At 72.4% G+C, this 114,060-nt stretch carries 99 protein-coding genes, 2 tRNA genes and 2 pseudogenes (2 of these 103 only partly in view); 32 read left to right on the top strand and 71 right to left on the bottom strand.

From position 1 onward, the window contains the following. Positions 1–883, bottom strand: the 5' portion of a protein-coding gene (dacB, locus tag ACLIN4_RS19225; protein WP_411576046.1) for a D-alanyl-D-alanine carboxypeptidase/D-alanyl-D-alanine-endopeptidase. The gene continues 722 nt to the left of window position 1, outside the view; 883 of the gene's 1,605 nt are visible here — the first part of the coding sequence; its start codon is at positions 881–883; its stop codon lies beyond the left edge, outside the window. A gap of 79 nt (positions 884–962) precedes the next feature. Here dacB and ACLIN4_RS19220 point away from each other — a divergent pair, with 79 nt between their 5' ends. Both ACLIN4_RS19220 and ACLIN4_RS19215 read left to right on the top strand, forming a co-directional pair. Further along, entirely contained in the window at positions 963–1,454 is a 492-nt protein-coding gene (locus ACLIN4_RS19220) for an inorganic diphosphatase (protein WP_007452023.1), read from the top strand. A gap of 127 nt (positions 1,455–1,581) precedes the next feature. Next, on the top strand, positions 1,582–3,288 hold the full coding sequence (locus ACLIN4_RS19215; RefSeq protein WP_107479668.1) for a threonine/serine ThrE exporter family protein: 1,707 nt from the start codon (positions 1,582–1,584) through the stop codon (positions 3,286–3,288). Positions 3,289–3,342: 54 nt separating this feature from the next. Here ACLIN4_RS19215 and ACLIN4_RS19210 read toward each other — a convergent pair whose 3' ends face one another. After that, positions 3,343–4,224, bottom strand: coding sequence for a DedA family protein (locus tag ACLIN4_RS19210; protein WP_107479667.1), 882 nt, complete (start codon positions 4,222–4,224; stop codon positions 3,343–3,345). 132 nt (positions 4,225–4,356) lie between these two features. On the opposite strand from ACLIN4_RS19210, the gene ACLIN4_RS19205 reads away from it, so the two are divergent. Continuing rightward, positions 4,357–4,722: a YbjQ family protein gene (locus tag ACLIN4_RS19205; protein WP_107479975.1), complete on the top strand. Its 366-nt coding sequence runs from the start codon at positions 4,357–4,359 to the stop codon at positions 4,720–4,722. A gap of 21 nt (positions 4,723–4,743) precedes the next feature. Here ACLIN4_RS19205 and ACLIN4_RS19200 read toward each other — a convergent pair whose 3' ends face one another. After that, positions 4,744–5,505 carry a MerR family transcriptional regulator gene (locus tag ACLIN4_RS19200; protein WP_107479976.1) on the bottom strand — a complete coding sequence of 254 codons (762 nt, stop codon included), beginning with the start codon at positions 5,503–5,505 and terminating at the stop codon, positions 4,744–4,746. Between the two features lie 99 nt (positions 5,506–5,604). Between ACLIN4_RS19200 and ACLIN4_RS19195 the strand changes: the two genes are divergently transcribed. After that, on the top strand, positions 5,605–7,032 hold the full coding sequence (locus ACLIN4_RS19195) for a glutamate decarboxylase (protein WP_290013865.1): 1,428 nt from the start codon (positions 5,605–5,607) through the stop codon (positions 7,030–7,032). Positions 7,033–7,068: 36 nt separating this feature from the next. Here the strand turns inward: ACLIN4_RS19195 and ACLIN4_RS19190 are convergent, their stop codons facing one another. From ACLIN4_RS19190 to ACLIN4_RS19170, 5 genes are all read right to left on the bottom strand, one after another. Next, entirely contained in the window at positions 7,069–7,836 is a 768-nt protein-coding gene (locus ACLIN4_RS19190) for an ABC transporter permease (RefSeq protein WP_107479980.1), read from the bottom strand. A gap of 11 nt (positions 7,837–7,847) precedes the next feature. Next, positions 7,848–8,789: an ATP-binding cassette domain-containing protein gene (locus tag ACLIN4_RS19185; RefSeq protein ID WP_107479977.1), complete on the bottom strand. Its 942-nt coding sequence runs from the start codon at positions 8,787–8,789 to the stop codon at positions 7,848–7,850. A gap of 92 nt (positions 8,790–8,881) precedes the next feature. Continuing rightward, positions 8,882–9,523, bottom strand: coding sequence for a PadR family transcriptional regulator (locus ACLIN4_RS19180; RefSeq protein ID WP_107479978.1), 642 nt, complete (start codon positions 9,521–9,523; stop codon positions 8,882–8,884). Positions 9,524–9,580: 57 nt separating this feature from the next. Next, a complete protein-coding gene (locus ACLIN4_RS19175) occupies positions 9,581–11,041 on the bottom strand; it encodes an aldehyde dehydrogenase family protein (protein ID WP_107479979.1) in 1,461 nt (486 codons plus the stop codon). Positions 11,042–11,116: 75 nt separating this feature from the next. Then, entirely contained in the window at positions 11,117–11,941 is an 825-nt protein-coding gene (locus ACLIN4_RS19170; protein WP_100046042.1) for a helix-turn-helix domain-containing protein, read from the bottom strand. Positions 11,942–12,297: 356 nt separating this feature from the next. On the opposite strand from ACLIN4_RS19170, the gene ACLIN4_RS19165 reads away from it, so the two are divergent. Further along, complete coding sequence (locus ACLIN4_RS19165; RefSeq protein WP_373429020.1) at positions 12,298–12,819, top strand: ATP-binding protein; 522 nt, start codon at positions 12,298–12,300, stop codon at positions 12,817–12,819. An 85-nt stretch (positions 12,820–12,904) separates the two neighbouring features. On the opposite strand, the gene ACLIN4_RS19160 is transcribed toward ACLIN4_RS19165, so the two are convergent. The 5 genes from ACLIN4_RS19160 to rpmG all read right to left on the bottom strand — a co-directional run bounded on the left by ACLIN4_RS19160 (position 12,905) and on the right by rpmG (position 15,397). Continuing rightward, the gene (locus tag ACLIN4_RS19160; protein WP_043371843.1) at positions 12,905–13,183 is read right to left on the bottom strand and encodes a DUF397 domain-containing protein; all 279 of its coding nucleotides are present in this window, start codon (positions 13,181–13,183) and stop codon (positions 12,905–12,907) included. A 304-nt stretch (positions 13,184–13,487) separates the two neighbouring features. After that, on the bottom strand, positions 13,488–13,721 hold the full coding sequence (gene rpsR / locus ACLIN4_RS19155) for a 30S ribosomal protein S18 (protein ID WP_100046020.1): 234 nt from the start codon (positions 13,719–13,721) through the stop codon (positions 13,488–13,490). Between the two features lie 6 nt (positions 13,722–13,727). After that, on the bottom strand, positions 13,728–14,975 hold the full coding sequence (locus ACLIN4_RS19150; RefSeq protein WP_411576045.1) for a CobW family GTP-binding protein: 1,248 nt from the start codon (positions 14,973–14,975) through the stop codon (positions 13,728–13,730). Continuing rightward, entirely contained in the window at positions 14,972–15,226 is a 255-nt protein-coding gene (locus tag ACLIN4_RS19145; RefSeq protein WP_107480557.1) for a type B 50S ribosomal protein L31, read from the bottom strand. The genes ACLIN4_RS19150 and ACLIN4_RS19145 overlap by 4 nt, the downstream gene beginning before the upstream one ends. 6 nt (positions 15,227–15,232) lie before the next feature. Continuing rightward, positions 15,233–15,397, bottom strand: coding sequence for a 50S ribosomal protein L33 (gene rpmG / locus ACLIN4_RS19140; protein ID WP_019329852.1), 165 nt, complete (start codon positions 15,395–15,397; stop codon positions 15,233–15,235). Positions 15,398–15,470: 73 nt separating this feature from the next. Here rpmG and rpmB point away from each other — a divergent pair, with 73 nt between their 5' ends. The 3 genes from rpmB to ACLIN4_RS19125 all read left to right on the top strand — a co-directional run bounded on the left by rpmB (position 15,471) and on the right by ACLIN4_RS19125 (position 16,722). After that, entirely contained in the window at positions 15,471–15,707 is a 237-nt protein-coding gene (rpmB, locus tag ACLIN4_RS19135; RefSeq protein ID WP_100046022.1) for a 50S ribosomal protein L28, read from the top strand. Further along, positions 15,707–16,012 (top strand): 30S ribosomal protein S14, encoded by a 306-nt coding sequence (gene rpsN / locus ACLIN4_RS19130; RefSeq protein ID WP_043371832.1) that lies wholly within the window; start codon positions 15,707–15,709, stop codon positions 16,010–16,012. The genes rpmB and rpsN overlap by 1 nt, the downstream gene beginning before the upstream one ends. A 206-nt stretch (positions 16,013–16,218) precedes the next feature. Beyond that, positions 16,219–16,722 carry a hypothetical protein gene (locus tag ACLIN4_RS19125; protein WP_107480571.1) on the top strand — a complete coding sequence of 168 codons (504 nt, stop codon included), beginning with the start codon at positions 16,219–16,221 and terminating at the stop codon, positions 16,720–16,722. A 101-nt stretch (positions 16,723–16,823) separates the two neighbouring features. Here the strand turns inward: ACLIN4_RS19125 and ACLIN4_RS19120 are convergent, their stop codons facing one another. Continuing rightward, positions 16,824–17,963, bottom strand: a complete 1,140-nt coding sequence (locus ACLIN4_RS19120) for a DUF2786 domain-containing protein (RefSeq protein WP_289913044.1) — start codon at positions 17,961–17,963, stop codon at positions 16,824–16,826. Between the two features lie 117 nt (positions 17,964–18,080). Here ACLIN4_RS19120 and ACLIN4_RS19115 point away from each other — a divergent pair, with 117 nt between their 5' ends. Together ACLIN4_RS19115 and ACLIN4_RS19110 are read left to right on the top strand one after the other, a co-directional pair. Further along, entirely contained in the window at positions 18,081–18,851 is a 771-nt protein-coding gene (locus ACLIN4_RS19115; RefSeq protein WP_100046025.1) for a Clp protease N-terminal domain-containing protein, read from the top strand. Between the two features lie 58 nt (positions 18,852–18,909). Continuing rightward, positions 18,910–20,601, top strand: coding sequence for a bifunctional 3'-5' exonuclease/DNA polymerase (locus ACLIN4_RS19110; RefSeq protein ID WP_290013872.1), 1,692 nt, complete (start codon positions 18,910–18,912; stop codon positions 20,599–20,601). A gap of 26 nt (positions 20,602–20,627) precedes the next feature. Here ACLIN4_RS19110 and ACLIN4_RS19105 read toward each other — a convergent pair whose 3' ends face one another. The 12 genes from ACLIN4_RS19105 to bldG form a co-directional block, all read right to left on the bottom strand. Then, positions 20,628–21,569, bottom strand: coding sequence for a glycosyltransferase family 2 protein (locus tag ACLIN4_RS19105; RefSeq protein WP_100046026.1), 942 nt, complete (start codon positions 21,567–21,569; stop codon positions 20,628–20,630). Between the two features lie 169 nt (positions 21,570–21,738). Continuing rightward, a tRNA-Thr gene (locus ACLIN4_RS19100) sits at positions 21,739–21,815 on the bottom strand. Positions 21,816–21,955: 140 nt separating this feature from the next. After that, on the bottom strand, positions 21,956–23,572 hold the full coding sequence (locus ACLIN4_RS19095; RefSeq protein ID WP_411576044.1) for an alpha/beta hydrolase: 1,617 nt from the start codon (positions 23,570–23,572) through the stop codon (positions 21,956–21,958). 125 nt (positions 23,573–23,697) lie between these two features. Further along, positions 23,698–24,903, bottom strand: coding sequence for a DNA polymerase III subunit delta' (locus ACLIN4_RS19090; protein ID WP_289913051.1), 1,206 nt, complete (start codon positions 24,901–24,903; stop codon positions 23,698–23,700). Between the two features lie 122 nt (positions 24,904–25,025). Further along, positions 25,026–28,382, bottom strand: coding sequence for a dTMP kinase (tmk, locus tag ACLIN4_RS19085; RefSeq protein ID WP_411576043.1), 3,357 nt, complete (start codon positions 28,380–28,382; stop codon positions 25,026–25,028). Between the two features lie 133 nt (positions 28,383–28,515). Beyond that, complete coding sequence (gene topA / locus ACLIN4_RS19080) at positions 28,516–31,377, bottom strand: type I DNA topoisomerase (RefSeq protein WP_411576042.1); 2,862 nt, start codon at positions 31,375–31,377, stop codon at positions 28,516–28,518. 270 nt (positions 31,378–31,647) lie between these two features. Further along, positions 31,648–31,845 carry a hypothetical protein gene (locus tag ACLIN4_RS19075; RefSeq protein ID WP_107479238.1) on the bottom strand — a complete coding sequence of 66 codons (198 nt, stop codon included), beginning with the start codon at positions 31,843–31,845 and terminating at the stop codon, positions 31,648–31,650. A gap of 173 nt (positions 31,846–32,018) precedes the next feature. Continuing rightward, positions 32,019–33,536: a DUF7059 domain-containing protein gene (locus ACLIN4_RS19070; protein ID WP_107479239.1), complete on the bottom strand. Its 1,518-nt coding sequence runs from the start codon at positions 33,534–33,536 to the stop codon at positions 32,019–32,021. Positions 33,537–33,582: 46 nt separating this feature from the next. Further along, positions 33,583–34,173 (bottom strand): small secreted protein, encoded by a 591-nt coding sequence (locus ACLIN4_RS19065; protein ID WP_269956655.1) that lies wholly within the window; start codon positions 34,171–34,173, stop codon positions 33,583–33,585. Between the two features lie 206 nt (positions 34,174–34,379). Continuing rightward, complete coding sequence (locus ACLIN4_RS19060; RefSeq protein ID WP_411576041.1) at positions 34,380–36,785, bottom strand: sodium-translocating pyrophosphatase; 2,406 nt, start codon at positions 36,783–36,785, stop codon at positions 34,380–34,382. 277 nt (positions 36,786–37,062) lie between these two features. Then, positions 37,063–37,491 (bottom strand): ATP-binding protein, encoded by a 429-nt coding sequence (locus tag ACLIN4_RS19055; protein WP_107479241.1) that lies wholly within the window; start codon positions 37,489–37,491, stop codon positions 37,063–37,065. A 107-nt stretch (positions 37,492–37,598) separates the two neighbouring features. Further along, on the bottom strand, positions 37,599–37,940 hold the full coding sequence (gene bldG / locus ACLIN4_RS19050; RefSeq protein ID WP_003975386.1) for an anti-sigma factor antagonist BldG: 342 nt from the start codon (positions 37,938–37,940) through the stop codon (positions 37,599–37,601). Positions 37,941–38,022: 82 nt separating this feature from the next. On the opposite strand from bldG, the gene ACLIN4_RS19045 reads away from it, so the two are divergent. Continuing rightward, complete coding sequence (locus ACLIN4_RS19045) at positions 38,023–40,656, top strand: DEAD/DEAH box helicase (protein WP_411576040.1); 2,634 nt, start codon at positions 38,023–38,025, stop codon at positions 40,654–40,656. A gap of 43 nt (positions 40,657–40,699) precedes the next feature. On the opposite strand, the gene ACLIN4_RS19040 is transcribed toward ACLIN4_RS19045, so the two are convergent. The 7 genes from ACLIN4_RS19040 to ssd all read right to left on the bottom strand — a co-directional run bounded on the left by ACLIN4_RS19040 (position 40,700) and on the right by ssd (position 46,124). Then, positions 40,700–41,122: an Rv3654c family TadE-like protein gene (locus tag ACLIN4_RS19040; protein WP_107479242.1), complete on the bottom strand. Its 423-nt coding sequence runs from the start codon at positions 41,120–41,122 to the stop codon at positions 40,700–40,702. Continuing rightward, positions 41,119–41,505 (bottom strand): TadE family type IV pilus minor pilin, encoded by a 387-nt coding sequence (locus ACLIN4_RS19035; RefSeq protein ID WP_107479243.1) that lies wholly within the window; start codon positions 41,503–41,505, stop codon positions 41,119–41,121. Before ACLIN4_RS19035 ends, ACLIN4_RS19040 begins: the two co-directional genes overlap by 4 nt. Beyond that, a complete protein-coding gene (locus tag ACLIN4_RS19030) occupies positions 41,492–41,719 on the bottom strand; it encodes a DUF4244 domain-containing protein (protein ID WP_100046035.1) in 228 nt (75 codons plus the stop codon). Before ACLIN4_RS19030 ends, ACLIN4_RS19035 begins: the two co-directional genes overlap by 14 nt. A 137-nt stretch (positions 41,720–41,856) precedes the next feature. Then, positions 41,857–42,654, bottom strand: a complete 798-nt coding sequence (locus tag ACLIN4_RS19025; RefSeq protein WP_289913097.1) for a type II secretion system F family protein — start codon at positions 42,652–42,654, stop codon at positions 41,857–41,859. Then, positions 42,651–43,529 (bottom strand): type II secretion system F family protein, encoded by an 879-nt coding sequence (locus ACLIN4_RS19020; RefSeq protein ID WP_290013206.1) that lies wholly within the window; start codon positions 43,527–43,529, stop codon positions 42,651–42,653. Before ACLIN4_RS19020 ends, ACLIN4_RS19025 begins: the two co-directional genes overlap by 4 nt. Beyond that, positions 43,513–44,706 (bottom strand): TadA family conjugal transfer-associated ATPase, encoded by a 1,194-nt coding sequence (locus ACLIN4_RS19015; RefSeq protein ID WP_289913101.1) that lies wholly within the window; start codon positions 44,704–44,706, stop codon positions 43,513–43,515. The genes ACLIN4_RS19020 and ACLIN4_RS19015 overlap by 17 nt, the downstream gene beginning before the upstream one ends. A 272-nt stretch (positions 44,707–44,978) precedes the next feature. Beyond that, on the bottom strand, positions 44,979–46,124 hold the full coding sequence (ssd, locus tag ACLIN4_RS19010; protein ID WP_289913103.1) for a septum site-determining protein Ssd: 1,146 nt from the start codon (positions 46,122–46,124) through the stop codon (positions 44,979–44,981). Positions 46,125–46,809: 685 nt separating this feature from the next. Between ssd and ACLIN4_RS19005 the strand changes: the two genes are divergently transcribed. Continuing rightward, entirely contained in the window at positions 46,810–47,670 is an 861-nt protein-coding gene (locus tag ACLIN4_RS19005) for an HAD family hydrolase (protein WP_289913106.1), read from the top strand. A gap of 429 nt (positions 47,671–48,099) precedes the next feature. Here the strand turns inward: ACLIN4_RS19005 and ACLIN4_RS19000 are convergent, their stop codons facing one another. After that, a complete protein-coding gene (locus ACLIN4_RS19000) occupies positions 48,100–48,924 on the bottom strand; it encodes an oxidoreductase (protein ID WP_107476539.1) in 825 nt (274 codons plus the stop codon). 111 nt (positions 48,925–49,035) lie between these two features. On the opposite strand from ACLIN4_RS19000, the gene ACLIN4_RS18995 reads away from it, so the two are divergent. Beyond that, positions 49,036–50,016 (top strand): ATP-binding protein, encoded by a 981-nt coding sequence (locus ACLIN4_RS18995; protein ID WP_289913108.1) that lies wholly within the window; start codon positions 49,036–49,038, stop codon positions 50,014–50,016. 48 nt (positions 50,017–50,064) lie between these two features. Here ACLIN4_RS18995 and ACLIN4_RS18990 read toward each other — a convergent pair whose 3' ends face one another. Next, complete coding sequence (locus ACLIN4_RS18990; RefSeq protein ID WP_107476541.1) at positions 50,065–51,345, bottom strand: polysaccharide deacetylase family protein; 1,281 nt, start codon at positions 51,343–51,345, stop codon at positions 50,065–50,067. A gap of 319 nt (positions 51,346–51,664) precedes the next feature. Between ACLIN4_RS18990 and ACLIN4_RS18985 the strand changes: the two genes are divergently transcribed. The 6 genes from ACLIN4_RS18985 to ACLIN4_RS18960 all read left to right on the top strand — a co-directional run bounded on the left by ACLIN4_RS18985 (position 51,665) and on the right by ACLIN4_RS18960 (position 59,904). Then, positions 51,665–54,214 carry a SulP family inorganic anion transporter gene (locus ACLIN4_RS18985; protein WP_411576039.1) on the top strand — a complete coding sequence of 850 codons (2,550 nt, stop codon included), beginning with the start codon at positions 51,665–51,667 and terminating at the stop codon, positions 54,212–54,214. A 217-nt stretch (positions 54,215–54,431) separates the two neighbouring features. Then, positions 54,432–56,387, top strand: a complete 1,956-nt coding sequence (gene acs / locus ACLIN4_RS18980; RefSeq protein ID WP_381943236.1) for an acetate--CoA ligase — start codon at positions 54,432–54,434, stop codon at positions 56,385–56,387. Positions 56,388–56,602: 215 nt separating this feature from the next. Next, entirely contained in the window at positions 56,603–58,027 is a 1,425-nt protein-coding gene (gene nhaA, locus ACLIN4_RS18975) for a Na+/H+ antiporter NhaA (RefSeq protein WP_107476543.1), read from the top strand. Positions 58,028–58,137: 110 nt separating this feature from the next. After that, the gene (locus ACLIN4_RS18970; RefSeq protein ID WP_073726602.1) at positions 58,138–58,626 is read left to right on the top strand and encodes a phage holin family protein; all 489 of its coding nucleotides are present in this window, start codon (positions 58,138–58,140) and stop codon (positions 58,624–58,626) included. Then, the gene (locus ACLIN4_RS18965; RefSeq protein WP_100047877.1) at positions 58,623–59,591 is read left to right on the top strand and encodes an alpha/beta fold hydrolase; all 969 of its coding nucleotides are present in this window, start codon (positions 58,623–58,625) and stop codon (positions 59,589–59,591) included. The genes ACLIN4_RS18970 and ACLIN4_RS18965 overlap by 4 nt, the downstream gene beginning before the upstream one ends. Before the next feature lie 127 nt (positions 59,592–59,718). Further along, a complete protein-coding gene (locus ACLIN4_RS18960) occupies positions 59,719–59,904 on the top strand; it encodes a hypothetical protein (RefSeq protein ID WP_071528703.1) in 186 nt (61 codons plus the stop codon). Positions 59,905–59,975: 71 nt separating this feature from the next. Here the strand turns inward: ACLIN4_RS18960 and ACLIN4_RS18955 are convergent, their stop codons facing one another. From ACLIN4_RS18955 to nth, 3 genes are read right to left on the bottom strand one after another with little or no spacing between them, the layout of a single operon-like run. Beyond that, positions 59,976–61,175, bottom strand: coding sequence for a MarP family serine protease (locus ACLIN4_RS18955; protein ID WP_107476544.1), 1,200 nt, complete (start codon positions 61,173–61,175; stop codon positions 59,976–59,978). 47 nt (positions 61,176–61,222) lie between these two features. Further along, positions 61,223–61,930: an NUDIX hydrolase gene (locus tag ACLIN4_RS18950; RefSeq protein ID WP_269958900.1), complete on the bottom strand. Its 708-nt coding sequence runs from the start codon at positions 61,928–61,930 to the stop codon at positions 61,223–61,225. Positions 61,931–61,982: 52 nt separating this feature from the next. After that, entirely contained in the window at positions 61,983–63,053 is a 1,071-nt protein-coding gene (gene nth, locus ACLIN4_RS18945; RefSeq protein ID WP_411576038.1) for an endonuclease III, read from the bottom strand. A gap of 369 nt (positions 63,054–63,422) precedes the next feature. Between nth and ACLIN4_RS18940 the strand changes: the two genes are divergently transcribed. Next, positions 63,423–64,097, top strand: coding sequence for a Crp/Fnr family transcriptional regulator (locus ACLIN4_RS18940; RefSeq protein ID WP_019329813.1), 675 nt, complete (start codon positions 63,423–63,425; stop codon positions 64,095–64,097). A gap of 29 nt (positions 64,098–64,126) precedes the next feature. Here the strand turns inward: ACLIN4_RS18940 and ACLIN4_RS18935 are convergent, their stop codons facing one another. The 5 genes from ACLIN4_RS18935 to ACLIN4_RS18915 all read right to left on the bottom strand — a co-directional run bounded on the left by ACLIN4_RS18935 (position 64,127) and on the right by ACLIN4_RS18915 (position 67,868). Next, positions 64,127–64,969, bottom strand: coding sequence for an MBL fold metallo-hydrolase (locus tag ACLIN4_RS18935; RefSeq protein ID WP_107476546.1), 843 nt, complete (start codon positions 64,967–64,969; stop codon positions 64,127–64,129). Then, positions 64,966–65,934 carry an NUDIX hydrolase gene (locus ACLIN4_RS18930; RefSeq protein WP_381943241.1) on the bottom strand — a complete coding sequence of 323 codons (969 nt, stop codon included), beginning with the start codon at positions 65,932–65,934 and terminating at the stop codon, positions 64,966–64,968. Before ACLIN4_RS18930 ends, ACLIN4_RS18935 begins: the two co-directional genes overlap by 4 nt. 58 nt (positions 65,935–65,992) lie before the next feature. Continuing rightward, positions 65,993–67,006, bottom strand: coding sequence for an alpha/beta fold hydrolase (locus ACLIN4_RS18925; RefSeq protein WP_411576037.1), 1,014 nt, complete (start codon positions 67,004–67,006; stop codon positions 65,993–65,995). A gap of 236 nt (positions 67,007–67,242) precedes the next feature. Beyond that, positions 67,243–67,710: a RidA family protein gene (locus ACLIN4_RS18920; protein WP_107476549.1), complete on the bottom strand. Its 468-nt coding sequence runs from the start codon at positions 67,708–67,710 to the stop codon at positions 67,243–67,245. Continuing rightward, positions 67,707–67,868 (bottom strand): DUF4177 domain-containing protein, encoded by a 162-nt coding sequence (locus ACLIN4_RS18915; RefSeq protein ID WP_003975360.1) that lies wholly within the window; start codon positions 67,866–67,868, stop codon positions 67,707–67,709. The genes ACLIN4_RS18920 and ACLIN4_RS18915 overlap by 4 nt, the downstream gene beginning before the upstream one ends. A gap of 106 nt (positions 67,869–67,974) precedes the next feature. Here ACLIN4_RS18915 and ACLIN4_RS18910 point away from each other — a divergent pair, with 106 nt between their 5' ends. Together ACLIN4_RS18910 and ACLIN4_RS18905 are read left to right on the top strand one after the other, a co-directional pair. Beyond that, positions 67,975–68,952 carry an ArsA-related P-loop ATPase gene (locus tag ACLIN4_RS18910; protein ID WP_411576036.1) on the top strand — a complete coding sequence of 326 codons (978 nt, stop codon included), beginning with the start codon at positions 67,975–67,977 and terminating at the stop codon, positions 68,950–68,952. Further along, entirely contained in the window at positions 68,949–70,325 is a 1,377-nt protein-coding gene (locus tag ACLIN4_RS18905) for an ArsA family ATPase (protein ID WP_107476551.1), read from the top strand. Before ACLIN4_RS18910 ends, ACLIN4_RS18905 begins: the two co-directional genes overlap by 4 nt. A 40-nt stretch (positions 70,326–70,365) precedes the next feature. Here the strand turns inward: ACLIN4_RS18905 and wblA are convergent, their stop codons facing one another. After that, a complete protein-coding gene (wblA, locus tag ACLIN4_RS18900) occupies positions 70,366–70,704 on the bottom strand; it encodes a transcriptional regulator WblA (protein WP_019329806.1) in 339 nt (112 codons plus the stop codon). 460 nt (positions 70,705–71,164) lie between these two features. Between wblA and ACLIN4_RS18895 the strand changes: the two genes are divergently transcribed. Further along, positions 71,165–73,462, top strand: coding sequence for a transglycosylase domain-containing protein (locus ACLIN4_RS18895; protein ID WP_100047869.1), 2,298 nt, complete (start codon positions 71,165–71,167; stop codon positions 73,460–73,462). Positions 73,463–73,546: 84 nt separating this feature from the next. Here the strand turns inward: ACLIN4_RS18895 and ACLIN4_RS18890 are convergent, their stop codons facing one another. Next, the gene (locus ACLIN4_RS18890; RefSeq protein WP_019329804.1) at positions 73,547–74,011 is read right to left on the bottom strand and encodes a GatB/YqeY domain-containing protein; all 465 of its coding nucleotides are present in this window, start codon (positions 74,009–74,011) and stop codon (positions 73,547–73,549) included. 142 nt (positions 74,012–74,153) lie between these two features. Here ACLIN4_RS18890 and ACLIN4_RS18885 point away from each other — a divergent pair, with 142 nt between their 5' ends. The 3 genes and pseudogenes from ACLIN4_RS18885 (at position 74,154) to ACLIN4_RS18875 (ending at position 76,077) form a co-directional block, all read left to right on the top strand. Continuing rightward, a complete protein-coding gene (locus ACLIN4_RS18885; protein ID WP_100047868.1) occupies positions 74,154–75,080 on the top strand; it encodes a metallophosphoesterase in 927 nt (308 codons plus the stop codon). 94 nt (positions 75,081–75,174) lie between these two features. Continuing rightward, positions 75,175–75,970, top strand: a pseudogene (locus ACLIN4_RS18880) (Pr6Pr family membrane protein). A gap of 33 nt (positions 75,971–76,003) precedes the next feature. Beyond that, positions 76,004–76,077: transfer RNA gene (locus ACLIN4_RS18875), tRNA-Pro, on the top strand. Positions 76,078–76,238: 161 nt separating this feature from the next. Here the strand turns inward: ACLIN4_RS18875 and ACLIN4_RS18870 are convergent. The 23 genes and pseudogenes from ACLIN4_RS18870 to ACLIN4_RS18760 all read right to left on the bottom strand — a co-directional run bounded on the left by ACLIN4_RS18870 (position 76,239) and on the right by ACLIN4_RS18760 (position 104,289). Continuing rightward, positions 76,239–76,508, bottom strand: coding sequence for a hypothetical protein (locus ACLIN4_RS18870; RefSeq protein WP_307652397.1), 270 nt, complete (start codon positions 76,506–76,508; stop codon positions 76,239–76,241). 30 nt (positions 76,509–76,538) lie between these two features. Continuing rightward, positions 76,539–77,093, bottom strand: a complete 555-nt coding sequence (locus ACLIN4_RS18865; protein ID WP_107476565.1) for a hypothetical protein — start codon at positions 77,091–77,093, stop codon at positions 76,539–76,541. A gap of 129 nt (positions 77,094–77,222) precedes the next feature. Continuing rightward, positions 77,223–82,100 carry a DNA repair ATPase gene (locus ACLIN4_RS18860; RefSeq protein WP_411576035.1) on the bottom strand — a complete coding sequence of 1,626 codons (4,878 nt, stop codon included), beginning with the start codon at positions 82,098–82,100 and terminating at the stop codon, positions 77,223–77,225. 86 nt (positions 82,101–82,186) lie between these two features. Next, a complete protein-coding gene (locus tag ACLIN4_RS18855; RefSeq protein WP_107476567.1) occupies positions 82,187–84,226 on the bottom strand; it encodes an SPFH domain-containing protein in 2,040 nt (679 codons plus the stop codon). A gap of 783 nt (positions 84,227–85,009) precedes the next feature. Beyond that, complete coding sequence (locus ACLIN4_RS18850; RefSeq protein WP_107476568.1) at positions 85,010–85,621, bottom strand: dihydrofolate reductase family protein; 612 nt, start codon at positions 85,619–85,621, stop codon at positions 85,010–85,012. Between the two features lie 184 nt (positions 85,622–85,805). After that, on the bottom strand, positions 85,806–86,765 hold the full coding sequence (gene rfbB, locus ACLIN4_RS18845; protein ID WP_107476569.1) for a dTDP-glucose 4,6-dehydratase: 960 nt from the start codon (positions 86,763–86,765) through the stop codon (positions 85,806–85,808). Positions 86,766–86,812: 47 nt separating this feature from the next. Next, a complete protein-coding gene (locus tag ACLIN4_RS18840; protein ID WP_290013258.1) occupies positions 86,813–87,880 on the bottom strand; it encodes a glucose-1-phosphate thymidylyltransferase in 1,068 nt (355 codons plus the stop codon). Then, a complete protein-coding gene (locus ACLIN4_RS18835) occupies positions 87,877–88,953 on the bottom strand; it encodes a glycosyltransferase (RefSeq protein ID WP_107476570.1) in 1,077 nt (358 codons plus the stop codon). The genes ACLIN4_RS18840 and ACLIN4_RS18835 overlap by 4 nt, the downstream gene beginning before the upstream one ends. Positions 88,954–89,203: 250 nt before the next feature. Next, a complete protein-coding gene (locus ACLIN4_RS18830) occupies positions 89,204–89,830 on the bottom strand; it encodes a helix-turn-helix transcriptional regulator (RefSeq protein ID WP_107476571.1) in 627 nt (208 codons plus the stop codon). A 202-nt stretch (positions 89,831–90,032) separates the two neighbouring features. Continuing rightward, positions 90,033–90,158 carry a hypothetical protein gene (locus ACLIN4_RS18825; protein ID WP_411576817.1) on the bottom strand — a complete coding sequence of 42 codons (126 nt, stop codon included), beginning with the start codon at positions 90,156–90,158 and terminating at the stop codon, positions 90,033–90,035. Then, positions 90,159–90,667, bottom strand: a pseudogene (locus ACLIN4_RS18820) (GOLPH3/VPS74 family protein); the annotation flags it as partial. Positions 90,668–90,750: 83 nt separating this feature from the next. Continuing rightward, positions 90,751–92,049: a YcaO-like family protein gene (locus ACLIN4_RS18815; protein WP_289908668.1), complete on the bottom strand. Its 1,299-nt coding sequence runs from the start codon at positions 92,047–92,049 to the stop codon at positions 90,751–90,753. An 84-nt stretch (positions 92,050–92,133) separates the two neighbouring features. Further along, the gene (gene lanKC, locus ACLIN4_RS18810; RefSeq protein ID WP_411576034.1) at positions 92,134–94,836 is read right to left on the bottom strand and encodes a class III lanthionine synthetase LanKC; all 2,703 of its coding nucleotides are present in this window, start codon (positions 94,834–94,836) and stop codon (positions 92,134–92,136) included. 43 nt (positions 94,837–94,879) lie between these two features. Further along, positions 94,880–96,553 (bottom strand): daptide biosynthesis intramembrane metalloprotease, encoded by a 1,674-nt coding sequence (gene mpaP, locus ACLIN4_RS18805; RefSeq protein ID WP_289908665.1) that lies wholly within the window; start codon positions 96,551–96,553, stop codon positions 94,880–94,882. Beyond that, positions 96,550–97,296: an ABC transporter permease gene (locus ACLIN4_RS18800; protein WP_411576033.1), complete on the bottom strand. Its 747-nt coding sequence runs from the start codon at positions 97,294–97,296 to the stop codon at positions 96,550–96,552. Before ACLIN4_RS18800 ends, mpaP begins: the two co-directional genes overlap by 4 nt. Next, positions 97,289–98,026: an ABC transporter ATP-binding protein gene (locus ACLIN4_RS18795; RefSeq protein WP_100045340.1), complete on the bottom strand. Its 738-nt coding sequence runs from the start codon at positions 98,024–98,026 to the stop codon at positions 97,289–97,291. The genes ACLIN4_RS18800 and ACLIN4_RS18795 overlap by 8 nt, the downstream gene beginning before the upstream one ends. A gap of 197 nt (positions 98,027–98,223) precedes the next feature. Beyond that, positions 98,224–98,394 (bottom strand): daptide-type RiPP, encoded by a 171-nt coding sequence (locus tag ACLIN4_RS18790; protein ID WP_179342686.1) that lies wholly within the window; start codon positions 98,392–98,394, stop codon positions 98,224–98,226. A 62-nt stretch (positions 98,395–98,456) separates the two neighbouring features. Further along, positions 98,457–98,627 (bottom strand): daptide-type RiPP, encoded by a 171-nt coding sequence (locus tag ACLIN4_RS18785; protein ID WP_179342685.1) that lies wholly within the window; start codon positions 98,625–98,627, stop codon positions 98,457–98,459. 90 nt (positions 98,628–98,717) lie between these two features. Then, complete coding sequence (gene mpaC, locus ACLIN4_RS18780; protein ID WP_290013264.1) at positions 98,718–99,944, bottom strand: daptide-type RiPP biosynthesis dehydogenase; 1,227 nt, start codon at positions 99,942–99,944, stop codon at positions 98,718–98,720. Then, on the bottom strand, positions 99,941–101,284 hold the full coding sequence (gene mpaD, locus ACLIN4_RS18775) for a daptide-type RiPP biosynthesis aminotransferase (RefSeq protein ID WP_411576032.1): 1,344 nt from the start codon (positions 101,282–101,284) through the stop codon (positions 99,941–99,943). Before mpaD ends, mpaC begins: the two co-directional genes overlap by 4 nt. Then, positions 101,281–102,126, bottom strand: coding sequence for a daptide-type RiPP biosynthesis methyltransferase (mpaM, locus tag ACLIN4_RS18770; protein WP_290013267.1), 846 nt, complete (start codon positions 102,124–102,126; stop codon positions 101,281–101,283). Before mpaM ends, mpaD begins: the two co-directional genes overlap by 4 nt. 4 nt (positions 102,127–102,130) lie before the next feature. Beyond that, entirely contained in the window at positions 102,131–103,231 is a 1,101-nt protein-coding gene (gene mpaB / locus ACLIN4_RS18765) for a daptide biosynthesis RiPP recognition protein (protein ID WP_411576031.1), read from the bottom strand. Between the two features lie 95 nt (positions 103,232–103,326). Next, the gene (locus tag ACLIN4_RS18760) at positions 103,327–104,289 is read right to left on the bottom strand and encodes an LLM class flavin-dependent oxidoreductase (protein ID WP_289908659.1); all 963 of its coding nucleotides are present in this window, start codon (positions 104,287–104,289) and stop codon (positions 103,327–103,329) included. A gap of 129 nt (positions 104,290–104,418) precedes the next feature. Here ACLIN4_RS18760 and ACLIN4_RS18755 point away from each other — a divergent pair, with 129 nt between their 5' ends. Genes ACLIN4_RS18755 through ACLIN4_RS18730 form a run of 6 tightly spaced genes read left to right on the top strand, consistent with a single transcriptional unit; the run spans position 104,419 to position 110,941 of the window. Continuing rightward, positions 104,419–105,642, top strand: a complete 1,224-nt coding sequence (locus tag ACLIN4_RS18755; protein WP_354671082.1) for a glycosyltransferase — start codon at positions 104,419–104,421, stop codon at positions 105,640–105,642. Continuing rightward, the gene (locus ACLIN4_RS18750; RefSeq protein ID WP_107479672.1) at positions 105,639–106,973 is read left to right on the top strand and encodes an NDP-hexose 2,3-dehydratase family protein; all 1,335 of its coding nucleotides are present in this window, start codon (positions 105,639–105,641) and stop codon (positions 106,971–106,973) included. The genes ACLIN4_RS18755 and ACLIN4_RS18750 overlap by 4 nt, the downstream gene beginning before the upstream one ends. Then, the gene (locus tag ACLIN4_RS18745) at positions 106,967–108,034 is read left to right on the top strand and encodes an NAD-dependent epimerase/dehydratase family protein (RefSeq protein ID WP_289908656.1); all 1,068 of its coding nucleotides are present in this window, start codon (positions 106,967–106,969) and stop codon (positions 108,032–108,034) included. The genes ACLIN4_RS18750 and ACLIN4_RS18745 overlap by 7 nt, the downstream gene beginning before the upstream one ends. Further along, the gene (locus tag ACLIN4_RS18740) at positions 108,031–109,143 is read left to right on the top strand and encodes a DegT/DnrJ/EryC1/StrS family aminotransferase (protein ID WP_289908655.1); all 1,113 of its coding nucleotides are present in this window, start codon (positions 108,031–108,033) and stop codon (positions 109,141–109,143) included. Before ACLIN4_RS18745 ends, ACLIN4_RS18740 begins: the two co-directional genes overlap by 4 nt. Next, positions 109,140–109,727, top strand: a complete 588-nt coding sequence (locus ACLIN4_RS18735) for a dTDP-4-dehydrorhamnose 3,5-epimerase family protein (protein WP_381940584.1) — start codon at positions 109,140–109,142, stop codon at positions 109,725–109,727. Before ACLIN4_RS18740 ends, ACLIN4_RS18735 begins: the two co-directional genes overlap by 4 nt. Beyond that, positions 109,724–110,941 carry a methyltransferase domain-containing protein gene (locus ACLIN4_RS18730; protein WP_411576030.1) on the top strand — a complete coding sequence of 406 codons (1,218 nt, stop codon included), beginning with the start codon at positions 109,724–109,726 and terminating at the stop codon, positions 110,939–110,941. Before ACLIN4_RS18735 ends, ACLIN4_RS18730 begins: the two co-directional genes overlap by 4 nt. Positions 110,942–111,002: 61 nt before the next feature. Here the strand turns inward: ACLIN4_RS18730 and ACLIN4_RS18725 are convergent, their stop codons facing one another. The 3 genes from ACLIN4_RS18725 to ACLIN4_RS18715 form a co-directional block, all read right to left on the bottom strand. Beyond that, positions 111,003–112,523, bottom strand: a complete 1,521-nt coding sequence (locus tag ACLIN4_RS18725) for a potassium/proton antiporter (protein ID WP_107477889.1) — start codon at positions 112,521–112,523, stop codon at positions 111,003–111,005. Positions 112,524–112,652: 129 nt separating this feature from the next. After that, complete coding sequence (locus ACLIN4_RS18720; RefSeq protein ID WP_289908648.1) at positions 112,653–112,964, bottom strand: DUF3040 domain-containing protein; 312 nt, start codon at positions 112,962–112,964, stop codon at positions 112,653–112,655. 318 nt (positions 112,965–113,282) lie between these two features. Beyond that, positions 113,283–114,060 carry the 3' portion of an amidinotransferase gene (locus tag ACLIN4_RS18715; RefSeq protein ID WP_411576029.1) on the bottom strand. It continues 353 nt past the right edge of the window, so the window shows 778 of its 1,131 coding nt (coding positions 354–1,131); the start codon falls outside the window, past its right edge — the gene reads right to left on this strand; the stop codon is at positions 113,283–113,285.

Here is a 114,060-nt window from a genome sequence, read left to right as displayed (position 1 = left end):
GAGCGAGGTTCTCGTTGACCCCGATCGGGTGCATTTCCGCACCGGCGTACAGCGTCGTGTCGTACGACAGCGTCACCTCGCGCACGTCCCGCTTCTTCAGTGCGGCGGCGGTCCGCTCGGCGAGGGTGCGCAGGCTCGCCAGGCCCCGGGCGTCCTCGCGTGCGGTGAGGGTGGGGTCGCCGCCGCCGACCAGGACGAGTTCGCCGGTGTCCGCCTCCAGGGCGGTGCGGGTGGTGAGGCGGTGGTCGGGACCGAGGGCACTGAGGGCGGCGACGGCGGTGGCGATCTTGGTGGTGGAGGCGGGGGTGAGCGCCTTGTCGGCGCCGAGGCCGTACAGCCGCTTGCCGGTGGTGAGGTCGACGACGGCCGCCGCGCGGTCGCTGCCGAGCGCCGGGTCCTCCAGGAGCGGTCCGAGGGCGTCGGCGAGGGCCGTCCTCCCCGGCGCCGCCTTGGCACCGCCCGGGACCCCGCCGGAGGTGTCGCCGAGGCCGGTGAGGACGGACGGGGCGCTGGGCGCGGGCCGGGGCGAGCCGGACGTCGTACCGGAGCCGTCCTGTCCGCGGCCGTGATCTGCGCCACCCGTACGCTCCAGGGCGACGGCCCGGTCCCGCTCGGCCGTACGCTGACCCGTGGAGTCCCAGGGGCCGGCGGCGGTCACCACACCGGCGGCCAGTGCCAGCCCGGCCGTGGCGGCACCGGCGGTGTACTGCCAGGTCTTCGGTCCCGTGATCCGGGTGAGCTGCGGCGCCGTGGCCCGTGCGAACCGTGCGACCCGCGGTTTCGCAGCCCGCGCGGCGCGCGCGAGACGCGGTCGGACGGCACCCGCGGCCCGCACCACATGCGGTCTCGCGGCCCGCCAAGGCCTCAGCTCTGGCACTACCACCAGCCCCTTTCGCGATCACACACCTGCGTGAGGGACACTTAATCACCAGAACTATGTGCTGATCATGGAGGAGCGTCCGGTGGAGTTCGACGTCACGATCGAGATCCCGAAGGGTTCGCGGAACAAGTACGAGGTGGACCACGAGACCGGTCGTATCCGCCTGGACCGCCGCCTGTTCACCTCGACCGCCTACCCGACCGACTACGGCTTCGTCGAGAACACCCTCGGCGAGGACGGCGACCCGCTGGACGCGCTGGTCATCCTGGACGAGCCGACCTTCCCGGGCTGCCTGATCCGCTGCCGCGCGATCGGCATGTTCCGGATGACGGACGAGGCCGGCGGCGACGACAAGCTGCTGTGCGTCCCGTCGACCGACCCGCGTGTGGAGCACCTGCGTGACATCCACCACGTCTCGGAGTTCGACCGCCTGGAGATCCAGCACTTCTTCGAGGTCTACAAGGACCTGGAGCCCGGCAAGTCCGTCGAGGGCGCCGACTGGGTGGGCCGCACCGACGCCGAGGCCGAGATCGAGCGGTCCTACAAGCGCTTCAAGGACCAGGGCGGCCACTGAGCACGCCTCCTGAAGCCACTTCCGTAACGGGCCGCACGCGTGCGCGTGCGGCCCGTTCACGTTTGGGTGCGCATACTGAGGGCTACAGGAGGGTGTGTCGTACGAGGGCCCAGGGAGCGTTTCGCAGGTGACGGAGGCGGAGGACCGCAAGCCGCAGTCGGACGAGGCGCGCAGTGCCTTCCGGCCGCCCAGCGGCGTCGGCGCGCCGGTCGACGGCGAGTCGTCGACGACGTCCGAGTTCGAGATCCCGCAGGGCCTGGCGGTCCCCCGGAACACCGGCTCGGAGTCCGAGACGACCTCCGAGTTCGCGCTGCCCGAGGGGCTGGACGCGCCGACGGGGACGCCCGCGGAGACCGAGGGCTCGGCGTTCAGCATGCCGAGCACGTACCACGCGTGGTCGCCGGCCGCCTTCACCCCGGCGAGCGGCTTCCCGGCGGTGAACCTGACGGACGTGCCCTGGCAGGACCGCATGCGCGCCATGCTGCGCATGCCGGTGGCCGACCGGCCCGCACCCGAACCGTCGCAGAAGCACGACGACGAGACCGGGCCCGCCGTGCCGCGCGTGCTCGACCTGACGCTGCGCATCGGGGAGCTGCTGCTGGCGGGCGGCGAGGGCGCCGAGGACGTGGAGGCGGCGATGTTCGCCGTCTGCCGCTCCTACGGCCTGGACCGCTGCGAGCCGAACGTCACCTTCACCCTGCTGTCGATCTCCCACCAGCCGTCCCTGGTCGAGGACCCGGTGACGGCCTCGCGGACGGTGCGCCGCCGGGGCACCGACTACACCCGGCTCGCGGCCGTGTTCCACCTGGTGGACGACCTCAGCGACCCGGACACGCACATCTCCCTGGAGGAGGCGTACCGGCGCCTCGCGGAGATCCGCCGCAACCGGCACCCGTACCCCACGTGGGTGCTGACCACGGCCAGCGGGCTGCTGGCGGGCGCGGCGTCGGTGCTGGTCGGCGGCGGTTTGACCGTGTTCGTCGCGGCGATGCTGGGCTCGATGCTCGGCGACCGGCTCGCCTGGCTCTGCGCCGGGCGCGGGCTGCCGGAGTTCTACCAGTTCGCGGTGGCCGCCATGCCGCCGGCCGCGATGGGGATCGTGCTCACGCTGATCCACGTCGACGTGAAGGCGTCGGCGGTCATCACCGGTGGCCTCTTCGCGCTGCTGCCCGGGCGGGCGCTGGTCGCCGGGGTGCAGGACGGCCTGACCGGCTTCTACATCACCGCCGCGGCACGCCTGCTGGAGGTCATGTACTTCTTCGTCAGCATCGTCGCCGGGGTACTGGTGGTGCTGTACTTCGGCGTCCAGCTGGGCGCCGAGCTCAATCCGGACGCCCAGCTGGGCACCGGCGACGAGCCGCTCGTGCAGATCGGCGCGTCGATGCTGCTGTCGCTGGCCTTCGCGATCCTGCTCCAGCAGGAACGGTCCACCGTGCTGGCGGTGACCCTGAACGGGGGTGTCGCCTGGAGCGTGTACGGCGCCATGCACCTCGTCGGCGACATCTCGCCGGTGGCCTCCACGGCCGCCGCGGCGGGGCTGGTGGGTCTGTTCGGGCAGCTGATGTCCCGGTACCGGTTCGCGTCGGCGCTGCCGTACACGACCGCGGCGATCGGGCCGCTGCTGCCCGGTTCGGCGACGTACTTCGGGCTGCTGGCCATCGCGCAGAGCGAGGTCGACCGGGGGCTGGTGTACCTGTCCACGGCGGTGGCCCTCGCCATGGCCATCGCCATCGGGGTGAACCTCGGCGGTGAGATCTCGCGGCTGTTCCTGCGGGTGCCCGGCGCGGCGAGTGCGGCGGGCCGGCGGGCGGCCAAGCGGACCCGGGGCTTCTAGGAAACGCAGTGGGGGCGGGGCCGCTGCAGCGACCCCGCCCCCACTCGGTCCGTGTCAGTGCCCCTGGTTGTACGGCTGCTGGTAGCCCTGCGGGTCGTACGGCTGCTGCGGGTACTGCTGCGGCTGCTGATACTGCTGGGCGTAAGGCTGCTGCGGCTTCGGCTGCTGGTACTGCTGCTGCGGCTGCTGGTACTGCTGCGGCTGCGGCTGCTCGTACGGGTCCACGCGGCGGAGCTGGGTCGTGGCGTCGTCCATCACCGGGTACGACTGCTGCGGCTGCTGGACCTGGGCCGTCTGGGGCTGGACCGCCGGCGCCTGCTTCTTCTTCTTGCGCTCGCGCAGGTACTCGATGGCGATCGGGACGACCGAGAGGACGACGATCAGGACCAGGATGGGCTCGACGTTGGTACGGATGAACTCGATCTGCCCGAGCCAGTAGCCCGCCAGGGTGACGCCCGTGCCCCAGGCGATGCCGCCGATGACGTTGTACGTGAGGAACGTGCGGTACTGCATGCGGCCGGCGCCCGCCACGATGGGGGCGAAGGTGCGCACGATCGGCACGAAGCGGGCCAGGACGATCGCCTTGGGCCCGTACTTCTCCATGAACTCGTGGGCCTTGTCCAGGTTCTCCTGTTTGAAGAGCTTGGAGTTCGGGCGGTTGAAGAGCTTGGGGCCGAGGAACTTGCCGATCATGTAGCCCACCTGGTCGCCGATGACGGCGGCCAGCACGATCAGGGTGCACACCAGCCACAGCGGCTGGCTGATGTACTCGCCCTGGGCGACGAAGAGGCCCGCGGTGAACAGCAGGGAGTCACCGGGCAGGAACGCGAAGAGTCCGGACTCGGCGAAGACGATGAGCAGGATGCCCGGCAGAGCGAAGGTCTCGATCAGGTAGTCCGGGCTCAGCCACTCGGGGCCGAGCGCAAGCGTGGTCACGGGAATGTGGCTCCTGCACTGGGGGGCGGGCGGGGGCTGGCTGCCCAAACGTATCAACGCAGCCGTCCGGTTCCAGGTTCCACGGGACGGCTGGGGGTGCACTGTGCCCCCGCCCGGGGAAGCCTGAGAACCATGGGGATTGAAGAATACGGCGGCGGACAGGGCCCTCGGCCCGAGGTGCTCGTCGTGACCACGAACGACCTGCCGGGCCATCGGGTGCAGGAGGTGCTCGGGGAGGTCTTCGGGCTGACCGTGCGCTCCCGGCACCTGGGGAGCCAGATCGGCGCCGGGCTGAAGTCGCTGGTCGGCGGCGAGCTGCGCGGGCTCACGAAGACGCTGGTGGAGACCCGCAACCAGGCGATGGACCGGCTGGTCGAGCAGGCCCGCGCGCGGGGGGCCAACGCCGTGCTGGCGTTCCGCTTCGACGTGACGGAGGCGGCGGACGTGGGCACCGAGGTGTGCGCGTACGGGACGGCGGTGGTCGTGGCCCGGGAGTGAGACCCGGGCCACGACCACCGCTCAGGAGGTGTGCCGGACGGCGTTGGCGAGGATCGCGTCGCGCATGTAGGCGGCGAGCCCCGGCTTGGCGGCGTCGATGTTTCGCGTGAAACGTTCGTCCGAGACGTACATCTCGCCCAGGCAGGTGTGCATCTCGTACCCGCAGTCGTAGTGGTTGCGGGCGATGCCCTGCCGGTGGTCCTCGGCGACGTCCATGGCCGCCTCCGAGTCGGCTGGCTCACCGGCCTCCATCAGGGCGACGAAGCGCCGGGTGAGCGCGTCGGCCTCGTCCTGGACGCGCTGCCAGTCCTCCTTGGTGTACGAGGCGGTCTTCTCCTTGGACTGGCGGTAGGCGTCGGTGTCTCCCCAGCGCTCCCGGACCTCCTCCTCGTACTGGTCGGGGTCGAAGTCGCCGAAGACCTCGAACTTCTCCTCGGGCGTGAGGTTGATGCCCATGCTGCGTGCCTCCATGGCGTGCTCCACGGCCGCCGCCATCTTCTCCAGCTTCTCGATCCGGGCGGTCAGCAGTTCGTGCTGGCGGCGCAGGTGTGCGCGCGGGTCCGCGTCCGGGTCGTCGAGCAGGACGGCGACCTCGTCGAGCGGGAAGCCCAGCTCCCGGTAGAACAGGATCTGCTGCAGCCGGTCGAGGTCGGCGTCGCTGTAGCGCCGGTGGCCCGCGTGGCTGCGCTCGCTCGGTACGAGCAGGCCGATGTCGTCGTAGTGGTGCAGGGCGCGCACCGTCACTCCGGCGAAGCCGGCCACCTGTCCCACGGAGTAGCTCACTTCCGCTCCCTTCTCTGACGCCCTCCACGCTGCCGCCTCACGCGACGTGAGGTGCAAGCCCGAGTGCGAGGTCCGGGACCCGGACCTACCGTCGGCTGCATGCCATTGCACCAGGGACCCCACGAGTCCCACGACGACGACCGCGACCGGCGCCGGCTCGCCGTCAACCCGTTCCACGGCGCGACGAACCCGCTCGGCGGCATGACCGAGGCGCCGCCGACCCACCGCCTCCCCGACTCCCCGCTGCCCCCTGAGACGGCGTATCGGCTGGTCCACGACGAGCTGATGCTGGACGGCAACGCGCGCCTCAACCTGGCCACCTTCGTCACCACCTGGATGGAGCCGCAGGCCGGGGTGCTGATGGCCGAGTGCCGGGACAAGAACATGATCGACAAGGACGAGTACCCGCGCACCGCCGAGCTGGAGCGGCGCTGTGTGGCGATGCTCGCCGACCTCTGGCACGCGCCCGACCCGTCGGCGGCCGTGGGCTGCTCGACGACCGGGTCGAGCGAGGCCTGCATGCTGGCCGGGATGGCGCTGAAGCGGCGCTGGGCGCTGCGCAACGCCGACCGGTACCCCTCGAAGGACGCCCGGCCCAATCTGGTGATGGGCGTGAACGTCCAGGTCTGCTGGGAGAAGTTCTGCAACTTCTGGGAGGTGGAGGCCCGGCAGGTGCCGATGGAGGGCGACCGCTTCCACCTCGACCCGCAGGCCGCGGCCGAGCTGTGCGACGAGAACACGATCGGGGTCGTCGGCATCCTCGGCTCCACCTTCGACGGGTCCTACGAGCCGGTCGCCGACCTGTGCGCCGCCCTGGACGCCCTCCAGGAGCGGACCGGCCTCGACGTCCCGGTGCACGTCGACGGAGCCTCCGGCGCGATGGTCGCCCCCTTCCTCGACGAGGACCTGGTGTGGGACTTCCGGCTGCCGAGGGTCGCGTCGATCAACACCTCGGGGCACAAGTACGGGCTCGTCTACCCCGGCGTCGGCTGGGCGCTGTGGCGGGACGCGGACGCGCTGCCCGAGGAACTGGTCTTCCGGGTCAACTACCTGGGCGGCGACATGCCGACCTTCGCGCTGAACTTCTCCCGGCCCGGCGCGCAGGTGGTCGCGCAGTACTACACGTTCCTGCGGCTGGGGCGGGACGGTTACCGCGCGGTGCAGCAGGCGTCGCGGGACATCGCGCGAGGGCTCGCCGAGCGGGTGGCGGCGCTCGGCGACTTCCGGCTGCTGACGCGCGGTGACCAGCTGCCGGTGTTCGCCTTCACGACGGCCGACGACGTGACGGCGTACGACGTGTTCGACGTCTCCCGGCGGCTGCGGGAGGGCGGCTGGCTGGTGCCCGCCTACACCTTCCCGCCGAACCGCCAGGACCTGTCCGCGCTGCGCGTGGTGTGCCGCAACGGCTTCTCCGCCGACATGGCGGACCTGCTGGTCCAGGAGCTGGAGCGGCTGCTTCCGGAGCTGCGGCGGCAGCCGCGCCCGCTGACCCGGGACAAGGGTGCGGCCACCGGTTTCCACCACTAGCGGCCGTCGTCCGCATCCCGCCGCGGACGACGGCCCTCAGCGGCTGAGCCGGGCGAACCGCCGCACCGCCAGCGGGAAGAACACCGCCACGAGGGCGAGCGGCCACCCGACCGCCGCCCACACGTGCCCCGCCTCGCCGCCGGGGCCGCCGAACAGGTCGCGTACGGCGGTGGCGGTGTGGGACATCGGGTTCCACCCGACGAGCGTGCCCAGCCAGCCCGGCATGGCGTCGGGGGTGGCGAAGGCGTTGGAGAGGAAGCCGACCGGCCAGACCAGGATCTGCACCGCCTGCACCATTTCCGGCTTCCCGGCGACCAGGGCCAGGTGGATGCCGACCCACAGCATCGCGAACCGGAACAGCAGGAGCAGGCCCACCGCGCCCAGGAAGGCACCGGGGCCGCCGTGCGCCCGCCAGCCGAGCGCGTACCCGACGGCGATCAGCACCGCGAGCCCGGCCGCCGACTGGAGCATGTCGGCGGTGCAGCGGCCCACCAGGACCGCCCCGTTGGTCATGGGCAGGGAGCGGAAGCGGTCGACGACTCCCTTGTCGAGGTCCCGGGTGACGGCGATCATCGTGCCCTCCAGGCCGAAGGCCATGGTGAGCGCGAGCATCCCGGGAACGAGGTAGTCGACGTACGCGCCGCTCACCCCCCGGCCGCCGCCGACGAGGTAGCCGAACATCAGCAGCAGCATGACCGGGAAGACCAGATTGACGACGACCGGGACCGGCTGCCGCGCCCAGCGGGCCAGCTCGCGGCGGGTCATGGTCCAGGAGTCGGTCAGGGCGTAGGACGTGGCGTGCATGGCGTTCGTACTCACACGGCCTCCTTCGTGCGGTCGGTGAGGTGCAGGAAGACCTCGTCCAGGGTCGGGCGGCGCAGGGCCACGTCCTCGGCCTCCAGACCGGCCTCCTCCAGCGCCCGTACGACGCCGGACAGGGCCGCCATCCGGTCGGTGACGGGTGCGCTGAGCAGCCGGCGGTCGGCATCGACGCGGGCGCCGGTGAGCGGCGGCAGGGCGAGGGCGGCGCCGAGCTGTCCGGCGTCGCGCAGGACGACGTCGACGCGGTCGCCGCCGGTGGCGGCCTTCAGCTCGTCCGCCGTGCCGTCGGCGATGACCCGGCCTGCGTCGACGACCGAGATGCGGTCGGCGAGCTGGTCGGCCTCCTCCAGGTACTGGGTGGTGAGCAGGACCGTCGTACCGCCCCCTACCAGGGAGCGGACCGAGGACCACACCTCGGCGCGACCGCGCGGGTCGAGGCCGGTGGTCGGCTCGTCCAGGAAGAGCACCTCCGGTTCGGTGATGAGGGACGCGGCCAGGTCCAGGCGGCGCCGCATGCCGCCGCTGTAGGCGCTGACCGGTTTGCGTCCGGTGTCGGTGAGGTCGAAACGGGCCAGGAGTTCGTCGGCACGCGCGCGTGCCCGCCGGGCGCCCAGGTGGTGGAGCCGGCCGAACATCTCCAGGTTCTGCCTGCCGCCCAGCTCCTCGTCGAGCGCCGCGTGCTGGCCGAGCAGGCCGATGCGCAGCCGTACGGCGTACGCCCGGGTGACGACGTCGTGGCCGGCCACCTCGATGCGGCCCGCGTCGGGGCGCAGGAGGGTGGACAGGATGCGGACCAACGTCGTCTTGCCCGCGCCGTTGGGCCCCAGAACGCCGTGGACCGTGCCCCGCGCGACGGTGAGGTCGAGTCCGTCCAGCGCGTGCTTGTCGCCGTACTTCTTGCGTGCTCCTTCGACGATGATCGCCGCGTCGGTCACTCGGTCTCCTCAATTAGTCAAACTTGACTACCAGCGGAGGAGGGTATGCCCGTCGAGGCACTTAGTCAAACTTGATTAGCCGACCGAGTTCATCAGTCCCGGTCGCCGGGATGCGGCTCCCCCGCACCGTACGGGTTCTCCTCGCCCTCGCCGAGGACGCCGACGAACGGCTCGCCCTCCCCGGCGAAGGTGTACGCGCCGCCGCGGATGCGCTCGATCAGCGCGCGGGTCCACTCGGCGCCGGTGTCGGCGGAGTGCACCCAGAAGTTCATGATCTCGCCGATGTGCCCGAGCTGCCCGGGCCCCTCCTCGGGCGTGTAGTACTCGGTGACGGACCTGCGCCACTCCTGGATCGCGCGGATCCGCTCCTCCAGCAGGCCGAGCACCTCCTCGCGCCCGAGGTCGACCATGAGGCCGAGCCCGGCGGAGAGCACGTCGGGCTTCTGGTCGTACGCGGTGAGGGACTCCCGCAGCAGCGTGAAGTACTCCTCTGCCCCCTGCTCGGTGATCTCGTACTCGGTGCGCGGCGGGCCGCCCGCGGTCGACGGGGCGATCTCGTGCGCGACCAGCAGGCCCTGCTTGGCCATCTGCTTCAGCGCGTGGTAGATCGAGCCGGGCTTGGCGTTGGACCACTCGTGCGCGCCCCAGTACTCCAGGTCGTTGCGCACCTGGTAGCCGTGGGCCCGCCCGTGCTGGCGCACCGCGCCGAGCACCAGGAGTCGGATCACTGACATGGCACCCAGCGTAGGCGGGACCGGGGACGGGTCACGCCCCGGTCCCGGGAGACCCCCTCAGAACGGGAAGCCGCTCCGCCCGTGCTGCACCGAGATCCACTTCTGCGTGGTGAAGGCGTCCAGCATGGTGTCGCCATTGAGGCGGCCGATGCCGGAGTGCTTCTCGCCGCCGAAGGGCACGATCGGCTCGTCGTGCACGGTGCCGTCGTTCACGTGGAACATGCCGGTGTCGATCCGCTTGGCGAAGTTGACGCCGCGCTCGATGTTCCCGGTGTGCACGGCGCCGCTCAGACCGTACGGGGTGTCGTTGACCAGGCGTACGGCCTCCTCCTCGCCGTCGAAGGGGACGAGGAAGGCGACCGGGCCGAAGACCTCCTGCTTCAGCAGGGCGGAGTCGGCGGGCAGGCCGGTCAGGACCGACGGCTCGACCAGGTTGTCCGTGGTCGTGCCGCGCACCAGGGCGGTGGCACCCTCGGCCAGCGCCTGCTCGACGACGGCCGAGATCGCGTCCGCCTGCGAGGAGTTGATCACCGGGCCGATGACCGTCGAGGGGTCGCGCGGGTCGCCGGTCTTGAGGCCGGCGACCTTGGCCACGAACTTCTCGGTGAACTCGTCGGCGACCGAACGGTCGACCAGGACGCGGTTGGCGGCCATGCAGACCTGCCCCTGGTGCACGAACCGGCTGAAGACGGCGGCGTCCACCGCGTAGTCGACGTCGGCGTCGTCGAGGACGACCAGGGCGCTGTTGCCGCCGAGTTCGAGGACCGAGCGCTTGAAGGTCGCGGCGCAGACGGTGGCCACGTGGCGGCCGACCTTGTCCGAGCCGGTGAAGGAGATGACCTTCGGGACCGGGTGCTCCAGGAAGGCGTCGCCGATCTCCGCGATGTCCGTGACGACGACGTTCAGCAGACCGCCCGGCAGGCCGGCGTCCTCGAAGAGCTTGGCGACCAGGGTGCCGCCGACCACCGGAGTGTTCTGGTGCGGCTTGAGGACGACGCCGTTGCCGAGGGCGAGGGCCGGGGCGACCGACTTCAGGGAGAGCAGGAAGGGGAAGTTGAAGGGGCTGATGACGCCCACGACGCCGACCGGCACCCGGTAGACGCGGTTCTCCTTGCCGTCGACCGGCGAGGGGATGATCCGGCCCTCGGGGCGCAGCGACAGGTGCACGGCCTCGCGCAGGAACTCCTTGGCGAGGTGCAGTTCGAAGGCGGCCTTCAGGCGGGTGCCGCCGAGCTCGGCGACGATCGCGTCACTGATCTCCGCCTCGTGGTCCTCGACCAGGCGCAGCACCTTCTCGAACACCGCGCGGCGGGCGTACGGGTTCGTCGCCGCCCACTGCTTCTGCGCGCGCTCGGCGGCCCGGTAGGCCTCGTCGACCTCGTCGACCGTGGCTATGGTGATCGAGGCCAGCTTCTCGTTGTCGTACGGGTTGAAGTCGATGATGTCCCAGGAGCCGGTGCCCGGTCGCCACTCGCCGTCGATGTACTGCTGGGCGAGGTCGGTGAAGTACGACGACATGTGATCCCTCAATCCCCATAGCTGCCGCCGCGTCCGCGAGCAAGCGGCCTGATTGAGCGTCATCGTACTTATGTCTCAGGAGAGTTGGAGAAGACCCCGCAGAAGGTCCCGGCTCTCGTCCGGCCCCGGGCTGTCCTGCTGGAGTTCCTTCAGCGCGGTCTCGTACTGGGTGACGTCCTCGTGCTTGTCGAGGTACAGCGCGCTGGTGAGCTGCTCCAGGTACACGACGTCCGAGAGGTCGGACTCGGGGAAGCTGAGGATCGTGAACGCGCCACTCTCGCCGGAGTGCCCGCCGAAGCCGAACGGCATGACCTGGAGGCGGATGTTGGGGCGTTCGGACATCTCGATGAGGTGCTGGAGCTGTCCGCGCATCACCTCGCGGTCGCCGTAGGGGCGGCGCAGCGCGGCCTCGTCCAGGACGATGTGGAACTCGGGAGCGTTCTCGGCGACGAGGTGCTTCTGCCGCTCCAGGCGCAGGGCCACCCGGCGTTCGACGTCCGCCTCGCCGGCGCCCTTCATGCCCCGCCGGACGACCGCGCGGGCGTACTCCGCGGTCTGCAGCAGGCCGTGCACGAACTGCACCTCGTAGACTCGGATCAGCGAGGCGGCGCCCTCCAGGCCCACGTAGGTGGGGAACCAGCTGGGCAGCACGTCGGAGTAACTGTGCCACCAGCCCGCGACGTTGGCCTCCTTGGCCAGCGAGAGCAGGGAGTTGCGCTCCTGCTCGTCCGTGATGCCGTACAGCGTCAGCAGGTCCTCGACGTCCCTCGTCTTGAAGCTCACCCGGCCCAGCTCCATCCGGCTGATCTTCGACTCGGAGGCGCGGATCGAGTAGCCCGCCGCCTCCCGCGTGATCCCCCGCGTCTCACGCAGTCGCCTGAGTTGTGATCCGAGCAGCATGCGCCGCACCACCGATCCGGGCTCTCCCGCGCTCACCTTCGCCAGCCTCCCCAACCGTCTTCAGGGGCCGAAGTCTGCCACTAAAACACTCCGAGCAGTACTCGTCCGGTTACGGAAACGGAATCGAGCCAAAAGGAACGCGCAGGATCATGCGCGGAACGGTCCGGAACCGGCCGCGAAACGGGGTGAAGGGCAGGCGAAGATGACGGAAAAATTGACCAACAAGCGGTACGGGCAGGTCCATTTCGGTCACGTGCACGTGCATCTGCCCTTGCATCTGCGGTACGCATCCGAAACCATGGTCCCGCACCACCGCGCCGCATCGCTACGGACCGCGAATTTCGGGAGTGCCTCGCATGGGGACGAATGGATCGACCATGCTCGAGCCGTTACGGCAGGGCCTTCCGCCACTCGACCCCGCGGCCGTGTCCAACGCCGCCTCCTGCGCCCTGCCGCCACGCTTCGAGGCGGTGCGCGAGGCCAGGGGCTTCACCCGCAGAACGCTCGACGGCTGGGGCATGGGCGACCGGTTCGACGACGTCTGCCTCGTCGTCTCCGAACTCGTCACCAACGCGCTGCGCCACGCGCTGCCCGCCGACACCCCGCGCGGGCCCGAACACAACGGCCCGGTCCGGCTGCACCTGATGCGCTGGCCCGAGCGGCTGGTGTGCGCGGTGCGCGACCCCAGTCACGACAGCCCGGTGGCGCGCGAGACGGACGACTTCTCGGCGGAGTCGGGCCGGGGCCTGTTCCTCGTCGACTCCTTCAGCGACAGTTGGGGCTGGCACCCGCTCGCCGGCACGCTCGACGGCAAGGTGGTCTGGGCGCTGTTCCGGCTCGGGCGGCCCGGCGGGGGGACCGGCCCGGCCTACGAGTGACGACGGACCGCGGCACCTTCGCGTGCCGCGGATCTACGCGTGTCAGCTCGCGTCCCCGGGCGGGCCGGCCGGCGTCCGGGACGCGTCAGCCGGCGACCAAGTGGTCGAACTCGCCGTCCTTGACGCCCAGCAGCATGGCCTCGATCTCGGCGCGCGTGTAGACGAGCGCGGGCCCGTCGGGGAAGCGGGAGTTGCGCACCGCCACCGCGCCGTCGGGCAGCCGCGCGAACTCCACGCACGACCCCTGCGAGTTGCTGTGCCGGCTCTTCTGCCAGGCCACGTCGTGCAACTGCGTGGCGGCCATGCCGTTGTACACGCCGGACGCGTCGTCAGCGGCGTACACGTCGTACACGTCGTGGTCCACAGGTCGCTCCCCGGTGGTGCACTGGCTGATGTGGCCATTGATGCAGTGGTCAACTGATCCGGATCATAACCCTGTTCACGTGCGGATGCATGAGCAAATGCACGTGCACGCGCGGTGCTCCCGCGGTTACAGCTTCGACGACCGCTCGACCGAGTCCCGCACTCTTTGACGCCCGCTCCGAAGAACTCGTTCCCGCGTATGCCCCCGTATTCGAAGAACATGCAACAACATGCAACAAAACCGAGGGCCCGCTCCGATGAGCGGGCCCTGGGCTCCGGCGCCGGTGAACGGCTCGCGGCGCGGGTCAGCGTGTGGAGTACGGCAGCAGCGCCATCTCCCGGGCGTTCTTGATCGCTCTGGCCAGCTGCCGCTGCTGCTGGGACGTCACGCGGGTGACCCGGCGGCTGCGGATCTTGCCTCGGTCGGAGATGAACTTCCGCAACAGGTCGGTGTCCTTGTAGTCGATGTACGTCACTCCGGCCTGGTCCAGCGGATTGGGCCGCTGCTTGGCGGGCTTGCGGTCGTTCTTGCGGGGCATGGGCTCTCAGACCTCCAGGAGGGTGTCGAAGGCGGACGGCAGGCGCTCCCAGGCGGCCCGTCCGGCGGCGTACTCGGCGTCGGTCAGCAGGCAGGACTCCAGGAGCCGTTCCAGGCCGTCGCGGTCGAGGCCGGGGGACGTGAAGACCAGGTGCTGGCAGCGGTCGCCGTGCTCGGGGTGCCAGTCCAGCGCGGCGGCGGCGCGGCGCACCGGCGGCACCAGCTCCCAGGCCGCGTCGGGCAGCGAGGCGAGCCACGGCCCCGCGCCCTCCACGCACAGCGCTCCGCCGGCGGCGTCCCAGTGCAGCAGCGTGTCCGCCTTGTCGGCGAGCCAGAACCGGCCCCGGCTGCGGGCCGCGGCGCAGGTCAGGTCCTCCAGCGCCGCGTAGAGACGCTCCGGGTGGAAGGGCCGGCGGCTGTGCCACACCAGGGTGGTGACGCCGTGCGCGTCGGCCTCGGCGGGCAGCAGGGCGCAGGCCGGGTGCTGAGCGGCGGCAGCGGCCTCCACGTCGAAGCCGGCGAGTGCGGCGCGCGCCAGCTCGGACGAGGGGCTGGGCTCGGACGGGCGGGGCGACGCGGACGGGCGGGGCGGCGCCTGCGGGCTGGGCGACGCGGACGGCGCGGGCGGGGAGCCCGCCGGGTCACCGTGGCCGATCGGGACCCGGCGGGCCGTCGGATGCAGCTGGGCCAGCAGCTCGCGGTCCTCGTCGTCGGCCTCCGGGGAGTCGGCGAGGGCGAGGACGGGGGCGTACTCCAGCTGGCGCGCGAAGGTGTCGGCGACGGTGCGCTGGTCGGTGGCCGCGGCGGCGAGGCCGCCCTCGGCGAGGTCGTCGCCGTTGCCGAGGTACGGCAGCACCAGCGCCGGGTCGACGGCGGTGATCACGCCGGTGACGGTGAAACCGCCGGCCGTCACCACCTCGGCCATCGCCTTGGGCTCCACGGAGTCCCACAGCTCGACGACGGCCAGCGGGGTGCCACCGGCGTCCGCGAGGCGGGCCAGTTCGGGGACGAGGTCCTCGCGCAGGGCGCAGCAGGCGCAGTCGTTGACGAGCGGCGCCTCGCCGGCGGAGACGATGCCGGTGGCGTCCCGCACGGTCCGCACGACCGTGCCCGCGGTGGCCGTCGCAAGGTCGTGGTGGAGGACGACGCTGCCGGGCACGTCGGCGAGGAGCCGGGCCACGGCCGCCTTTCGGGCGTCGGCGTGCAGTCCGCCGACGATCACCACGGGCAGCGCCGGGCGGTCGGGCCCGCTCATGCCCCGCCCCGCTTCCCGTACCGCCGCTCGAACCGCTCCACGCGGCCGGCCGTGTCCAGGACTCGGGCGGTGCCGGTGTAGAAGGGGTGGCTGACGTTCGAGATCTCGACGTCGACGACCGGGTAGGTGTGGCCGTCCTCCCACTCGATCGTGCGCTCGCTGGTCATGGTCGAGCGGGTGAGGAAGGCGTAGTCGGCTGCGCGGTCGCGGAAGACGACCGGGCGGTACTCGGGGTGGATGCCCTTGCGCATGGCGGGTCAGCGCTCCTCTCGGAAGTCGACGTGCCGGCCGGCGACCGGGTCGTACTTGCGCAGGACCAGCCGGTCCGGGTCGTTGCGGCGGTTCTTGCGGGTGACGTAGGTGAAACCGGTCCCGGCGGTGGACCGGAGTTTGATGACCGGGCGGAGTTCGTTGCGTGCCATGGCTGGTATCTTACTGAAAATGAATTCCATTAACAGCTAGGGGTCCTCCGACCCGAAGGAGAGGTACGTCACCGTGTCCGCCCACTGCATGCTGACCGGGGCCCGGCCCGGCTTCGGCAACCGCATCTCGCACTCCCACCGGCGGACCTCCCGCCGCTTCGACCCCAACGTCCAGAGCAAGCGCTACTGGCTGCCGAGCGAGAACCGGCACGTCCGGCTGCGGCTCAGCGCGAAGGGGATCAAGACCGTCGACGCGATCGGCGTCGAGGCGGCCGTGGCCCGCATCCGTGCCCGGGGAGTGAGGATCTGATGGCGAAGAAGAGCAAGATCGCGAAGAACGAGCAGCGACAGCGGACCGTCGCCCGGTACGCCGAGCGCCGGGCCGAACTGAAGGAGATCGTCCGCCGGCCGTCCTCCACGGAGGCCGAACGGCTCGCCGCCCAGCGGGAACTGCGCAGGCAGCCCCGCGACGCGAGCGCCACGCGGGTGCGCAACCGCGACCAGGTCGACGGCCGCCCGCGCGGTTACCTCCGCACCTTCGGGCTCTCCCGGGTGAACCTGCGTGAGCAAGCGCACGCCGGTCACCTTCCCGGGGTGCGCAAGGCGTCCTGGTAGCTTGCGGCTGTCTTGGGGCCGAACGGCCGCCCGGCAACAGCTTGGAGCTTCCGGTGACATGGGTGACTGTGGACAGTACGGCGAGCACGGCGAACGCGACGAGCGCGGCTGCGGGTACGCCCGAGGGTGCAGCTACGGGTACGGGTACGGGTACGGGTACGTCCGAGGGTGCCCCGAGCCCGCGCGGGCGGTCGGCCCGGCGGTCCGTGCGGACCGCGGCCGTGGCCGTCGGGCTGGTGGGCGCGCTGGCGCTGACCGCGTGCACCGACGGCGGTGACTCCGACGACGGCGGCTCCGGCGGTGGCTCCGGTGGCGGCGGTGACAAGTCGGCGGCGCCCAGCGCCTCCGCGAGCGCGGAGAGCGGCGGCGGCTCGGGCGGATCGCCCTCCACCGCCGGGGAACTGGAGGGCAGTTGGCTGGCCACCGCCGACGGCCAGGCGGTCGCCCTGATGGTCACCGGCGACAAGGCGGCCCTCTTCGCCACCGGCGGGACCGTGTGCAGCGGCACCGCCGGCGAGGCTTCCGGCACCCGCACGATCCGCCTGAAGTGCACCGCGGGCAGCGACGACCGGGCGACCGGCACGGTCGAGTCGGTCGACGGCACCTCGCTCGAGGTGACGTGGGAGGGCGGCGTCGGCGAGGAGACGTACACCAGGTCCGAGGGCGGTTCGCTGCCGCCGGGCCTGCCGACCGAGGGCCTCGGCTCCTGAGCCGTCACGGCGCTCCGCACGAGGGCCTCAGCTCCTGAGCCGTCACGGCGCTCCGTACGAGGGGCCTCGGCTCCTGCGCCCGTTCCGGCACGCCGTAAGGGCTACCGCAGCGGCCGTCGGCGCTCGACCCGGGCGTCGTCGGCCGCGCGGGTGCCCTCCGTCCAGCCCGCCGCGTCGGAGACACCGCGCAGCCGGGTCGTGGTCGTCTCCGGGAACAGCCGCTCCAGTCGGTCGGTGACGGCGACCTGCCGGGAGGCGAGCACCGGCAGGAGGTCCACGCCCGCCGCCGCCCCGCTCTCGGCGGTGGCCGCGTCCGCCGCCGCCCGCAGCCGGGTGCCCGCGCGGTGCGCGTAGGCGGCGAGGAACGACTGCCGGAAGGTCTTGGTCCGCCTGCGTCCGCCCGCGCGCTGCGCCGCCTCCGCCTTCGTCATCGCGGCCTCGGCCTGCACCAGCAGCGAGGTGTAGAGGAGTTCGACCGCCTCCAGGTCGCCCTCGAAACCGACGACGGTGGAGAAGCCGAGCGGTTCGTTCCACACCGCGCGGCAGTGGTTGGCGTCGGCCACCGCGTCCAGCAGCACCGCCTTGGCCTGTTCGTACGGCGGCTCGACCCCGATCCGGCAGGCCCCCGGCGCGTCGGGCGCGGGAGCGCCGGCCGCCAGCAGCGCCTCGTCGACGCTGTGCCGGGCCATCAGCTCCTGCGCCTTGGCGCTCAGCGCCTCCGCCTCCTCCGGGTACCCGGTCGCCTCCGCCTTGGCGAGCAGCGCGCGGATGCGGGCGAGGGCGCGGGACTCGGGCCGGGCCTCGCCACGGGGCGCGTCCGGCGTCCGCGGCGCTTCCAGCGGTTCGAGCACGGGCAGCCGCAGCAGCAGGCGGTACAGCTCCAGTACGGCGGTGGCGTGCGAGAAGCGGTCGGTGCGGGGCGGCGCCTGGTCCGGTACGGCGTCGAGCTGGGCGGCCCAGCGGGGCCCGCGCGGGCGGTCGTGCGGTGCCTGGGCTCGGATCAGCGCCGCCGCCAGCCGCACGTGCGGGTCGTCCAGCTCGCGCCGCACGATCCGTACGAGGTCGGCGGGCTGCCAGCCGCGCCGCCAGGCGGTCGCCACGAACTCCTCGCCCCGCCGGGCCAGTTCGGCGTCCGCCGCCGGGTCGGCCGCCAGCAGCGAGGCGGCGGCGTCCAGGGCGGTGTCGCCGGTGTCGTACAGGGCGGTCTCGAAGGCACGGTCGACGGTGCGGGACGTACTCACCCGGCGATGGTGCCACGGCCGCCCATGACCCGGACTCGCACTCGGACCCGGACCCGGACCCGGACCGACTGTCAACCATGGGTTGACAGTCGATGGGGCGCAACCTACGGTTGACACATGACGACGAACCCGAGCATCACGTCATCCGTACGCCTCGACGAACTCATCACGGCGATCAAGAAGGTGCACGCGGAGCCTCTCGAACAGCTCCAGGACGCCGTCATCGCCGGTGAACACCTCGGTGAGGTGGCCGACCACCTCATCGGCCACTTCGTGGACCAGGCCCGGCGTTCGGGCGCGTCCTGGACGGACATCGGCAAGAGCATGGGCGTCACCCGGCAGGCCGCGCAGAAGCGCTTCGTGCCCAAGGAGTCCGCCGACCTGGACGCGAGCCAGGGCTTCAGCCGCTACACGCCCCGCGCCCGCAACGCCGTGATGGCCGCCCACAACGCGGCCAAGACCGCCGGAAACACCGAGGGCCTGCCCGAGCACCTGGTCCTCGGCCTGCTCACGGAGAACGAGAGCCTCTCCGCCAAGGCGATCGCCGCACAGGGCGTGACGCTGGACGCGGTGCGGGAGGCGGCGACCGCGGCGCTCCCGCCCGCCGCGGCGGAGGTCCCGGAGCTGGTGCCCTACGGCCCCGCCGCCAAGAAGGTCCTCGAACTCACCTTCCGCGAGGCCCTCCGCCTCGGCCACAACTACATCGGCACCGAGCACATCCTGCTCGCCCTGCTGGAGCACGAGCACGGCGAGGGCGTGCTCAGCGGGCTCGGCCTCGACAAGGAGGCCACCGAGCGGTACATCACCGACGCGCTGGCCCAGTTCATCGGGGTGACCCAGCAAGCCCAGGAGCCGGAGGGAACGGAGGCCGAGCGGCAGGAGGGCTGAGAACGACCGCCCCGGCCACGGCGGGGCGGTTGTCAGTGCCGCCTGCGACACTCGCGACATGGCCGACCGGTGGGCGCTCGCCGTGGCCGAGGACGGTGGCGTGGAGGTCGCCCCCCTCGGCCCCGACGGGCTGCCCGCCGGACCGGTGGGCCGGGAGGCCGGACCGGCCGAGGCCGTGCGCGCCCGGCCGGACGTCTCGCGCTGGGTGTGGCGGTCCACCTCCGAGATCTACCCGCGCCTGCTCGCCGAGGGGGTGCGGGTCGAGCGGTGCTACGACGTGGAGGCCGCCGAGTCCCTCCTGCTGGGCCACGAGGGACACCACGGGCAGCCGCGCTCGGCCGCGGCCGCCCTGGCCCGGCTGCGCGGCGGCCCCGTACCGCCCGACCCGCCGCAGCGCGCCGCCGAGCCCGGCGCGCAGTCCTCGCTCTTCGAACCCCGGGGGCTCCCCCTCCCCCTGGACGACCTGCTCGCCGTCTACGCCGAGCAGCAGCGCCGGCACGACCGGTCCGCGCACCCCGACCGGATGCGGCTGCTCACGGCCGCCGAGTCGGCCGGCACGCTGGTGGCCGCCGAGATGAACCACGCGGGACTGCCCTGGCGGGCCGACGTGCACCGCGAGGTCCTGCACGACCTGCTCGGCGAGCGGTACGCGGGCGGCGGCGAGCCGCGCCGCCTGGCCGAGCTGGCCGAGGAGGTGTCCGCGGCGTTCGGGCACCGGGTGCGGCCCGACCTGCCCGCGGACGTCGTCAAGGCGTTCGCGCGGGCCGGGATCAAGGTCGGCTCCACCCGCCGCTGGGAGATCGAGTCCGTCGACCACCCGGCCGTGAAACCGCTGATCGAGTACAAGAAGCTCTACCGGATCTGGGTCGCCCACGGCTGGTCCTGGCTCCAGGACTGGGTGCGTGACGGGCGCTTCCGGCCCGAGTTCCTGGCCGGCGGCACCGTCACCGGCCGCTGGGTGACCAACGGCGGAGGCGGGCTCCAGATCCCCAAGGTGATCCGCCGGGCCGTCGTCGCCGACCCCGGCTGGGTCCTGGTCGTCGCCGACGCCGACCAGATGGAGCCGCGCGTGCTCGCGGCGATCTCCCGCGACCCCGGGCTGATGGAGGTGGCCGGCCGGGAGAGCGACCTCTACCAGTCGGTGTCCGACCGCGCCTTCTCCGGCGACCGCGCCCAGGCCAAGCTCGCCGTGCTGGGCGCGGTCTACGGCCAGACCTCCGGCGACGGGCTCAAGAACCTGGCCGCGCTCAGACGCCGCTTCCCCCGTGCGGTGGCGTACGTCGACGACGCGGCCCGCGCGGGCGAGGAGGGACGGCTCGTGCGGACCTGGCTCGGGCGCACCTGCCCGCCGGCCGCCGGGGCCGTTGACGAGGCGCCCGAGGAGGCGGGCATTCCCCAGGAGCAGCAGCCGGACACCCCCGCGCCGCAGGAGTGGGTGCCGGGCTACGCCTCCACCGACGCCCGCGCCCGTGGCCGCTTCGCCCGCAACTTCGTGGTCCAGGGCAGCGCCGCCGACTGGGCCCTGCTGCTGCTCGCCGCGCTGCGGCGGGCCTGCGCCGACAAGGCGGCGGAGCTGGTCTTCTTCCAGCACGACGAGGTGATCGTGCACTGCCCGAGGGAGGAGGCCGACGCCGTCGTGGCGGCGATCCGGGAAGCGGCGGAGCTCGCGGGCCGGCTCACCTTCGGCCCGACGCCGGTGCGGTTCCCGTTCACCACGGCGGTGGTGGAGTGTTATGCGGACGCCAAGTGAGCGGCGCGCGGGCGCACCGCCCGCCGTCAGATGACGGGCGGTCTGCCCAGCCGCGTGAGCCGTCCCACGGTGCGCCACCGCATCGGCCGCCGCTCCCCCGCGGGCCTGCGCACCCCTTCCACGAACCCGCCGAACCAGGCCCGCAGCCCGCCCAGTGACCGGTTGCGCGCGACCGTCAGCAGCATCCACACGCCGAGGTGGACGGGGATGAGCGGGAGCGGCAGCCGGCGCCGGGCCAGCCAGACGCGGTTGCGGGCGTTGACCCGGAAGTAGATGGCGTGCCGCGCGGGCGAGGTCTTCGGGTGCTGGAGCAGCAGTTCGGGCGCGTAGAGGATGCGCCAGCCGGCGTCGGCGGCGCGCCATGCGAGGTCGGTCTCCTCGTGCGCGAAGAAGAACTCCGCGGGCCAGTCGCCGACCTCGTCGAGCATCGCCGTCCGCAGCGCGTGCCCGCCGCCGAGGAAGCCGGTGACGTACCCGCCCCGCAGGGGATCGGAGGCGCCGACCCGGGGGACGTGCCGCTGCTGTGTCTCGCCGTGCTCGTCGGCGATCCGGAAACCGACGATGCCGAGCCGGTCGTCGGCGGCGAACAGCTCCCCGACGCGGCGCAGCACATCGGTGTCGACGAGGAGACCGTCGTCGTCCAGTTCCACGACCACGTCCGTGTCGCCGAACTCCCGCAGCCGGGCCAGCGCCACGTTCCGTCCGCCGGGACAGCCGAGGTTCTCGGCGACCTCGATCGTCGTCACCTCACCGGGCAACGACAGCCGTGCGGCGAACTCGGGCAGCGGGCAGCCGTTGCCGACGATCACGATCCTGGCGGGCGGGACGTCCTGCCCGGCCACCGACGCCAGCAGGGCGTCGACCTCGGCGGGCCGGTTCCCCATGGTGACGACGGCGACGGCGATCCTCGGCGCACCCGCACCCGCACCCGCGCCCCGGTCCGGCCCCCGGCCCGTGTCCTCGCCCATGCCCTCACCTCGTTCCGCCGACAGCGTGTGCGCGATGCTAACCGTTCACGGCCCCGATTCACGGCGTACGCCCGCCCGTGGCCCCGCGGTTCGCCGCACTGGCCGGGGGCACCGGCGCACGGGCAGACGAAAAACCCCGGCCGGAGGTGATTCCGACTCGGGGTTTCGATGGAGCCGCCTTCGGGATTCGAACCCGAGACCTACGCATTACGAGTGCGTTGCTCTGGCCATCTGAGCTAAGGCGGCGCGCTGCGCACCATGGTGCGATCAGCAACGTCGGTAAGTCTACACAGTTTCCGAGGGTGCTTCGTACCCGCCCCGGATGCCTGGGATCCGGGGCGGGCGGGACGGGCTTCGGACGGGCTGCCGACGGGCTGCCGGGGCCGTCACGAGCAGCGTTTGCCGTCCTCCGGCGCGGTGCCGCGCAGCAGGTACGCGTTGATCGCGGAGTCGATGCAGGCGCTGCCCCGGCCGTAGGCGGTGTGGCCGTCGCCCTCGTAGGTGAGGAGGCGGCCGGAGGAGAGCTGGCCGGCCAGTGCCTCGGCCCAGCGGTAGGGGGTGGCCGGGTCGCGGGTGGTGCCGACCACGACGATCGGGGTGGCGCCGGCGGCCTCGATGCGGTGCGGCTCGCCCGTGGGCTCGACCGGCCAGTACGCGCAGTTCAGGGAGGACCAGGCGAGGCCCTCGCCGAAGACGGGGGACGCCTTCTCGAAGTCGGGGAGCGCGGCGCGCACCTCGTCCGGGGAGGAGAAGGCCGCCGGGAGGTCGAGGCAGTTCACACTGGCGTTGGCGAACATCAGGTTGCTGTAGCTGCCGTCGGCCTCGCGCTCGTAGTAGCTGTCGGAGAGGACCAGCAGGCCGGCGCCGTCCTTCTCCTTCATCGCCGAGGTCAGGGACTCGCGCAGCTGCTGCCAGGCGCCCTCGTCGTACATCGCCGCGATCACGCCGGTGGTGGCCAGGGACTCGGTGAGCTTGCGGCCGTCGGCGTCTCCCGTGGGGACCGGCTCGGCGTCGAGGTCGTCGAAGAATGCCTTCAGGTTCTTCCCGACCTGCTCGGGCGTGGTGTTCTTGTCCCCGAGGGGGCAGTCCGGCTGCTTCACGCAGTCCTTCGCGAAGGACTGGAAGGCCGTCTCGAAGCCCGCCGTCTGCTCCAGGTTCAGCCGGCGCGCCGGCAGGGAGGGGTCCATCGCGCCGTCCAGGACCAGGCGGCCCGCCCGGTCCGGGAACAGCCCGGCGTACGTCGCACCGAGGAACGTGCCGTACGACGCGCCGACGTAGTTCAGCTTCTCGTCGCCCAGCACCGCCCGCAGGATGTCCATGTCCCGGGCCGCCTCGACGGTCGACACGTGCCGCAGCAGCTCCGGCGCGTCCGCCCCGCAGCCCTCGGCGAACTCCTTGTACGCGCCGACCAGCTTCTCCGCCTCGCCCTCGTCGTCCGGAGTGACGTCCGTCCGGGTGTAGGCGTCCATCTCGCGGCCGTCGAGGCACTCGATGGGCTCGCTGCGGGCCACACCCCGCGGGTCGACCGCCACCATGTCGTACCGGGCGCGGACCTCCTTCGGGTAGCCGATGCCCGCGTACTGCTGGAGGTAGCCGATCGCCGAGCCGCCCGGGCCGCCCGGGTTCACCAGCAGTGAGCCGAGCCGCTCGCCCGGTCCGGTGGCCTTCTTCCGGGCCACGGCGAGCCGGACGTCCCCCTCGGTCGGCTTCGCGTAGTCGAGCGGGGCCTTCATGGTGGCGCACTGGAAGCCGGGGACGCCGCAGTCGCGCCAGCCGAGCTTTTGCTCGTAGTACGGCGCGAGCGCGGACGGGGTCGCCCGCTCCAGCGCGGCCAGGGAGGTCTTGGCCGCCTGCGTCGCCCCCACCGCCTCGGCCGCCGCCCCGGCGGAGGTCGACGCGCCACCGGCCGAGCAGGCGGTGGCGAGCAGCGCGGCGGCGAGCAGTGTGGCTCCGGTACGGGTCCTGCCGATGCGGGTCCTGCGGTGGGTGCGCCTTGTGTGCATTCAGCGAGCGTAACTCTCCGCGACCGTGACGCCGCTCAGCGTGCTCGACGTGCCTCGTACGAGTTACGCGGTCAACCGGGCCTGCCCGGTCCAGCCAGGTCGACCGGCGGCGGGGTCAGCCCGGGTCAGCCCGCTCTCAGGGCCATCGTCATCGCCTCCACGGCCAGCAGCGGCGGCACATTGCGGTCGAGAGCCTCCCCGCAGGCGGCGATGGCCTCGATGCGGCGGAGGGTGGCCTCCGGGGAGCTGCCGCGGGCGATCCGCTCCAGGACGTCCTCGGCGTCGGCGTTGGCGATCGCCACGCGGGAGCCGAGCTGGAGCGCGAGCACGTCGCGGTAGAAGGCGGTGAGGTCGGCGAGGGCGAGGTCGAGGCTGTCGCGCTGGGTGCGCGTGCGGCGGCGCTTCTGGTTGTCCTCCAGGTCCTTGACCACGCCCGCCGTGCCGCGCGGCAGACGGCCTCCCTGGGCCGCGCCGAGGGCCGCCTTCAGCTCCTCGGTCTCCTTGCCGTCCATCTCCTCGGCCAGCTGCTTGGCGTCCGCGGCCGCCGCGTCGACCAGCTCCTGAGCCGCCTTGAGCGCGCCGCCCACGTCGTCGACCCGCAGCGGCAGCTTCAGCACGGCGGCCCGGCGCTCGCGGGCGGTCGGGTCGGTGGCCAGGCGCCGGGCGCGGTCGACGTGCCCCTGGGTGGCGCGGGCCGCGGCGGCGGCGACGTCCGGCTCGACGCCCTCACGGCGTACGAGCATGTCGGCCACGGCCTCCACCGAGGGGGTGCGCAGGTTCAGGTGGCGGCAGCGGGAGCGGATGGTGGGCAGAACGTCCTCGACGGACGGGGCGCACAGCAGCCAGACCGTCCGCGGGGCCGGCTCCTCGACCGCCTTGAGGACGGCGTTGGCGGACTTCTCGTTCAGCCGCTCGGCGTCCTCGACGAGGATGATCTGCCAGCGGCCGTTCGCCGGTGAGGTGAAGGACTTGCGGACCGTGTCCCGCATGTCCGCGACACGGATCTCGGCGCCCACGGCGGTCACCGTGCTGACGTCCGCGTGGGTGCCGATGAGCGCGGTGTGGCATCCGTCGCAGAACCCGCAGCCGGGGACGCCGCCGAGCGCCCGGTCGGGACTCACGCACTGGAGTGCGGCGGCGAACGAGCGTGCCGTCTGCGTCACCCCGGAGCCGGGCGGCCCGGTGAACAGCCAGGCGTGCGTCATGCTCGACGTCTCGGGCAGCGGGCCGTCGGCCGCGGCGGCGGTGACGAAGGCGTCGGCGTCCCGGGCAGCGGCGGCGAGCTGCTCGCTCACCTTCTCCTGCCCGACGAGGTCGTCCCACACGGTCATGGGTCACGCCGTCCTTCCGTCACACTCCGCCGTCGTACCGCGCCGCACCCCGCACTCCGCGTCGCGCCCTCCATTGTGCGGGGCGGCACTGACAACGGGCGCCGGGCCGGGGCGCCGACGGCTCAGCGCCGGCCCCGGCCGCCCTTGCCGCGGCGGCCTCCGTCACCGCGGCCGTCCGCCTCGGGGCCGTCGCCGTCGCGCGGGCCGAGCAGCTCGTCCGCCAGCGTCGGCAGGTCGTCCAGCGGGGTCTCCTCCGCCCAGTCGGACCGCCGCCTGCGGGGCGGTGCCTGGTCTGGGTCGACGCGGGGCAGTTCGCGGGTGCGGTCCTGGGGCTCCGGGGACCGGTCGGAACCGGCGGCCGGGTCCTCCTTGCGGAAGTAGTCCGACGGCACCCGGTCGGCGGGGTCCTCCGCGCGTACGGGCGGCAGCACGGCCGTCTCCTCGGCGGCCGACGGCGAGTCGGCGGCCGACGGCGAGTCGGCGGCCGACGGCGAGTCGGCGGCCGACGGCGTGACGGGCGGCAGGACCGCCGTCTCGTCCTCGGCCCGCGGCTCCACCGCCGGCAGGACCGCCGTCTCGTCCGCCGCGCCCGCCGGAGCGGGCGGCTTGGGCAGCTCGGCCGTCACCTCGGACTCGGACTCCCCGGGCGCCCCACTGTCACGGGCGCCGTCCTCACCGGCGTCGCCGTGCGAGTCCTGCGGGTCCCGCACCGGACGCAGTACCGCCGTGTCCTCCACCGGACCGCCGGACGCGTTCGTCGGGGTCACGATCGGGGTCGGCACGGTCGCCGCGTCCGAGTGGTGCGGTGCGGGCGGGGCCGGGCGGGGCGCGTCGGCCGCAGGGGGAGCCGTCGGCTTCGGGCCGGCGGCGGCCGCGGCCGCGGCCTGCTCCGCCGCCCGGCGTGCCTCCTCGGCCCGCATCAGGGCCTCCTCGGCCTTGCGCTGCTTCTCCAGGCGCCGGGCCTCGGCCTCGGCCCGCAGCCGCTCCTCCTCCTCGGCCTGCTTGCGGCGGCGCTCCTCCTCGGCCCGGCGGCGCGCCTCCTCCTCGGCCCGCGCCTTCTCCTCCGCGAGGAGCCGTGCCCGCTCCTCCTCGGCCTTCCGGCGCGCTTCCTCGGCCCGCTGCCGGGCCTCCTCCGCCTGCCGCTCGGCCTCGCGCCGCTGCGCCTCCTCCAGCTCGCGCCGCTTGCGCTCCTCCTCCTCGGCGCGCAGCCGCTCCAGCTGTTCGAGGCGCTCGCGCTCCAGGCGCTCCTCCTCGGCCTTGCGCGCGGCCTCCTCCTCGGCCTTGCGCCGCGCCTCCTCCTCGGCCTTGCGGCGTGCCTCCTCCCGGGCCTTGATCTCGGCCTCGGACAGCGGCAGCACCTGGTCGAGCCGGTGGCGTACGACGGTGGTGACGGCCTCGGGCTCCTGCCCGGCGTCCACCACCAGGTAGCGCCCGGGGTCGGCTGCGGCCAGGGCCAGGAAGCCGGAGCGCACGCGCGCGTGGAACTCGGCGGGCTCCGACTCCAGCCGGTCCGGCGCCTCGGTGAACCGCTCGCGCGCGGCCTGAGGCGAGACGTCCAGGAGCACGGTCAGGTGGGGTACGAGCCCGTCGGTCGCCCAACGGTTGATGCGGGCGATCTCGGTCGGCGACAGGTCACGCCCGGCGCCCTGGTAGGCCACCGAGGAGTCGATGTACCGGTCGGAGATGACCACGGCACCGCGCTCCAGGGCGGGCCGGACCACGGTGTCGACGTGCTCCGCGCGGTCGGCGGCGTACAGCAGCGCCTCCGCGCGGTGCGACAGGCCGGCGCTCGACACGTCGAGCAGGATGGAGCGCAGGCGCTTGCCCACGGGGGTGGCCCCCGGCTCGCGGGTCAGCACGACCTCGTGCCCCTTGCCGCGGATCCACTCGGCGAGGGCCTCGGCCTGGGTGGACTTGCCGGCGCCGTCGCCGCCCTCCAGGGCGATGAAGAATCCGTTCGCCGCGGGCGTCGGCACCGGGTCGTCGCCGCCGAGCAGCGCGTCCCGCAGGTCCTGCCGCAGCGGCACCCCGGAGCGGTCGTCGACCTTGGCGAGCACCAGTGCCGCCACCGGCAGCAGCAGCGCGCCGGCCAGCATCAGCGTGAACGCGGCGCCGCCGTGCGCGAAGACGAACTTGCCGTTCTCCAGCCGGTGCGGTCCGATCGCCGCCGCCACCACGGGGGCGACGATCACGCCGAGCGCCACGTACACCCGGACGACCGCGTGCAGGTGCTCGGTCGTCCGTGCCCGGCGGTGGTCCTCGGTCTCCTGGTCGAGCAGTGCGTGCCCCGTGTTGGCGGCCACGCCGGACGCCGCGCCGGCCAGCAGCAGGAGCAGCAGCACGGTGGTGTCGTCCGGGACGAGCCCGGCGGCGAGCAGGGCGACGCCGGCGAAGGCGATCGCCAGCGCCAGCAGCCGCCGGCGCGACAGGGACGGCAGCAGGGCGGGCGCCGTACGGATGCCGACGACGACCCCGCCGGTCAGCGCGCCCACCATCAGCCCGTACAGCACCGGGCCGCCGCCCAGGTCCTTGGCGTGCAGCACCGCCACGGCGACCGCGGCGGCCACCACCGCGGCGACCGCCGCGCAGGCGAACACCAGCAGCGGCAGGGCACCGGTGCGGCCCTTGTCGACGCCCGTCCCGCTCTTGGGGCGGCGCATGCCCTCCAGCGGCGACCGCGCGCGGGGGGTGCGCACCGAGGGCAGCTCCAGGAAGCTGACGACGGACAGGGACGCGGCGAACAGCCCGGCCGCGACGTACGAACCGAGCGCCGCCTGGTGCTCGGCGAACCAGTCGACGCCGGCGCCCAGCAGGTTGTTGAGGAGACCGGCGACGACCAGCACGGCACCGGCGAGCGGCACCGCCACGAACCCCGTGCGCAACGACAGGCGGCGCAGCGCGTCCATGTGGTCCGGCAGCGGCCGTACCGTCGCGCCCTCCGGGGGCGGCGCGGGCAGCAGCGCGGGCGCCGCGCTCTCCCGGCACACGGTCCAGAAGCGCTCGGCGACCCCGGTGACGAAGACGGTCACCAGGAGGTAGGCCAGCGCGTCGTCCGGCGTCCAGTCGATCCACAGCGGCGCCACGATCAGCAGGGCGGCCCGCAGCCCGTCGGCGCCGACCATGGTCCAGCGGCGGTCGAGCGGGCCGTCCGGAGAGGTGAGCGAGGTGAGCGGGCCGAGCAGGACGGCGCCGAAGAGCAGCGTCGCGAGGATGCGTACGCCGAAAACGGTCGCCACTGCGAACGCCACGCCCCGGTAACCGCCGCCGAAGGAGCCCGCGCCGATCGCGGCCTGCACGGCGAGGAGGACCAGCACCAGGAGGGCGAGGATGTCGCCGACACCCCCCACGAGCTGTGCGCTCCACAACCGCCGCAACTGCGGTCGGCGCAGCAGGGCGCGGACGGCACGCTCGCGGGAGTCCGCGACGAGGGCGTCGTCCGGGTCGGGGTGAGGGGCCGTTGGCTGCTCGGCTCGCGTCATGCGTTCAGCCTATCGGTCGTCACGGACAGTCCGACGTTCCCGGCCGAACGTACGCACGCCCCGGCACCGAAAAGGTGCCGGGGCGTTCGCTCGGCGAACGACGGGTGCCGCCGCGCGGTGCCCTGAGGCCGGATCAGTCCTCGGACGTCTCGGCGGCGGTCGCCTTCTTGGCCGCCGTCTTCGTGGCGGTCTTGGTGGCCGTCTTCTTCGCCGCGGTCTTGGCCGTGGTCTTCTTGGCGGCCGTCGTCTTCGCCGCCGCCGTCTTCTTCGCGGCGGTCTTCTTGGCCGGAGCCTTCTTCGCGGCCGTCTTCTTCGTGGCCTTCTTCGCCGTCTTCTTGGCGGGCCCCTTGGCGCGCTTCTCGGCGAGCAGCTCGTAGCCGCGCTCCGGCGTGATGTCCTCGACGCTGTCGCCGGAGCGCAGGGTCGCGTTGGTCTCGCCGTCGGTGACGTACGGGCCGAAGCGGCCGTCCTTGACCACGACCGGCTTCTCGCTGACCGGGTCGGTGCCCAGCTCCTTCAGCGGCGGCTTGGCCGCGGCCCGGCCACGCTGCTTGGGCTGGGCGTAGATCGCCAGCGCCTCCTCCAGCGTGATCGTGAAGAGCTGCTCCTCGGACGTGAGGGACCGCGAGTCCGTGCCCTTCTTCAGGTACGGGCCGTAGCGGCCGTTCTGCGCGGTGATCTCCACGCCCTCGGCGTCGGTGCCGACGACGCGCGGCAGCGACATGAGCTTCAGGGCGTCGTCGAGGGTCACCGTGTCCAGGGACATCGACTTGAACAGCGAGGCGGTGCGCGGCTTCACGGCGTTCTTGCCGGTCTTCGGGGTGCCCTCGGGCAGCACCTCGGTGACGTACGGGCCGTAGCGGCCGTCCTTGGCGACGATGGCGTGGCCGGTGGCCGGGTCGGTGCCCAGCTCGAAGTCGCCGCTCGGCTTGGCGAGCAGTTCCTCCGCCAGCTCGACGGACAGCTCGTCGGGCGCCAGGTCCTCGGGGACGTCGGCGCGCTGGTGGTTCTCGGCGTCCTTCTCGCCGCGCTCGACGTACGGGCCGTAGCGGCCGACGCGCAGCACGATGTCGTTGCCGACGGGGAAGGAGGACACCTCGCGGGCGTCGATCGCGCCGAGGTCGGTCACCAGCTCCTTGAGGCCGCCGAGGTGGTCCCCGTCGCCGTTGCCCGCGTCGGCGGCACCGCCGTTGCCGGCGCCTTCACCGAAGTAGAACCGCTTCAGCCACGGCACGGCCTGCGCCTCGCCCCGCGCGATGCGGTCGAGGTCGTCCTCCATCTTGGCGGTGAAGTCGTAGTCGACGAGCCGCCCGAAGTGCTTCTCCAGGAGGTTGACCACGGCGAAGGAGAGGAAGGACGGGACGAGTGCCGTGCCCTTCTTGAAGACGTAGCCGCGGTCCAGGATCGTGCCGATGATCGACGCGTAGGTCGACGGGCGGCCGATCTCCCGCTCCTCCAGCTCCTTGACCAGCGACGCCTCGGTGTAGCGGGCCGGGGGCTTGGTGGCGTGGCCGTCGACCGTGATCTCCTCGGCCGTCAGCGCGTCGCCCTCGGCGACCTGCGGCAGCCGGCGCTCGCGGTCGTCCAGCTCGGCGTTCGGGTCGTCGGCGCCCTCGACGTAGGCCTTGAGGAAGCCGTGGAAGGTGATCGTCTTGCCGGACGCGCTGAACTCGACGTCCCGGCCGTCGGAGGCCGCGCCGCCGATCTTCACGGTGACGCTGTTGCCGGTCGCGTCCTTCATCTGGGAGGCGACGGTCCGCTTCCAGATCAGCTCGTACAGCTTGAACTGGTCTCCGGTCAGACCGGTCTCGGCGGGCGTGCGGAAGCGGTCGCCGGAGGGGCGGATCGCCTCGTGCGCCTCCTGCGCGTTCTTGACCTTGCCGGCGTACGTCCGCGGCTGGGCGGGCAGGTAGTCGGCGCCGTACAGCTGCGTGACCTGGGCGCGGGCGGCGGCGACCGCCGTGTCGCTCAGTGTCGTCGAGTCCGTACGCATGTAGGTGATGTAGCCGTTCTCGTACAGCTTCTGGGCGATCTGCATCGTCGCCTTGGCGCCGAAGCCGAGCTTGCGGCTCGCCTCCTGCTGCAGCGTCGTCGTACGGAACGGGGCGTACGGCGAGCGGCGGTACGGCTTGGACTCGACGGAGCGGACCGCGAAGCGCGTGTCCTCCAGCGCGGCGGCGAGCGCGCGGGCGTTCGCCTCGTCGAGGTGGAGGGTGTTCGCGCTCTTCAGCCGGCCCAGGGAGTCGAAGTCGCGGCCCTGCGCGACGCGCCGGCCGTCGACGGTCTGGAGGCGCGCGACCAGCGACGACGGGTCGGAGGCGTCGCCCGCGCGGCCGGTGGCGAAGGTGCCGGTGAGGTCCCAGTACTCGGCGGAGCGGAACGCCATGCGCTCGCGCTCCCGCTCGACCACGAGCCGGGTCGCGACGGACTGGACGCGGCCGGCCGACAGGCGCGGCATGACCTTCTTCCACAGGACCGGCGAGACCTCGTAGCCGTAGAGGCGGTCGAGGATGCGGCGGGTCTCCTGGGCGTCGACGAGCTTCTGGTTGAGCTGGCGCGGGTTGGCGACGGCGGCCCGGATGGCGTCCTTGGTGATCTCGTGGAACACCATGCGCTTGACCGGGATCTTCGGCTTGAGGACTTCCTGGAGGTGCCAGGCGATGGCCTCGCCCTCGCGGTCCTCATCGGTGGCGAGGAAGAGCTCGTCGGAGTCCTTCAGCAGGTGCTTGAGCTTCTTGACCTGTGCCTTCTTGTCCGCGTTGACCACATAGATCGGCTGGAAGTCGTGTTCGACGTCCACGCCGAGGCGGCGGACCTCGCCGGTGTACTTCTCCGGCACCTCCGCGGCGCCGCTGGGAAGGTCGCGGATGTGCCCGACGCTCGCCTCGACGACGTATCCAGGGCCGAGATAGCCCTTGATCGTCTTCGCCTTGGCAGGCGACTCGACGATGACGAGTCGGCGGCCGCCGTTCGCGGTCTCGCTGGTCGGGGACAACTTCGCTCTTCTCTCCGGTCGACGCTGGGGCCTCCCCAGGCAGTGCTCCCGGGGTCGGGTCGTGCTGCGTTTCGGTCGTGTCGCTGCGGAGTGTGACGGTACCTCCCGCCCCCGTGTCAAACGGGAAAAGCCCGCAACGGCCACTCGAACGGTAACCCGACGAACCCTGTTCCTGCCGCCCGGAGTGCTGACCGGCCCTGACGCGTGTATCCGGAGTGCGATCCCCCGGTTACCCGGGCGGGGGCGCGGCCGGCGTCCGGAACCGGCCCCTCAGACGCGGGTCAGGCACCATGCCCCGACGGCCAGCGCCACGACTCCGGCGAGGCTCGCGACGGTCGCCGATGCGACGGGGCTCACACCGTGCGCGACGGGCCGGCCGTGCCGCACCCGTGTCGCGGTCCACACCAGCAGACCGGCCCCGAACAGGGCGAACACCATTCCCGCGAAGATCGCCGGCCCGCTCTCCATGGTCCCCGTGCCCCTTTTCTCCAGACCCGCGTGTGCAGCCTCGTGGAGGCTGCCACGCGCGGGCGGCGGGCAGGCGAACCCGAGGTGAACGGGGGGCCGACGGGTGTCCGCCCGTGGCTCGTTTCTCGCGTGCGGCCGGGAAGCCGGGCGACGGGGACCGCCGGTCGCCCGGTCTACGCCGGTTCGATGAATCCCTGCTCCACCAGCAGCCGGATCTGGGCGGGCGTGCGGTCGCGCAGCGCCACCGGGTCCTCGCCGACCAGCTGGGCGATGGCGTCCAGGATGCGGCCCGCGCTCATGGTGCCGTCGCAGACGCCCGCGAAGCCGGCGCCGACCGTGTCGACGCGGGTGGCGCGACGCATCCCTCGGTTCTGCCGCAGGACGACGTGCTCGGGGTCCTCGGCGCCGGGCAGGCCGACCTGTTCCTGGACGACCTCGCCGGCCAGCGTGAAGTTCGCCTCCAGGAGGGCCGCGTCGTCGTGGGTGCGCAGGTAGTCGACGCGGTCGAAGTGCGCGCGGACCGTCTCGCCGAGGGGCTGCTCGACGGGGTGCGGCCACTCCTCGACGGTGACCGAGGGCTCCGCCGCGGCGGTGCGGCGCAGGGTGATCCAGCCGAAGCCGACGGCCTTGACCTTGCGCGCCTCGAACTCGTCCAGCCACGCGTCGTACCGCGCCTGGTACTCGGCCGGGTCGGCGCGGTGGTCACCGGCGTCCCTGAGCCACAGCTCGGCGTACTGCGTGATGTCCTGCACCTCGCGCTGCACGATCCAGGCGTCGCAGCCGCGCGGCACCCAGGAGCGCAGCCGGTCCGTCCAGTCCTCCCCCTCCACGTGCTGCCAGTTGGCGAGGAAGTGCGCGAAACCGCCCTCGCTCAGCTTCTCCCCCGTCTCCTGAACGAGCGAGCGGCACAGATCGTCCCCGGCCATCCCGCCGTCCCGGTAGGTGAGCCGCGCGCCGGGCGAGATCACGAAGGGCGGGTTGGAGACGATCAGGTCGTACGTCTCGTCGTCGCGGACGGGCTCGTAGAGGGAGCCCTCGCGCAGGTCGGCGTCCTGGGCACCGGAGAGGGCGAGGGTGAGCGCGGTGATGTGCAGGGCGCGCGGGTTCACGTCCGTCGCCGTGACGCGGGTGGCGTGGCGGGAGGCGTGCAGGGCCTGGATGCCGGAGCCGGTGCCGAGGTCCAGGGCGGCGGAGACGGGCGTGCGGACGGTGAGGCCGGCCAGCGTCATGGAGGCGCCGCCGACGCCGAGGACGACGCCCTCGGCGTGGTTGCCGATGCCGCCGGCGCCGCCGACCGCGCAGCCCAGGTCGGAGACGATGAACCAGTCCTCGCCGCCCGGCCCGCCGTACGGACGTACGTCCACGGTGGCGGCCACCTCGTCGTCGCCCGCGCGCACCAGCCAGCCGCTCTCCAGGCAGGCGTCCACGGGCAGGACGTCCGCCATGCGCGCGTGGGGCACGGGTTGCTGGAGCAGGAAGAGCCTGACGAGCCGTTCGAGCGGCGTGTCGCCGCGGGTGGCCCGCAGCGCGGGCACGGTCTCGCTGCGCGACAGCGCCGCGTAGGCGGGGGCGCCGAGCAGCTCCAGCAGTCCGTCGGCGGTGAAGGACGCGCCGAGCAGGGCGTCCCGCAGCCGGGCGGTGACGTCGGGGCGGTCGGCGGAGGGCAGGGGGGACAGGCTGGCGTTACTCACACCACCATTGTGGCCCGCCGCCCGCCCCCTGCCTCCGGAGCGGACGTCAGCCGGCGGCCGCAGACGGCGTCACCGAGGCCGACTTGCAGCTGGCCTGCTTGGCCATCGCCTGGCCGACGTCACCCTCTTCCAGGGTCTTCAGCGCGTTGCTGCCGCTCTTGCTGAGCTTGTTGAGCTCGGTGGCGATGTCCTTGAGGCCGTCGGCGAACTTCGCCTGGTCCTTGGTGTCCAGGGCCTCCACCTGCTTCTTCAGGGAGGCGTACGACGAGGAGAGGCTGTTGAGCTCGGTGACGGCGTCCTTCTGCTTCTTCTCACCGTTCTCGACGTCCGGGGCCCCGGCCTTCTGGACGGCGCTGCCCATCGCCTTGTAGGCGTCGGACATGTCCTGGAACGCCTGCGCGTCGGTCTTCTGGACCTCGGCGGGCGTGCTGTTGTCCGACGTCTCCTTCTGGATCGCGGCGTTGGCGGACTCGATCTTCGTGGCCTGCGGCTTCACCGCGTCGCAGACCTCCTTCGCCCAGCCGTCCAGCTTCTCGTTGTCGTCGCTGCTGCTGCATCCCGTCAGCGCCAGTACCAGTACCGCACCGCCGGACAGTGCGGCCGCGAGCTTCTTGTTCACCGGATTGGTCCCTTCCATGGCTCTCGGCCCCGGAACATACACGCCGGATGGAGGACATCCGCAGGACGAACATCCGTTAAGACCGTATTGAAGCCATTTGCACCAAGAGAGATAAGGCTCACGGTGAAGGGCGCGCGCCCGCACGAGACGGGCGGACGACGCGTCAACACGCGCCGTCCGCCCGCCCCTTGATCTGTGCTTCTCGTGCGGCGGTGCGACGGTGGCTACGAAACCACCGCCGGATCGGCCGACTTGGGATCCGGATCGGCGTCGTCCTCGTCGCCCATGGCGATGCCCCGCCGTTTGGAGACGCAGACCGCCGCGGCGATGACGAGGAACGCGACGACGGCGATCAGCACCCGCGCGGGGATGCTCTCGTCGGCGCCGTAGGAGAACTTGATGACCGCCGGCGCGATGAGCAGCGCCACCAGGTTCATGACCTTCAGCAGGGGGTTGATCGCCGGACCGGCGGTGTCCTTGAACGGGTCGCCGACCGTGTCGCCGATCACGGTGGCGGCGTGCGCCTCGCTGCCCTTGCCGCCGTGGTGGCCGTCCTCCACGAGTTTCTTGGCGTTGTCCCAGGCGCCACCGGAGTTGGCGAGGAACACCGCCATGAGCGTGCCCGCACCGATCGCGCCCGCCAGGAACGCGCCGAGCGCGCCCACGCCGAGCGTGAAGCCGATGAAGATGGGCGCCATCACGGCGAGCAGTCCGGGCGTGGCGAGTTCCCGCAGGGCGTCCCGGGTGCAAATGTCGACGACCTTGCCGTACTCGGGCTTCTCGCTGTAGTCCATGATTCCGGGCCGCTCCCGGAACTGGCGCCGCACCTCGAAGACCACCGCGCCCGCCGAGCGCGACACCGCGTTGATCGCCAGCCCCGAGAAGAGGAAGACGACCGCCGCGCCGGCGATGAGCCCGACGAGGTTGTTGGGTTGCGAGATGTCCATCATCAGGCTCATCGGCGCGCCCTCGCCGCTGAGTTTCTCGCCCACGTCCGCCGCGCCGGTGGTGATGGCGTCGCGGTACGACCCGAAGAGGGCCGCGGCGGCGAGTACGGCGGTGGCGATGGCGATGCCCTTGGTGATGGCCTTGGTGGTGTTGCCGACGGCGTCCAGGTCGGTGAGGACCTGTGCGCCGGCGCCCTCGACGTCGCCGGACATCTCGGCGATGCCCTGCGCGTTGTCGGAGACCGGACCGAAGGTGTCCATGGCGACGATGACACCGACCGTGGTGAGCAGGCCGGTGCCGGCCAGTGCCACGGCGAACAGCGCCAGCATGATGGACGTACCGCCGAGCAGGAAGGCCCCGTAGACGCCGAGGCCGATCAGGAGGGCGGTGTATACGGCGGATTCGAGCCCGATCGAGATACCGGCGAGGACGACGGTGGCGGGACCGGTGAGCGAGGACTTGCCGATGTCCCTGACGGGGCGTCGGGTGGTCTCGGTGAAGTAGCCGGTGAGCTGCTGGATCAGGGCGGCGAGCACGATGCCGATGGCCACCGCGACGAGCGCCAGGACCCGCGGGTCGCCGTCCCGGCCCGCGATCGCCGCGTCGGTGACGCCGTCCAGCTCCGAGTACTTCCCGGGGAGGTAGACGAAGACGGCCACCGCCACCAGCACCAGCGAGATCACGGCGGAGATGAAGAACCCCCGGTTGATCGCGCTCATGCCGCTGCGGTCGGACCGCCGAGGCGCCACCGCGAAGATGCCGATCATGGCGGTGATCACGCCGATCGCCGGCACCAGCAGCGGGAACGCCAGGCCGAAGTCACCGAAGGCCACCTTGCCGAGGATCAGCGCGGCGACCAGGGTCACGGCGTACGACTCGAAGAGGTCGGCCGCCATGCCCGCGCAGTCGCCGACGTTGTCGCCCACGTTGTCGGCGATGGTCGCGGCATTGCGCGGGTCGTCCTCCGGAATGCCCTGCTCGACCTTGCCGACCAGATCTGCGCCGACGTCGGCGGCCTTGGTGAAGATGCCGCCGCCGACGCGCATGAACATCGCGATGAGCGCGGCACCGAGGCCGAAGCCCTCCAGCACCTTCGGCGCGTCGGCCGCGTAGACCAGCACCACGCAGCAGGCGCCCAGCAGGCCGAGCCCCACCGTGAACATGCCGACCACGCCGCCCGTACGAAATGCGATCTTCGTAGCCTTGTGCGAGACGACGGTGAGATCCTTTTCCGGTTCGCCCGGGGCGGGTGTCGCTTCCCGCGCCGCCGCGGCGACGCGCACATTGCTGCGCACGGCGAGCCACATGCCGATATAGCCGGTGGCCGCGGAGAACGCCGCGCCGATCAGGAAGAAGATCGATCGCCCGGCCCGTTGATTCCAGTCGTCCGCGGGCAGCAGCATGAGCAGAAAGAACACGACGACGGCGAATACGCCGAGCGTGCGAAGCTGCCTGGCCAGATAGGCGTTGGCACCTTCCTGGACGGCCGCCGCGATCTTCTTCATGCTCTCGGTTCCCTCGCCCGCCGCGAGCACCTGGCGCACCAGGACTCCGGCGAGCACCAGCGCGGCCAGTGCGACGACCGCGATGACCGCGACCAGGGCGCGGTTCCCGTCGGTCAGCACGGCCGCCGCGAGGGTGGAGGGATCGCCCAACTGATGAGGGGTGGAAAGCTCCGCCATTCGTCCTCCTTGACGCTTGGGCTGAGCTCAAGATGTGGACGGGATTGTAGGTACCGGAACCTGATCAAAACAGTGCACGACAAATGGAATTGACCTGTCAACCGGAAGGAGCGCGTAAGTAGTAATGCCCTTCCGGCGTTAATTCCGTGATCCTTCTTTCCGTGCACCTGATCGCGGTGGATCGTGAAGGAATTCACTTGATGCCCGCACGGCCCCACTGTATGTCCGCGCATGACAAAGGGCCCCAGGATGTGGGGCCCTTCGGGTGATACGGGAATCAGACCGGCGGGAGCACCGCCGGTGCCGTCGGCCAGGTCATGCGGATCAGTCCGCCGCCCTCGCCCGCCGTGACCTCCACGTCGTCGACGAGTCCGCTGATGACCGCGAGGCCCATCTCGTCCTCCTCGGCCTCCGCGTCGTCGGCGGCACCCGGGGCTCCGGCCCCCGGTGTCGCGTGCGGCGCCTCGTCGCCGACCTCGATGGAGAACTGCTTCTCCTCCTCGATCAGCGACACCTTGACCGGCGCCGTGATGCCGACGTGCTGATGCAGGCCCACAGCCCGGGTGCAGGCCTCGCCGACGGCGAGCCTGACCTCGTCGAGGACGGCCTCGTCCACTCCGGCCCTGCGTGCCACCGCGGCCGCCACCAGACGGGCGGTGCGGACATGCTCGGGCAGCGCGCTGAAGCGGAGTTCGACGGTGGCCATGCATCCCCCTCGGAACTACGGGCGTGCTGTCGGGGGCCCGGGCCGCCGACAGCCCGGACCTCCCTCGTTCTACTGCCGTCCCGGGCCCGCGGGCCCGGGACCGGTCGTCAGTCGGTGGCCGCCACCGCTTCCTCGACCGAGGTGTGAATGGGGAACACCTTGGTGAGGCCGGTGATACGGAAGATCTTGAGAATGCGCTCCTGGTTGCAGACCAGGCGCAGCGAGCCCTCGTGGGCACGCACCCGCTTCAGTCCGCCGACCAGTACGCCGAGCCCGGTGGAGTCGAGGAAGTCCACGCCCTCCATGTCGACGACGAGGTGGAAACTCCCGTCGTTCACGAGCTCGACCAGCTGCTCACGCAGCTTGGGCGCGGTGTATACGTCAATTTCGCCACCGACCTCGACGACCGTACGATCGCCGACGGTACGGGTCGACAGGGACAGGTCCACGGATCCTCCAGCACCTTGCTATCGAGCGGTCGTCCCTCGGGACACCTCGGCTTGAAGCCCCCAGGACGGTTCGCCAGCCGCGATGGCATTCAATCACTTACCGGCAGGCGTGCACGACGCCTTGGTCCCATTGTCCGTCACGCCAGTGACAGACTCGGTGCCGATGGCCAAGAATCACCGACCCGACAGACCCCCGGCGGAGCCCGGCTCCCGGCCGGAACCGGGCACGGTCCTGGACCGGCTCGCCGCGGGACCGAGCCGGGCTGCGCGCATCACTCATACGGAGCACCTGCCCCCACGTGCGGGCCGTCATGCCGTCTGGCCGGACCGAATTCGCCCGGAGGTCGTCGCGGCGGTGCGGGCCGCGGGCATCGAACACCCCTGGGCCCACCAGGCACGCGCCGCCGAACACGCCCTCGACGGCGACTCGGTGGTCGTCGCCACGGGGACCGCGTCCGGAAAATCCCTGGCGTACCTGGTGCCGGTGCTGTCGACCCTGCTGGACGGCTCCGAGGCCCCGAACGGGCGTGGCGCCACCGCCCTGTACCTGGCCCCGACGAAGGCGCTGGCCGCCGACCAGTGCCGTTCGGTGAAGGAACTTTCACAACCTCTCGGCACATCCGTTCGAGCCGCGGTGTACGACGGCGACACGCCGTTCGAGGAGCGCGAGTGGATCCGCCAGTACGGCACCTACGTGCTCACCAACCCGGACATGCTGCACCGCGGCATCCTGCCGTCGCATCCCCGCTGGGCCTCGTTCCTGAAGGCTCTGAAGTACGTCGTCATCGACGAGTGCCACACCTACCGGGGCGTCTTCGGCTCCCACGTCGCCCAGGTGCTGCGCAGACTGCGCCGGCTGTGCGCCCGCTACGGCGCGTCGCCGGTCTTCCTGCTCGCCTCCGCCACCGCCGCCGAGCCCGCGGTGGCCGCCCGCCGGCTCACCGGGCTGCCGGTCGTCGAGGTCGCCGACGACGCCTCACCACGCGGTGAACTGGTGTTCGCCCTGTGGGAGCCGCCGCTGACCGAGCTGGAGGGCGAGAAGGGCGCGCCGGTCCGCCGCACGGCCACCGCCGAGGCCGCCGACCTGCTCACCGACCTCACCGTGCAGGGCATGCGCTCGATCACCTTCGTGCGGTCCCGGCGCGGCGCCGAGCTGATCTCCGTGATCGCCCAGGAGCGCCTGGCCGAGATCGACCGCTCGCTGGCCGGGCGTGTCGCGGCGTACCGCGGCGGCTACCTCCCCGAGGAACGCCGGGCCCTGGAACGCGCCCTGCACTCCGGCGAACTCCTCGGTCTCGCCGCGACCAACGCCCTCGAACTCGGCCTGGACATCTCCGGGCTGGACGCCGTGGTGATCGCCGGATATCCGGGCACCCGGGCGTCGCTGTGGCAGCAGGCAGGACGGGCAGGACGGTCCGGGCAGGGGGCGCTCGCGGTGCTGGTCGCCCGCGACGACCCGCTGGACACCTTCCTCGTCCACCATCCGGAGGCCCTGTTCGACCAGCCCGTGGAGTCCACGGTCCTCGACCCGGACAACCCGTACGTCCTCGCCCCGCATCTCTGCGCCGCGGCGGCCGAGCTCCCGCTGACCGACGAGGACCTGCCGTTGTTCGGCCCCGCCTGCGAGGAACTGCTCCCGCAGCTGGAGGCGGCGAAGCTGCTGCGCCGCCGGACCCGGGCCTGGCACTGGACGCGCCGGGAGCGGGCCGCTGACCTGACCGACATCCGCGGCGAGGGCGGACGGCCGGTCCAGGTCGTCGAGGTTGGGACGGGCCGCCTGCTGGGCACGGTGGACGCCGGCTCCGCCCACACGACGGTCCACGAGGGCGCCGTCCACCTCCACCAGGGCCGCACGTATCTCGTCCGGTCGCTGGACCTGGAGGACGCCGTCGCGCTGGTCGAGCAGGCCACGCCCGTGTACTCGACGGTCGCCCGCGACACGACGGCGATCTCCGTCCTGGAGACCGACACCGAGGTCCCCTGGGGCGACGGACGCCTGTGCTACGGCTCCGTCGAGGTCACCAATCAAGTGGTCTCCTTCCTGCGTCGGCGCCTCATCACCGGCGAAGTGCTGGGCGAGACGAAGCTCGACCTGCCTCCCCGGACGCTGCGCACCCGCGCGGTGTGGTGGACGGTCACCGAGGACCAGCTGGACGCGGCGCGGATCAACCCGGAGATCCTCGGCGGCGCCCTGCACGCCGCCGAACACGCCTCGATCGGCATGCTGCCCCTCTTCGCCACCTGCGACCGCTGGGACATCGGCGGCGTGTCCGTCCCCCTCCACCCCGACACGCTGCTCCCGACGGTCTTCGTGTACGACGGCCACCCCGGCGGGGCGGGCTTCGCCGAGCGGGCCTTCCACACGGCCCGCGAATGGCTCACCGCCACCCGGCAGGCCATCGCCTCCTGCGAGTGCGACGCCGGCTGCCCGTCCTGCATCCAGTCCCCCAAGTGCGGCAACGGCAACGACCCGTTGCACAAGCGAGGGGCCGTACGGCTCCTCACTGTGCTCCTCCGAGGAGCGGCGGACGGGGCGTCGGGACATGCGGCGGGCGGGGGGCGAGACGGTGGCCGGGGTGCCGCCGCGGAGCCGACGGCAGCGGGGCCGGCGGAGGCAGAGCCGACGGCAGCGGGGCCGGTTGGGGCAGGACCGGCGGAGGCAGCGTCGGCCGAGGCGAGGCAGGCGGAGACGGGACGGGGCAAGCCCACCCCGTGAGTCCCGCCGAGGACCTCACCGACGCCCCCCCGCCAACGGGTCCTCACCGGCGGTCCTCCACCGACGTAGCCCACGCCGAGGGAGTGTCCACCTCCGAGGGAGCCTCCCTCGGCGAGGGAATCTCCACCGCCGGTCCCGCCCTAGCCCGGACCTCCGACGCGAACGGTCCCCAGCCGGAGGCCACCCTCACGTCGGAGACCTGGCCGGTAAGCACGCACCGCACCAGCCGCGTCCCCTGAGCCGCCGCGATCCGTCCCGCCCGGGCACACGCCGCCGTACCGCCCCGCGCCCAGTGGTCCGCCGCCGCCAGCGCCGCCAGATCGGCGCCGCCGGCCGCACGGTGGCGGGCCGCGACCGCCTGGCCCAGGGCCAGGACGACGCCGAACACCAGGCACAGAACGGCGACGGCGCCGACGCTCCAGACGGTGGCGGACCCCCGGTCGGCGCATTCCGCCCGGCACCTCACGGCGCACCTCCCGCCGTCCGCTCCACCGACGCCACGGCCTCCTCCCGTACCTCGAAGGGCAGCCCGTGCAGTGCCGGCGGCTCGGCCACCACGACCACACGGACCCGGTCCCCCTCCCGGCTGACCGTGACCCTCGCTCCGCGGGGTGCCGCGTCCCGGGCGGCTTCGGCAACGGCGTCGGCCGGGTCCTGCCGGGCCGCCGCGCGGGCGCCCGTCCGGGCCGCGTCCACGCACTGGATCTGCGCGGCCACCACGAGCAGCCCCCACGCCAGCGCCATCGCGAACACCACCAGCACGGGCAGCACCACGGCGGTCTCGGCCGTCACGAAGCCCTTGTCCGAGCCGCGGGACCACCTCCTCCCGCCCCGCTCACATCCGCGCATCGAGCGCCTGCTTCACGATGCCCTGCAGCTCCGCGCTGACCGCCCCGCTCGTCACCACCTTGTAGAGGACCACGGCGAACGCCACCGCCGCGACGATCCCCATCGCGTACTCGGAAGTGACCATTCCCGCGTCCCGCCCCTCGGCCCGCCGTCGCCGTGCCGAACACATCGCACGCGTCAGGGCACTCAACCGCGCCCGCACCACCTGATACATCGCAACCCCCGTAAGGTTCCTCTTCGTTGCTCGCTTGCTGGTCCACCGGTCTCGCTGGTCCACCGGTCTCGCTGGTCCACCGGTCTGGTGGGCCCACCGGGTCTCGTGCGCCGGCCCGCGCCGGCCCGCCCCTCCCGTCAGCCACCACCTCCCCCGTCGCCCAACACCCCGCCCGCGAGCCCGATCACCACCGGCAGTACGCCCACCGCGATGAACGCGGGCAGGAAGCACAGACCCACCGGCGCGCTCACCATGACGGCCGCCCGGCGGGCCCGTGCCGTCGTGGTGCGGGCCCAGTCGGCGCGCGCCTGGGCGGCCAGCCTGGCGACCGGGCCGGCCGCGGGCAGACCCGACACGTCGGCCCGTTCCAGCAACCGCGCCAGCTCAGCCGCGCCCGGCAGCGCGGCGAGCCCCCGCCAGGCCCCGGCCGGCTCACCACCGAGCCGCACCTCCGCCGCGCCACGGCCCAGCGCGTCCCCCACGGGTCCGCCGAGGGCATCGCCCACCGCCTGGGCCGCGGCCACCGGCCCGGCACCGGCCGCGACACAGGCCGCGAGCAGGTCGGCCGCCAGCGGCAGTTGGCGAGCGGCCTCGGCGGCGACCGTCTGCGTCGCGGCCGTACCGGCGGCCGTCCCCCGGGCTCGAAGGCGCCACAGCACCACCGCACCCGCCAGGCCCGCCGTCACCCCGACGAGACCCCCGACCAGGGCCCATCCCGCACCCACCACGGCCACCAGCGGCAGCCGGTCGCGCACCGCGCCGAGCACCTCGGCGTGTCGTGGGTCGGCGCGAGCCGCCGGCGGGGCCAGGAGACCGGTGAGCCGCCTGCGCACGATCCGCTCCCTCCGCAGGGCTACGAAGCCGTGCGCCAGCCACCCGGCGACCAGCACCGCCCCCACCACTGCCCCCAGCCTGTGGACGACATCCCCGGTCACGACGCCGCCTCCGCCTTCCGCACGATCCGCGTCACCCACCACACGCCCAGGCCCTCCAGGACCCCGCCGGCCAGCAGACAGCCCAGCCCGGCTCCCGTGTGCAGCAGTACGCGCAGCGGGTCGGAACCGAGAGCGGAGCCGAGCAGGAGGCCGAAGAGCGGCAGGCCGGCGAGCATCACCGCCGTGGCGCGTGCTCCCGCCAACTGGGCCCGCAGGTCGCAGCGCTGATCCCGTTCGGCGCGCAGGGCACCTTCCAGCCGGTCGAGTCCGGCCGCCAGACCGGCGCCCTGGTCGACGGCGACCCGCCAGCACGCCGCCAGGCCCCGCAATCCCTCGGCACCCGGTTGCCGCGCCGCCGCCGCGAGCGCCACCGGCACGTCCCCGCCGAAGCGGGCCGCGGCCAGCACCGCTGTCTGCCCGTCGCCGAGGCCTCCGGAGTCGTGCACGGCGCACAGCAGTGCCTCCCCCGGCTGCCGCCCCGCCCGCACCTCACCGGCGAGGGCCCCGCACAGGGCGATCACCGCGTCCTGCCGGCGCTCCCGGGTCCGCCCCGCCCGGCGGGCCAGGCGCGCCCGCCGCAGCAGTGGCACCCCGGCCGCCCCCGCGACGACCGGCAGCACCGAGTCGCCCAGTACCGCCAGCAGCAACCCGGCCACCGGCGCCCACCACTCGGGCGCCAGCCGGCCACGGACACGCAGCACCGCGTCCGTCATCCGTCGCCCCGGTGGCGGCGCCCCGGTGCCGCCCGTTCCGTCACCGGCGAGCACCAGCCGCGCGCGCCGCGCTCCGGTGTGCCACCCGCTCCCCGCCAGCCATGCCGCCGCGCCGAGGCACCCCAGGGCCACGCCCGTCGACCACTCACCCGTCCCCGTCACCTGTACGCCTCCTCTCCACGTGCTCGTCCACGTGCTCGCGGCCGAGCCCGTCGGCGCGCAGCAGTGCCCGCAGCCGCTCCCAGCCGCGCTCGGCCGCGAAGGCCTCCGCTTCCCACCGCAAGGCCGGCACCGTCCGCACCAGCCCCGACGGATCGCGCTCCAGTACGTGCACCTCGGCGATCCGGCGACGTCCCGCCCGGTCCCGGGCCAGGTGCAGGACCACGGAGAGGGCCGCGGCCAGCTGGCTGTGCAGCGCCGCGCGGTCCAGCCCCGCGGCCGTGCCGAGCGCTTCCAGCCGGGCCGGCACGTCGGCGGCGGCGTTGGCGTGCACCGTCCCGCAGCCGCTGTGACCGGTGTTCAACGCCGCCAGCAGATGGGCCACCTCCGCGCCTCGCACCTCGCCGACGACCAGCCGGTCCGGCCGCATCCGCAGCGCCTGGCGCACCAGGTCCTCCAGGGTGACCAGGCCCGCGGCCTCCTGGTTCGCTGGTCTGGTCTCCAGGTGGACGACGTGCGGGTGGTCGGGCCGCAGCTCCGCCGAGTCCTCGGCCAGCACGATGCGCTCGTCCGGCCGAGCGAGGCCGAGCAGCGCGCTGAGCAGCGTCGTCTTGCCGCTGCCGGTGCCGCCGCTGACGAGGAAGGACAGCCGTGCCCGCAGCAGCGCGCGCAGCACGCGGTCACCGCCGGGCGGCACGGTGCCCGCGGCCGCGAGTTCGTCGAGCGTGAACGCACGCGGCCGTACCACCCGGAGCGACAGGCAGGTGCAACCGACGGCGACCGGGGGCAGCACCGCGTGCAGCCGGGTGCCGTCGGGCAGCCGTGCGTCCACCCAGGGCCGGGCGTCGTCCAGCCTGCGCCCGGCGACCGTGGCGAGGCGCTGCGCGAGCCGCCGTACCGCACCGGCGTCCGGGAAAGTGACCGACGTCAGCTCCAGGCCGCCGCCCCGGTCCACCCAGACCCGGTCCGGGGCAGAGACCAGTACGTCGGTCACCGACGGGTCGGCGAGCAGCGGTTCCAGCGGCCCACTGCCGACGAGCTCCGACCTCAGCTGTGCGGCGGCTGCGAGGACCTCGGCGTCCCCCAGGACCCGTCCCTGCTCCCGCAGGGCCTGCGCCACCCGAGCGGGCGTGGGCTCCGACCCGTGCTCGGCGAGCCACCGCCGCACCCCGTCGAGCATCCCCGAAGCCGGGCCGGGGCCGACGGGGGCAACCGCCGCCGGCGCCCCCTCGGCAGCCGTCCCCGGCAGGGGCCCTCCCGCGGCCGCACCCGCGTACGCCCGGTCCGCCGGCACCGCTCCCGGGGCCACCCGGACAGCCCACCCCGGGGCCGCCCGATCCGCCGGCACCGCTCCCGGGGCCACCCGGACAGCCCACCCCGGGGCGCCGCCGCCCCGCGGAGCCGACCGCGCCACCGCCCCCTTGAACTCCGGCGACGCCGACGCCGACGCCTTCACGCCGCACCGCCCCCCGTCTCCACCAACGCCCGGTCCCAGAACTCCCGGCAGAAGCGCGCCAGCGGTCCGCGTGCGGACGCGCCGGGAGGCCGCTTGCCGTCGGTGGCGCGCAGGAGGCCGGACTCGACGGGAACCTCGCCGGCCAGCGGCAGTCCGAGCAACCGGGCCACCTCGCGGTCGTCGAGGCCGGAGTCGTACGGCCCGCGCGTCACGACGCGCAGGTCGCGCAGGACCATGCCCACCGCGGCCGCCACCCGGCCGGCCGCCGCCACGGCCCGCAGTTCGGCCGGGACGACGAGAAGCCCGACGTCGAGCTGGGCGAGGACCTCGGCGACGCCGTCGTCGATCCGGCGCGGCAGGTCCACGACGACCGTGCCGCCCCTGCGCCGGGCCGCGGCGAGCACCGCGCGTACGGCCGGGGGCGGCACGGCGACGCAGTCGCCGCGGTCCCAGCTGAGCACCCGCAGCGAGTGCAGCTCGGGCAGCGACTCCTCCAGGGCGCCGCCACCGACCCGGCCGCGCGAGGCGGCGAACGCGGGCCACCTCAGTCCCTCGGCCGTCTCGCCGCCGAGGAGGACGTCGAGGCCGCCGCCCAGCGGATCGGCGTCCACCAGCAGGCTGCGCAGCCCCTCCCGCGCGGAGGTGACGGCGAGCGCGCAGGCCAGCGTGGACGCCCCGGCGCCACCCCGGCCACCGATCACACCGACGGTGAGGGCGGGTCGGCCGACGCCCTCGGCGACGTCGGCGATGCGGTCGACGAGCCACTGTTCGCCGTCGGGCAGCACCAGGACGTGGTCGGCGCCGATCTCCACGGCCCGCTGCCAGACTCCGGGGTCGTCCTGATCGCGGCTCACCAGGACCACCCCGCGTCTCCGCGCGGTCCCGCGCACCCGCCGTGCGGCGTCGTCGCCGACGAGGACGAGTGGCGCGGCCTCCCAGCCGCCAGGCCACCCGGCCCCCGGGGACGACGCAGGCGCCGCGGACACCGCCGGCACCGAGTGGTGCACTTCCGGTGTCGCGCCGGCCGCCGCGCACAGGCGCAGCAGGTCGTCGAGGAGTTCGGTGTCCTCGGTGACGATCAGTGGCCCGCCCTGATGTCCTCCGGCGGCGTGCGGCAGGTCATGGGTGATGGTCCCCGTCATGTTCTGTGTCCCCCTTCGCCGCGACTTCCGCAGCCGCGGTGTTCCGTGCGCCGCGACTTCGTGGTCGCAGGCGTATCCCGTGCCGCGACGTCCGTGGTCGCGGCCGTGTCCCGTGCGCCGCGACTTCCGTGGTCGCGGCCGTGTCCCGTATCTCGCGCGGCCCCTGGGGCCCGCCTTTCCGGCGGGCCGTGGAACCGGTCGGCCATACGCGTCCGGCAAAGGCAACCGGCCCTGGAACTCGGCACGGCCCTGACGCGTGGGAATCACGGTGCAGCGATCCTGGAAATCGTGTGGATCTTGGTCGAAAACTGTGGACAACTCGATGGATGTGAATATCGCCGTCACCCGAACCGGTGAGCCCCGCACCACTCCGTTCCAACCCGCGTGCGACACCCGCAGAGCAGCCCGACGACTACCCTCCGTCACCAGCCATGCTCATGACAAGAACACCTCGCAGACATCGTCACGACACGGACCCTGGTACGCCGGAGGGAGGAAAACGCATCCGGACATGCGACGACCCCCGCCGGGGGGGAGAGCGGGGGTCGTCTCCACGGCCGACTCGGGGGGGGAGGAGTCGGACCGGGTTAGCACGGTCGCGAACGATCCGTGACTTCCATGGTGTACCCGAGAGGCCTCTCAGGCAAACCCACGCGCCCCACCTTACGCCGAATGGGCTGCGCCTATGCTCGGGGTCGTGGAAAACCACTCCTCGCACCACTCCATGGCGCACTACTCACCCCGCACGGCGGCCTTCTTCGACCTGGACAAGACGGTCATTGCGAAGTCGAGCACACTCACGTTCAGCAAGTCGTTCTACCAAGGCGGGCTGATCAACCGCAGGGCCGTCCTGCGTACCGCGTACACCCAGTTCGTCTTCCTCGCGGGCGGCGCCGACCACGACCAGATGGAGCGGATGCGCAAGTACCTCTCCGCCCTGTGCCGCGGCTGGGACGTCCGGCTGGTCAAGGAGCTGGTCGCCGAGACCCTGCACGACCTGATCGACCCGATCATCTACGACGAGGCCGCCTCCCTGATCGAGGAGCACCACACCGCCGGCCGCGACGTCGTGATCGTCTCCACGTCGGGCGCCGAGGTCGTCGAGCCCATCGGTGAGCTCCTCGGCGCGGACCGGGTGGTGGCGACCCGCATGGTCGTGGGCGAGGACGGCCGCTTCACCGGCGAGGTGGAGTACTACGCGTACGGCCCCACCAAGGCGGAGGCGATCCGGGAGCTGGCCGAGTCCGAGGGGTACGACCTGAACCGCTGCTACGCCTACAGCGACTCGGCGACCGACCTGCCGATGCTCGAGTCCGTCGGTCACCCCCACGCCGTGAATCCGGACCGGGCGCTGCGTCGCGAAGCCCTCGCGCGCGACTGGCCGATCCTCGATTTCCACCGCCCGGTGCGGCTGAAGCAGCGCATCCGGGGGTTCTCCGTACCGCCGCGACCGGCGCTCGTCGCCGCCGCCGCGATAGGCGCCGCCGCGGCCACCGCGGGCCTCGTCTGGTACGCGAGCCGGCGCCGGTCCGCGGCAGCCGCCTGACCCCGGCCCCGGCCCACATCCCTGCATCCCACGCACCTGCCTGCCCGCCCGCCCGCACACACGCGCCGATGTGCGGTGCACGGATTCGCCGCCCGCCCTTTCACCCGCGTATGAGCGCAAAAGTAAAGAAGTGCGGTCTGCACTTCCGCTTGCTCCGGCGCAGGAGTACAAAGGACTCAACGGCCCGCGAGACCAAGGACATCCGAAAGGATCACCTTAAGAACGCAATTGGCCCCACGGACCGAGCATGGACATCGGGCACCCACGCGACGTCGACCCGTCGATTACGGGCCAGCCGCACCAGGTGACGGGCAAAGTTCCCGACCTGATGGGCAACATATCGAGGACGCTTGGTAACTCGGTGGTCATGCCAGCGGCGGTACGAATTCTCGTACCGCCGCATTCCGCGTTCTGCGTACCGCCCCGCCGTCACGCCGCCCCGCGCTGGAGCGCCTCGCACACCGCCGTCGACTCGCGCGCGCCCAGCTCGACCGCCCGGCCGCAGTGCGCGATCCACGCGGCCATGCCCTCCGGCGTCCCGGACGCGTAACCGTCCAGCGCCGCCAGGTAGGCCGCGCGGCCCAGCTCGGCGTGACCGACCTCGGCGGCGCAGACGGACTTCGGGTCCAGGCCGCTGCCGATCAGGACGATGCGTTCGGCCGCGCGCGCGACCAGACCGTTGTGCGAGGTGAAGGGCCGCAGCGCCAGCAGCTCGCCGTGCACGACGGCCGCCGTCACCAGCGCCGGCGCGGAACCGCCCGCCATGACCAGCCCGGCCAGGCCGTCCAGCCGGCCGTGCATCTCCTCGGCGCCCGGCAGCGGCAGCTCGACGAGCGGCTCGGCCACCGGCTCGCCCTCCTGGCGGGGCCGCCCCACCTCGTCGGCCTTGTCCGCCGCGGCCACCAGGTGCAGCCGGGCCAGCACCCGCAACGGCGACTGGCGCCAGATGGACAGCAGCTGCCCCGCCTCGGCGGTCAGCCGCAGCGCCGCGCCCACGGCACGCGCCTCGTCGTCGCCGCTGAAGTCGCTGCGCCTGCGGACCTCCTCCAGGGCCCAGTCCGCCCCGGACAGCGCCGCCGAGCCCCGGGCGCCGCGCAGTGCGGCCTCCGAGGTGATCGCGTTGCTGCGGCGCCGCATGATCCGGTGGCCGTAGACCCGGTCCACGGCCTTGCGCACGGACTCGACGGACTCGGCCACGCCGGGCAGTTCGCCCAGGGCCGCGAGCGGATCGGCGGTCGCGCCTGTCGTACTCATGGGTACGACATTACGCACCCCTGCACCCCGCCCCACGAATGAGTGGTCTTCTTCACGTACCCCCAGACAGTCACGTCACGGAACGCCAGCGCGCCGCTACGCTTGGTGAACATGAAAATTGCTTTCGTCGGGAAGGGCGGCAGCGGCAAGACCACGCTGTCCTCCCTGTTCATCCGCCATCTCGCCGCCACGGGTGCGCCCGTCGTCGCCATCGACGCCGACATCAACCAGCACCTGGGAGCCGCGCTGGGCCTCGACGAGGCGGAGGCGGCCGGGCTCCCCGCGATGGGCGAGCGCCTGCCGCTGATCAAGGACCACCTGCGCGGGACCAACCCGCGGATCGCCTCCGCGGCGACGATGATCAAGACCACGCCGCCCGGTGAGGGCTCGCGCCTGCTGCGGGTGCGCGAGGACAATCCGGTCTACGACGCCTGCGCCCGCCCGGTGGAACTCGACGCCGGGACCGTCCGCCTGATGGTCACCGGGCCCTTCACGGAAGCCGACCTGGGAGTCGCCTGCTACCACTCCAAGACGGGAGCGGTGGAGCTGTGCCTGAACCACCTGGTCGACGGCCGTGACGAGTACGTGGTGGTCGACATGACCGCGGGTTCGGACTCGTTCGCCTCCGGCATGTTCACCCGCTTCGACATCACGTTCCTCGTCGCCGAGCCGACCCGCAAGGGCGTCTCCGTCTACCGCCAGTACAAGGAGTACGCCCGCGACTTCGGCATCACCCTGAAGGTCGTCGGCAACAAGGTGCAGGGGCCGGACGACCTCGACTTCCTGCGCGAACAGGTCGGGGACGACCTCCTGACCACCGTCGGCCACTCGGACTGGGTGCGCGCCATGGAGAAGGGCCGCCCACCCCGGTTCGAGCTCCTGGAGGACGCCAACCGCCGCGCGCTGCACACGCTGCTCACGGCCGCCGACGCGACGTACGACTCGCGGGACTGGGACCGCTACACGCGCCAGATGGTCCACTTCCACCTGAAGAACGCCCGCAGCTGGGGCAACGAGCGCACCGGGGCCGACCTGGCGGCACAGGTCGACCCCGGCTTCGTCCTCGGGGAGACGGCCGTAGCCCCGGCGTGACACCGGCGCCAATGGCCCTCGGGGGCTCGCGCCCGCCCCGCCGGGCGGCTACTGCTCGGCAGCCGGGGCTCCGGGCACGCCCTTCGGGGCCGGGGCGGGGTCGGCCGACAGGAAGGAAGCCCAGCCCCTCTTCGGTGCCTCACCGACGCCCAGGGAGCGCAGCTTCTTCAGCACCTTGGGGTCCTGGGCGTCCAGCCAGTCCACGAGCTGCCGGAAGGAGACGCAGCGCACCTCGTCCTTGGTGCACACCTTCTCGATGACCTCCTCGACGGCGCGCATGTAGGTGCCGCCGTTCCAGGACTCGAAGTGGTTGCCGATGATCAGGGGTGCGCGGTTGCCGTCGTAGGCGCGCTGGAAGCCCTGGAGCAGGCCGTCGCGCATCTGGTCGCCCCAGAACTCGTGCTTGGCCGGGTCGCCCTGGGTCGTGGTGCCCGACTGGTTGACCATGAAGTTGTAGTCCATGGTGAGCTGCTCGAAGGTGTGCCCGGGGAAGGGCACGAGCTGCATCGACACGTCCCACAGGCCGTGCTTCTTCTTCGGCCAGACCTGGTTGTTGACGCCGCTGCTGTCGTAGCGGAAGCCCATGTCACCGGCGGCCTTGACGAAGTTCTCCTGCCCCTCGAGGCACGGGGTGCGGGCGCCGATCAGCTCCTTGTCGTAGTCGAAGGGCAGCGGCGCCGCGTTCTTCGACCCGGTGTTGGTCTTCCAGGTCTTCACGAACTGCTTGGCCTGCCTGATCTCGTCCTTCCACTCCTCCACGGACCAGTCGCCGACCCCGCCGGGGCCGCAGAAGTGTCCGTTGAAGTGGGTGCCGATCTCGTTGCCCTCCAGCCACGCCAGCCGCAGCTGCTCGACGGTGTCGGCGATGCCCTGCTCGTCGTTGAAGCCGATGTCGGAGCGGCCCGGGGAGTGCTGTGGCGCCCGGTACAGGTCCCGCTTCTCCTTCGGCAGCATGTACACGCCGCTCAGGAAGTACGTCATCGTCGCGTTGTTCTCCTTGGCCACTTCGCGGAAGTGGGAGAACAGCTTCTGACTGTCCTCGCCCGCGCCGTCCCAGGAGAACACCACGAACTGCGGGGGCTTCTGGCCGGGCTTGAGGCGCTCGGGCCGGGGCAGGTGCGGCTGGGCCCCGGTGTACGCGGTGGAACCGTCGCCGATCAGGCGGACCGCGTTCTTGGGCGCCGGCGCCGCCTCCCCCTTCTCCTTCTGCGGGCCCTGCGTGCCTTCACCGGAACCGGTACCGCTGTCGATCGCGCAACCGGCGAGCGACGCGGCGCAGACCGCGGCGGCGATCACGGTGCGCGCGGCGATCCTGTGGGTGGCGGCCATGTTCCGCCCACCTTCTTCCTTCTCTCGGGACCAACGCCGACGACGGCGATGTCGGGTGCTGAGCCGGGACGTGGCGTCAGCGCCGTCAAGGTGGCACGCACGCGAGAAGGAATTAGTACGACAAGCCGATGAAATGCATGGATTCACTCACTTGAGCGGCGCATTACTCCATTTGCGCGAAAAGTCTATGCCCCCTCTTTACTCTGAATTACGATCTATTTACTGAGCGCAACCGTCAGCGCGTTCGCAGCGCTCATCACGTACGCACCGAGCGTCCGCCGGGCGCTCGGCATCCCGCCGCTGTAGGAGACGGGAAAAGATGTCATCCTGCGTCCCCGCCCGCGCCGATTCGGCCCGGACCAAGCACATCCACCCACCGCACAGTCCGCCGACCGGCGGCCCGCGGCGCTTTCGCCTCGCGGGCGCCGACGTGTCGGCCTCGATCGCGGTCTTCCTGATCGCCCTCCCCCTCTCCCTGGGCATCGCCCTCGCCACCGGCGCCCCCCTCCAGGCCGGCCTCGTCGCCGCCGCGGTGGGCGGGATCGTCGTCGGATGGCTCGGCGGCTGCCCCCTCCAGGTCAGCGGACCGGCCGCCGGGCTCACCGTGGTCACCGCCGACCTCATCCAGCAGTACGGATGGCGCACGACCTGTGCCATCACCGTCCTCGCCGGTATCGCCCAACTCGGCCTGGGCTGCCTGCGCGTGGCACGCTCCGCGCTCGCCGTCAGCCCCGCCATCGTGCACGGCATGCTCGCCGGCATCGGCGTCACCATCGCCGTCGCCCAGCTGCACATCGTCCTCGGCGGCACCCCGCAGAGCTCCGTGCCGGACAACCTGCTCGCGCTGCCCGCCCAGTTGGCGAACCTGCGTCCGGCCGACGTGGCGGCGAGCGTGCTGACCCTGACCCTGCTGTTCCTGTGGCCGCGCGTCCCGGGCAAGGCCGGCCGACTGCTGGGCAAGCTCCCCGCCGCCCTCATCGCCGTCGCCGGCGCCACCGCGGTCGCGGCCCTCGCCGGGCTCCGCCTGCCCAAGGTCGACCTGCCCTCCTGGAGCAGCCACGCCCTGGCCACGCTGCCCGACGGCCCGGTGCTCGGCCTGGTCGCCGCCGTGCTCACCACCACGCTGGTGTGCAGCGTGCAGTCCCTGCTCGGCGCGGTCGCCGTCGACAAACTGGTCTCCGCCCGGCCCGGTCTGACCGGCCGGGTCAAGCGCTCCGACCTCGACCGCGAGCTGCTCGGACAGGGCGCCGCCAACATCGTCTCCGGGTCGCTCGGCGGACTGCCCATCGCCGGTGTGGCCGTACGCAGCACCGCGAACGTGTCCGCCGGCGCCGTCAGCCGGAACTCCACGATGCTGCACGGCGTTCTCGTACTGATCGCCACGCTGCTGCTGGTCCCGGCCCTGGAGCTCATCCCGCTCGCCTCGCTCGCCGCCCTGGTCATGGCCGTCGGCCTGAAGATGGTGTCGCTGAACCACATCCGCACGGTGACCCGCCACCGCGAGGTGCTGGTCTACGCCGTCACCACCGGCGGCGTGGTGTTCTTCGGCGTCCTGGAGGGCGTCGCGCTGGGCATCGCCGTGGCCGTCGGCGTCGCCCTGCACCGCCTGTCCCGCACCCGGATCAAGCACGACGAGACCGCCGGTGTCCACCACGTGCACGTGCGCGGCCAGTTGACGTTCCTCGCGGTGCCGCGGCTCAGCCGGGTCCTGCACCAGGTGCCCCAAGGGGTGGACACCGTCGTGGAGCTGGACGGGTCGTTCATGGACCACGCGGCGTACGAGACCCTGCAGGACTGGCAGAAGACGCACACCGCGCAAGGGGGCCGCGTCGACATCACAGGCCGCCGTCCCGGCACCCGCATCTCCGAACCGGCCGACACGGACGGCTGCCGCTGCCGCCCCTGGACTCCCTGGCGCAACCACCAGTGCGAGCCCCCGCAGCCGACGCCCCCGCCCGGCGCCGATGGGCAGGGCGAGACCGGCACGGACACCGACGCGGTGACCGGATCACCCGGCCGACCGAGCGGACAGAGCGAGGCGGACGGACCGGACGGGCCGGACGGGCCGGACGGGCCGAAAGGCTCCGACGGACGGGGCAAGCCCACCGGTACGGGTGTCACGGGCACCCCGAGCGGCCTGGGCGGCCTCAGTGCCCGGGACCTGGCGCGCGGCATCAGCGCCTTCCAGCGCAACACCGCGCCGTTGGTCCGCGGCGAGCTGGCCCGGCTGGCCCGCGAGGGACAGCAGCCCTCGCAGCTCTTCCTGACCTGCGCCGACTCACGGGTGGTCACCTCGATGATCACCTCCAGCGGTCCCGGCGACCTCTTCGTCGTGCGCAACGTGGGCAATCTCGTCCCGCTGCCCGGCGAGGAGAGCGGCGACGACTCCGTGGCCGCCGCGATCGAGTACGCGGTGGACGTGCTCAAGGTGCGGTCCATCACGGTGTGCGGGCACTCCGGGTGCGGGGCCATGCAGGCGCTGCTCAGCGCCGAGCCCGGCGGCGCGCAGACCCCGCTCAAGCGGTGGCTGCGGCACGGGCTGCCGAGCCTGGCACGGCTCCGCGACGACCCGGAGAGCCCGTCCGGGGCCCCGGAGAGCCCGTCCGAGGACACGGACTCCTGGCCTCTGCTGGCCGGACGCCCGCCCGCCGACGCGGCCGAGCGGCTCTGCCTGGCCAACGTGGTCCAGCAGCTGGAGCACCTGCGCGCCCACGACGCGGTGGCCCGGGCACTGAGCGCGGGAGACCTGGAGCTGCACGGCATGTACTTCCACGTGGGTGAGGCCCAGGCGTACCTGCTCTCCGGAGACCCCGTGAGCGCCGCGGACGGCGTGTTCGAGCTGGTCCTGGAGACCGATCTGACCGCCTGAGCGGTACGGGAGCCGAGGCGCGGGGAGTGTGAGCGTCGTAACAGGCGCTGAACCCCGCGCCATCGGCGTCCGTGGGTACTGATGACCACTGGCCACCAGCACAGGCGACTGCCACACAGGTCTAAACCAGTTGCCCGTCGACCCTTGTCATCGGCCCCCCGGGTCTGATGAGCTGTGGCCTGGGACACAACGGACAACCCTGAGAACGGGAGATGTCGTGAGCAACGAATCCTTGGCCAACCTGCTCAAGGAAGAGCGCAGGTTCGCGCCCCCCGCCGACCTGGCCGCGAACGCCAACGTCACGGCGGAGGCGTACGAAAGGGCCAAGGCCGACCGACTCGGCTTCTGGGCCGAGCAGGCCCGTCGGCTGACCTGGGCCGAGGAGCCGACCGAGACCCTCGACTGGTCGAACCCCCCGTTCGCCAAGTGGTTCAAGGACGGCAAGCTCAACGTCGCCCACAACTGCGTCGACCGCCACGTGGAAGCCGGCAACGGCGACCGCGTCGCCATCCACTTCGAGGGCGAGCCCGGCGACAGCCGCGCCATCACCTACGCCCAGCTCAAGGACGAGGTCTCCAAGGCCGCCAACGCCCTGCTGGAACTCGGCGTGCAGAAGGGCGACCGGGTCGCCGTCTACATGCCGATGATCCCGGAGACGGCGATCGCGATGCTGGCCTGTGCCCGGATCGGCGCCGCCCACTCGGTGGTCTTCGGCGGGTTCTCCTCCGACGCGCTCGCGACCCGCATCCAGGACGCTGACGCGAAGGTCGTCATCACCTCCGACGGCGGCTACCGGCGCGGCAAGCCGTCCGCCCTCAAGCCCGCCGTCGACGAGGCCGTCGAGCGCGCCGGCATCGTCGAGCACGTGCTCGTCGTCCGCCGCACCGGCCAGGAAGTCGCCTGGGACGACTCCCGCGACAAGTGGTGGCACGAGACCGTCGACCGGCAGTCCGCCGAGCACACGCCGGAGGCCTTCGACGCCGAGCACCCGCTGTTCATCCTGTACACGTCCGGTACGACGGGCAAGCCGAAGGGCATCCTGCACACCTCCGGCGGCTACCTCACGCAGACGGCGTACACGCACTGGGCCGTCTTCGACCTCAAGCCGGAGACCGACGTCTACTGGTGCACCGCCGACGTCGGCTGGGTCACCGGCCACTCGTACATCGTCTACGGCCCGCTGGCCAACGGCGCGACGCAGGTCATGTACGAGGGCACCCCGGACACCCCGCACCAGGGCCGCTTCTGGGAGATCGTGCAGAAGTACAAGGTCTCCATCCTCTACACGGCGCCCACCGCGATCCGTACGTTCATGAAGTGGGGCGACGACATCCCCGCGAAGTTCGACCTGTCCTCCCTGCGGGTCCTCGGCTCGGTCGGCGAGCCGATCAACCCCGAGGCGTGGATCTGGTACCGGAAGACCATCGGCGCGGACGCGACCCCGGTCGTCGACACCTGGTGGCAGACGGAGACCGGCGCGATGATGATCACGCCGCTGCCGGGCGTCACTGAGGCCAAGCCGGGCTCCGCCCAGCGCCCGCTGCCCGGCATCTCCGCCACCGTGGTCGACGACGAGGCCAACGAGGTGCCGAACGGCGGGGGCGGCTACCTGGTCCTCACCGAGCCGTGGCCGTCGATGCTGCGCACCATCTGGGGCGACGACCAGCGCTTCATCGACACGTACTGGTCGCGCTTCGAGGGCAAGTACTTCGCCGGCGACGGCGCCAAGAAGGACGAGGACGGCGACATCTGGCTGCTCGGCCGGGTCGACGACGTGATGCTGGTCTCCGGGCACAACATCTCCACCACCGAGGTCGAGTCCGCCCTCGTCTCCCACCCGTCGGTCGCCGAGGCGGCCGTGGTCGGCGCGGCGGACGAGACGACCGGGCAGGCGATCGTGGCCTTCGTGATCCTGCGGGGTACGGCGGCGGAGTCCGAGGACCTCGTCACCGAACTGCGCAACCACGTCGGCGCCACGCTCGGCCCGATCGCCAAGCCCAAGCGCATCCTGCCGGTGAGCGAGCTGCCCAAGACCCGCTCCGGCAAGATCATGCGCCGTCTGCTGCGCGACGTGGCGGAGAACCGGCAGGTCGGTGACGTGACCACGCTGGCGGACTCCACGGTCATGGACCTCATCCAGTCGAAGCTGCCCGCGGCGCCCAGCGAGGACTGATACGCCCACATGAAGGGCACCCGGCGCGAGACCCGCCGGGTGCCCTTTTCGTGCACTTCGTGCCGTTTCCTACCGTCACGAAGGTCACCCGGCAGTGCCACGGCAGTTTAGGTAGGCTAAGGAAAGCGTAAGAAGCTCAACAAGATCCTCATGGTGTGCCGGGAAGTCTGGTCGGCAAGCGAGTCCGTGCTGCCCATCGACCGGAGGACCTTCCTGTGACCGCGCCCCGCACCCCCCGCAAAGCCTTCGGACGGCTGTCCCTCCCCGAGCGGAACTACGTCGCCGAAGCGCTGCGCACCGAGACCGTCGGCGGCGTCCTGCTGCTCGTCGCCGCGATCGCCGCACTGGCGTGGGCGAACATACCGGCGCTGGGCGACAGCTACGAGACCGTCAGCCACTTCCACTTCGGGATCGAGTCCCTCGGCCTCGACCTGTCGGTCGCGCACTGGGCCGCCGACGGACTGCTCGCGATCTTCTTCTTCGTCGCCGGCATCGAGCTGAAGCGCGAGCTGGTCGCCGGAGACCTGAAGGACCCGAAGGCCGCCGCGCTCCCCGTGGTGGCGGCGCTGTGCGGCATGGCCGTACCGGCCCTGGTGTACACGGTCACCAACACCGCCGGCGGCGGCTCCCTGGCCGGCTGGGCCGTGCCCACCGCCACCGACATCGCCTTCGCGCTCGCCGTGCTCGCCGTCATCGGCACCTCCCTGCCGAGCGCCCTGCGCGCCTTCCTGCTGACGCTCGCCGTCGTCGACGACCTCTTCGCGATCCTGATCATCGCGGTCTTCTTCACCGACAGCCTGAACTTCGCCGCGCTCGGCGGCGCCGTCGTCGGCCTCGCCGTCTTCTGGCTGCTGCTGCGCAAGGGGGTGCGCGGCTGGTACGTGTACGTGCCGCTCGGTCTGGTGATCTGGGCGCTGATGTACAACAGCGGCGTCCACGCCACCATCGCCGGTGTCGCGATGGGCCTGATGCTGCGCTGCCACACCCGCGAGGGTGAGCAGCACTCCCCGGGCCAGCACATCGAACACCTCGTCCGCCCCCTGTCGGCGGGTCTGGCCGTGCCGCTGTTCGCGCTGTTCAGCGCGGGCGTGTCGATCTCGGGCGGGGCGCTGGCCGACGTGTTCACCAAGCCGGAGACCCTGGGCGTGGTCCTCGGACTCGTCGTCGGCAAGACACTGGGCATCTTCGGCGGCACCTGGCTGACCGCGCGCTTCACCCGGGCCTCGCTCAGCGACGACCTCGAATGGGCCGACGTGTTCGCGGTGGCGACCCTGGCCGGCATCGGCTTCACCGTGTCGCTGCTGATCGGCGAGCTCGCCTTCGAGGGCGACGCGGCGCTCACCGACGAGGTGAAGGCCGCCGTCCTGACCGGTTCGCTCGTCGCGGCCCTGCTGGCCACCGTGCTGCTGAAGGTACGGAACGCCAAGTACCGCAAGCTGACCGAGGCCGAGGAGCGCGACGAGGACCTCAGCGGCGTCCCGGACATCTACGAGGAGGACGACCCCGCGTACCACCTGCGGGTGGCCGCCATCTACGAGAAGAAGGCCGCCGAGCACCGCCGGATCGCCGAGGAGATGGAGTCGGCGCGGCTTGCCGAAGTGCCGGGCGGGGCAGGCGATGAGGGCGACGGTCCGGCATGATCTGACGAGACGGTACAAAAGACGGACCGTACACGGTCGGGACGCAGCAGGCAGGCACCCGGCAGCCACGGAACCGTAGGCAGATCAGCCAGCAGAAGAGGGAGACCGCGATGAGCGCACCCGACGGCAGCCCGGTCGGCACCGAACGCAGCATCGGCCAGCTGTTCGCCTCGGCGACCACCGAATTGTCGGCGCTCGTGCACGACGAGATCGCACTGGCCAAGGCGCAGCTGAGGCAGGACGTCAAGCGCGGGGCGACGAGCGGCGGCGCGTTCTCGCTGGCGGGCCTGCTCCTGGTGTTCTCGCTGCCGATGCTGAGCTTCGCGCTGGCCTACGGCATCCGGACCTGGAGCGGCTGGAACATGGCCGTCTGCTTCCTGCTGTCCTTCGCGGCGAACGTCCTCGTCGCGGGCCTGCTCGCGCTCATCGGCGTCGTCTTCGCGAAGAAGGCCAAGAAGGGCAAGGGCCCGCAGAAGGTCGCCGCCTCGGTGAAGCAGTCGGCGGGCGTGCTGCAGAACGCCAAGCCGCACCCGCGCCCCGAGCTGCCCGCGGACCGGTCCCCCGAAGCCATCGAGGCTGTGGCACGCTCGTCCTCATGACGGATCCCGCCACACCGATGGGTCAATCCCCCTCGGCGCAGAACCCGGCCTCGGTCGTACGCCTCGACATCCCCGGCGGGCGCGAGGTGACCCACCGGGACGTCGCCGCCAACGGTGCCCGCTTCCACATCGCGGAGCTGGGTGACGGGCCGTTGGTGCTGCTGCTGCACGGCTTCCCGCAGTTCTGGTGGACCTGGCGGCACCAGCTCACGGCGCTCGCGGACGCCGGTTTCCGCGCCGTCGCCATGGACCTGCGCGGTGTCGGCGGCAGCGACCGCACCCCGCGCGGCTACGATCCCGCCGGCCTCGCCCTCGACATCACCGGCGTGATCCGCTCGCTCGGCGAGCCGGACGCGGCGCTGGTCGGCCACGACCTCGGCGGCTACCTGGCATGGACGGCCGCCGCCATGCGGCCCAAGCTCGTACGGCGGCTCGCGGTCTCCTCCATGCCGCATCCGCGGCGCTGGCGCTCGGCCATGCTCGGGGACGTCCGCCAGACCCGGGCCGGTTCCTACATCTGGGGCTTCCAGCGCCCCTGGATCCCCGAGCGCCAACTGACGGCCGACGACGGCGCGCTGGTCGGCCGGCTGATCGACGACTGGTCGGGGCCCCGGCCGCTGGACGAGGAGGCGGTGACGGCCTACCGCCGCGCCATGTGCATCCCCTCCACGGCGCACTGCTCCGTCGAGCCGTACCGCTGGATGGTGCGCTCGCTGGCCCGTCCGGACGGCATCCAGTTCTACCGCCGCATGAAGCGGCCGGTGCGGGTGCCGACCCTGCACCTGCACGGCTCGCTGGACCCCGTGATGCGGACCCGGAGCGCGGCCGGTTCGGGACAGTACGTCGAAGCGCCCTACCGCTGGCGGCTGTTCGACGGACTCGGGCACTTCCCGCACGAGGAGGACCCGGTCGCCTTCTCCACCGAACTGATCAATTGGCTGAAGGATCCCGAACCCGATCGGTGACCGTGCGGACGCGCCCGGTACCCGAACCGGAACGCTTGTTCTATGAGCGGCCACTTGCCCGACGCATAGGCCAATTGGGGGCCCCGGGCACGGTTATCGACCTTGGGGCGGGGGCACACGTCGGGGTATGGGCTGGACGCACGACTACAGTGACGTAGCACGCGACGGCCGCTCCACGAGCGGCGTGAGCAGCACCCACCGACGAGGCGGCACCCCGCAACTTGCGGCCGCGGACCTCCGGGTGGGCATTCCGCGCATCCTGCGCCGCCGGGCCCGCTGGGTCTCCGTACGCCTGCGCCATCCACGCGGCTGAGCCCGCGGCCGGCGCCCGCACACCCTTCGCACGACTGAGCGCGTCCAGGCCCCCCGCACCCGGCCGGGGTCCTACAGCGCGCAGCTGTCGCTGTCCACCTGCTGGTTGGCGGTGCGACCTTCGGCGATGTCCTCCTGGATCTCGTCCACGGTGAGCGCGTAGCCGGTCTGGGCGTCGTCCAGGGACTTGGCGAAGACCACTCCGTAGACCTCGCCCTCGGGCGTCAGCAGCGGGCCGCCGGAGTTGCCCTGACGGACGGTCGCGAACAGCGAGTAGACGTCGCGGCCGACGGTGTCGCGGTGGTAGATGTCCGGGCCGTTGGCCGTGATGCGCCCGCGCACGCGCGCGGCGCGGACGTCGTACGCCCCGTTCTCCGGGAAGCCCGCCACGATCGCGCCGTCGTCACGGACCGCGTCCTCCTCGCTGAACCGCAGCGCGGGCGCGTCCAGTTCCGGCACGTCCAGTACGGCGATGTCGCGCCGCCAGTCGTAGAGGACCACCGTCGCGTCGTACTTCCTGCCCTCGCCGCCTATCTGCACCGTGGGCTCGTCGACGCCCCCCACCACGTGGGCGTTGGTCATGACGCGTCGCTCGGCGAAGACGAAGCCGGTGCCCTCCAGTACCTTGCCGCAGTCGGGGGCGGTGCCCATGACCTTGACGATGGAGCGCTTGGCGCGGACGGGGACCTGGCTGTTCGCCAGCGCCGGGTCGGGCGGCTGGACCTCGGTGATCGGCTCGTTGGCGAACGGGCTGAAGACCTGCGGGAAGCCGTTGCGCGCGAGGACGGAGCTGAAGCTGTTGAACCAGGTGTCTGCCTGCTCGGGCAGTACCTCCTGCACGCCCGACAGCACGTGGGACTGCCGGACCTCCTTGCCTATCGTCGGCATGGTCGTCTGGGCGAGGGCCGCACCGATCAGCCAGGCGACCAGCAGCATCGCCACCACGTTGACCAGCGCGCCGCCGGTGGCGTCCAGGGCGCGGGCCGGGGACCAGGTGATGTAGCGGCGCAGCTTGTTGCCCAGGTGCGTGGTGAGGGCCTGGCCGACCGAGGCGCAGACGATGACGACGACGACCGCGACGACGGCGGCGGTCGTGCTCACCTCCGCGTTGTCCGTCAGGGCGTCCCAGATCACCGGCAGCAGGTAGACGGCGACGAGACCGCCGCCGAGGAAGCCGGTCACGGACAGGATGCCGACGACGAAGCCCTGCCGGAAGCCCACGATCGCGAACCAGACGGCGGCCAGCAGCAAGAGGATGTCCAGCACGTTCACCGATTCAGGCCCCGCCTCGTCGTCCTACGCTCACACCGGTCACCCTGTCATGACCGCCAGTCCAGCGGGACCTGCTTGTCCCTGTCCCAGGGCCGCTCCCAGCCCGCGAAGTGCAGCAAGCGGTCGATGATGCCGGCCGTGAAGCCCCAGACCAGCGCCGACTCGACCAGGAACGCCGGGCCCTTGTGGCCGCTGGGGTGGACGGTGGTGACCCGGTTGGCCGGGTCCGCGAGGTCGGCCACGGGGACGGTGAAGACGCGCGCCGTCTCGTTCGGATCGACCACGCCGACCGGGGTGGGCTCGCGCCACCAGGCGAGGACCGGCGTGACGACGAACTCGCTGACCGGGATGTAGAGCTTGGGCAGGGCGCCGAAGAGCTGCACGCCGGCCGGGTCGAGGCCGGTCTCCTCCTCCGCCTCGCGCAGCGCCGCCCGCAGCGGCCCCTCGCCCTGCGGGTCGCCGTCCTCTGGGTCGAGGGCGCCGCCCGGGAAGGCCGGCTGCCCGGCGTGCGAGCGCAGGGTGCCGGCCCGCTCCATCAGCAGCAGCTCGGGGCCCCGGCCGCCCTCACCCTCGCCGAAGAGGATCAGTACGGCGGACTGACGTCCGGCGCCGTCCGCCGGGGGCAGGAAGCGGCTCAGCTGGGTCGGCCGCACCGTCCCGACGGCCCGCACCACCGGGTCCAGCCAGTCGGGCAGGCCCTCCGTGCTGAGCATGGCGTCGCGTGTGTCTCCCTGCGTGTCGCTCGCCCGTGTCATCTCCACCCCCGTCCTGCCGTTTCCAACGCCCGACGCCCCCGAGATCGTTCCGTCATCCGGCCCCCAGCGGCGGCGCCGGTTTCCCGCCCGCGTCCAGGTAGGCCCGCGGGGGCTTCAGACGCTGGCCGGGGAGGCCGCCCTTCTCGTACTTCAGGAGCTTCTTCGCCTTCTCGGGGTCCGTCTCGCCCTCGCCGTACGCCGGGCAGAGCGGGGCGATGGGACAGGCGCCGCAGGCGGGCTTGCGGGCGTGGCAGATCCGGCGGCCGTGCCAGATCACGTGGTGGGAGAGGTCGGTCCAGTCACTCTTCGGGAAGAGCGCGCCGACGGCGGCCTCGATCTTGTCCGGGTCGGTCTCGGCGGTCCACTGCCAGCGCCGCACCAGACGCTGGAAGTGCGTGTCCACGGTGATGCCGGGGCGGCCGAAGGCGTTGCCGAGCACGACGAACGCGGTCTTGCGGCCGACGCCGGGCAGCTTGACGAGGTCCTCGAGGCGGCCGGGGACCTCGCCGCCGAAGTCCTCCGCCAGGGCCTTGGACAGCCCTATGACCGACTTGGTCTTGGCCCGGAAGAAGCCGGTGGGACGGAGGATCTCCTCGACCTCCTCGGGGACGGCCGCGGCCAGGTCCTCGGGGGTCGGGTACTTCGCGAAGAGCGCGGGCGTCGTCTGGTTGACCCGCAGGTCGGTGGTCTGGGCGGACAGCACCGTGGCCACGACCAGCTGGAACGGGTTCTCGAAGTCCAGCTCCGGGTGGGCGTACGGGTAGACCTCGGCGAGCTCGCGGTCGATGCGGCGGGCTCGGCGGACCAGCGCGGTGCGGGACTCCTCGCGCACCGGCTTCGCGGTGACGGTCTTCACCGGGGCGACGCCCTTGACCGCGGCGGTGGCCTTCTTGGGGGCGACGGGGGGCTTCTTGGCGGGGGCGGTCCGCTTGGCGAGGGGGGTCCGCTCGGCGGGGGCCGCCTTCTTCGCCGGGGTGGTCTTCTTCGTGGCGGACGTCGTCTTCTTCGTGGCGGACGTCGTCTTCTTCGTGGCCGCCGCCGTCTTCTTCACCGGGGCCGTCGTCTTCGCGGCGGACGCAGTCTTCTTCGTGGGCGTCGGCTTCTTCTCCGCGCTCTTCTTCACGGCACCCTTCTCCGCGGTCACCCTCTTGGCAGGCGCCGCCCTCTTCGTCGCTTTCGCCGTTTCCCTACCGCCATCGGAGCCCTGTTCGCCCACAGCGGAATCGCGCCGTACACCCACCCGCGCAGCCCCCTCGGCCTGTGCTCTCACCGGCGATTTGGACACCCGGCCAGCCTACGGCCCGGCACCGACATCCGCCCCGGACCTCGAAGATCGGCGTCCAATTGGACCCCTGCCGCGTACCCCGGGACACCAGTGCGGCATCCTTGTGACAGATCACACTGTTTGGACTGTCCGGCAAAATGGGCACCACGGACCCCTGGTACACCGGGGGAACAAGATCCTCTGAGCCGGTCGACAAGGAGAGAACTCGTGGACGACGTTCTGCGGCGCAACCCGCTCTTCGCGGCGCTCGACGACGAGCAATCCGCGGAGCTCCGCGCCTCCATGAGTGAGGTGACCCTCGCCCGCGGCGACTCGCTGTTCCACGAAGGCGACCCCGGAGACCGCCTCTACGTGGTCACGGAAGGCAAGGTCAAGCTCCACCGCACGTCCCCCGACGGCCGCGAGAACATGCTGGCCGTCGTCGGCCCCAGCGAGCTGATCGGCGAGCTGTCGCTCTTCGACCCGGGCCCGCGCACGGCGACCGCCACCGCGCTGACCGAGGTGAAGCTGCTCGCCCTCGGCCACGGCGACCTCCAGCCCTGGCTGAACGTCCGCCCCGAGGTGGCCACGGCGCTGCTGCGGGCCGTCGCGCGCCGCCTGCGCAAGACCAACGACGCCATGTCGGACCTGGTCTTCTCGGACGTCCCCGGACGCGTCGCCCGCGCCCTGCTGGACCTGTCCCGCCGCTTCGGCGTGCAGTCCGAGGAGGGCATCCACGTCGTGCACGACCTGACGCAGGAGGAGCTGGCCCAGCTGGTCGGCGCGTCCCGCGAGACGGTCAACAAGGCGCTCGCGGACTTCGCCCAGCGCGGCTGGCTCCGCCTGGAGGCCCGCGCGGTGATCCTGCTGGACGTGGAGCGGCTGGCCAAGCGCTCCCGCTGAGCGCCCGGCCCCTGCTCGGACAGCGGTCCCTACTCGGGAAGCCGGACGATCCCGTGCTCGCCCAGGTACTCCAGCTGCGCCCGCACCGACAGCTCCGCCGCCGGCCACAGTGAGCGGTCGACGTCCGCGTACACGTGGGCGACGACCTCCGCCGGCGTCCGGTAGCCGTCCTCCACGGCCGTCTCGACCTGGGCGAGGCGGTGGGCGCGATGGGCGAGGTAGTACTCCACGGCGCCCTGCGCGTCGTCCAGGACGGGCCCGTGCCCCGGGAGCACCGTGTGCACCCCGTCGTCGGCCGTGAGCGACCTGAGCCTGCGCAGCGAGTCCAGGTAGTCGCCGAGCCGCCCGTCGGGATGGGCCACCACCGTCGTACCGCGCCCCAGGACGGTGTCGCCCGTCAGCACGGCCCGGTCGGCCGGGAGATGGAAGCACAGGGAGTCCGCCGTGTGCCCGGGGGTCGGTACGACCCTCAGCTCCAGGCCGCCGACCGCGATCACGTCACCGGCCTCCAGCCCCTCGTCGCCCAGCCGCAGCGCCGGGTCGAGGGCCCGTACGTTCGTCCGCGTCAGCTCGGCGAAGCGCGCGGCGCCCTCCGCGTGGTCCGGGTGACCGTGTGTCAGCAGGGTGAGGGCGACGCGCCTGCCCGCCCGCTCGGCCGTGTCGATCACGTGCCGCAGGTGGGTGTCGTCCAGCGGGCCCGGGTCGACCACCACGGCCAGGTCGGAGTCGGGCTCGGCGAGAATCCAGGTGTTCGTGCCGTCCAGGGTCATCGCGGAGGCGTTGGGCGCGAGGACGTTCACCGCGCGCGCGGTGGCGGGCCCCGAGAGGACACCGCCCCTCGGCTGGCCCGGCAGTGCTGCTGCGTCCGTCATGCGGGGGCTCCCGGGGTCGGGTCGGAAGGTGTCGCCGGCGACGCCGGTGCCGTGTGCGACGGCGTGTTGGGGACGTGCTTGGTGAACTCGTCGTGCCCCGGCCAGGAGAGCACGATCTCCCCGCCGTCCAGCCGGGCCCTCGCCAGTACGGGCGTCATGTCGCGGCCCGGGGCCGACGCGAGCGCCTCGGCCGCCGTACCGCACTCCGCCAGACCGCGCAGGGTCGCGACGGTCGGCGGCATCATCAGCAGTTCGCCCTTGTCGTACCCGGCCACCGCGTCGGCCGGGGTGATCCACACCGTGCGGTCGGCCTCCGTGGAGGCGTTGCGGGTGCGCTGGCCCTCGGGGAGGGCGGCCACGAAGAACCAGGTGTCGTAACGGCGGGACTCGAACTCCGGGGTGATCCAGCGCGCCCAGGCGCCCAGCAGGTCCGAGCGCAGGACGAGCCCTCGGCGGTCCAGGAACTCCGCGAACGACAGCTCACGGGCGACCAGGGCGACCCGGTCCGCCTCCCAGTCGGCGCCCGTCGTGTCGCCGACCACCGAGTCGCCGGTCGGGCCGGCCAGCAGCACCCCGGCCTCCTCGTACGTCTCCCGGACGGCCGCGCAGACGATCGCCTGGGCGCCCGCCTCGTCGACGCCGAGCCGGTCCGCCCACCACGCGCGCGTGGGGCCCGCCCAGCCGATGTCACGGTCGTCGTCGCGCGGGTCGACGCCACCGCCCGGATAGGCGTACGCGCCCCCGGCGAACGCCATGGAGGTGCGGCGGCGCAGCATGTGGACGGCGGGACCGTCACCGGTGTCCTTCAGGAGCATGACGGTGGCCGCGCGCTTCGGGGTGACCGGCGTGAGGGTGCCGGCCGCCAGCGCGCGGATGCGGTCCGGCCACTCCGGTGGGTACCACTGGCCGTTCGCCCGGCCACTCGCCGAATCACCCGTCCGGTCACTCGCCCGATCGTTCGCCATGGCCGGAGGCTATCCGGTGACGGGCGGATGTTCGAGTGGCCCCCGGGGCCGGCGGGCGTCAGCCGGGGAGGGCGGCGAGCCACTCGGTGAGCAGCCGGTTCGTCTCCTCGGGGCGCTCCTGCTGGAGCCAGTGGCCGCAGCCTTCGATCAGGTGCGAGGCGGTCAGGCCGGGCAGGGTGACGGGGTACGCGTCGATCGCGTCGGACAGCCAGGTGGTCGAGGCGTCGAGGCCGCCGCCCAGGAAGAGGGACGGCTGGGTGATCGGGGCGCCCCGGTGGTCGGCCAGGTCGGCCCAGTCGCGGTCCATGTTGCGGTAGCGGTTGAGGGCGCCTGTGAGGCCGGTGCGCTCGAACTCACCCGCGTAGACGTCCAGGTCCTGCTCGGTCAGCCAGGAGGGCAGCCGGCCGTCGGCCGGGAAGCGGTCGCGCAGCCTGCCGCCGGGGGCGACGAAGTGCGGGTCGGGTGCCTCCGGTGCGGGAATCGTGTCGGCGGACAGGGCGGCGTAGAAGCCGGCGAGCCAGCCGCGGACGTCCGGCTCGATCTCCGCCTCGGCCCGGCCTGGCTCCTGGAAGTACGAGACGTAGAACTCCTGCCCGGCGAACGGCCCGGCGGGGTCGCTCATACCGGCGAACACCTCGCTCGGCCTCGGGCCGCCAGGCGGGGTGTACGGCACGCTCAGCAGGCCCACCGCGCGGAACACGTCCGGCCGCAGCAGCGCGGAGTGCGCGGCGACGGTCGCGCCCCAGTCGTGGCCGACGATCACGGCGGACCGCTCCCCGAGGGCCTCCACCACGGCGACGTTGTCCGCCACCAGGTCGAGCATCCGGTACGCCTCGACCGCGTCCGGCCGGGAGGAGCGTCCGTAGCCGCGTACGTCGACGGCGACGGCGCGGTATCCGGCGTCGGCCAGTGCGGGCAGCTGGCGGCGCCAGGAGTACCAGGACTCCGGGAAGCCGTGGACGAGCAGGACCAGCGGCCCGCTGCCCTGCTCCACCAGGTGGATGCGGCCGGCCGGCGAGGGCACCAGACGGTGGACGGGGCGGTGGCGGTCGGTCGCGGGCGTCTGCGGCATGGCTCCTCCTGGCACGAGCGGTCGGTCGGTGCGAGGCGGAGGCGGGACCGGCGTCGGACCGGTCCCGGCACCGCCTCGGGCACCGGGAGCGATCCTGCGGCGCCGCGCGCGGGGAGGCGAGGTTTGTTGCCGGGCCGGCAAAGCGAAGGTCCTGCGGGAGTGCCGAGCAGCCCGCACCCCCGCGCCCCGGGCAGCCGCCCCGGTCACCGGTCACCGGTCACCGGCGCGGTGGTGCCCTACGCCTCGGTCAGCTCCACCTGCACCTCGACCTCGACCGGCGCGTCCAGCGGCAGGACCGCGACGCCGACCGCGCTGCGGGCGTGGACGCCCTTGTCGCCCAGGACCTCGCCGAGGAGTTCGCTGGCGCCGTTGATCACGCCCGGCTGCCCGGTGAAGTCGGTCGCGGAGGCGACGAAGCCGACGACCTTCACCACGCGCGCGACGCGGTCCAGGTCACCGGCGACGGACTTGACGGCGGCCAGGGCGTTCAGCGCGCAGGTGCGGGCCAGCTCCTTGGCCTCCTCCGGCGTGACCTCGCCGCCCACCTTGCCGGTGACCGCGAGCTTGCCGTCGATCATCGGGAGCTGGCCGGAGGTGTACACGTACGGCCCGGACTGCACCGCCGGCTGGTAGGCGGCCAGCGGCGGGACGACCTCGGGCAGTGTCAGACCGAGCTCGGCCAGCTTGGCCTCGACGGCGCTCACGCCTGCTTCTCCCGCTTCAGGTAGGCCACGAGCTGCTCGGGGTTGTTCGGCCCGGGCACGACCTGGACGAGCTCCCAGCCGTCCTCGCCCCAGGTGTCCAGAATCTGCTTCGTGGCGTGGACGAGCAGCGGCACGGTTGCGTATTCCCACTTGGTCATGTGGCCGACTCTAGCCGTTGCCCGGAGCCCCTCCGGCGGCCGACCGGGACGACGTTGTCCACAGCCTCCGGAGTACTCGGCGCGCGGACTGGTTACGCTCGAATACGTGAGCAGGCTCCAGGTCGTCAGTGGCAAGGGCGGAACCGGCAAGACCACGGTGGCCGCGGCCCTCGCGCTGGCCCTGGCCACCGCGGGGAAGCGCGCGCTTCTCGTCGAGGTCGAGGGTCGCCAGGGCATCGCGCAGCTCTTCGAAACGGAGGCGCTGCCTTATGAGGAGCGGAAGATCGCCGTCGCTCCCGGGGGCGGGGAGGTGTACGCCCTGGCCATCGACCCCGAACTGGCGCTTCTGGACTACCTCCAGATGTTCTACAAACTGGGCAGCGCCGGACGGGCGCTCAAGAAGCTCGGGGCGATCGACTTCGCGACCACCATCGCGCCCGGGGTCAGGGACGTCCTGCTGACCGGCAAGGCGTGCGAGGCGGTGCGGCGCAAGGACAGAAGCGGGCGGTTCGCGTACGACTACGTGGTCATGGACGCCCCGCCGACCGGCCGCATCACGCGCTTCCTCAACGTCAACGACGAGGTGGCCGGCCTCGCGAAGGTCGGCCCGATACACAATCAGGCGCAGGCGGTGATGCGGGTGCTGAAATCGCGGGAGACCGCCGTGCACCTGGTGACGCTGCTGGAGGAGATGCCGGTCCAGGAGACCGCGGACGGCATCGCCGAGCTGCGGGCGGCACGGCTCCCGGTGGGGCGTGTCATCGTCAACATGGTCCGGCCCGCGGTGCTGGACGCCGCCGAGCTGGAACTCGTGCGCGGCACACCGCGTACGGCACTCGCCCGCTCCCTGTCCGGGGCGGGCCTCGGCGGGGCACGGCGCGGCGGGCACGCCGAGCGGCTGGTGGACCCGCTGCTGGCGCAGGCGGAGGAGTACGCCGAACGGTACGCGCTGGAGGAGGAGCAGCGGGCCGTCCTGACCGATCTCGGCCTGCCGCTGCACGAACTGCCGTTGCTCGCCGAGGGCATGGACCTGGCGGGCCTTTACGAACTGGCCACCGAGCTGCGGAAGCAGGGGATCGCATGAGCCCGAGCCCGGACCCGGCCGCCCGTCACCAGGAGGGCGCGCGGCACCTGGCCCCCGCGCGGGTGCTCGACGTCGACCCGCTGCTGGAGGACCCGAAGACCCGCATCGTGGTGTGCTGTGGCTCCGGCGGGGTCGGCAAGACGACCACGGCGGCGGCTCTGGGCCTGCGCGCGGCCGAGCGCGGCCGGAAGGTGGTCGTCCTCACCATCGACCCGGCCCGGCGGCTCGCCCAGTCCATGGGCATCGACTCGCTGGACAACACCCCGCGCCGGGTCAAGGGCGTCGACGACTCGGCGGGCGGTGAGCTGCACGCCATGATGCTCGACATGAAGCGCACCTTCGACGAGATCGTCGAGGCGCACGCGGATCCCGACCGGGCGGCGGCGATCCTGGGCAACCCCTTCTACCAGTCGCTCTCGGCGGGCTTCGCGGGCACGCAGGAGTACATGGCGATGGAGAAGCTGGGGCAGCTCCGGGCGCGGGACGACTGGGACCTCATCGTCGTGGACACACCGCCGTCCCGCTCGGCGCTGGACTTCCTGGACGCCCCCAAGCGTCTCGGTTCCTTCCTGGACGGCAAGCTGATCCGCGTCCTGCTGGCCCCGGCGAAGGTCGGCGGCCGGGCGGGCATGAAGTTCCTGAACGTCGGGATGTCGATGATGACCGGCGTCCTGGGGAAGGTGCTGGGCGGCCAGTTCCTGAAGGACGTGCAGACCTTCGTGGCCGCGATGGACTCGATGTTCGGCGGTTTCCGTACGCGCGCGGACGCCACGTACAAGCTGCTCCAGGCGCCCGGGACGGCGTTCCTGGTGGTCGCGGCCCCGGAGCGGGACGCGCTGCGCGAGGCCGCGTACTTCGTGGAGCGGCTGGCCGCCGAGGACATGCCGCTCGCGGGTCTGGTGCTGAACCGGGTCCACGGCAGCGGCGCCGAACGGCTGTCGGCCGAGCGGGCGCTCGCCGCCGCGGAAAATCTTGAGGATCCCCGCATTGTGGATCAGGACGACGGGAAAGCTGGAGTTCGTAACTCCCCCGACACGCAAGACAGTTCAGACTCTCCCGAGCCCACCGCGCAGCCCTCCTCCGAGTCCGCTCCCGAGAACCCCGAGGCTCCCGAAGCCGCCGACCCCGTGGAGGACACACCGGAGCGGTCCGTCGACCGGCTCACCGCGGGCCTGCTGAGGCTGCACGCGGAGCGCATGCACCTGCTCGCCCGCGAGCAGCGCACACGTGACCGCTTCACCGCACGTCATCCCGAGGTGGCGGTCACCGAAGTGGCCGCACTGCCCGGTGACGTGCACGACCTCGCGGGGCTGCGGGACATCGGGGTCCGTCTCGCGACGGGCCGGCCGGAGCTGCCCGAGCCGGGCGCCTGAGCCGGCCTGGGCGCCCGTGGCCGGGGCGCTTCGGGCCCGCTCAGCCCACGGCCGCGTAGTTCTCGTAGACCTCTTCGTCGTCGAGGGGCACGATGCCCGCCCCTCGTTCGTACTCCGTCCGCGCCGTCTCCAGGAGTCGGCGCCAGGAGGTCACGGTGGGCCGCCGGCGCAGCAGTGCGCGGCGTTCCCGTTCCGTCATGCCTCCCCACACGCCGAACTCGACGCGGTTGTCGAGCGCGTCGGCCAGGCACTCGGTCCGCACCGGACATCCGGTGCACACCGCCTTGGCCCTGTTCTGCGCTGCTCCTTGAACGAACAGTTCGTCCGGATCGGTAGTGCGGCAGGCGGCCTGCGCACTCCAGTCGGTTACCCAGCCCATACCGGCGCCGTCCTCTCCCGAATCGAGGCTCCCCCACGGCGGCAGCGGCATATTCACCGCCGCCAGTTGAGGACGTTACGGAAGGTGGGCACAGCGCAACACCCCCTTCGGGCCCAATCTTGAATGGCCCGAACGGACTATGCGTAAGCGGCAGATCACCCGGGGGAGTGAGCTGGCGACATGCGTGATTATCCCGGCAAACGGGTCATTCCTGTTGCGCCACAACGGACACCGATTGACACACAAGGCGGATTCGGACACGCACCCCCCACGCCGTGAAGCACGCCGGTACACACCAACGCGCCCCCCAACGGGGCCCCTCAGAAAAAAGTCGAGCGGATCCGGAACGATTCGGGGACACCGGACGTATTGATACGTGGCCTCACTGCTGTGACAGTTGAGTGCAGCTTAGGCCAAGGCATATACGCGTGTCCGGCGAATGAGAACGTAGGCTGCCTCCATGCCAAAGAAGCGCTCGGGCGGTGGTCTGTCACCCACGCAGCAGGCCGCCAAGTTCCTCGGTGTCAGTGTCCTCGCGGGAGCAGTGCTGGCCGGCATCGCGTTGCCCGCCGTGGGCGCGCTGGGGCTGGCGGCCAAGGGGTCGGTGGAGAGTTTCGACGCACTCCCGGCCAACCTGAAGACTCCCCCGCTCAGCCAGCGCACCTCGATCCTCGACGCCGAGGGCGGCACCATCGCCACGGTCTACTCGCGCGACCGCACGGTGGTCCCCCTCAAGGAGATCTCGCCGTACATGCAGAAGGCGATCGTCGCGATCGAGGACTCGCGCTTCTACGAGCACGGCGCGGTCGACCTGAAGGGCGTCCTGCGCGCGCTCAACAAGAACGCGCGCAGCGGCGAGGTCTCCGAGGGCGCGTCCACGCTCACGCAGCAGTACGTCAAGAACGTCTTCGTGGAGGAGGCCGGCGACGACCCGACGAAGGTCGCGCAGGCCACCCAGCAGACCATCGGCCGCAAGATCCGCGAGCTGAAGCTCGCCATCCAGGTCGAGGAGGAGCTGGGCAAGAAGAAGATCCTCGAGAACTACCTGAACATCACCTTCTTCGGCCAGCAGGCGTACGGTGTCGAGGCCGCCTCCCAGCGCTACTTCTCCAAGTCCGCCAAGGACCTCGAGGTCCAGGAAGCCGCCCTCCTCGCCGGCATCGTCCAGTCGCCCAGCCGGTACGACCCGGTCAACGACGAGGCGGAGGCCACCAAGCGGCGCAACGTCGTGCTGCAGCGCATGGCCGAGGTCGGCGACATCTCCCAGGCGGAGGCCGACAAGGCGAAGGCCGCGCCCCTCGGGCTGAAGGTCAGCCGGCCCAAGAACGGGTGCATCACCGCCGTCAAGGGCGCGGGATTCTTCTGTGACTACGTGCGCGAGGTGTTCCTGAGCGACCCGGTCTTCGGCAAGACCAAGGAGGACCGGGCCAAGATCTGGAACCAGGGCGGCCTGACGATCCGCACCACCCTCGACCCGCAGGCCCAGGAGTCGGTCCAGCAGTCGATCAAGGACCACGTCTACACGAGCGACGAGGTGGCGACCGCGGCGACCATCGTCGAGCCCGGGACCGGGAAGATCGTGGGGATGGGCCAGTCGCGCCCGTACGGCGTCGACATCAAGCAGGGCGAGACGACGCTCAACCTGTCGGTCGACAACGACATGGGCGGCGGCGCCGGCTACCAGCCCGGCTCGACGTTCAAACCGATCGTGGCCGCCGCCGCCCTCGAGGGCGGCACCCCGCCGACGCAGTCGTACTCCTCGCCGTACGAGATGGAGTACCCGAGCCCGGTCGCGGCCTGCGGCGGCAAGAACTGGGTGAACAACGAGGGCGCCAAGCTCGCCAACGAGAACGAGACCGAGGTCGGCCCCTACGACATGAAGGAGGCGACCGCCCTCTCGGTCAACACGTACTACGTGCAGCTGATCAGCGACATCGGCATCTGCCCGGTGACGCAGATGGCGGACAAGATGGGCGTCGAGCGGGCCAACGGCAACAAGCTGGAGCAGACCCCGTCCATCGCCCTCGGCGTCACCGAGGTCTCCCCGCTGACCATGGCGAGCGCGTACGCGACCTTCGCCTCGCGCGGCATGTACTGCACGCCGGTCGCCATCGAGTCCATCACCCAGCGGATCGGCAACAAGAGCAAGTCGCTCGAGGTCCCGAAGTCCACCTGCTCGCGGGCCATGTCGGAGACCACCGCCGACTCCATCAGCACGCTCCTCAAGGGCGTCGTCGAGGACGGTACGGGCACGGAGGCCGGCCTCGACAGCCGTCCCAGCGCGGGCAAGACCGGTACGACCGACGAGCGCTTCGCGGCCTGGTTCGTGGGGTACACGCCGAACCTGGCCGGCGCCGTGTGGGTCGGTGACCCGAAGCACGAGCGGAAGATGGTCGACATCACCATCGGCGGTGTGCCGCACGCCAAGGTCTTCGGTGGCGCGGTCCCCGGCCCGATCTGGCGGGACATGATGTCGGGTGCGCTGGAGGGCAAGCCCGTGGACCAGTTCAACCTGGTGGACATCCCGGACTCCGCCGACAAGGACAAGGACAAGGACAAGGGCCGCGGCAACGACGACGGCAACCGGGACGACGGCGGGAACGGCGACGACGGCGGTGACGAGGGCGGCGGCCCCGGCGGCGTCATCGGCGGCCTGATCGACGGCGGCACGGGCAACGGCGGCAACGACGGCGGCTGGGGCAACTTCATCCAGGGCCAGGGCAACGGCGGGAACGGCATCGGCGGGCGGCGCGACTAGACAAGCCCTTCCCTGTATGCCGGAAGGCCGGTGGCCCCACCTCTCGGGGGGCCACCGGCCTTCGCCTTGCTCAGGAGGGTGGGATCAGCCCGCCAGCAGCTTCTTGACCGCGGCGGCGACCCGGCCGCCCTCGGCCTGCCCGGCCACCTTCGGGTTCACGATCTTCATGACGGCGCCCATGGCCCGCGGCCCCTCGGCGCCCGCCGCCTTGGCCTCCTCGACGGCCTGCGCGACGATCGCGTTCAGCTCGTCGTCGGAGAGCTGCTTGGGCAGGTAGGCGGCGAGCACCTCGCCCTCCGCCTTCTCCCGCTCGGCGCTCTCGGCGCGACCGCCCTGGGCGAAGGCCTCGGCGGCCTCGCGGCGCTTCTTCGCCTCGCGGGTGATCACCTTCTGCACCTCGTCGTCGGAGAGCTCCCGCTTCTCCTTCCCCGCGACCTCCTCCTTGGTGATCGCGGCGAGCGTCAGCCGGAGCGTCGAGGAGCGGAGCTCGTCGCGCTCCTTGATCGCGGCGTTGAGGTCGTCCTGCAGCTTCGACTTGAGCGTGGTCATGGGATTGATTGTCGCAGGTGCGCCCGGCCGGACGCCCGCCGATTTACGGGCCGGCGGTGAACCAGGGGGGAGCGACGGGCGGGCCGAGGAGCGGACCGACGCGCCGCCGCCGAAGGCCACCGCTTCTGACACGATGGGACCCATGCGCGCGCGATACGGAGTACCCCTGGGAATCACGGCGGTTGGCGCCGCCGGACTGGTCTACGCGGCGGGATTCGAAGCCCGTTCCTTCCGCCTGCGACGGGTGACGATCCCCGTCCTGCCCTCCGGGATGCGCCCCCTGCGCGTGCTCCAGGTCTCCGACATCCACATGGTCGGCGGCCAGCGCAAGAAGCAGCGCTGGCTGCGCTCCCTGGCGGGTCTGCGTCCCGACTTCGTGATCAACACCGGCGACAACCTCTCCGACCCGGACGGCGTCCCGGAGGTACTGGACGCCCTCGGGCCCCTGATGGAGTTCCCCGGCGCCTACGTCTTCGGCTCCAACGACTACTACGGCCCCAAGCTGCGCAATCCCGCCCGCTACCTGATCGAGAAGGCCCAGGGCCGCCACGGCCTGAACGGCAACGCGCCCGCCGTCGGCGCCGTCCACAACCCGTGGGAGGACCTCCGCGACGGCTTCGACGCCGCCGGCTGGCAGAACCTCACGAACACGCGCGGCACGCTCAAGGTCGAGGGCGTGTCCGTCGAGCTGACGGGACTGGACGACCCGCACATCAAGCGCGACCGGTACGCGGAGGTGGCCGGCGGCCCGTCCGGCACGGCCGACTTCTCGATGGGCGTGGTCCACGCCCCCTACCTGCGCGTCCTGGACTCGTACACGGCGGACGGCTACCCCCTGGTCCTGGCCGGCCACACCCACGGCGGCCAGCTGTGCATCCCCTTCTACGGCGCCCTGGTCACCAACTGCGACCTGGACACGGACCGCGTGAAGGGCCTGTCCACGCACACGGCCGAGGGCCGTACCGCCTACCTCCACGTCTCGGCGGGCTGCGGCACCAACCGCTACACCCCGGTCCGCTTCGCCTGCCCCCCGGAGGCGACGCTGCTGACGCTGGTGGGGCGGGAGTGACGAGGGACACCCTCGCGGCGGGCGGGCCGGTGGCGGTAACCCACACGGCCCACCCCGCATAGCCCGGTATGTCCGGTCTGTCTAGCTTGAGGCCATGACAGCGCCGATACCTCCCATCCCCAGGGACATCCCGGACCTCCCCGCGGTCCCTGGCCCGCCCGCCCTGCTCCCCTCCCCCGTCCCGGCGAGCGCCGTGATCACCCCGGTACGCCGCCCGCTGGTCGCCGCCTTCCGCCTCCTGACGGCGCTGCTGGCCCTGACGGGCGTCACACTCGCACTGGCGACGGGAGGCCCGGCCACCCGGACGATCAGCCACTTCACACTCCAGAGCAGCGTCCTGCTCGCCCTGGTCACGCTCGCCTCCGCCCGCCGCGCCTGGTCCGCCCGCCGCCCCCTGCCGGGCGCCCTCACCGGCGCGGCCCTGCTCTACGTCGTCGCCGCCGGCCTCGTGCACCACCTGCTCCTGACCAACGCGTCGAGCCCCTTCGCGACCGACGCCGCGGCCGCGGGCACCGGCTGGCAAGCAGCCGCGACGCACATCCTGAACACGGCCGTCCCCGCCGCCGCGGCCCTGGACTGGCTGCTCCTCACCACCCCCGGCCGCCTCCACCTGCGCCAGGCCGCCGCGTGGCTGCTCTACCCCCTCGCCTACCTGACCTTCTCCCTGGCCCGCGGCGAACTCCTCCTCCCCGGCACCCAGGACCGCTACCTCTACCCCTTCCTCGACGTGGACGAGCACGGCTACAAGGGCGTCCTCGGCAACGCCCTCCTCCTGGGCCTCTCCCTCTACGCCCTGGGCGTCCTCCTCGCGGCCCTGGACCGCATCCGCCCGAACCCGCTGCGCCGCCGCTGGTAGAACCGGATTTCGTCTCCGGCTCCGGGTGGGCTAAAGTAAACGACGTCGCCGCGAGAGCGGCGACGATCGGGGTGTGGCGCAGCTTGGTAGCGCGCTTCGTTCGGGACGAAGAGGTCGTGGGTTCAAATCCCGCCACCCCGACAGTGAAGCACCAGGTCAGGGGCCTGATCCGCTTAGCGGGTCGGGCCCCTGGATCGTTTCCTGGAGATCCGCACTGGCTTCCAACGTTCGACCGGTCCTGTCGGTTTTCGACGTCCCCGCGCAGCCGTCTCAGCGGAGAGCGGAGTCGGCCATCGGCCGGATCAGGCGGCAGACCGGGCCGATACTGGGGCGACGCCCAGCATGCCCGTCAGCAGGACAGGAGCCGTTGCCAGGGTGCCCGGCCCCGCGCCGGCCAGCCGGGGAACGGTATTGGCGACGACCACCCCGTACAGCGCCAGGCCCGCTGCACCGAGCAGGCGTACGGGCCCGCGGTGACGCAGCCACGGAAGCGTCCGGCCACGGCACTGGGCTACCGCGAATGGCAACCACAGCGTGGTGAAGCCCGTCAGGGATCCCCAGTTCACGTACAAGCCCACAACTATCCTCCGGGTGCGGATGGCTCAGCGGTGGATCCACTCCGCTGCGGCGAACAAGGCGACCGCCAGTGGCAGTGCCCGAGAAGCGAACGCCGAGCCGGTCGCGGCCCGCCCTGCCCGGGCCTGCGGACGCAGATCGGCGTTCCGGGCCATCCCGGTCAGCCTCTGCGCGGCTCGGCATCCGGCTCCTCGACGTCCCATCAGCCTGTCGGCCCATGACGGCAGGAACAGGCCCGCCAGCGGAATCTCCATCGCTCCCACGAACTCGAGCAGCCCGTCGCGCCGCAGTTCCACTCGTCCGATCTCCGACCACGGCAGGAACGTCACGGTCCACATCCTGCGGAGGTGCACCCCGTCCCGGTCAGCGGTGAGGCGCCACAGTCCCACTCGGCAACACAGCCAACCGGCCACCAGCGACGTCCACGCTGCGAAGAACACTGCGCCGGGCCGCGGGTCGGCCAGCGTCCCTCCGGCGGGACGATCGACGAACGCCAGGAACAACAGGCATGATCCCGCAGCCGCCACGCGGGCCGGCCATCCCGCCCGCCACACCTGCGGCTCCGTGTATCTCCCGGTCATCTCGGCCTCCGTCCTAGGAACCACAGGGCCGCCCCGCCGAGGAGCGGCAAGACTCACGTGCTGACGAGCAGCGCCGCCCGCCGGACGCTGCCGCGTTGCGGGAAGACGCCATGCGCTGGGTTGTCCTCCTCATACCTCTCCGGTCCCCCGCTCCGGACTGGCGGCGTGCCGGGCTGCCGGGTTGGCGATGAGGTGGCGCGGGTCGGTGGCGCGGTTGATGGCCGACTCGACGGCCGCGACCCGGTCGGCCAGCAGGCCGAGGGCGGCGACGGCTCGGGTGAGGGGGTCGTCCTCGGGGCCGCCGAGGGTCTGGGTGCGGACGTACGCCGCCTTCAGCTCGGACCAGCGCCCGGTCTGGGCGGCGGTGAGGGTGCCCCGCAGCTCGGCCAGTTTCAGCAGGTTGGCCTCGGCGCCGGTGGTGAGGGTCTGGGCCTCGGCCGTGTAGTGGTCGTCGATCAGGGCGGACAGCTCGGCGTCGTTCATGACCGGCTGGATGCGCTGGGCGATCTTGTTCATGTTGCGGTAGGAGCCCTGGAGTCGGAAAGGCGGCTCGGTCCGGGTGGTGTCCGACTGGGCGGCCGAGGCGATGTACGCGGCGTTGACCGCGAGGACGGTCTCCCGGGCGGTGAGCAGGTGGCGCAGGACGGCGGTGATCCGGTCCAGCTCGGCGGGCGCGTACGGGTGGGCGAGACGGTCGGCGCGCGCGGCCGGGTCGCCCCCGGCCAGCCTGAGCAGCAGTTCCAGGTCGGCGCGGTCGCGGCCGGCGAGCGGGGCGAGGGCCGGGTTGGCGGTCAGGGCGTTCTCGACGAAGCTCAGGGCGAAGGCGTCCTGCTTGCCGGTGAGGACGTCGCCGAGGTTCCACACGTCGGCGCGGTTGGCGAGCATGTCGGGGACCTGGAAGCGGCTGCCGGACTCGGTGTACGGGTTGCCCGCCATGCACACCGCGAAGCGCTTGCCGCGCAGGTCGTAGGTGCGCGGCTCGCCGTCGCGCACGCCCTCGATGCGGCGGGTGGCGTCGCACAGCGGGATGAACTTCTGCAGCAGCTCGGGCGAGGTGTGCTGGATGTCGTCGAGGTGGAGGAGGGTGTTGTTGCCCGTCTCCAGCGCGAAGTTGATCTTCTCGATCTCCTGCCGGGCGGTGGCGTTGGGGGCCTCGGCCGGGTCGAGCGATGTCACCGTGCGGCCCAGGGCCGGGCCGTTGACCTTCACGAGCAGGAGGCCGAGCCGGTCGGCGACGTACTCCACGAGGGTCGTCTTGCCGTAGCCCGGCGGGGAGATGAGCAGCAGCAGGCCGCCGGTGTCGGTGCGCTTGGTGTCACCCGTGGTGCCGAGTTGCTTGGCGAGGTTGTCGCCGATCAGGGGGAGGTAGACCTCGTCGATGAGCCTGCTGCGCACGAACGCGGACATCACGCGCGGCCGGTACTCGTCCAACCGCAGGCGGCTGCGCTCGGCGGCGATCAGTGTCGCGCGGTGGCGCTGGTAGGCGCGGTGGGCGGGGACCTCTCGGGTGCGGAACTCGCGGGCTCGGGCGGTGAGTTCGTCGACTCGGACGATCAGGGTCCGGTTGTGGACGCGCGGGTGGGTGCCGAGCAGGCCCTCGACGGTCTCGGTCAGCGGAGCGTCGGACTCGTAGCGGGGCAGGCCGGGGCACAGCTCCGCGGCCACGGCCTCGGCCAGGTCTCCGGGGGCGAGGTCGGTGCCGGTCGCCGTGGTGTACGAGGTCAGCCACGCCTCGACGAGTTGTCTGCGGGCGGCCGGGTCGGTGAGGCCGGTGAGGTCGTCGTCGTAGGCGCGGGCGTCCACCGTGCGGCGGAACTTGTCGAGCAGGGTCCGGGTGCCCGCGCCGAGCACGAAGCCGTCGGGGCCGGTCGTCAGCTCCTCGAAGAGGTAGGCGGCTGCCGCTCGTGTGCCGATCGCGTCGGCGAGTTCGGCTTCCAGGTCGGCGATAGCGGGCGCGAGTCCGAAGGTGTCGCGGGCCCGGGCCAGGGAGACGGCGCGTCGGGTCCAGGTGTCGCGCTCCTCGGCCGTCGTGCCGTGCGTCCAGAAGAGCTGGGCGGCGGCGCGGGCGGCCGGCTCGTGGCGCAGGAGGCCCGCTCCCTCGTGCAGGCGCAGCAGGGCGGTGAGGATCAGGGCCGCGTCGTGGTCGTGGACGCCGCGCTCGTAGCCCTCGTCGTAAGCCTCCTCCGCCGCGTGACGGACCAGGGCCGGCAGGTCCTCGGCGGCTGCGAGGGCGGCCGGTCCGTGCTCGTCGAGCAGTCGGGCGGCGAGGTGTTCGGCGCGGTAGATGCCGGGCGACTCCGAGGACAGCGGGCGGTCCCAGTACGGGCGGGTCGCGGCGAAGTCGGGGTCGGCGACCGGAGCGCGGTAGTCCGTGCCCGTCAGGGCGAAGGCCAGCTCCTCGCCCTGGGGGACGAGGGTGAGGTCGAGGGGCTGGGTGTTGACCGCGAAGCGGTGGCCGCCCAGGCGGACGGTGCGGCCGTCGTCGGCGTACAGGTCGGTGCGGTCGCGCAGGGCGCGCAGGGCCTGCTGGCGGGCGGACTTCAGACGGCCGTCCAGCTCCTCCGCCCTGACCCGGTCACCGAGTGAGCGCAGTTCGTCGGCCGTACGGCGGACCTTGGCCGGCATCGGGTCGGAGGTGAAGTACGTGGTGACGGCGTCCGCGTCGGCGAGCGCGGACGCCCGGCGGACGATCGTGGTCAGGACCCGGTCGGCCGACTCGGCCAGGCGCTCGGCCCTGCGGGCACGGGCGTCGGCGAGGGTCTGCTTGCGGGCGGAGAGCGCCTCGTGGATCTCGTCCCGCTTGTCCGCCAGCTCTGCGAGGAAGCCGTCGGACTCGGCGAACCGGGACTCCAGGTCCTCCACCCGCACCAGCAGGCGGGCCAGCTGTTCGTCGCACTCCTCGGGGGTGCCGGCCGCCGCGAGCGCACCGGTGACCGCCTGGCCGAGCAGCGCGAACTCGGCGGTGAACTCGGCCCGGCCCTCGCGGTCCCGCAGGGCACGGCGGCGGCCGTCCAGCGTGGCGCGGGCGCGGTTGACGCCACCGAGGACCTCGGCGATCCGCTCCAGGACGGACGTGCGGACGGTGGTGTCACCGATGTCCAGGCCGGAGACGACGTCGGTCACGGTGCGCAGGTTGTCGGCGTGCTCGTCGAGGCGGGCCGTGAGGGGCTCCGCCTCGGCGACGGTGGTGATCGCCTCGGCGTCGGCGACGAGCCGCTCGATGTCGGCCCGGTGGTCGGCGAAGGCGTCCTCGTGCGCCAGGTGGGACACGGCCCGCTGCCCGAAGGAGACGAGGTCGTGCTCGACGTCCGCGGCCAGCTCGTCGATGCGGTCGGTGTCGGCGTACCGCATGTCCTTGAGGGTGAGCAGGCGGCCCTGGGCCTGCCGTAGTTCGGTGAGCCCGGTCACCCACGCCTCGGCGCCGCGCGGTGCCTCGCCGCGCAGGCGCCGTACGAGGGCGGCGACGCGTGCCGTGGCCTCGGTGAGCGCGTCGGCCGCCTGGCGGGTGAGCGTCTGCACCGTCTCGAACTCGGTCAGCACCTGCTTCGCGGTGTCCCTCACCTGGGTGAGCGGCTCGTGCAGGGCGCCGAGGTCCGCCTCGGCCAGCCAGTGGTGGGAGTCCGCGACCCGTGCGCAGGCCGCCACGAGCGCCTCGTACACCTCGCCGGTCGGGGTGGTCTCGGTGACCGCGCGTGTGACGGACAGGCAGTCGGAGATGCCGCGTACGAGGTCGGCGTTGCCGACGCGGGCGAGCGGGCCGGTGCCGGCCGGCCGGGCGGCGGCGTGGGTGTCGGAGACGTACGGGGAGACCCACCGCTGCACGGGGTGCACGCGCTGCGGGTCGGTGCCGGCCGCCCGCAGAGTGAGGAGGGCACCGTCGTCGAACAGGGCCCGGCCGTGGCAGGACAGCGGGGTCGCGACCTCCTTGCGGATGACGTTGTAGGGCAGAAGGAGACTGCGGCCCGCCGCGCGGGCGTGGAAGGCGAAGAGGACGTCCTCGCCGTTCGGGGAGCGGACCGCCCGCTCGAACTCCATGCCGTCGGTGTCGACGCCGTCGAACGTCCGGTGGGTGCCGGTGGCCAGGCAGTAGCCGCCGGGGAAGACGATGCCCTGGTCCTCGGGCAGCCGGCGGCACGCCTGCCCGATGCCGTCGAGGCGGACGACGGTCCTGGTGAGGGTGTTGAACACCAGGTAGCGGTGGGTGTCCTCCTTGTACGGGAGGACGTCCACCAGGATCAGGGCGCCCACCCGCGCGTACGCGATGTGCGCGTCGGCGAGTGACTGCAGCGGCTCGGCGACCGGCTCGGCGTACACGCCCTCGTCCGTCTCGGTGTCGTCCTCGGTCTTGACGGTGAGCGTCCCGCCCAGCGTCTCGACGAACACCTCGCCCTCGATGGAGACGTGCGGGTGGCGGCCCAGGACGTGGTCCTCGCGGGTCGTCACCGTCCACGCGAAGTCGTGCGCGGGCGGGAGGACGTGGTCGCGGTCACCGCGCGCGTCGAGGAAGGACGCCCGGCCGTCGTCGGACAGCGCCCAGCGCAGGACCCGGATGTCGTCCGCCTTCTCGCCCGTTCGGAAGACGGCGAGCACCTTGTCCTCCACCCGCCGCAGCTGGAGGAGCCTGGCCTGGTGGAAGTACCGGTGGAGGGCGGCGAACTCCCGGACGAACGCGGGATCGTCGAGCAGGCCGGGCACGGCGTCGTCGGGCAGCCTGTTCAGGGCGCGGTCGTGCAGCGCGAACACGTCGCGCACGGTGGTTTCGGCCCCGCGGCCGGGGACGGTGTTGTACCCGAAGAGCAGGACGTCGCCGACGGCCACGAGGTCGCGCGGCACGCACGCCGACTCCGTGCGCAGTTGTTCGGTGCCGGCCAGCTCCAGGCGCAGGGAGCCGAACTCCTCGACGCGGCGGGCGTTCAGCGCCTCGGCGCGACGGGCCAGCTCGGCCGCCTGCGCGGTGAGGCGGTCGCGCAGCACCTCGTACGTTCCCGTGTCCAGGGCGGTGGTCATGAGGTCCCTCTCAGGAAGTCGAGACGTCGAAATGAGCGGTCGTGGAGCCGCCGCCCCCCGCGCGGCAGCTCCACGTCCGCGGTCCGTCAGCCCTTGGCGCTGCCGTTCAGGGCCGTCAGCCGGGTGTCGGCGAGTCCCAGCTCGCCGGCCTTGCTCAGCAGCTGCTCCAGAGCCCCGGAGTCGACGCCGCCCGTCTTCATGAGCTTCATCAGCAGCGTGGACACGGTCAGGTTCTGCACGTCGGCCGTCGAGACCGAGCCGAGGACGCGGCTGAGGTCGTCGGTGAAGCTCGACGTTCCGTCCAGCCAGGGCTTCGCCAGTGCCTGGGCGGTCTCGGAGTGCTGGACGAAGCCGTCGACGCTCTTGCCGAGCGCGATGGAGGACATCAGGCGGTCGAAGAAGACCGACTCGCCACCGACGATGTTGATGTCGGCGTTCTCCAGCCCGGTCGCCAGCACCGTCGCCTGCGCCTCGGCCACCTGCCGCTGCACGTCCAGCCCGGCGAGCCGGATGTCCTTCTCGGTCTCCAGCCGCAGCCGGTACTCCTCGTGGCCGCGGGACGCCTCGTCCAGCGCGGCCATCGCCGCGGCCTTCTCGGTGAGACCGGCCGCCTCCGCCTTCAGCTTCTCGCCGACGGCCGCGGCCTCCGCGAGTGCCTTGGCCTTGGCGCCCTCGGCCTCCGCCCGCAGCCGGGCCTCGGTGGCCTCGGCCTCAGCACGGCCGGCCTTCTCGATGACCTCGGCCTCCTTGTCGCGGACCTGGACGGCGGCCAGACCTTCGGCCGCGCTCTCCGCCTGGATACCCTCGGCGAGCCGCAGCTTGGCCCGCGCGTCCAGGTCGGCGCTCTTCAACCGGGCCTCCGCGAGCGTGAGTTCCTCGGCGGCGCGGTGGGTGGCGGCCTGTTCGGCGGCCTCGGCGGCCTTGATGTCCTTGACCAGCTTCTCCTGCGCCTCGGCTTCGGCGGCGATGATCACGGCCTGCCGCTGCCGCTCCGCCTCCTCCACGGCACGCAGCTTCTTGATGGCCTCCTCCTGCTCGGCGACCGTACGGTCCACGGCGACCCGCTCGCGGATGACGTCGGCGATCTCCCGCTTCTCCGCCTCGACCTCCTTCTCGGCGGCGATCCGCGTCAGCTGCGTCTCCCGTTCCCGGGCGATGACCTCCAGCAGGCGGTCCTTCTCGATGCGCTCGTTCTCGATGGCGATGACCCGCTCGCGGTTCTTCTGCGCGACCGCGACCTCCCGGCCCTGGTTCTCGCGCTGGATGCCGAGCTGCTCCTCGGTCTTGAGGAAGGCGGACTGTGCCCGCAGCCGCTCCTCCTCCACGACCCTCGCGGTCTCGGCCTCTTCCCTCGCGCGGACGGTCTCGATCTCCCGCCGCTGCTTGGTCTCGGCGTCGACCTGCCGGCGCTCCAGCTCCAGGATCGCCTCCCGGGCGTCGACGTTCTGGCGGGTGATCTCCTTCTCCTCGGTGCGCTGCGCCTCGTTGGTGCGGACGTGCTCCACGGCCGTCAGTTCGGTGATCTTCCGGATGCCCTGCGCGTCGAGGACGTTGGCGGGGTCGAGCTGGGTCAGCGGCGTCTGCTCCAGGTAGTCGATCGCCGCGTCCTCCAGGTGGTAGCCGCTGAGGTCTACGCCGATGACCTCGATGATCCGGTACCGCAGTTCCTCGCGCTTGGTGTAGAGGTCGGTGAAGTCCATCTGCTTGCCGACGGTCTTCAGCGCCTCGGAGAACTTCGCGTGGAACAGCTCCTGGAGGGTGTCCCGGTCGCTGGCGCGTGCGGTGCCGACCGCCTGGGCGACCTTGACCACGTCCTCGACCGTCTTGTTCACCTTGACGAAGAACGAGATCCGGATGTCCGCGCGGATGTTGTCCCGGCAGATCAGCCCTTCCTTCCCGGCCCGGGTGATCTCGATGGTCTTCACCGAGATGTCCATCACCTCGGCCTTGTGCAGCACCGGCAGCACGACCTGCCCGGTGAAGGTCACGTCGACCTTGCGCATCTTGGAGACGATCAGTGCCTTGCCCTGCTCCACCTTGCGGAACAGTCGGGCGACGAGGAACAGCACGGCGGCGGCGAGCAGGAGGCAAACGAGCACGCCTATGCCCAGGGTGCGGTAATCCATAGGAAGTCCTTGAGGTCTGCGAAGAGGCGGGCGGCCCGCTCGACCTGAGGGCGGGAACGTCCGATGTGACGCGCGACGGCTACGGCTCAGCCGTGGATGTGGCGACTGCCGGGGTCGTACGGGGAACCGCTCGCCGTGCCCGGTCGTCGTCGCCCGCGATGTGCGTGGCCCGGCCCGGCGGGAAGGGCACGCGACCGTGCCTCGCCCCGGCCCGGCAGAAGCGCCGACGGTACGCGGAGCCCGGTCACCAAGGGCGTGGCGCCGACGAGGGTGAAGAGCTGTACGGCGGCGACGCCAACCCGTGCCATGCCCTCACCCCCGAACCGGACGGCTGGGCCCTTACGCCGACGCCCGTTGCCGGGCCCTGGCATCGAGGCCACCCCCTGTTTCTGCCGCACCCATCTTGGCCCGGGGATGCTTCACGCCGCCTTGCCGTAATCCGGCAATCTTTACGGCTTGTTGATGCCGGACGTCGACGCGAGCGCAGCGCCCCGTTCCTGCTGGCAGTACCGCTCGTCCCGCCCGCGTGATGACCGTCGGCACCGCCGACACCGGAGCGGCCCATCCGCGCACGACCTCACGCACGCGCGGTCTGACACTCTTGTCCGGCGTGCGTCAGGAGAACGTTCGCGACGCGTCAGACCACAGAAGGACGGGGGCAGGGCGGGAGATACCCGACGAGTAATTGTGGGTTCGAATCCCGCCACCCGGACAGAGAAGTACCAAGTCAGGGACCTGATCCGCAGTGCGGGCCAGGCCCTGAGTGGTTTCGGTGGCGGGGGGCTACGCGTCGGCTCCGTAGGTTCCGTACTCCGGGAGCCCCGTCGGTTCGAAGGTGTGCACCGAGAGGCCGCGCGGTGTCGTCCGGTGGCTGGTGAGTCGCAGGCCGGTCGGTGCTCCGCCCTCCGGGAACAGGCGCCGTCCCTGCCCCACCACGACCGGGGCGATCACGAGCCGCAAGGTGTCGATCAGTCCGGCGGCCAGCAGGGTCTGGGTCAGGCGGGCGCTGCCGTGGACCTGCAGTTCCCGGCCGGGCCGCCGCTTCAGCTCGGCGACCTGGGCGGGGATGTCGCCGGACAGGATCGTGGTCGGGTTCCACCCGGCCTCGGTCAGGCTGTGGGAGGCCACGTACTTCGGCAGGCCGTTGAGGAGGGGGGCGTTGGGGTGGTCGGTCATCGTCGGCCAGTCCCGCGCGAAGTTCTGGTAGGTACGGCGGCCGAACAGGAACGCGTCCGCCCCACCGAGCCAGGTGCCGGCCAGCCGGTCGAACTCCTCGTCCAGGTACGGCACGAACCAGCCGCCCCGCCCGAACCCGTCGCTGGTGTCCTCGTCCGGGGACCCCGGCCCCTGGGAGACACCGTCGAGCGTCAGGAACTGCTGCACCACGAGCTTCATCACGCACCGCTCTCCCTTCGGCCCTCGATGGCCGGTCCCATCTTCGCGGAGGAGGCGTGATCGTCGCCGCGCACCGGACGGCGTGGCGTGCGGAAGTGTTCCGTGCGGCCGGGGCCTTCGCCGGTCTCACTCAGGGCGGGGAGTTCCGCGCGTTCGGAGCGTGCGGGGGGGGCGGTGCGGCCGGTCAGTCCAGGGCCGCCTTCCACCAGGCGATGTTCTCCCGGTACCACGCCACCGTGGCGGCCAGGCCCTCGTCGAAGGAGCGCCGGGGCTCGTAGCCCAGTTCGTCGTGGATCTTGGTCCAGTCGACGGAGTAGCGGGCGTCGTGGCCCTTGCGGTCCTCGACGTGGACGACGCTGTCCCAGTCCCGGCCGCAGGCGTCCAGCAGTCGCTCGGTGAGCTGTTTGTTGGTGAGTTCGGTGCCGCCGCCGATGTTGTAGACCTCGCCCGGGCGGCCGCCCTCCAGGACCAGCCGGAGCGCACGGCAGTGGTCCTCGACGTGCAGCCAGTCCCGGACCTGTCCGCCGTCTCCGTACAGCGGTACCCGGCGTCCGTCGAGGAGGCTGGTGATGAAGAGCGGGATGATCTTCTCGGGGTACTGGTAGGGCCCGTAGTTGTTCGAGCAGCGGGTGATGCGGACGTCCAGGCCGTGCGTGCGGTGGTAGGCCAGGGCGAGGAGGTCGGATCCCGACTTGGCGGCGGAGTAGGGGGAGTTGGGGGCGAGGGGCTGGTCCTCGGTCCAGGAGCCGACGGCGATCGAGCCGTAGACCTCGTCCGTGGAGACGTGGACGAAGGTGCCGAGGCCCGTGCGGACGGCGGCTTCCAGCAGGACCTGGGTGCCCAGCATGTTGGTCGAGGCGAAGTCGCCGCCGTCGGCGATCGAGCGGTCGACGTGGGATTCGGCGGCCAGGTGGACCACCGCGTCGTGCTCGGCCATCAGGCCGGCCACGCGTTCGGCGTCGAGGATGTCCCCGCGGACGAAGCGCAGCCGGGAGTCGTCGGCCACGGGCGCGAGGTTGGCGGGGTTGCCCGCGTAGGTCAGCGCGTCCAGGACGGTGACCGCCTCGGTCGTGGGGTCGGACAGCAGCGATCGTACGAAGTGGGAGCCGATGAAGCCGGCCCCTCCGGTGACAAGGGTTCTCATGGCGGGTGTCGCGGTCTCTCGTGTCGTGGGTGTCCCGGGAAGCGGGCTCAGGAGGCGATCCGGATCCGGCTGTGATCGCCGAGGACGAGGCGGTGTGCTCGTGGTGCCCGGACCGCGCCGGAGACGTGGACGGAACGGCCGATGAGCGAACCCTCGACACGGCCCGCGTCCTCGATCCGCGATCCCTGCAGGACGATGGAGAACTCCACCTCGCTGCCGCTGATCCGGCAGCCGTCGGCGATGGAGGTGAAGGCCCCGATGTGGGAGTCGGTGACGACGGTGTCGGCGCCGATGACGGTGGGACCGACGATCCGGGACCGAATGATCCGGGCCCCGGGGGCGATCCTGACCCGCCCCACGAGCTCGCTGGCCCCGTCCACCCATCCCTGGACGGCCGGCTCCACGGTCTCCAGGACGGTGCGGTTGACCTCCAGCATGTCGTCGGCGTTACCGGTGTCCTTCCAGTAGCCGGTGATGGTGGTGGCGCGGACGTCGCGGCCGGAGTCGACCAGCCACTGCACGGCGTCGGTGATCTCGAGCTCGCCGCGCGCCGAGGGCACGCAGGCGGCGACGGCCTCGTGCACCGCGGGGGTGAAGAGGTAGACGCCGACCAGCGCCAGGTCGCTGCGGGGCGCGGGGGGCTTCTCCTCCAGCCGCACCACGGCGCCGTCCGGTCCCAGCTCGGCGACCCCGAACATCGACGGGTCCGCGACCTTGGTGAGCAGGATGCCGGCGTCGGGCCGCTCCCGGCGGAACTCCTCCACCACGTCGGTGATCCCGCCGACGACGAAGTTGTCGCCGAGGTACATGACGAAGTCGTCGTCGCGGAGCCAGTCGCGGGCGATGAGCACGGCGTGCGCCAGCCCGAGGGGGGCTTCCTGCGGCAGGTAGGTGATCCGGGCCCCGAAGGCCGAGCCGTCACCGAGGGCGGCCCGTATCTCGTCGGCCGTGCCGCCGACGACGACGCCTATCTCGGTGATGCCGGCGGCGACGATCGACTCGATGCCGTAGAAGAGCACCGGTTTGTTGGCGACGGGGACGAGCTGCTTGGCGGCGGTGTGGGTGATGGGTCGCAGCCGTGTGCCGGTACCGCCGGCGAGAACGAGTGCCTTCATCGTCTTCCCGCCCCCGTGAGGTTCCCGGCGGTCCGGGCGCACTCCGCCGCGGCCGCGTCGAGGAGGGCGAACAGCCTCGGTTGGCTCCGCCGCACCAGGGACGTGACGCGCTCGGCGTGTTCGGCGGTGGAGCAGCGCAGTGGCTGGGCCACGGCGTAGCGCTCGCCCCACCTGATGACCAGGAGGTCCGGCCAGAGGTCCGGCGCGGAGCGCCTGGCCCGCGCGATCTCCGCCGCCGGGTCGCCCCGCCAGCCCAGGGGCCTGGTGAAGCGTTCGTCCGCCACCAGCCGGGCGAGCCACTCCTCGGTGTCGGCGAGCTGCGCGGTCCGGTACGCGGCGGCGTCCCGCCCGGAGTGCAGGAGCTCCAGCATCGACCGTGCCGCGCGGGGGTCGTCGAAGACGGCCAGGGGCAGCCGGTGCCTGGCCGGTATCCGGTGCCGGCGCGTGCCGCTGTCGTCGAGCAGGACGGTCGTGCGGTCGGCCACCGTGGTGAAGCGTGCGCCCGCGTCGGTCATCCGCAGCCACAGGTCCCAGTCCTCCAGGCCCGCACCGGTGCGCCAGCCCCCGACTCGTTCCGCGAGGCCGCGCCGGTGTGCCACGCGCGACGGCTCGAAGACCACCCCGAGGACCTGGAACTCCGGGTGCCAGCACATCTCGTACGGCTGTGAGGCCGCCCGGAGCGTTCCTCGGGGGTCGCGCAGTTCGAAGCCCGTGGCGACGAGTTCGGCACCGCCCTCCAGCAGGGAGAGCACCACCTCCAGGTGGTCCGCGCGCCACTGGTCGTCGTGGTCGAGGTAGGCGACGAACTCGCCCCGTGCCTCGGCCAGTGCGGTGTTCCTGGGGCCGCTGGGGTGACCGTGGCGTTCGGTGCGCAGCAGTCTGATCCGTGGATCGGTGCGGGCGCCGTGGCGGACCCAGTCGTCGGTGTCGTCGGTGCTGCCGTCGGACACCACGAGCATCTCCCAGTCGGTGATCGTCTGGGCGGTCACCGAGGCGAGGGTGTCCAGGATCGCCCGGGACCGGTTGTACGTCGGACAGATCACCGACACGCGGGGCTCGGGGGCATGCTCCATCTGTGCAACTTTCCGCGTCGTGGGCCGGGAGTTCTTTGCCATTGCACCGGCGCCCGCGACCGTCGATTTCCTGTAGCGAACGTCGCCGAACGGAAAACGGGTGAATGGTCTCCGCGCCGGGCGGCGCGGAGACGCCGTCCGCACGCGCGGAGCGGGCGCGCTGCGGCGCCTGTCGCAAAGTTAGCGGTCGGCGGTGCGCGGGCGCGCCCGCCGGAGGTCGAGTCGTCCCCCGCCCCGGGGCGGGGGCGGCTCAGGCCGCGAAGTGGACCGGCAGCGCCTGGGAGTGCCACAGGGCCGCGACCTGGGCGCGGTCCCGGCAGCCCAGTTTGCGCAGGACGTTCGACACGTGGAACTTGACCGTGCTGCGTTCGATGGTCAGCCGCTCGGCGATCTCGGAGTTGGACAGGCCCTCGGCGACGAGTACGGCCACCGTCCGTTCCCGGCCGGTGAGTTGGGTGATCTCGGCCGTGGGCAGTTCCGGCGGCAGGGTGTGGCCGGCCCGGCCGGACAGCAGTGTGGGGACGAGTTCGGGCGAGATCCAGCCACGCCCGCTCAACACCTCGCGCACGGCCCTGACATAACCGTGGTCGGGGTCGTCGCGATCGACGATTCCGGCCACCCGGGCGCACCGGGGCAACCGGAAGAACGCGTCGCTGCGCCCGTTGACCAGCACGATGACCCGCTTGCCCCACTCGGCGACCGACGGGTCGGCGTCCACCGTGCCGCTCTCGACGATGGCGACGTCGGCCGGGGTCACGGGCCTTCCCGAGGCGTACCTGTCGTCCTTCCCCGAGACGAGCCACCCGAGGCCGGCCAGCGCCTCGGTCATTCGGCGCCGTGCCGACGGAGTGCTGATGCCGACAAGGATTCGTTCCATACTTCCCCCGAACTATGGTCGCAGCGCGGGGGAAGACCGGAACTGGTCAAAACCGGTCATGCCCCCGTACAACCTTGATCACTACGGGGGAAGTTAACACAAGCTCATTACCCCTTCAACGGAAAGTGTTGACGGAGCAAACGACTTGAGGAAGAACTGAGGTCGGCGGTTCCGCTTCCGCCCGATTCACCCGACCAGGCCCTCAGGTGGCGGCGTTGATCACGGTGACGGTCGTGGACGCCGAGTAGGCCGACAGCGCCACGTGCACCGAGTCGATCAGCTGCTTCATGGCCGGCTCGGCCCAGTGCCCCTCGGTCAGTTCGGCCATCCGCTCGTCGACGGCGGTCCGGTCGGCGTCGGCGAACACGAGGTCCCGCAGCCCGCCGGTGTGCAGCAGCACCACCAGCGCGGCCGTGCGCGCGTCGGGCTCCTCGCCCTCCAGGACCGCCGCCGTGAGCTTCCGGCGCACCTGGGCCTCGGCCGATCCGTCGGCCTCCGGGTAGCGGCTCGTGGGAAGATGCCCCAGCGCCGGGTCCGCTCCTCGCGGATGACGCCCTTGTCGAGCAGTCCCTGCCGCGCGCCGGCGACGGCTTCCTCGCGCAGTTCGAAGATCCACGCCTGGACGTCCTTGGGCTCGTCCGCCGCGGCGATCCGCGCGAGCGCCTCGTCCAGGGCCGGTACGCCCGGCGGGGTGGGGTCGGTGACGACGAGGCGGTCGCCCTCCATGCGGACGCGGTCCGCGAGCGCCAGTTCCAGTACGGACGCGCTGGAGATCATGTATTCGGACTGCGACTGCAGTTGGGGGGCGCCGGTGGTGTCGTCGAGGGACAGGAGCATGATCTGCTCGCCGAGTGTGGTCTCCATGAGGGGGTCCTCTCCTTCTGCTGATCCGCGAAACTCGATCTGTGAAACGTTCCTGCTCAGGGCAGGGGGTGGGGACGGCTCCGGGGCGCCGGTCCCGGTGCGGCGGCCAGGCCCGTCCTGGCCTCGGCTGTTTCCAGCCGACGCGAGTTCCAGCTGAAGCCGTGTGACTCCGCCATCCGCAACTGCTGGTAGCCGACCGGTACGACCTTGACCGCCGCCCAGCCCATCTCACGCAGGGCGGCCGGAAGCCGGCCGGTCAGGTCGACGGCGAGCGGGTCGGCGCCGTCGGCGAGCAGTCCCTCCAGGACGGCGGAGGTCGTCACCGGCCGCGCCGTGCGGGGGGCCCGGGCCTCGCCGAAACCGGCGACCCACTCGCCGACGAGGTCGAAGCACTGCCGGGACGCCACGTACCGCAGCCGGTCGTCGTCGTCCCTGATCTCGGCCGGGGCTTCGCCGTAGCCGTGGCTCTCGCGCTGGTTCACCACCGCCGAGCGTATCTGGAGCGCCTCCTGGAGCGCCCCGAGCATGCTCCAGCCCACCTGGTCCGTGGCGTTGCAGCCGACGGTCGCCAGCGGCTGCGGACCCGTCTCGTCGATGACCACCCCCACGGTGCAGACCACGCCGGGCACCCCGGTCGGCAGATCCGCGAGGACCGGCACGAGCCCGGCCTCCCGGGCGGACCCCCACAGCTTCAGCAGGCTGCGCCAGTGCACGTTCTCCTTGCCCTTGCGCACCCGGTCCGCCTCGATGGCGCCGACGTCGACGCGCGCCGGACGCAGCCGGCGTTCCCAGGCGACGAGAAGCGCGTCCCGTTCGACCGTCTCCAGCAGGGCCGAGCGCAACGCCATGTCGTACCCCTGCCCGGACGCCGCCCCCGAGGGGCCCGGGTCGAAACCCTCGGCCTCCTCGGCGGGCGCCGGGTAGTCGACCAGGCCCGCGGGCACCAGGATCTCGGCGCCGTCCCGGAGCCGCCGTGCCGGGTACCACGTCAGGGGCCGCTCCGTGACCCGCGCGTCGCCGAGCGCGACACCGGGGCCGGCGAAGGACAGCGCGCGGGCGCCGAGGGTGCTCGGGGCCGCCCGGACGGCGCCGGGGAGCGACCCCGGCCGCGGGAAGAGCGCGTACCGCTCGACCGCCTCGCCCGCGCCGCGCACCAGGGCGTCCATGCGCGAGTACCCGTACGCGCCGACGACCCTCGGCGACAGCGCCTGCGCGGTGTTCTCGGCGCGGTCGGTGCCGCAGGAGAGCCGGACCAGGGCCTTCCACAGGGGGTCGGCGGGCGGTGCGGGGGGCAGCATGCCGGACTTCTCCGCCAGTCCGTTGCCGGGGTCGAGAGTGGCCAAGAAGTCGATCATCAGAGGTTCCTGCCGGGAGGCGACGGGGTGGACGCGCGGTGGGGAGGAGGGCGCTCCCGGCCGGGAGCGCCCTTCGGGGGACGGTCAGAGGAACGGCAGTCGGCAGCGGCGGTCGCTCCACGCGGACCCGAGGGCGAGCAGCACACCGGCGGTGCCGGTCGCCAGGTCGCAGGAGATCCGCAGGGACTCCTGGCCGAGGAAGGCGGGTCGGCCCTGGTGGCGGACGACGTTGAGGCCGAGGGCCGCCGCGTGCCGGCTCTGCACGGGGTCCGGGCCGGGGCCGTGCTCCGGCCCTGCCCCGGCCCGGCCGTGCTCCGGCCCTGCCGGGAGGCCCGCGCCGCTCCACGTCCTCTCCCGGACCGGCGCGTTCGTCATGTGCGCCCGCGCCATGATGACGCCCGCCCTGCCGTTCAGCAGACCCGCCTGCGCGACGAAGGGCAGTTCCGTCGCGGCGAGGACGGCGTCGCGCGCCTGGGCCAGTTCGGGGTCCGGGAGGTGCGCGAGGAGGTCGTGCAGCACCATGCCGGTGCCGCCGCTGCCGGAGGCGACCAGCGGCAGCCGTCCCGTGGTGCCGTCCGCGAACGGCGCCCACGGTGTCCAGCCGAAGTCGGCGAGGTCCCGCCGCAGTGCCGCCGCGGTGTGGTCCAACAGGGCGCTGTCCCCGGTGCGTTCGTACAGGCGGAGCAGGAACAGGGCACCTCCCGACGCTCCTCGCAGCAGCCCCGCTCCCCTGCCCTTCCCGGGGCCTTCGGGGGCCGGCGGGGCGTTGTCGAGGACACGCACGACGCGCTCGGCGATCCGGCCCGCGTACTCCAGCAGTCCGCGGTCCCCGGTGGTCCCGGCGAAGTGCAGCAGGGTCAGCCCGACGCCGGGGAGGCCGCCGTGGAGGCTGTGGTCGAGGTCGTCCAGGGGGGCGTCGAGGACGCGGTCGAGGAGTTCGCGGGCGGTGTCCTTCCGGCCGAGCCGGTCCAGGGCGTACGCGATGCCGCCCAGTCCGTCGTAGAGGCCGGGCCGCGGGTCCTCGAGGGCGTGCGCCTTCTCGGCGAGCCAGTCGAGGTGTTCCCCGGGCACCGGGGCTCCCGCCTCGGCGAGGGCCCACAGCACTCCGGCGGCGCCGTGGGCGAGGTCCAGTCCGCCCTCCGGTGTGAAGAACTGTTCGGCGTCGCCCGGGAAGAGCCGGTCGTCGCGGTCCGGCTGGGCGGTCGCGAGCAGGCCGTCGGCCAGGGAGCGCAGCAGCGCGGGCCGGCCGGCCGGGGCGGGGAGGGCCCACACCGGCGCCGCGCGCCGCTCGCCGCGTCCGCCGCTGCCCTCGGCGTCATCGGCGCCGTCGGCCTCCTCGGCGCCCCCGGCACCCTCCGGGCGGGGCGCCGGGAAGGCCGTCGGCCCCAGGTCGCGGTGGACCCGCTCCGCGTAGTCCCCGGGCACCGGGTAGTACCCGGTGATGACGTCGATCAGCTCGTCCGCCTTCTCCGGCGCCCAGGGCAGCACGGCCACCTGCGGGGCGAAGAGCGCGAGGCGCAGGCAGCCCAGCGCGTAGCGGTCGATGGCGAATCCGGTGTGCCCGGCCGGGGCGATGAACCCCACCGCGCCCATGGTCTGCGCGGTCGTGGCGTCCGGCGTGCCGGCCGTCTCGAAGTCGATGAAGACGACCCGGCCGTCGGGCCGGACCAGGATGTTGCCCGGGTGCAGGTCGGCGAAGACGACACCGCGCTCGTGCATGGCGTCGACGCCCCGCTCGATCTGGTCGAGCACGTCCAGGGCCCAGGCGGTGTACTCGGCGACGGTCTCCCGGGAACCGACCGCCTTCAGCAAGGGGTTGCGCCGGACGAGCTCCTTGGACAGCGCCGTCCCCTCCACGTACTCCCGGACCAGGAAGTAGTGTTCGTGCCCCTTGCGGTAGTCGATCAGCCGGGGGACGCAGGGCAGGCCGGTGAGCCGGCGCAGCGCCCAGTGCTCCTGTTCGTGGCGGGCGACGGCGTCGCGCCCGTCCGCGTCGAGGCCGGCGTGCGGGCGGGCCTCGCGCAGCAGGACCTCGGTGCCGTCCCGGGTGTCCGTGCCCCGGTACACCCCGCCGCCGTTGGAGAAGTGCACCGCCTTGGTGACCCGGTACGGGAAGTCCCGGAGCGTACCCGCGTTGCGGGCGGCGATCGCCTCGGCCAGGCAGGCCGGCGGGGACACCCACTCGGGCGGCCGGAACCCGGGGCCCCGCCGGTCGGGGACCAGACGGCCGTCGGGGTCCTCGATGCAGTGGATCAGCTCGCCCGTCTCGGACCGCACGGCCTGGAGGACGAAGCCGCCGTAGCGGACGTAGAGCGGGCCGGAGCGCCAGCGCAGGTCACTGAGGATGTACGGCCCGCTCTCGCCGTCCAGCAGGTCGCCCAGCTCGTGCAGGATCCGCTCGAAGTGCCCGTCGTCGAGCGGATAGACGGTGACGAACTTGCCGCTGCCGCTGCGGTCGCCGTACTTGCTGTTGCGCCTCTTGAGCAGGTCCCGGCTGCGGATGAACTTGAACATCACGCCCTCGGCGACGCAGTACTTCGCCACCACGTCGAGGATGTGGCCGGCGTTGTCCAGGGTCGCCGAGACGTGGATCTTCCAGCCCTGCCGCGGCAGCGTCACGCCGGGCGGGGACAGCACCACCCATTCGCTGCCCGGCGCGCGGCCCCAGCCCTCGGGCAGCTCGTCGTGGACGAGGGGGAAGTCGTCCTCGGCCGCGGCGGACCGGGCCGGCAGGTCGAAGAACGGCGTACCGGGCGGGCAGAAGTGCAGGTGCCGGATGATGTCCATGATGCCGAAGGAGTCCTGCTTCCTGGGTCGGGTGTGGGCCGGGTCAGCGAGCGGCCGGGGCGATGTACGAGAGGTAGAGCCATTCGCCCAGCGGGCGGTTGCCGGCCGCCACCCGGGCCGTCCCGATGCTCTCCGCCGGAGCCGTGCCGGTGACGGACAGCGGCAGCAGCACGGCGGGTATCGGGAGGGAGTCGCCCTCCCGCACCGGCACGAAGGCGGACAGCGGGGCGACGTCCTCCTCGGCCGGCCCCCGTCCCACGGTCGCGGACCCGATCTCGGTGCGCGTCACCATTCCGCGCCGGTACAGCGTCACCGGGGAGCCCGGGGCGACCGCGTCCAGGTCGGCCGCGTCCGACAGTACGAGCGAGGCCCTGCCGTCCTCGACGACGTAGCCGCCGGTGACCGTGTACGGCACGGTCACCGTCGTCAGCGCCGTACCGGCCCCGGCGGTGAGCAGCAGCGCGACGGCGCACACGCGCCACATCCGGGCGCCGGCCGTGCGCGCCTCGCGCAGCAGCAGCCGCGTGCCGGTGAACAGGCGGTAGCCGAGGTAGACGACGCCGACCAGCACCAGCGTCGCACCGATGAGGCCCATGCCCTGGAGGATGTCGAGCCAGAGGGTGAACGCCATCGCGATCAGGTAGACCGGGAAGACCATGGAGGCGAGGCCGAACGGCACGGACCACCGCAGTCCGGGCAGCTCCCGCGCGTACCGGCCGCCGAAGAGGACCTTCGCCAGGAAGCGGCGCGCGTCGGTCATCGTCCGGTCCCGCAGGTGCGAGATGTCCAGGTGGGTCATGAGCGCGATGTAGCCGTCGAGCTTGACCAGCGGCAGCAGGTTGAGCAGGCCCGTCACGTAGGTGGACACGGCGAACACCAGCATGCCGTCGCGCAGGCCGGAGTCACCGGACGCGGCACCGACCCCGAACGCGCCGAGCGCCACCGACCCGGCGATGACCATCTGCGTCACCACTCCGGCGAGCGCCACCTGTACGCGCTGTTCCCGGTGGGGCAGCCGCCAGCCGTCGGAGACGTCGCAGAAGAAGGCGGGCGTCAGGTAGAAGAGCATGACGCCCATCCGGCTGGGGCGCCCCCCGTGGTGGGTGAGGACCGCGCCGTGGCCCATCTCGTGCAGCGCGGTCGCGACGACCGAGGCGCACGCGACACCGAAGAGGACGCCCAGCGGGAGCGGGGAGCCCAGCGCCTGCCGCAGCTGGGGCGCCTGCAACGCGAGGGACAGCACACCGCCCAGGGCGAGGACGGCCGCGAGGACGGCGCCGCCCCGGTTGGCCACGAGCCGCAGCAGCGGCACGAGCGCGGCGAGCATGCGTTCCGGCTTGACCACGGTGAACTGGAACGTCAGCGGTGGAACGAACTTGAACCACGAGTTGGCGCGCCGGTGGGGCTGCCCGTCCTCCAGCAGCCGCATTCTGTGCAGGCTCTCGACCGCCCGCTCGACGGCCTCCTCCGTCCAGGGCGCCCCCAGCGCCTCCACCAGCCGGGTGCGGTCGCGCTCCCCGTCCAGGACGCGCAGCAGCCGGACCATGTCGGTCCCCACCCGGATGTACTGCTGTGAGCCGCGCTGGACGACCCACGGCGCACCGTCGGCGATCGGCTCGTGGAGCAGCACGTCGGGGGCCAGCTGGGGCCGCTCCAGCAGGGCACTGGCCCGCTCGGGCGTCAGCGTCCCGCCCGATCCCGCCCGGCCGAGCCTCATATGACGTCCCGGGTGAGGAACAGCTGGCGGGCGCCGTAACCGGCCACGGCCAGCCAGGCCCCGATGACGATCAGGGCGACGGGCACCGACAGCAGTTCGGGCTTGCCGTCCCGGTAGACCGAGCTCATCGCGATCGTCATGGTGAACCTGCCGACGGAGGGCACCAGCCGCAGCAGCGCCTCGTCGACGAAGAGCGTCAGGCCCAGCAGGGTCGCGACCGCGGCGGTCTGGTTGCGGATGATCCAGCCCAGCAGCACCCCCCAGGGGGCGCCCAGCACGGTGACCGTGAAGACGCCCACCAGGGTCAGCGTCGTCTCGTGGGTCCAGGCGGGCTCGAGATCGGTGGAGGCCGCGAGGAACACCGCCGGGGAGGCGGCGGCCAGTGCCGTGGCGAGCAGCGCGAACACGACGCCCATGCCGGTGCCCACGAGCAGTTTCGCGCCCAGCAGCCGGCCGCGTCCGCCGCTCAGCAGCACGGACCTGCCGATGGCCCCGGAGTTGTACTCCCGGGTGACGAGGACCGCGCCGAGCAGGGCGGTGAACAGCAGCAGCATGAACCAGGAGCGGACCACCTGGTCGGTGACGGCCTCGATGGTCGTGGCGCCCTTGGCGATGTCCTCCTCGGCCTGGGCGACGAACCCGCTGCTCGCCAGGAACCCGAGGATCACTCCGATGAGGGCCAGCGACCACCAGGCGCGTCCGGTGAACGCCTTGGACCATTCGGCGGCTATGAGGTTACGCATGGGCGGCTTCTCCGGTTGCGGTCGACTCGGCCAGCTCGAAGAAGCGGTCCTCGAGGCTGTGCCGGCCGTCCGAGGTGAGCTCGGTGAGGGATCCGCAGTAGCGCAGGGTCTTCTGGAGGATCACCACGTCGTCGACCGTCTGCTCCACCTCGGCGAGCAGATGGCTGGACAGCAGGATGGTGCGGCCCTCGTCGGCGAGGGACCGCAGGAAGGTGCGCAGCCATCGGATCCCGTCCGGGTCGAGGCCGTTGGCGGGTTCGTCCAGGACCAGCAGTTCGGGGTCGGCGAGCAGCGCGGACGCCAGTGCGTGACGCTGCTTCATACCGGTGGAGAAGCCCTTGAGCTGTTTGTCGGCACGGCCGTCGAGGCCGACGCGCTCCAGCACCTCGTCCACCCGTCGGCGCGGCAGACCGAGCATCCTGGCCCAGATCCTGAGGTCGCGGCGGCCGGTGACGCCCGGGGTCACGCCGATGCCGTCCATGCTGACGCCGATCCGGTGGGCGGCGTGCGGGAGTTCGGCGTACGGCTTGCCGAAGACGGTGGCGCTTCCGGCGGTCGGCGCGGTGAGGCCCAGCAGCATGCGCAGCGAGGTGGTCTTCCCGGCCCCGTTGCGGCCGAGCAGGCCGACGATGCGTCCGGCGGGGACCTCGAAGGTGACGTCCTCGACCGCGGTGAACTCGCCGAAGCGTTTGGTCAGACCCCGGAAATCTGCTACGACGGCACTACTCATACTTTCTCCGTGCGGGAGTTCACAGCGATGTGGCACACACAGGCGATCGGACTGTGATTTCTTGGCATGGCAATTCCTTCTCAGTCGTCCCGGTGGTGTCCCACGGCCGGGAACCCGGCTCCCCGCCCCGGAAGGAAACGAGACTTCCTTCCGGGGCGGGGGTTCGCCTGTGCGGTCGTTCTCCGCGTGGGCGTGGATCAGGTGACGGCGACCGCGGAGGCCACACCGCCGTAGACGGCGCTGGCGGCGACCGAGACGACCACACCGTCCTTGAAGTTGGACCAGAAGCCCGGGGCCTCCATGGCCTCCAGCTCCTGCATGCCCAGCTCAAGCGCCTCGGGGGCGTTCTTCTCGAAGATGTCCTGCATTGTTCAACACCTCCTTCTCATCGAGTAGTTCCAATTGCGAGCCGATATCCGGAGTCCGGATATCAGGTCGTCGCGATGACGGAAGCGACGATGCTGTAGGTGACGGCACCGCCGGCACCCGCGCCGCTGATGTAACCGGTCACGGACCAGAAGCCCGGGGCCTCCATGGCCTCCAGCTCCTGCATGCCCAGCTCGAGCGCCGGAGTGATGTCCAGCTCGGCAGAGTTCTGCATTCTTCTTTACCCCCCTTCCTTGTATGTGCTGTTCATCCGCGGGATTCGGGCGACAGCCCGCACCCGCGGAAGTCTCGGTGGATCCGGCGGTCAGAGGCTGACCGGCGTCGAATCGGGCACCGCTCGTGCCAGCAGGCCCTCGATGTCGGCGGCACCCAGTCCGTCCAGCATCGGCAGCCCCGCGCCCCACGCCCGTACGCTGCGCCGGGCGACGACGGCGAGCCGGCCGGGTTCCGCGGTGATCCGCCGTCCGACTCCCCAGGAGTCGATCAGCGCCGCGATCCCCTCCCCCGGGTCCTCGGGCAGCGGCGGGTCCGCCGGTCCCTCGCCCACCGGGTCGAGGGCCGCCGCCCGCAGGCGCTGCCACAGCGCGTCCAGCCTGCGCGCCGAGCCGAGCCGCGTGTCACCCGCGGCAACGGCCGACCACAGGGGCGGCAGCAGCGCGGCGACCGCCGTCATCTTGCGCAGACCCAGCTCGCTCGACAGCTCGTTGGCGAGGTACCAGCCCTTGCCGGCGTAGGGGGAGCGGTTCAGGACCACCCAGCCGGCGTGGCTGAGGCCGCTGATCTTGGCGATCTCCGTCCGCTGCCGCTCGTCGGCCGCCCGGCCCAGGGCGCGGCGGGCCCGCACCTCGTTGCCGAGCCGTACCGTCCGTTCGGCCAGCGCCTGCGCCAGGGCGTCCTCGGTGGGCTGGTCCCGGTGGTCGCCGACGTAGCTGCCGCTGATCCTGAAGAGAACCTCCAGGACGCCTTCCGCGACGAGTTCGGCGGGCAGCGTCGCGGTCGCCTCCGGGTCGATCACCGCGGCGTCGGGACGGAGCGCCCCGCCCATCACCAGCCGCTTGCCCCGTCCGTACGCGAGGCAGGCGACGGCACTCAGCTCGGAGCCGGTGCCCAGCGTCGTCGGCACGGCGACCAGGCGGGGCCCTCGGGACCGCTCGGCCCGCAGCAGGACCAGCCCGCCGCGCTGCGGGACCGTGAGCCGGGCGAGCGCGTCGGGGTCCGCCCGCAGCAGGACCGCCAGCTTGGCCTGGTCGAGCAGCGAACCGCCGCCGACCGCGGCCACCAGGTCCGCGTCCCGGATCCGCCCGGCGAGCTCGGTGACGGCTTCCGGCGTCCCGGGACCACTGACCACGACGGTCCGGACCGTCCGGCCGCCGCGCTCGATCCGCGCCCGCACCGAGCCCGCGATGCCGGCTTCGGCGACGCCGCCGTCCAGCAGCAGGGCGACGGAGCGTTCCGGCCGGGTGCCGAGCCACTGCGCGAGCCCGTCACCGCCGTACGTCATCACCGTGGGGCAGTGCCAGCCGGGGGTCATGTCGCCGCCCCCGATCTCGCCGGGTCCGCCGCGTGCCGCGTGGGCGCCGCGTGGGTCGCGTGGGCCGTGTGGCTCGTGTACGCCGTGATGCCGGTGCGTACGCAGTCCAGCAGCTCGGTCAGGTCGGCATCGGTGTAGGTGAGCGCGGGGAAGAGCTGGATGCCGTTCGTCCCGGGGTGCACGACGGCGCCGGCCTCGCGGATCGCGGCCACCAGGGCGGGAACCTCGGTCTGCGGCAGCGGCGAGCCGTCCGCCGCGGTCACGCGGACCGAGCGGAAGCAGCCCACGCCGGTGGTCCCGGACACCCTGGGGTGCTCGGCGGCCAGGCGCTCCAGTTCGGTGTCGAGCCGCGCCGACAGCCGCTGTCCCAGGGCCACCGCGTCCAGCCGCCGCATCTCCTCGACGGTGGCGAGGATGGTGGCGCAGGTGACGGGGGTGCCCGCCTGGGTCTCGCCGTGGGTGAGCAGCGAACCGGCGTCCGTGAAGGCGTCGGCCACCTGGTGCGAGGCCACGACGGCCGCCGCGGCGCTGGTGCCGTTGGTCAGGCCCTTCGACGTGACCAGCAGGTCCGGCTGCCCGGGCCAGCGGTGCGAGGCGAAGAAGCTGCCGGTCCGGCCGAAGCCGGTGGCCACCTCGTCGGCGACGAGCAGGAACCCGTGTTCCGAGCGCAGGCGCAGCAGCTCGGCGACGTACTCCTCGGTGAGCGGGACCGCGCCGGAGCCGAGCACCGGCTCGACGACGACGGCGGCGACGTGCGCGCCCTGGCGCTCCAGCAACGCCCGGATCTCCTCGAGGTCGTTGGGCGCCACGTGCCGCACCAGCCGCTGGTCGACGCCGTAGAGCTGCTGCCCCAGGTTGTCGCCGGTCAGCGCGAAACCGCCGAAGGTCAGGCCGTGGTAGCTGCCGCGCAGGCCGACCACGACCTTGCGCCGGTCCTGGCCGCGCAGCGCGTGGTAGTGCCGGGCCACCTTCATCACCAGGTCGTTGGCGGCGCCTCCGGAGGTGGAGAACAGCACCCGCTGGTAGTGGTCCGGGCCGCAGACGTCGATCAGGGCTGCCGCCGCCCGGCGGGCGTAGACGTTCTCGTACCGGAAGACGCTGAGGTACGAGGCCTCGCGCAGGGCCTCGGCCGCCGCTTCGGCGATGGCCCGGTTGCCGTAGCCGAGGTTGGTGTTCCACAGTCCGCTGGAGCCGCACAGCAGCTCACGGCCGTCGGCGAAGCGGATCCGGACGCCCTGGGCCGACACGGCGCACAGTCCGTCGTCGCCGTGCAGCTCCGGAGCGAGCATCGAGGGCCACAGGGCCCGGGCGGAGGGCGTTCCGGTGCCGTTGTCCGTCATGCCGTCACTCCCACTTCCAGCAGTACGTCGCGGTAGCGCCCGGTGCCGGGCAGCGGGTGCCGGGACAGCACCGTCAGGCCCGACGCCGCGAGTTCGGTCTCCAGGCGGTCGGCGGGCAGCACGCCGACGGTGGTGGTGCACACCGTGACGGGTCCCTCGTCGCCGACCGTCGCGGGGAAGATGGTGACGGTGCGGGTGTCGGACCCGGCCGGCCAGTGGTCGTGCATCCGGTAGACGCGTCCGCTGGCACCGACCGCCTCGATCACGGCCTCCACCTCCGCCTCGGACGCGGCCCCGTCGGTGTCGGGGCCCGGGGCGCCGGACGTCACGATGTCGGCCGTGGAGAGCAGGAACCGGCCGCCGGGTGCGAGGTGCTCACGCACCGCCGCGTACAGACCGGCCCGGCCTTCCTCGTCGAGCAGGGAGACCGAGGTCGTCCCCAGCACGATCACCTCGAACCGGCGGCCCAGCGCGAAGGAGCTCATGTCGGCCCGTACCGGGACGCAGCGCTCGCGCAGCCGGCCGGGTGCCTGCGCCAGCCGCTCGTCGAGCAGCCGCAGCATGCCTTCCGACAGCTCCAGCGCGGTCACCTCACGGCCGAGCGCGAGCAGCGGCAGCGTCAGCCGGCCGGAGCCGGCGGCGAGTTCGAGGACGGCACCGGGTGTCCGCCGGACCAGGCCGACCAGTTCGCGGACCTCGTGCGTGTCCTTCAGGGAGAAGTCGTGGTAGATCGGCGAGCCGGTCTCGTCGTACACATCGTGCAGTTCGGCCCGGTCACCGAGCTCGGCCAGCAGTTCGCCGGCCCGGCCCGGGACACTCGGCGGTGTCAGCGCGACGGCCACGGTCTCACGCCCCCGCGCCGAGGAGACCGGCGGACCGCAGCTCCACGCCCGCCTCGGCGAAGAAGGCCTCCACCTCGCGCAGGCGGTCCCGGTCGGCGTGTTCGGCGGCGGCGTCGAGGGAGCCGCACACCAGCAGCGTCTCCGCGAGCACGCCGGCCTGGAGGCCGACCCGGAAGGTCCGGCCCGCACCGGGAGCGTGCACGTACGCGGCCTCGTCCGTCCACAGCAGCAGCGGCAGCCCGGCGTCGTCGGCGTCCGCGGCACCGGAGGGACCGGCCGCACCGGAGGTACCGGCCGGGTCGGGAGCGAGGCGGCCCCCGAAGCCGGAGACCCGTACGCCGTCCAGACCCCGGGCCCGCAGCTCCCGCACCGCGGCCAGCGCGGCCAGGTACCTGCCCAGCCAGGGCCGTTCGGTGAGCGCGGCCGTGCGGACGTCCTCGGGCACGGTGTCGCCCAGGGCGACCGCGCAGGGGTGTGCGGTCTCGGCGTTGGCACGGTCCCAGGCGGCCACGACGGAGGCGAAGCCGTCGCCCAGCACGCCCAGTCGGCGCCCCCAGGGGGAGGTGGACAGTCCGCCCTCCTCCCCGACGTACAGCCGGGTGGCGGGGCCGTCCGAGGCCGGTCCGGCGCCCAGTGCCGAGACGTCCGCGAGCTGCACGGCCGGGTCGGTCGCGAAGGCGGCGAACTCGCCCTCGGCGCGGGCGCGGTCGGCGTCGGCGAGGAAGGCCTCGAAGTCCGCCTCCTCGGTGACGCGGACCAGGGTCGCACCGATCACCGACATGTACGCGGACGTCGCGTAGTCCTGGGTCTGGAGGAAGAAGGAGTCGTCGATGGACAGGTCGCCGCCGGGCTCGCTCAGCGACCCCTGGTACCCCACGACGAGGGGGCCGGGGACGTCCCCGCGCTCCGGGGCCCGGCCCGGCGTGAGGACCACCGTGTGCGGGCCGACCAGATCCGACCCGAGCACCTCGGCCAGGTGCCGCGGGTTCTCCAGGACCACGGTCGCGGCACCGGCGTCCTCCTGCCCGGGGCGACCGGGCAGCGCCCGGCCCACCCCCCAGGACATCAGGTGCCGTCGGGCCGCGGACATACGGTTCCCGTCCACGTCTTCCACCCCCCTTTTCGTATTCGACTTCTTCGTCGCGTCCGTCTTCGTCACGTCTGCCTGCGTCACGGCCGTCTTCGTCGCGTCCGTCTTCGTCACGCCGTGACCGCTGTCAGGATTTGCTTCAGGTCGTCCATGGCGGCCTTCGGGCCGTGCACGTTGTACACGCCGGTCAGATTCAGGACGATCTCGTCCGCACCGGCCTCGCGGTAGGCCGTGAGCTTTTCGACGATCGCGTCGATGGTGCCGTGGACGAAAGCGTCGCCTTCGAGCATTCGTTTCGCCGCGGCCGGCAGTTCCTCGCCCGCGATGTCGATTCCTGCTTTCCGCAGCATGTCGATGTAGTGCGGAGCGCGCATGTGCCGGGAATTGCTGGCCACCACCAATTCCGTCGGATCGCGGTCGGGCCTTTCCAGCGCCACCGGAACGATGGCCGACAGCCGGGGCGTCGCGCGCCCCGCCCTCTCCGCGCCTTCCGCCATGGCCGGCCGCACCGTGTCCCGGAGATAGGCGGGGGGTGTCAGCCAGGTGACTGCGGCGTCGGCGACCTCACCGGCCAGCCTCGCCATTCCCGGCCGCAGCACTCCGAGCCCGAGGTCGATGCGCGGCGCCACCGCGGGGACCATGCCGGCGTGGCAGGAGAAGTACTCCCCGTCCAGTTCCACGGTCTTGCCCGAGAGCAGGCCGCGGACGATCGTCAGGTACTCGCGCGCTGCCGTCAGCGGGCTGGCGTACGGGGCTCCGAGCAGGCTCCGCTGGAACTCCCTGCCGCCGGGGCCGAACCCCGCGACCACCGACTCGCCCGTGGTCATGGCCAGTGACCTGACCTGGTGGGCCGCCTCGTACGGGTGCCGCAGCGGCATCAGCGTGACACCGGTGCCGGTCGGCACCCGGAAGCCGGCGCCCGCCGCGGCGGCGAAGCCCTGGAAGGGTTCGACCAGCATCGCCTGGCCCTGCCACAACCGGTCCGCACCGGTCCATTCGACCAGCGCGGCGTACGGCAGCAGCTGTTCCGGCCGGCGCGGCAGAAACGGCATCAGTACCGAATACGCGGTCATGTGTCACTCCGACATCGAAACACGCCCATGAAAAGGGCACGTTGATTCCCCCGACAATGTCATGGCGGCCGGCCGACCGGAAAGCCTTTTCGCACGGCGCCCGTCGCCCCGACCTGACATCACAAAGATATGGGGCCGACGGACTCCGCGCCCCCGCCACGAGGACAGTCTCTTCCCCGTCCCGGGACGGGGAAGGACGGGCCACTCCCGTACCGGTGCCGCCCACGCCCCCCATTCACCTTGAACAGGAGGTCGCTGTTCGCCCATACTCCGACGCATCGGACCTTGGAAAGGCCATATCCCATGCCGCCACACATCAGCGTCATATGCCCTACGTACAACCGCGGTAAAGCAATTCTGTCGACGCTGGAATCCGTGCGGGCACAGACGATGCGCGACTGGGAAATGCTGGTGGTGTCCGACGCGAGCGACGACGACACGGACGCGGTGGTCGCGTCCCTGGCGGCGCGCGACCGCCGGATACGGCTGCTGCGGACCAGGCGGTTCGGGTCCCAGTCCGGGCCCACGAACATCGCGCTGGGCGAGGCCGCGGGCGAGTTCGTCGCCTACCTCGACCACGACGACCACTGGGAGCCGGACCATCTGCTCCGGCTCCGGGAGGCCTTCGACGACGGAGCCCGGTTCGTGGCCACCCGGGCCCGCAAGGCGACCGCCGCCGGAACGGTGACCGGCACGGCGCACCCCCTGTCCCTGTGCTGGCACCCGGACATCCAGCTGATGAGTCCGCTGTTCGAGAACTCCTGCGCCGGGCACGTCGCCGGCCTCGCCCAACAGGTGGGCGGCTGGCGCGAGTCCCCGGTCGGCCTGGAGGACTGGGACCTGTGGCTGCGCTTCGCCGACGCCGGCGAACGCTGCACCACCCTCCTGGACCGCACGGTGACCCTGCTGGACGATCCCGGCACCAGGACCCACAGCCTGGAGCGGCGGTTCACGCACGAGATCGCCCGGTTCGACGACGCCCTGTCCGCCCGCGCCGCCTACCGCGCACTGGCCGACGCCCGCAACCAGGAGCGCGAACTCCGCGCCGTCCGAAAGGACTTGCTGGCCTGGTACGGATCCCTGGCCGACAGCGGCGAACTGGTGCTCCCGCGTGGCTGGCGGGGCGGTACGGCGGCGCTCGAAGCCGCGGTGGAGTCGCAGATACGCGAGAACGGGACGGTGTGGAAGGGGCTGGCCCTCGTCCCCCGTGACGCGTACGTCTCGCTGTGCGTCCCGCTGTCGACCATGACCGCGGAGCACGCCGACCGCTACACGCGGTACTTCCGCGCCACCATGCACCACCAGATGGCGTTCCTCGAGGACGTCCTGCCGCACGGGAGCGTGCGGCGGTGAGGGTCCTGGCACACGCGGACCGGGCCGGGACCGCCGGGATCCGGTCCTGGCTCGACGACGCGGCGGAACGCCTGGGCATCCGCGCCGAACAGGTGCCGCTGGACGCCCTGGACGGCTGGGAGACCGATCCGGACGCCGGTGCCGTCCGGCACCGCAGCGGCCGGTTCTTCTCCATCGAGGGGCTGGACGTGCGGCGACCGGGGCACCCGGTGTCCCACTGGCAGCAGCCGATCATCAGCCAGCCGGAGATCGGGATGCTGGGCATCCTCGTCAAGCGGTTCGGCGGCGTACCGCACGGCCTGATGCAGCTCAAGCCGGAGCCGGGCAACTGGGGCGGACTCCAGATCTCCCCGACCGTGCAGGCCACCCGCAGCAACTACACGGGGGTGCACCAGGGCGCCCGGGTCCCCTATCTCGACCACTTCCTGAACGCCGGCGCCCGGCACCGGATCGTCACCGACGTGCACCAGTCCGAGCACGGCTCGTGGTTCCTGCGCAAACGCAACCGCAACATGGTCGTCGAGGTCACCGAGGACGTCGAGGCGATACCCGGCTTCCGCTGGCTGCCCCTGGCCGAGCTGCGGCAACTGCTGCGCGTGGACGACCTCGTGAACATGGACACCCGCTCCGTGCTCTCCTGCCTGCCACGGGTGCCGACGGGCGGCGCGTCCGCGCACCCGACCGCCGACGTCCTCGCCTGGATCGCCCGGGGGCGGGCCGGCTCCCAGATGGCCGTCGAGCGGCGACCGCTCGGCCGTCTGGCGGGCTGGCGCCGCGACGCCGGGCGCATCTCGCACGAGTCCGGCCGGTTCTTCGACGTCATCGGGGTACGGGTGGAGGCCGTCGGCCGCGAGATCGGCCGCTGGGACCAGCCGATGATCGCCCCCCACGGGGTGGGGGTCGTGGCGTTCCTGACGACCCGTGTCGAGGGCGTGCCGCACGTACTGGCGCAGTTGCGTGCGGAACCCGGCTGCGCGGACACGGCCGAACTGGCGCCCACCGTGCAGTGCACGCCCGCCAACTACGACGTGCTGCCCCCGGCCGCCCGCCCGCCGTTCCTCGACGACGTGCTGGGTGCCGACCCCTCGTCCATCAGGTTCGACACGGTCCTCTCCGACGAGGGGGGCCGCTTCCACCACTCCCGCAGTCGTCATCTCGTCGTCGAACTCGACGAACGGTCCGAGCGGCCGGAACGGCCCGGCTACCGCTGGCTCGCCCTGCACCAGCTCCACGAACTGCTGCGCCACGGAGGCCGCGTGAACATGCAGACACGCAGTCTGCTCGCCTGTCTGTCCGCCCTGACCCCGCCCACGGACACCACGGCATGGTGAGCCGTCCCCTGATCACCGTGCTGGGTGCCTCCGGTTTCATCGGCTCCCACGTCGTCGCGGAACTCGCCGGGCGCCCCGTCCGGCTGCGTGCCGTGGCCCGTCGGCCCACCGTCCCGGCCGGGCTCGGGCGCTCGGTGGCCGACGTCGAGACCCGCGCGGTCGACCTCTCCCGGCCGGGCGCTCTCGCGGAGGCGGTGGCCGGCTCCGACGCGGTGGTGCACCTCGTCGCGCACCTCGACGGTGCGGGGGCCTGGCGGGCGGCCGACGGCGACAGCGCGGCCGAACGGCTCAACACGGGGCTGGTCCGAGAACTCGCCGACGCCCTGCGGCCGACGCCCGCCACCGGCCGGCCACCGGCCGTGGTGCTCTTCGCGAGCACCGCGACCACCACCCCCGACCCCACCACCGGCACAGGACGCCCCGCGACCACCGGGCTCGTTCCCGCGACGACCGGGCTCGCCCCCGTGAACGCCGCACCCGCCCCCGCGAGCACCGCGCCCGCCACCCCCTACGAGCGGCAGAAGGCCGCCGCCGAGCGGATACTCGCCGACGCCACCGCCGCCGGTGAGCTGTGCGGCGTGTCCCTGCGGCTGCCCACCGTGTTCGGCCCCGCCACCGCGCCCGCGGTGGACCGCGGTGTCGTCTCGGCCATGGCCAGGCGGGCGCTGGACGGCGAGCCGATCACGATGTGGCACGACGGCACGGTCCGGCGCGACCTGCTCTACGTCCGGGACGCCGCCACGGCGTTCACCGCCGCCCTCGACCACGCCCGGACGCTCGCCGGACGCCACTGGTCCGTCGGCAGCGGCCACGCCACACCGCTCGGTGACGTCTTCCGCGCCCTCGCGGCCGCCGTGGCGAGCCGCACCGGCGGACCGCCCGTCCCGGTGCGCCGCGTCGAACCGCCCGCGTTCGCCTCGGCCGCCGACTTCCGGGACGTCCGCACCGACCCCGCGCCGTTCGGCTCCGCGACGGGCTGGGCCCCGCGGGTCCCCCTGCGCGAGGCCCTGGACCGAACCGTCGCCGCGCTGGCCGGCCCCCATGGAAAGGACCTTCTGTGACCACCTACGTCTGGGACTACCTCCGGGAGTACGAGACCGAGCGCGCGGACATCCTCGACGCGGTCGAGACCGTCTTCGGCTCCGGCCGGCTCGTACTGGGCGAGAGCGTGGCCGGGTTCGAGCGGGAGTTCGCCGGCTACCACGGGGCCGGGCACTGCGTGGGCCTGGACAACGGCACCAACGCGGTCAAGCTCGCCCTCCAGGCCCTCGGCGTCGGACCGGGCGACGAGGTGATCACCGTCTCGAACACGGCCGCGCCCACCGTCGTGGCCATCGACGCGGTCGGCGCCACCCCGGTCTTCGTCGACGTGCGCGAGGAGGACTTCCTCATGGACACCGGTCAGGTCGCCGCGGCGATCACCGACCGGACGCGCTGCCTGCTCCCGGTCCACCTCTACGGACAGTGCGCCGACATGGACGCGCTCGGGGACATCGCCGCGCGGCACGGTCTGGCCGTCCTCGAGGATTGCGCCCAGGCGCACGGCGCCCGCCACAGGGGCCGGCCCGCGGGCACCTTCGGCGACGCGGCGGCGTTCTCCTTCTACCCGACGAAGGTGCTCGGCGCGTACGGCGACGGCGGCGCGGTGATCACCTCCGACGCCGAGGTGGCCCGACGGCTGCGCAGGCTGCGGTACTACGGCATGGAGGAGCGGTACTACGTCGTAGAGACCCCCGGCCACAACAGCCGGCTCGACGAGGTCCAGGCCGAGATCCTGCGCCGCAAGCTCGGCCGCCTCGACTCCTACGTCGAGGCCCGCCGTGCCGTCGCCCGGCGCTATGCCGAGGGCCTCGCGGACACCGGCCTGGTCCTCCCCCGCGTCGCGCCGGGCAACGACCACGTGTACTACGTCTACGTCGTCCGCCACCCCCGTCGGGACGCCGTCCTCGACGCGCTGAAGTCCCGCGGCGTCTCCCTCAACGTCAGCTACCCGTGGCCCGTGCACACCATGACCGGCTTCGCCCACCTCGGCGTCCGGCGCGGCGCGCTTCCGGTCACCGAGACCCTCGCGGACGAGATCTTCTCGCTGCCGATGTACCCCTCGCTGCCGCCCGAGACGCAGGACACGGTGATCGCCGCCCTGCGCGACGTACTGGAGGAACTGTCGTGAAGGCCCGCCCGCTCGCCGTGCTCGGCGCGGTGGAGTTCAGCCCGGTGCCGTACCCCGACGACCGGGGCCTGTTCGTGTCCACCTTCACGGAGGACGGCTTCGGCGAGGCGGTCGGCCGGCCGCTCTTCCCGGTGCGGCAGGCGTCCGTGAGCGTCTCTGGCCGCGGCGTCGTACGGGGCGTGCACTACACCGCCGTGTCGCCGGGCACGGAGAAGTACGTCCACTGTCCGCGGGGCACGGCCCTCGACTTCGTGGTGGACCTGCGCGTCGGCTCCCCGACCTTCGGGGCCTGGGACTCCGTGGTGCTGGACGCGCGGGACTTCCGCGCCGTGTACCTCCCGGCCGGTGTGGGGCACGCCTTCGTGGCGCTGGAGGACGACACGGTCATGTCCTATCTGCTGTCCGCCGGTTACGTCGCCGCGCACGAACTCGCCGTGTCCGTCCTGGACCCCGAGCTGGGCCTGCCCCTCCCCGACGGCATCGTCCCGGTCCTGTCGGAACGGGACCGGCTGGCCGTCACCCTCGCGGAAGCCGCCGAACGGGACATGCTGCCGCGCTTCACCCACTGTGAGGAGACCCGATGAGCGACTGCCGCGTCTGCGCGGGACCCCTGACCGAGTTCCTCGACCTGGGGACACAGCCCAACTCCGACGCCTTCCCGCGCCCGGACGAGACCGACGGCGAGTTCTTCTTCCGGCTCGCGGTGGGCCGGTGCGCATCCTGCACGATGGTGCAGCTGATGGAGGAGGTCCCGCGCGAGCGGATGTTCCACCGGGACTACCCGTACCACTCCTCGGGCTCCTCGGTGATGCGGGAGCACTTCGAGAACACGGCGCGCCTGCTGCTCGCCACCGAGGCGACGGGACCCGACCCGTTCGTCGTCGAGATCGGCTGCAACGACGGGGTGATGCTGGCGACGGTCGGCGCGGCCGGGGTGCGCCACCTGGGCGTCGACCCCTCACAGGGCGTCGCCGACGAGGCGCGGGCCAAGGGCGTACGGGTCCGTACCGCGTTCTTCGAGGAATCGACGGCGCTCGGCATCGCCGCCGACGACGGCCGGGCGGACGTCGTCTACGCCGCCAACACCCTGTGCCACATCCCGTACCTGGACTCGGTCTTCCGCGGGCTGGACGCCCTGTTGAAGCCGGACGGGGTGTTCGTCTTCGAGGACCCCTACCTGGGCGAGATCGTCGAGCGCACCTCGTTCGACCAGATCTACGACGAGCACTTCTATTTCTTCACGGCCCGCTCGGTGCGCAACCTGGCCCGGCGCCACGGCTTCGAGCTGGTGGACGTCGCGCGGCTGCCGGTGCACGGCGGTGAGGTCCGCTACACGCTCGCGCGCCGGGGCACCCGGGTGCCGACACCGTCCGTCGCCGAGCTGCTGGCCGAGGAGGAGAGCCGCGCCCTCGCCGATCCGGCGACGCTGGAGCGCTTCGCGGCCGATGTCCGGCGCACTCGCGAGGAACTGGTCGCGCTGCTCACCGAGTTGCGCGGGCAGGGCCGCCGGGTGGTCGCCTACGGCGCCACCGCCAAGAGCGCCACCGTCGCCAACTACTGCGGCATCGGCCCGGATCTGGTCTCCGCCGTCTACGACACGACCCCCGCCAAGCAGGGCCGTCTCACCCCCGGCTCCCACATCCCGGTGCACCCCTCGGAAGCCTTCGGCGACCCCTACCCGGACTACGCCCTGCTCTTCGCCTGGAACCACGCGGAGGAGATCATGGCCAAGGAGCGGGAGTTCCGCGCGGGCGGCGGCAGGTGGATCCTCTACACCCCGGCGGTCCACGTCCTGTGAGCACGGCCGAGGCGCTTGCGGTTGCGCCGACCCGCCCCACGCCTTCCTTCCTCCGGCGGCGTCAGCCCGTTCTCACCTCGCCCTCCGGCGCCCCCTGTTCGCCCAGCCAGCGTGCCAGTTTGCCGCGGCGGCCGATGGCGCGCAGGCGGCGTTCCGTGGCCTCGCGGACCGGGGGTGTGGTGATGAGGAGTAGTTCGTCACCGGTGCGCAGGGCCGTTTCGCGGTCGGGGACGAGGGTGACGCCTTCGCGGACGATCAGGGTGAGGACGGTCGGGCGCGGCAGGCGGAGTTCGGCGACGGTGACGCCGTGCAGGCGGGAGCCCGGCGGGATCGAGACCGTCAGGAGGTCGGCGTCCAGGACGTCCAGCGGGGCCGTCTCGACCTGGATCTCGCGGAGGGTGTCCGGGCGGGTCAGGCGCAGGTGACGGGCGACGGCGGGCAGGGCGGGGCCCTGGATGAGGGTGAAGAGGACGACGAGGACGAAGACGATGTTCAGCACGTCGACGGCGCCGTCCACCCCTTCGACGATCGGGAAGGTGGCCAGGACGATGGGGACCGCGCCGCGCAGGCCCGCCCAGGAGATGAACGCCTGCTCGCGCCAGGGGATGCGGAAGGGGAGCAGGCACAGGGCGACGGAGACCGGGCGGGCGGCCAGGAGGAGCACCAGGCCGACGGCGAGGGCGGGGAGGATCGCGGAGGGCAGTTCGCTGGGGTCGACGAGCAGGCCCAGCATCACGAACAGGCCGATCTGGGCCAGCCAGCCGGCGCCCTCGGCGAAGGAGCGGGTGGCGGCGCGGTGGGGCAGCTTGGCGTTTCCGAGGACGAGGCCGGACAGGTAGGCGGCGATGATGCCGCTGGCGTTCGCGGCGCCGGCCGCGGCGAAGGCGACGATGCCGAAGCCGACCGTGGCGAGCGGGTATAGACCGGTGGCGGGGAGGGCGATGTGGCGCAGGGCGGCGGCGCCCAAACGGCCGATCAGCACTCCGAGGGTGCCGCCGACCAGGAGTTGGTAGAGCAGGTTGCCCAGGACCGGGGCGGGTCCGGGCAGGTCGCCGGCGGTGGTCGTGGAGAAGATCAGGACCAGGATGATGGTGGGGGCGTCGTTGAAGCCGGATTCCGCCTCCACCAGGCCGGTCACCTTCTGCGGCAGTGGCAGTGAGCGCAGTACGGCGAAGACGGCGGCGGCGTCGGTCGAGGAGACGATGGCGCCGAGCAGCAGGGCGAGGTGCCAGTCCATGCCGAGGAGCCAGTGGGCGCCGGCGGCGGTCACCGCGACGGAGACGGCCACCCCGGCGGTGGCCAGCACGCCGGCCGGGGCGAGCAGGCGCCTGACGTCGCTCCACCGGGTGGTCAGGCCGCCCTCGACGAGGATGACCGCCAGCGCGGCGGTGCCCAGCGCCTGGGCCAGCTGGGCGTCGTCGAACTCCAGGCCCAGGCCGTCCTCCCCCGCGATCACGCCGACCGCGAGGAAGAGGAGCAGGCTGGGCAGCCCGAGACGGTGCGCGGCACGGGCGGCGGCGATGCTGGCCAGCAGCACCGTGCCGCCGACCAGGAGGGTCAGGTAGAGGTCGGACAGGGTCATCGGCCGGGCCCCGGGCGGTGCGGGTCCCGGCGGCGGGCGGCGGGGCGGAGGCAGGCGCCGGAGCGGACCGTCGCGACGGGGAGCCTGGCGGCGCGGCCGGGAGCGGGGCCCCCGGCGGCCGGACCTCCGTCAGCGGGGCCAGGAGCGAGGCCAGGAGCGCGGCGGCGGGTGACGGTCCGGGCGTCCGCGGCGGTGCGGGTCGAGGAGTTCCGCGGCGATGCCGGCCAGGACCAGGCCGGCGGCGATGAGCAGGCCGTGGGCGAGGAACAGGCCGGCGCCCAGCACCGCCAGCGCGGTGGCGAGCAGCAGCCAGGCACGCCCGGGGCGGTACTCGCGCGGCCGGCGCGGGCGGCCCGCGTCCAGGGCGTCGGCGAACCGGGGGTCCTCGCGGTGCAGGTGGTACTCGATCTCGCTGAGTCGCTGGTCGTCGGGTCCGGGCACGGTGTCCTCCTCCCGGCGCGGGGCCCGGTGCGGGCGACGCGGTCGGTCGGGTGGGCCATCTGCTCTCCTTGCGGGCTGGGTACGCCACGATCACCCAGGGCGAGGGGGCGCCGCCGCGCATACGTGGCCGGTCCGCCCCGGACCGGTCGGTCGTCACCGCCGGCGCGGTGACCGGCCGGCCGCTGGTCGGCGCCGGTCCGGGGAAGTGGCTCGGCTCCAGGATCGCCGCCCGGGGCGGGCGGGCACCATCCGGTACGGCACCCAGAAGCGGGCGTACGAGACGTGTAGCGCGCTCCCCGGCGCGGCGTGCGCGGCGCGTCAGTCGACGTAGGACTCCAGCGTGCCGCGGCGCCGGACGTCGAGGGTGGCGCAGTGGAACGAGCCGCCGAACGGCGCGTAGTGGAGGAGGTCGCAGGGGACCGGTTCGAAGCCCCAGCGTTCCAGTGCGCGCAGCATGCCGGTGTGGTGCCGGTCGGCGATGACGCGCTCGCCGTCGATCACGAGGACGTTCATGCTGAGCCACTTCCCGCACATCGAGGTGACCTTGAGCATGCGGTCGGGGATCGGGTCGGGCTCCGGGGCGACCAGGACGTCCCAGGAGGCGAGTGCGTCGGGGAGGCGGTCGGGATCGACGTACTCGGGATTGATCAGGACCTTGCCGGGTGCCAGCGGCATGAACGTCGTGTCGATGTGCATGGGCGTGCGGCAGCGGCTCTCGATCTCGTGGACGCGGTAGCCGGGGCCGAGGTGGCGGCGCAGCCAGTCGACGCCCATGCGGTTGGTGACGTTGCTCCGGGTGACGAAGAGGTCGCGTCCGGCGCGGACGAAGTCCGCCGCGTCGAAGACCGGCTCGAACTCGGTGAGGATGTGGCGCATCGGCTCACCCGGCCGCGGGATGCGGAAGTCCGGGTCGAAGAGCTCGTCGGTGAGCTGGGGCTTGGGGGCCGCGGTCCAGCGTCCGCCGCGGCGGAACCAGTCCTTGAGGAGCGGACGGTAGGAGTGCGTCTCGAAGTACCGGCACGGCCAGGCCATCGGGGTTTCGATGATCTCGTCGCCGACCACGAGCAGGCAGTCGCGCGGGCAGGTGTTGCAGAAG

Origin of the sequence: Streptomyces mutabilis (assembly GCF_046628145.1) — a bacterium.
GTDB classification, from domain to species: domain Bacteria; phylum Actinomycetota; class Actinomycetes; order Streptomycetales; family Streptomycetaceae; genus Streptomyces; species Streptomyces mutabilis.
This window is presented reverse-complemented; position numbering and strand designations above follow the sequence as displayed.

Bases quoted from the DNA above. Each gene is read 5' to 3' on its own strand.
- wblA (WP_019329806.1), bottom strand. From the start codon at position 70,704: ATGGGCTGGGTAACCGACTGGAGTGCGCAGGCCGCCTGCCGCACTACC.
- ACLIN4_RS19165 (WP_373429020.1), top strand. From the start codon at position 12,298: ATGGGGACGAATGGATCGACCATGCTCGAGCCGTTACGGCAGGGCCTT.
- ACLIN4_RS18745 (WP_289908656.1), top strand. From the start codon at position 106,967: ATGGTGAGCCGTCCCCTGATCACCGTGCTGGGTGCCTCCGGTTTCATC.
- ACLIN4_RS18985 (WP_411576039.1), top strand. From the start codon at position 51,665: ATGTCATCCTGCGTCCCCGCCCGCGCCGATTCGGCCCGGACCAAGCAC.
- ACLIN4_RS19195 (WP_290013865.1), top strand. From the start codon at position 5,605: ATGCCATTGCACCAGGGACCCCACGAGTCCCACGACGACGACCGCGAC.
- ACLIN4_RS18830 (WP_107476571.1), bottom strand. From the start codon at position 89,830: ATGGAACGAATCCTTGTCGGCATCAGCACTCCGTCGGCACGGCGCCGA.
- ACLIN4_RS18860 (WP_411576035.1), bottom strand. From the start codon at position 82,100: ATGACCACCGCCCTGGACACGGGAACGTACGAGGTGCTGCGCGACCGC.
- ACLIN4_RS18915 (WP_003975360.1), bottom strand. From the start codon at position 67,868: ATGACCAAGTGGGAATACGCAACCGTGCCGCTGCTCGTCCACGCCACG.
- ACLIN4_RS18825 (WP_411576817.1), bottom strand. From the start codon at position 90,158: ATGGCCGAACTGACCGAGGGGCACTGGGCCGAGCCGGCCATGAAGCAG.
- ACLIN4_RS19170 (WP_100046042.1), bottom strand. From the start codon at position 11,941: ATGCTGCTCGGATCACAACTCAGGCGACTGCGTGAGACGCGGGGGATC.
- ACLIN4_RS19115 (WP_100046025.1), top strand. From the start codon at position 18,081: ATGACGACGAACCCGAGCATCACGTCATCCGTACGCCTCGACGAACTC.
- ACLIN4_RS18755 (WP_354671082.1), top strand. From the start codon at position 104,419: ATGGGGCCGACGGACTCCGCGCCCCCGCCACGAGGACAGTCTCTTCCC.
- ACLIN4_RS18905 (WP_107476551.1), top strand. From the start codon at position 68,949: ATGAGCCCGAGCCCGGACCCGGCCGCCCGTCACCAGGAGGGCGCGCGG.
- ACLIN4_RS19000 (WP_107476539.1), bottom strand. From the start codon at position 48,924: ATGAGTACGACAGGCGCGACCGCCGATCCGCTCGCGGCCCTGGGCGAA.
- ACLIN4_RS19105 (WP_100046026.1), bottom strand. From the start codon at position 21,569: ATGGGCGAGGACACGGGCCGGGGGCCGGACCGGGGCGCGGGTGCGGGT.
- ACLIN4_RS18960 (WP_071528703.1), top strand. From the start codon at position 59,719: ATGGGCTGGACGCACGACTACAGTGACGTAGCACGCGACGGCCGCTCC.
- ACLIN4_RS19150 (WP_411576045.1), bottom strand. From the start codon at position 14,975: ATGAGCGGGCCCGACCGCCCGGCGCTGCCCGTGGTGATCGTCGGCGGA.
- ACLIN4_RS19175 (WP_107479979.1), bottom strand. From the start codon at position 11,041: ATGTCGTCGTACTTCACCGACCTCGCCCAGCAGTACATCGACGGCGAG.
- ACLIN4_RS18730 (WP_411576030.1), top strand. From the start codon at position 109,724: ATGAGCGACTGCCGCGTCTGCGCGGGACCCCTGACCGAGTTCCTCGAC.
- ACLIN4_RS19205 (WP_107479975.1), top strand. From the start codon at position 4,357: ATGGGGATTGAAGAATACGGCGGCGGACAGGGCCCTCGGCCCGAGGTG.
- ACLIN4_RS19030 (WP_100046035.1), bottom strand. From the start codon at position 41,719: ATGTATCAGGTGGTGCGGGCGCGGTTGAGTGCCCTGACGCGTGCGATG.
- ACLIN4_RS19075 (WP_107479238.1), bottom strand. From the start codon at position 31,845: ATGGAGAGCGGGCCGGCGATCTTCGCGGGAATGGTGTTCGCCCTGTTC.
- ACLIN4_RS18930 (WP_381943241.1), bottom strand. From the start codon at position 65,934: ATGGCGAACGATCGGGCGAGTGACCGGACGGGTGATTCGGCGAGTGGC.
- ACLIN4_RS18990 (WP_107476541.1), bottom strand. From the start codon at position 51,345: ATGGCCGCCACCCACAGGATCGCCGCGCGCACCGTGATCGCCGCCGCG.
- tmk (WP_411576043.1), bottom strand. From the start codon at position 28,382: ATGACGCGAGCCGAGCAGCCAACGGCCCCTCACCCCGACCCGGACGAC.
- ACLIN4_RS18795 (WP_100045340.1), bottom strand. From the start codon at position 98,026: ATGAGTAGTGCCGTCGTAGCAGATTTCCGGGGTCTGACCAAACGCTTC.
- ACLIN4_RS18885 (WP_100047868.1), top strand. From the start codon at position 74,154: ATGCGCGCGCGATACGGAGTACCCCTGGGAATCACGGCGGTTGGCGCC.
- ACLIN4_RS18925 (WP_411576037.1), bottom strand. From the start codon at position 67,006: ATGCCGCAGACGCCCGCGACCGACCGCCACCGCCCCGTCCACCGTCTG.
- ACLIN4_RS19090 (WP_289913051.1), bottom strand. From the start codon at position 24,903: ATGACCGTGTGGGACGACCTCGTCGGGCAGGAGAAGGTGAGCGAGCAG.
- mpaD (WP_411576032.1), bottom strand. From the start codon at position 101,284: ATGACGGACAACGGCACCGGAACGCCCTCCGCCCGGGCCCTGTGGCCC.
- ACLIN4_RS19055 (WP_107479241.1), bottom strand. From the start codon at position 37,491: ATGGCCACCGTCGAACTCCGCTTCAGCGCGCTGCCCGAGCATGTCCGC.
- ACLIN4_RS19015 (WP_289913101.1), bottom strand. From the start codon at position 44,706: ATGCTCGACGGGGTGCGGCGGTGGCTCGCCGAGCACGGGTCGGAGCCC.
- mpaC (WP_290013264.1), bottom strand. From the start codon at position 99,944: ATGACCCCCGGCTGGCACTGCCCCACGGTGATGACGTACGGCGGTGAC.
- ACLIN4_RS18725 (WP_107477889.1), bottom strand. From the start codon at position 112,523: ATGACCCTGTCCGACCTCTACCTGACCCTCCTGGTCGGCGGCACGGTG.
- ACLIN4_RS19190 (WP_107479980.1), bottom strand. From the start codon at position 7,836: ATGCACGCCACGTCCTACGCCCTGACCGACTCCTGGACCATGACCCGC.
- ACLIN4_RS18865 (WP_107476565.1), bottom strand. From the start codon at position 77,093: ATGACCGGGAGATACACGGAGCCGCAGGTGTGGCGGGCGGGATGGCCG.
- rpmG (WP_019329852.1), bottom strand. From the start codon at position 15,397: ATGGCACGCAACGAACTCCGCCCGGTCATCAAACTCCGGTCCACCGCC.
- rpsR (WP_100046020.1), bottom strand. From the start codon at position 13,721: ATGCCCCGCAAGAACGACCGCAAGCCCGCCAAGCAGCGGCCCAATCCG.
- ACLIN4_RS18815 (WP_289908668.1), bottom strand. From the start codon at position 92,049: ATGATCGACTTCTTGGCCACTCTCGACCCCGGCAACGGACTGGCGGAG.
- ACLIN4_RS18965 (WP_100047877.1), top strand. From the start codon at position 58,623: ATGACGGATCCCGCCACACCGATGGGTCAATCCCCCTCGGCGCAGAAC.
- ACLIN4_RS19005 (WP_289913106.1), top strand. From the start codon at position 46,810: ATGCTCGGGGTCGTGGAAAACCACTCCTCGCACCACTCCATGGCGCAC.
- ACLIN4_RS19060 (WP_411576041.1), bottom strand. From the start codon at position 36,785: ATGGCGGAGCTTTCCACCCCTCATCAGTTGGGCGATCCCTCCACCCTC.
- ACLIN4_RS18760 (WP_289908659.1), bottom strand. From the start codon at position 104,289: ATGACCGCGTATTCGGTACTGATGCCGTTTCTGCCGCGCCGGCCGGAA.
- ACLIN4_RS18935 (WP_107476546.1), bottom strand. From the start codon at position 64,969: ATGACGGACGCAGCAGCACTGCCGGGCCAGCCGAGGGGCGGTGTCCTC.
- ACLIN4_RS18850 (WP_107476568.1), bottom strand. From the start codon at position 85,621: ATGAAGCTCGTGGTGCAGCAGTTCCTGACGCTCGACGGTGTCTCCCAG.
- ACLIN4_RS18950 (WP_269958900.1), bottom strand. From the start codon at position 61,930: ATGACACGGGCGAGCGACACGCAGGGAGACACACGCGACGCCATGCTC.
- ACLIN4_RS19065 (WP_269956655.1), bottom strand. From the start codon at position 34,173: ATGGAAGGGACCAATCCGGTGAACAAGAAGCTCGCGGCCGCACTGTCC.
- ACLIN4_RS18785 (WP_179342685.1), bottom strand. From the start codon at position 98,627: ATGCAGAACTCTGCCGAGCTGGACATCACTCCGGCGCTCGAGCTGGGC.
- ACLIN4_RS18895 (WP_100047869.1), top strand. From the start codon at position 71,165: ATGCCAAAGAAGCGCTCGGGCGGTGGTCTGTCACCCACGCAGCAGGCC.
- ACLIN4_RS19035 (WP_107479243.1), bottom strand. From the start codon at position 41,505: ATGCGCGGATGTGAGCGGGGCGGGAGGAGGTGGTCCCGCGGCTCGGAC.
- ACLIN4_RS19045 (WP_411576040.1), top strand. From the start codon at position 38,023: ATGGCATTCAATCACTTACCGGCAGGCGTGCACGACGCCTTGGTCCCA.
- ACLIN4_RS19145 (WP_107480557.1), bottom strand. From the start codon at position 15,226: ATGCGCAAGGGCATCCACCCCGAGTACCGCCCGGTCGTCTTCCGCGAC.
- rfbB (WP_107476569.1), bottom strand. From the start codon at position 86,765: ATGAGAACCCTTGTCACCGGAGGGGCCGGCTTCATCGGCTCCCACTTC.
- ACLIN4_RS18890 (WP_019329804.1), bottom strand. From the start codon at position 74,011: ATGACCACGCTCAAGTCGAAGCTGCAGGACGACCTCAACGCCGCGATC.
- mpaP (WP_289908665.1), bottom strand. From the start codon at position 96,553: ATGAGGCTCGGCCGGGCGGGATCGGGCGGGACGCTGACGCCCGAGCGG.
- ACLIN4_RS18835 (WP_107476570.1), bottom strand. From the start codon at position 88,953: ATGGAGCATGCCCCCGAGCCCCGCGTGTCGGTGATCTGTCCGACGTAC.
- ACLIN4_RS18840 (WP_290013258.1), bottom strand. From the start codon at position 87,880: ATGAAGGCACTCGTTCTCGCCGGCGGTACCGGCACACGGCTGCGACCC.
- ACLIN4_RS18995 (WP_289913108.1), top strand. From the start codon at position 49,036: ATGAAAATTGCTTTCGTCGGGAAGGGCGGCAGCGGCAAGACCACGCTG.
- ACLIN4_RS19110 (WP_290013872.1), top strand. From the start codon at position 18,910: ATGGCCGACCGGTGGGCGCTCGCCGTGGCCGAGGACGGTGGCGTGGAG.
- ACLIN4_RS18790 (WP_179342686.1), bottom strand. From the start codon at position 98,394: ATGCAGGACATCTTCGAGAAGAACGCCCCCGAGGCGCTTGAGCTGGGC.
- ACLIN4_RS18855 (WP_107476567.1), bottom strand. From the start codon at position 84,226: ATGGATTACCGCACCCTGGGCATAGGCGTGCTCGTTTGCCTCCTGCTC.
- ssd (WP_289913103.1), bottom strand. From the start codon at position 46,124: ATGACGGGGACCATCACCCATGACCTGCCGCACGCCGCCGGAGGACAT.
- ACLIN4_RS19095 (WP_411576044.1), bottom strand. From the start codon at position 23,572: ATGCACACAAGGCGCACCCACCGCAGGACCCGCATCGGCAGGACCCGT.
- ACLIN4_RS19180 (WP_107479978.1), bottom strand. From the start codon at position 9,523: ATGTCAGTGATCCGACTCCTGGTGCTCGGCGCGGTGCGCCAGCACGGG.
- ACLIN4_RS18800 (WP_411576033.1), bottom strand. From the start codon at position 97,296: ATGCGTAACCTCATAGCCGCCGAATGGTCCAAGGCGTTCACCGGACGC.
- lanKC (WP_411576034.1), bottom strand. From the start codon at position 94,836: ATGGACATCATCCGGCACCTGCACTTCTGCCCGCCCGGTACGCCGTTC.
- ACLIN4_RS18970 (WP_073726602.1), top strand. From the start codon at position 58,138: ATGAGCGCACCCGACGGCAGCCCGGTCGGCACCGAACGCAGCATCGGC.
- rpsN (WP_043371832.1), top strand. From the start codon at position 15,707: ATGGCGAAGAAGAGCAAGATCGCGAAGAACGAGCAGCGACAGCGGACC.